Annotated in this window: 116 protein-coding genes, 1 pseudogene and 1 riboswitch (2 of these 118 cut by a window edge); of the genes and pseudogenes, 5 read left to right on the top strand and 112 right to left on the bottom strand. The window is 30.9% G+C overall.

Translation table 11 applies throughout. The features are described 5' to 3' along the window. Positions 1-201, bottom strand: the start of a protein-coding gene (selD, locus tag B2P65_RS11605; RefSeq protein ID WP_084178008.1) for a selenide, water dikinase SelD. It extends 828 nt beyond the left edge of the window; only the first 201 of its 1,029 coding nucleotides appear in the window; it begins with the start codon at positions 199-201; the stop codon falls past the left edge of the window. A 108-nt stretch (positions 202-309) separates the two neighbouring features. Continuing rightward, positions 310-1,008 (bottom strand): helix-hairpin-helix domain-containing protein, encoded by a 699-nt coding sequence (locus B2P65_RS11600; protein ID WP_346848401.1) that lies wholly within the window; start codon positions 1,006-1,008, stop codon positions 310-312. Between the two features lie 143 nt (positions 1,009-1,151). Between B2P65_RS11600 and B2P65_RS11595 the strand changes: the two genes are divergently transcribed. Further along, positions 1,152-2,447 carry a D-alanyl-D-alanine carboxypeptidase family protein gene (locus B2P65_RS11595; RefSeq protein ID WP_346880174.1) on the top strand — a complete coding sequence of 432 codons (1,296 nt, stop codon included), beginning with the start codon at positions 1,152-1,154 and terminating at the stop codon, positions 2,445-2,447. A gap of 135 nt (positions 2,448-2,582) precedes the next feature. Here the strand turns inward: B2P65_RS11595 and B2P65_RS11590 are convergent, their stop codons facing one another. From B2P65_RS11590 to B2P65_RS11270, 65 genes are all read right to left on the bottom strand, one after another. Next, a complete protein-coding gene (locus B2P65_RS11590) occupies positions 2,583-3,482 on the bottom strand; it encodes an RluA family pseudouridine synthase (RefSeq protein WP_346848399.1) in 900 nt (299 codons plus the stop codon). 66 nt (positions 3,483-3,548) lie between these two features. Continuing rightward, complete coding sequence (locus B2P65_RS11585; protein WP_035128819.1) at positions 3,549-3,929, bottom strand: RidA family protein; 381 nt, start codon at positions 3,927-3,929, stop codon at positions 3,549-3,551. 59 nt (positions 3,930-3,988) lie between these two features. Then, positions 3,989-4,561 carry a bis(5'-nucleosyl)-tetraphosphatase (symmetrical) YqeK gene (yqeK, locus tag B2P65_RS11580; RefSeq protein ID WP_346876486.1) on the bottom strand — a complete coding sequence of 191 codons (573 nt, stop codon included), beginning with the start codon at positions 4,559-4,561 and terminating at the stop codon, positions 3,989-3,991. A 3-nt stretch (positions 4,562-4,564) separates the two neighbouring features. Then, positions 4,565-5,173, bottom strand: a complete 609-nt coding sequence (gene nadD, locus B2P65_RS11575; protein ID WP_346848397.1) for a nicotinate-nucleotide adenylyltransferase — start codon at positions 5,171-5,173, stop codon at positions 4,565-4,567. A 116-nt stretch (positions 5,174-5,289) separates the two neighbouring features. Next, positions 5,290-5,583: a ribosome assembly RNA-binding protein YhbY gene (yhbY, locus tag B2P65_RS11570; protein ID WP_035128811.1), complete on the bottom strand. Its 294-nt coding sequence runs from the start codon at positions 5,581-5,583 to the stop codon at positions 5,290-5,292. Positions 5,584-5,604: 21 nt separating this feature from the next. After that, positions 5,605-6,882 (bottom strand): GTPase ObgE, encoded by a 1,278-nt coding sequence (gene obgE, locus B2P65_RS11565; RefSeq protein ID WP_346848396.1) that lies wholly within the window; start codon positions 6,880-6,882, stop codon positions 5,605-5,607. A gap of 218 nt (positions 6,883-7,100) precedes the next feature. Then, positions 7,101-7,403, bottom strand: a complete 303-nt coding sequence (rpmA, locus tag B2P65_RS11560; protein ID WP_346848395.1) for a 50S ribosomal protein L27 — start codon at positions 7,401-7,403, stop codon at positions 7,101-7,103. A 1-nt stretch (position 7,404) separates the two neighbouring features. Continuing rightward, positions 7,405-7,752, bottom strand: coding sequence for a ribosomal-processing cysteine protease Prp (locus tag B2P65_RS11555; RefSeq protein WP_150843809.1), 348 nt, complete (start codon positions 7,750-7,752; stop codon positions 7,405-7,407). 2 nt (positions 7,753-7,754) lie between these two features. Then, positions 7,755-8,066: a 50S ribosomal protein L21 gene (rplU, locus tag B2P65_RS11550; protein WP_035128800.1), complete on the bottom strand. Its 312-nt coding sequence runs from the start codon at positions 8,064-8,066 to the stop codon at positions 7,755-7,757. Positions 8,067-8,268: 202 nt separating this feature from the next. Continuing rightward, on the bottom strand, positions 8,269-9,726 hold the full coding sequence (locus B2P65_RS11545; RefSeq protein WP_346880173.1) for an Rne/Rng family ribonuclease: 1,458 nt from the start codon (positions 9,724-9,726) through the stop codon (positions 8,269-8,271). Between the two features lie 11 nt (positions 9,727-9,737). Next, complete coding sequence (locus B2P65_RS11540) at positions 9,738-10,439, bottom strand: TIGR03936 family radical SAM-associated protein (RefSeq protein WP_346880224.1); 702 nt, start codon at positions 10,437-10,439, stop codon at positions 9,738-9,740. Continuing rightward, a complete protein-coding gene (locus tag B2P65_RS11535; protein WP_346880172.1) occupies positions 10,414-12,273 on the bottom strand; it encodes a TIGR03960 family B12-binding radical SAM protein in 1,860 nt (619 codons plus the stop codon). Before B2P65_RS11535 ends, B2P65_RS11540 begins: the two co-directional genes overlap by 26 nt. A 104-nt stretch (positions 12,274-12,377) precedes the next feature. Further along, a complete protein-coding gene (locus B2P65_RS11530; RefSeq protein ID WP_346848391.1) occupies positions 12,378-13,226 on the bottom strand; it encodes a site-2 protease family protein in 849 nt (282 codons plus the stop codon). A gap of 22 nt (positions 13,227-13,248) precedes the next feature. Continuing rightward, entirely contained in the window at positions 13,249-14,064 is an 816-nt protein-coding gene (locus tag B2P65_RS11525; RefSeq protein WP_346848390.1) for a M23 family metallopeptidase, read from the bottom strand. A 238-nt stretch (positions 14,065-14,302) separates the two neighbouring features. Then, complete coding sequence (mgsA, locus tag B2P65_RS11520) at positions 14,303-14,671, bottom strand: methylglyoxal synthase (protein ID WP_035128787.1); 369 nt, start codon at positions 14,669-14,671, stop codon at positions 14,303-14,305. Between the two features lie 11 nt (positions 14,672-14,682). Next, positions 14,683-15,789, bottom strand: coding sequence for a rod shape-determining protein RodA (rodA, locus tag B2P65_RS11515; RefSeq protein ID WP_346848389.1), 1,107 nt, complete (start codon positions 15,787-15,789; stop codon positions 14,683-14,685). A 74-nt stretch (positions 15,790-15,863) separates the two neighbouring features. After that, a complete protein-coding gene (gene minE / locus B2P65_RS11510) occupies positions 15,864-16,133 on the bottom strand; it encodes a cell division topological specificity factor MinE (RefSeq protein WP_150843815.1) in 270 nt (89 codons plus the stop codon). A gap of 2 nt (positions 16,134-16,135) precedes the next feature. Further along, entirely contained in the window at positions 16,136-16,945 is an 810-nt protein-coding gene (minD, locus tag B2P65_RS11505; protein ID WP_346848388.1) for a septum site-determining protein MinD, read from the bottom strand. A 16-nt stretch (positions 16,946-16,961) separates the two neighbouring features. Continuing rightward, complete coding sequence (minC, locus tag B2P65_RS11500; RefSeq protein ID WP_346848387.1) at positions 16,962-17,594, bottom strand: septum site-determining protein MinC; 633 nt, start codon at positions 17,592-17,594, stop codon at positions 16,962-16,964. A 157-nt stretch (positions 17,595-17,751) separates the two neighbouring features. Continuing rightward, positions 17,752-20,586, bottom strand: coding sequence for a penicillin-binding transpeptidase domain-containing protein (locus tag B2P65_RS11495; RefSeq protein WP_346880171.1), 2,835 nt, complete (start codon positions 20,584-20,586; stop codon positions 17,752-17,754). Between the two features lie 7 nt (positions 20,587-20,593). Next, a complete protein-coding gene (gene mreD / locus B2P65_RS11490; protein WP_346848385.1) occupies positions 20,594-21,109 on the bottom strand; it encodes a rod shape-determining protein MreD in 516 nt (171 codons plus the stop codon). Continuing rightward, positions 21,096-21,941, bottom strand: a complete 846-nt coding sequence (gene mreC / locus B2P65_RS11485) for a rod shape-determining protein MreC (protein ID WP_346848384.1) — start codon at positions 21,939-21,941, stop codon at positions 21,096-21,098. Before mreC ends, mreD begins: the two co-directional genes overlap by 14 nt. 3 nt (positions 21,942-21,944) lie before the next feature. Beyond that, entirely contained in the window at positions 21,945-22,952 is a 1,008-nt protein-coding gene (locus B2P65_RS11480; RefSeq protein ID WP_346880170.1) for a rod shape-determining protein, read from the bottom strand. An 18-nt stretch (positions 22,953-22,970) separates the two neighbouring features. Beyond that, positions 22,971-23,657, bottom strand: a complete 687-nt coding sequence (radC, locus tag B2P65_RS11475; RefSeq protein WP_346880169.1) for a RadC family protein — start codon at positions 23,655-23,657, stop codon at positions 22,971-22,973. A gap of 12 nt (positions 23,658-23,669) precedes the next feature. Continuing rightward, positions 23,670-24,245: a Maf-like protein gene (locus B2P65_RS11470; RefSeq protein WP_346878631.1), complete on the bottom strand. Its 576-nt coding sequence runs from the start codon at positions 24,243-24,245 to the stop codon at positions 23,670-23,672. 9 nt (positions 24,246-24,254) lie between these two features. Next, positions 24,255-24,515, bottom strand: a complete 261-nt coding sequence (locus B2P65_RS11465) for a DUF4321 domain-containing protein (protein ID WP_035128757.1) — start codon at positions 24,513-24,515, stop codon at positions 24,255-24,257. 207 nt (positions 24,516-24,722) lie between these two features. Next, positions 24,723-25,487, bottom strand: a complete 765-nt coding sequence (locus tag B2P65_RS11460; protein ID WP_346848381.1) for an SPOR domain-containing protein — start codon at positions 25,485-25,487, stop codon at positions 24,723-24,725. 163 nt (positions 25,488-25,650) lie between these two features. Further along, entirely contained in the window at positions 25,651-26,139 is a 489-nt protein-coding gene (locus B2P65_RS11455; RefSeq protein WP_346848380.1) for a hypothetical protein, read from the bottom strand. A gap of 69 nt (positions 26,140-26,208) precedes the next feature. After that, entirely contained in the window at positions 26,209-27,183 is a 975-nt protein-coding gene (locus B2P65_RS11450) for a tyrosine-type recombinase/integrase (protein WP_346848379.1), read from the bottom strand. 68 nt (positions 27,184-27,251) lie between these two features. Next, positions 27,252-27,506, bottom strand: a complete 255-nt coding sequence (locus B2P65_RS11445; RefSeq protein WP_035128745.1) for an HPr family phosphocarrier protein — start codon at positions 27,504-27,506, stop codon at positions 27,252-27,254. Between the two features lie 23 nt (positions 27,507-27,529). Beyond that, on the bottom strand, positions 27,530-28,723 hold the full coding sequence (locus B2P65_RS11440; RefSeq protein WP_346848378.1) for a pyridoxal phosphate-dependent aminotransferase: 1,194 nt from the start codon (positions 28,721-28,723) through the stop codon (positions 27,530-27,532). 375 nt (positions 28,724-29,098) lie between these two features. Continuing rightward, entirely contained in the window at positions 29,099-29,368 is a 270-nt protein-coding gene (locus tag B2P65_RS11435; RefSeq protein ID WP_035128739.1) for a stage V sporulation protein S, read from the bottom strand. A gap of 198 nt (positions 29,369-29,566) precedes the next feature. Next, the gene (rny, locus tag B2P65_RS11430; protein ID WP_051823775.1) at positions 29,567-31,120 is read right to left on the bottom strand and encodes a ribonuclease Y; all 1,554 of its coding nucleotides are present in this window, start codon (positions 31,118-31,120) and stop codon (positions 29,567-29,569) included. A gap of 389 nt (positions 31,121-31,509) precedes the next feature. Continuing rightward, complete coding sequence (recA, locus tag B2P65_RS11425; protein ID WP_035128736.1) at positions 31,510-32,544, bottom strand: recombinase RecA; 1,035 nt, start codon at positions 32,542-32,544, stop codon at positions 31,510-31,512. A gap of 164 nt (positions 32,545-32,708) precedes the next feature. Then, positions 32,709-33,251 (bottom strand): CDP-diacylglycerol--glycerol-3-phosphate 3-phosphatidyltransferase, encoded by a 543-nt coding sequence (gene pgsA, locus B2P65_RS11420; RefSeq protein WP_346848509.1) that lies wholly within the window; start codon positions 33,249-33,251, stop codon positions 32,709-32,711. Between the two features lie 238 nt (positions 33,252-33,489). Further along, entirely contained in the window at positions 33,490-34,809 is a 1,320-nt protein-coding gene (gene rimO / locus B2P65_RS11415) for a 30S ribosomal protein S12 methylthiotransferase RimO (RefSeq protein ID WP_346848376.1), read from the bottom strand. A 75-nt stretch (positions 34,810-34,884) separates the two neighbouring features. After that, complete coding sequence (locus B2P65_RS11410; protein ID WP_346848375.1) at positions 34,885-37,194, bottom strand: FtsK/SpoIIIE family DNA translocase; 2,310 nt, start codon at positions 37,192-37,194, stop codon at positions 34,885-34,887. 171 nt (positions 37,195-37,365) lie between these two features. Next, positions 37,366-38,190, bottom strand: coding sequence for a ClpP family protease (locus B2P65_RS11405; RefSeq protein ID WP_346848374.1), 825 nt, complete (start codon positions 38,188-38,190; stop codon positions 37,366-37,368). A gap of 53 nt (positions 38,191-38,243) precedes the next feature. Then, entirely contained in the window at positions 38,244-39,431 is a 1,188-nt protein-coding gene (dapG, locus tag B2P65_RS11400) for an aspartate kinase (RefSeq protein ID WP_346848373.1), read from the bottom strand. 13 nt (positions 39,432-39,444) lie between these two features. Beyond that, on the bottom strand, positions 39,445-39,720 hold the full coding sequence (locus tag B2P65_RS11395; RefSeq protein WP_035132817.1) for a YlmC/YmxH family sporulation protein: 276 nt from the start codon (positions 39,718-39,720) through the stop codon (positions 39,445-39,447). A gap of 187 nt (positions 39,721-39,907) precedes the next feature. After that, complete coding sequence (locus tag B2P65_RS11390; RefSeq protein WP_346848372.1) at positions 39,908-42,016, bottom strand: polyribonucleotide nucleotidyltransferase; 2,109 nt, start codon at positions 42,014-42,016, stop codon at positions 39,908-39,910. A gap of 109 nt (positions 42,017-42,125) precedes the next feature. Beyond that, on the bottom strand, positions 42,126-42,389 hold the full coding sequence (rpsO, locus tag B2P65_RS11385; protein WP_035132815.1) for a 30S ribosomal protein S15: 264 nt from the start codon (positions 42,387-42,389) through the stop codon (positions 42,126-42,128). Positions 42,390-42,535: 146 nt separating this feature from the next. Further along, entirely contained in the window at positions 42,536-43,501 is a 966-nt protein-coding gene (locus tag B2P65_RS11380) for a bifunctional riboflavin kinase/FAD synthetase (protein ID WP_346848371.1), read from the bottom strand. 11 nt (positions 43,502-43,512) lie between these two features. Then, positions 43,513-44,400, bottom strand: a complete 888-nt coding sequence (truB, locus tag B2P65_RS11375; protein WP_035132813.1) for a tRNA pseudouridine(55) synthase TruB — start codon at positions 44,398-44,400, stop codon at positions 43,513-43,515. Continuing rightward, positions 44,387-45,361 (bottom strand): bifunctional oligoribonuclease/PAP phosphatase NrnA, encoded by a 975-nt coding sequence (locus B2P65_RS11370; RefSeq protein WP_346876470.1) that lies wholly within the window; start codon positions 45,359-45,361, stop codon positions 44,387-44,389. Before B2P65_RS11370 ends, truB begins: the two co-directional genes overlap by 14 nt. Then, positions 45,351-45,713: a 30S ribosome-binding factor RbfA gene (rbfA, locus tag B2P65_RS11365; RefSeq protein ID WP_035132809.1), complete on the bottom strand. Its 363-nt coding sequence runs from the start codon at positions 45,711-45,713 to the stop codon at positions 45,351-45,353. Before rbfA ends, B2P65_RS11370 begins: the two co-directional genes overlap by 11 nt. 18 nt (positions 45,714-45,731) lie before the next feature. Next, the gene (gene infB / locus B2P65_RS11360; protein WP_346848369.1) at positions 45,732-47,816 is read right to left on the bottom strand and encodes a translation initiation factor IF-2; all 2,085 of its coding nucleotides are present in this window, start codon (positions 47,814-47,816) and stop codon (positions 45,732-45,734) included. Positions 47,817-47,833: 17 nt separating this feature from the next. After that, positions 47,834-48,148 carry a ribosomal L7Ae/L30e/S12e/Gadd45 family protein gene (locus B2P65_RS11355; protein ID WP_346848368.1) on the bottom strand — a complete coding sequence of 105 codons (315 nt, stop codon included), beginning with the start codon at positions 48,146-48,148 and terminating at the stop codon, positions 47,834-47,836. Beyond that, a complete protein-coding gene (gene rnpM / locus B2P65_RS11350; RefSeq protein ID WP_035132803.1) occupies positions 48,138-48,407 on the bottom strand; it encodes an RNase P modulator RnpM in 270 nt (89 codons plus the stop codon). Before rnpM ends, B2P65_RS11355 begins: the two co-directional genes overlap by 11 nt. 16 nt (positions 48,408-48,423) lie before the next feature. Continuing rightward, positions 48,424-49,509, bottom strand: coding sequence for a transcription termination factor NusA (gene nusA, locus B2P65_RS11345; protein ID WP_035132801.1), 1,086 nt, complete (start codon positions 49,507-49,509; stop codon positions 48,424-48,426). Positions 49,510-49,525: 16 nt separating this feature from the next. Then, the gene (gene rimP, locus B2P65_RS11340) at positions 49,526-49,987 is read right to left on the bottom strand and encodes a ribosome maturation factor RimP (protein WP_150843841.1); all 462 of its coding nucleotides are present in this window, start codon (positions 49,985-49,987) and stop codon (positions 49,526-49,528) included. A gap of 524 nt (positions 49,988-50,511) precedes the next feature. Further along, on the bottom strand, positions 50,512-54,843 hold the full coding sequence (locus B2P65_RS11335; RefSeq protein ID WP_346848366.1) for a PolC-type DNA polymerase III: 4,332 nt from the start codon (positions 54,841-54,843) through the stop codon (positions 50,512-50,514). 15 nt (positions 54,844-54,858) lie between these two features. Beyond that, positions 54,859-55,908, bottom strand: coding sequence for a flavodoxin-dependent (E)-4-hydroxy-3-methylbut-2-enyl-diphosphate synthase (gene ispG, locus B2P65_RS11330; protein WP_346880168.1), 1,050 nt, complete (start codon positions 55,906-55,908; stop codon positions 54,859-54,861). 9 nt (positions 55,909-55,917) lie between these two features. Next, positions 55,918-56,919, bottom strand: a complete 1,002-nt coding sequence (gene rseP, locus B2P65_RS11325; protein ID WP_346848508.1) for an RIP metalloprotease RseP — start codon at positions 56,917-56,919, stop codon at positions 55,918-55,920. Positions 56,920-56,983: 64 nt separating this feature from the next. Next, positions 56,984-58,138, bottom strand: coding sequence for a 1-deoxy-D-xylulose-5-phosphate reductoisomerase (locus B2P65_RS11320; RefSeq protein ID WP_346848364.1), 1,155 nt, complete (start codon positions 58,136-58,138; stop codon positions 56,984-56,986). Between the two features lie 260 nt (positions 58,139-58,398). Continuing rightward, complete coding sequence (locus B2P65_RS11315; protein WP_346848363.1) at positions 58,399-59,193, bottom strand: phosphatidate cytidylyltransferase; 795 nt, start codon at positions 59,191-59,193, stop codon at positions 58,399-58,401. Positions 59,194-59,208: 15 nt separating this feature from the next. After that, on the bottom strand, positions 59,209-59,967 hold the full coding sequence (locus B2P65_RS11310; RefSeq protein WP_414632285.1) for an isoprenyl transferase: 759 nt from the start codon (positions 59,965-59,967) through the stop codon (positions 59,209-59,211). 90 nt (positions 59,968-60,057) lie between these two features. Further along, positions 60,058-60,615 (bottom strand): ribosome recycling factor, encoded by a 558-nt coding sequence (gene frr, locus B2P65_RS11305; RefSeq protein WP_035132788.1) that lies wholly within the window; start codon positions 60,613-60,615, stop codon positions 60,058-60,060. Positions 60,616-60,632: 17 nt separating this feature from the next. Continuing rightward, positions 60,633-61,355, bottom strand: a complete 723-nt coding sequence (gene pyrH / locus B2P65_RS11300; protein ID WP_035132786.1) for a UMP kinase — start codon at positions 61,353-61,355, stop codon at positions 60,633-60,635. A gap of 192 nt (positions 61,356-61,547) precedes the next feature. Beyond that, positions 61,548-62,468, bottom strand: a complete 921-nt coding sequence (tsf, locus tag B2P65_RS11295) for a translation elongation factor Ts (RefSeq protein ID WP_035132784.1) — start codon at positions 62,466-62,468, stop codon at positions 61,548-61,550. 128 nt (positions 62,469-62,596) lie between these two features. Continuing rightward, positions 62,597-63,298 carry a 30S ribosomal protein S2 gene (rpsB, locus tag B2P65_RS11290; RefSeq protein WP_035132782.1) on the bottom strand — a complete coding sequence of 234 codons (702 nt, stop codon included), beginning with the start codon at positions 63,296-63,298 and terminating at the stop codon, positions 62,597-62,599. Between the two features lie 433 nt (positions 63,299-63,731). Then, positions 63,732-64,508: a GTP-sensing pleiotropic transcriptional regulator CodY gene (gene codY, locus B2P65_RS11285; RefSeq protein WP_035132780.1), complete on the bottom strand. Its 777-nt coding sequence runs from the start codon at positions 64,506-64,508 to the stop codon at positions 63,732-63,734. Between the two features lie 232 nt (positions 64,509-64,740). Next, on the bottom strand, positions 64,741-66,825 hold the full coding sequence (topA, locus tag B2P65_RS11280; protein WP_346848361.1) for a type I DNA topoisomerase: 2,085 nt from the start codon (positions 66,823-66,825) through the stop codon (positions 64,741-64,743). A gap of 181 nt (positions 66,826-67,006) precedes the next feature. Then, complete coding sequence (gene dprA / locus B2P65_RS11275) at positions 67,007-68,086, bottom strand: DNA-processing protein DprA (RefSeq protein WP_346880167.1); 1,080 nt, start codon at positions 68,084-68,086, stop codon at positions 67,007-67,009. Between the two features lie 18 nt (positions 68,087-68,104). Then, positions 68,105-69,628, bottom strand: a complete 1,524-nt coding sequence (locus tag B2P65_RS11270) for a YifB family Mg chelatase-like AAA ATPase (protein ID WP_346848359.1) — start codon at positions 69,626-69,628, stop codon at positions 68,105-68,107. 164 nt (positions 69,629-69,792) lie between these two features. Between B2P65_RS11270 and B2P65_RS11265 the strand changes: the two genes are divergently transcribed. Then, positions 69,793-70,155: a YraN family protein gene (locus B2P65_RS11265; RefSeq protein ID WP_346848358.1), complete on the top strand. Its 363-nt coding sequence runs from the start codon at positions 69,793-69,795 to the stop codon at positions 70,153-70,155. Between the two features lie 67 nt (positions 70,156-70,222). Here the strand turns inward: B2P65_RS11265 and B2P65_RS11260 are convergent, their stop codons facing one another. The 19 genes from B2P65_RS11260 to pta all read right to left on the bottom strand — a co-directional run bounded on the left by B2P65_RS11260 (position 70,223) and on the right by pta (position 87,583). Beyond that, positions 70,223-70,969, bottom strand: coding sequence for a ribonuclease HII (locus B2P65_RS11260; protein WP_414632286.1), 747 nt, complete (start codon positions 70,967-70,969; stop codon positions 70,223-70,225). A gap of 67 nt (positions 70,970-71,036) precedes the next feature. Beyond that, positions 71,037-71,900, bottom strand: coding sequence for a ribosome biogenesis GTPase YlqF (gene ylqF / locus B2P65_RS11255; protein ID WP_035132769.1), 864 nt, complete (start codon positions 71,898-71,900; stop codon positions 71,037-71,039). Positions 71,901-72,022: 122 nt separating this feature from the next. After that, positions 72,023-72,367 (bottom strand): 50S ribosomal protein L19, encoded by a 345-nt coding sequence (gene rplS / locus B2P65_RS11250; protein WP_035132767.1) that lies wholly within the window; start codon positions 72,365-72,367, stop codon positions 72,023-72,025. A 112-nt stretch (positions 72,368-72,479) separates the two neighbouring features. Continuing rightward, positions 72,480-73,205: a tRNA (guanosine(37)-N1)-methyltransferase TrmD gene (gene trmD, locus B2P65_RS11245; RefSeq protein WP_035132765.1), complete on the bottom strand. Its 726-nt coding sequence runs from the start codon at positions 73,203-73,205 to the stop codon at positions 72,480-72,482. Then, the gene (rimM, locus tag B2P65_RS11240) at positions 73,205-73,702 is read right to left on the bottom strand and encodes a ribosome maturation factor RimM (protein ID WP_346848357.1); all 498 of its coding nucleotides are present in this window, start codon (positions 73,700-73,702) and stop codon (positions 73,205-73,207) included. The genes trmD and rimM overlap by 1 nt, the downstream gene beginning before the upstream one ends. Before the next feature lie 250 nt (positions 73,703-73,952). Next, positions 73,953-74,180 carry a KH domain-containing protein gene (locus B2P65_RS11235; protein WP_035132761.1) on the bottom strand — a complete coding sequence of 76 codons (228 nt, stop codon included), beginning with the start codon at positions 74,178-74,180 and terminating at the stop codon, positions 73,953-73,955. Between the two features lie 29 nt (positions 74,181-74,209). Beyond that, the gene (gene rpsP / locus B2P65_RS11230; RefSeq protein ID WP_035132758.1) at positions 74,210-74,452 is read right to left on the bottom strand and encodes a 30S ribosomal protein S16; all 243 of its coding nucleotides are present in this window, start codon (positions 74,450-74,452) and stop codon (positions 74,210-74,212) included. Between the two features lie 39 nt (positions 74,453-74,491). Beyond that, complete coding sequence (gene ffh, locus B2P65_RS11225) at positions 74,492-75,853, bottom strand: signal recognition particle protein (protein ID WP_346848356.1); 1,362 nt, start codon at positions 75,851-75,853, stop codon at positions 74,492-74,494. Between the two features lie 11 nt (positions 75,854-75,864). Continuing rightward, on the bottom strand, positions 75,865-76,212 hold the full coding sequence (locus B2P65_RS11220; RefSeq protein WP_346848355.1) for a putative DNA-binding protein: 348 nt from the start codon (positions 76,210-76,212) through the stop codon (positions 75,865-75,867). A gap of 70 nt (positions 76,213-76,282) precedes the next feature. Then, positions 76,283-77,194 (bottom strand): signal recognition particle-docking protein FtsY, encoded by a 912-nt coding sequence (ftsY, locus tag B2P65_RS11215; RefSeq protein WP_346848354.1) that lies wholly within the window; start codon positions 77,192-77,194, stop codon positions 76,283-76,285. A gap of 11 nt (positions 77,195-77,205) precedes the next feature. After that, positions 77,206-80,763, bottom strand: a complete 3,558-nt coding sequence (smc, locus tag B2P65_RS11210; RefSeq protein ID WP_346848353.1) for a chromosome segregation protein SMC — start codon at positions 80,761-80,763, stop codon at positions 77,206-77,208. Positions 80,764-80,980: 217 nt separating this feature from the next. Further along, positions 80,981-82,066: an elongator complex protein 3 gene (locus B2P65_RS11205; RefSeq protein ID WP_346848352.1), complete on the bottom strand. Its 1,086-nt coding sequence runs from the start codon at positions 82,064-82,066 to the stop codon at positions 80,981-80,983. Beyond that, positions 82,059-82,757 carry a ribonuclease III gene (rnc, locus tag B2P65_RS11200; protein WP_346848351.1) on the bottom strand — a complete coding sequence of 233 codons (699 nt, stop codon included), beginning with the start codon at positions 82,755-82,757 and terminating at the stop codon, positions 82,059-82,061. Before rnc ends, B2P65_RS11205 begins: the two co-directional genes overlap by 8 nt. Before the next feature lie 149 nt (positions 82,758-82,906). Then, positions 82,907-83,137 (bottom strand): acyl carrier protein, encoded by a 231-nt coding sequence (acpP, locus tag B2P65_RS11195; protein WP_035132743.1) that lies wholly within the window; start codon positions 83,135-83,137, stop codon positions 82,907-82,909. Positions 83,138-83,276: 139 nt separating this feature from the next. Continuing rightward, complete coding sequence (plsX, locus tag B2P65_RS11190; protein WP_346848506.1) at positions 83,277-84,269, bottom strand: phosphate acyltransferase PlsX; 993 nt, start codon at positions 84,267-84,269, stop codon at positions 83,277-83,279. 100 nt (positions 84,270-84,369) lie between these two features. Further along, positions 84,370-84,552, bottom strand: a complete 183-nt coding sequence (rpmF, locus tag B2P65_RS11185) for a 50S ribosomal protein L32 (RefSeq protein ID WP_035132741.1) — start codon at positions 84,550-84,552, stop codon at positions 84,370-84,372. A gap of 2 nt (positions 84,553-84,554) precedes the next feature. Next, entirely contained in the window at positions 84,555-85,055 is a 501-nt protein-coding gene (locus tag B2P65_RS11180) for a DUF177 domain-containing protein (protein WP_346848350.1), read from the bottom strand. Positions 85,056-85,298: 243 nt separating this feature from the next. After that, entirely contained in the window at positions 85,299-86,495 is a 1,197-nt protein-coding gene (locus B2P65_RS11175) for an acetate kinase (protein WP_346880166.1), read from the bottom strand. Positions 86,496-86,581: 86 nt separating this feature from the next. Continuing rightward, entirely contained in the window at positions 86,582-87,583 is a 1,002-nt protein-coding gene (pta, locus tag B2P65_RS11170; RefSeq protein ID WP_346848349.1) for a phosphate acetyltransferase, read from the bottom strand. 177 nt (positions 87,584-87,760) lie between these two features. On the opposite strand from pta, the gene B2P65_RS11165 reads away from it, so the two are divergent. Beyond that, positions 87,761-88,981, top strand: a complete 1,221-nt coding sequence (locus B2P65_RS11165) for a nucleotidyltransferase (RefSeq protein WP_346848348.1) — start codon at positions 87,761-87,763, stop codon at positions 88,979-88,981. Positions 88,982-89,148: 167 nt separating this feature from the next. Beyond that, positions 89,149-90,327: a sporulation integral membrane protein YlbJ gene (gene ylbJ, locus B2P65_RS11160; RefSeq protein WP_346880165.1), complete on the top strand. Its 1,179-nt coding sequence runs from the start codon at positions 89,149-89,151 to the stop codon at positions 90,325-90,327. Here ylbJ and B2P65_RS11155 read toward each other — a convergent pair. Genes B2P65_RS11155 through B2P65_RS11130 form a run of 6 tightly spaced genes read right to left on the bottom strand, consistent with a single transcriptional unit; the run spans position 90,324 to position 96,035 of the window. Beyond that, positions 90,324-90,875, bottom strand: coding sequence for an ATP synthase F0 subunit B (locus B2P65_RS11155; RefSeq protein WP_035132729.1), 552 nt, complete (start codon positions 90,873-90,875; stop codon positions 90,324-90,326). The two genes, ylbJ and B2P65_RS11155, sit on opposite strands and share 4 nt — an antisense overlap. After that, on the bottom strand, positions 90,875-91,369 hold the full coding sequence (gene coaD / locus B2P65_RS11150; RefSeq protein ID WP_035132727.1) for a pantetheine-phosphate adenylyltransferase: 495 nt from the start codon (positions 91,367-91,369) through the stop codon (positions 90,875-90,877). The genes B2P65_RS11155 and coaD overlap by 1 nt, the downstream gene beginning before the upstream one ends. A 3-nt stretch (positions 91,370-91,372) precedes the next feature. Beyond that, positions 91,373-91,927: a 16S rRNA (guanine(966)-N(2))-methyltransferase RsmD gene (gene rsmD / locus B2P65_RS11145; RefSeq protein WP_035132725.1), complete on the bottom strand. Its 555-nt coding sequence runs from the start codon at positions 91,925-91,927 to the stop codon at positions 91,373-91,375. A 17-nt stretch (positions 91,928-91,944) separates the two neighbouring features. Then, positions 91,945-93,978, bottom strand: a complete 2,034-nt coding sequence (gene recG, locus B2P65_RS11140; RefSeq protein WP_346880164.1) for an ATP-dependent DNA helicase RecG — start codon at positions 93,976-93,978, stop codon at positions 91,945-91,947. Positions 93,979-94,024: 46 nt separating this feature from the next. After that, positions 94,025-95,671, bottom strand: coding sequence for a DAK2 domain-containing protein (locus B2P65_RS11135; protein WP_346848345.1), 1,647 nt, complete (start codon positions 95,669-95,671; stop codon positions 94,025-94,027). Positions 95,672-95,684: 13 nt separating this feature from the next. Further along, entirely contained in the window at positions 95,685-96,035 is a 351-nt protein-coding gene (locus B2P65_RS11130; protein WP_147519512.1) for an Asp23/Gls24 family envelope stress response protein, read from the bottom strand. Between the two features lie 223 nt (positions 96,036-96,258). On the opposite strand from B2P65_RS11130, the gene rpmB reads away from it, so the two are divergent. Further along, positions 96,259-96,450: a 50S ribosomal protein L28 gene (rpmB, locus tag B2P65_RS11125; RefSeq protein WP_035132719.1), complete on the top strand. Its 192-nt coding sequence runs from the start codon at positions 96,259-96,261 to the stop codon at positions 96,448-96,450. Positions 96,451-96,606: 156 nt separating this feature from the next. On the opposite strand, the gene B2P65_RS11120 is transcribed toward rpmB, so the two are convergent. From B2P65_RS11120 to spoIVA, 20 genes and pseudogenes are all read right to left on the bottom strand, one after another. Beyond that, a complete protein-coding gene (locus B2P65_RS11120; protein WP_198028577.1) occupies positions 96,607-96,762 on the bottom strand; it encodes a hypothetical protein in 156 nt (51 codons plus the stop codon). Positions 96,763-96,881: 119 nt separating this feature from the next. Next, positions 96,882-97,517 carry a thiamine diphosphokinase gene (locus B2P65_RS11115; RefSeq protein ID WP_346848344.1) on the bottom strand — a complete coding sequence of 212 codons (636 nt, stop codon included), beginning with the start codon at positions 97,515-97,517 and terminating at the stop codon, positions 96,882-96,884. Position 97,518: 1 nt separating this feature from the next. Continuing rightward, entirely contained in the window at positions 97,519-98,169 is a 651-nt protein-coding gene (gene rpe, locus B2P65_RS11110; RefSeq protein ID WP_346848343.1) for a ribulose-phosphate 3-epimerase, read from the bottom strand. Further along, complete coding sequence (gene rsgA, locus B2P65_RS11105; protein ID WP_346848342.1) at positions 98,166-99,029, bottom strand: ribosome small subunit-dependent GTPase A; 864 nt, start codon at positions 99,027-99,029, stop codon at positions 98,166-98,168. The genes rpe and rsgA overlap by 4 nt, the downstream gene beginning before the upstream one ends. Before the next feature lie 70 nt (positions 99,030-99,099). Beyond that, positions 99,100-101,073, bottom strand: coding sequence for a Stk1 family PASTA domain-containing Ser/Thr kinase (gene pknB, locus B2P65_RS11100; protein WP_346848505.1), 1,974 nt, complete (start codon positions 101,071-101,073; stop codon positions 99,100-99,102). After that, on the bottom strand, positions 101,070-101,801 hold the full coding sequence (locus B2P65_RS11095) for a Stp1/IreP family PP2C-type Ser/Thr phosphatase (protein ID WP_207656761.1): 732 nt from the start codon (positions 101,799-101,801) through the stop codon (positions 101,070-101,072). Before B2P65_RS11095 ends, pknB begins: the two co-directional genes overlap by 4 nt. Before the next feature lie 6 nt (positions 101,802-101,807). Then, positions 101,808-102,842, bottom strand: coding sequence for a 23S rRNA (adenine(2503)-C(2))-methyltransferase RlmN (gene rlmN, locus B2P65_RS11090; protein ID WP_346848341.1), 1,035 nt, complete (start codon positions 102,840-102,842; stop codon positions 101,808-101,810). A gap of 8 nt (positions 102,843-102,850) precedes the next feature. Further along, positions 102,851-104,182 (bottom strand): 16S rRNA (cytosine(967)-C(5))-methyltransferase RsmB, encoded by a 1,332-nt coding sequence (gene rsmB / locus B2P65_RS11085; RefSeq protein WP_346848340.1) that lies wholly within the window; start codon positions 104,180-104,182, stop codon positions 102,851-102,853. Positions 104,183-104,227: 45 nt separating this feature from the next. After that, positions 104,228-104,923: a zinc metallopeptidase gene (locus tag B2P65_RS11080; RefSeq protein ID WP_346848339.1), complete on the bottom strand. Its 696-nt coding sequence runs from the start codon at positions 104,921-104,923 to the stop codon at positions 104,228-104,230. Between the two features lie 32 nt (positions 104,924-104,955). Further along, a complete protein-coding gene (gene fmt, locus B2P65_RS11075; RefSeq protein WP_346848338.1) occupies positions 104,956-105,900 on the bottom strand; it encodes a methionyl-tRNA formyltransferase in 945 nt (314 codons plus the stop codon). 11 nt (positions 105,901-105,911) lie between these two features. Next, entirely contained in the window at positions 105,912-106,352 is a 441-nt protein-coding gene (gene def / locus B2P65_RS11070) for a peptide deformylase (RefSeq protein ID WP_346848337.1), read from the bottom strand. A gap of 12 nt (positions 106,353-106,364) precedes the next feature. Next, positions 106,365-108,587, bottom strand: coding sequence for a primosomal protein N' (gene priA, locus B2P65_RS11065; protein WP_346848336.1), 2,223 nt, complete (start codon positions 108,585-108,587; stop codon positions 106,365-106,367). A gap of 91 nt (positions 108,588-108,678) precedes the next feature. Next, positions 108,679-109,866 (bottom strand): bifunctional phosphopantothenoylcysteine decarboxylase/phosphopantothenate--cysteine ligase CoaBC, encoded by a 1,188-nt coding sequence (gene coaBC / locus B2P65_RS11060; protein WP_346848335.1) that lies wholly within the window; start codon positions 109,864-109,866, stop codon positions 108,679-108,681. Between the two features lie 61 nt (positions 109,867-109,927). Continuing rightward, positions 109,928-110,149, bottom strand: a pseudogene (rpoZ, locus tag B2P65_RS11055) (DNA-directed RNA polymerase subunit omega); the annotation flags it as partial. 5 nt (positions 110,150-110,154) lie between these two features. Further along, positions 110,155-110,754, bottom strand: a complete 600-nt coding sequence (gmk, locus tag B2P65_RS11050) for a guanylate kinase (RefSeq protein ID WP_035132704.1) — start codon at positions 110,752-110,754, stop codon at positions 110,155-110,157. Position 110,755: 1 nt separating this feature from the next. Beyond that, positions 110,756-111,028: an extracellular matrix/biofilm regulator RemA gene (remA, locus tag B2P65_RS11045; protein WP_035132703.1), complete on the bottom strand. Its 273-nt coding sequence runs from the start codon at positions 111,026-111,028 to the stop codon at positions 110,756-110,758. A 16-nt stretch (positions 111,029-111,044) separates the two neighbouring features. After that, on the bottom strand, positions 111,045-111,923 hold the full coding sequence (locus B2P65_RS11040; RefSeq protein WP_346848333.1) for a YicC/YloC family endoribonuclease: 879 nt from the start codon (positions 111,921-111,923) through the stop codon (positions 111,045-111,047). A 250-nt stretch (positions 111,924-112,173) separates the two neighbouring features. Further along, positions 112,174-113,529 (bottom strand): NCS2 family permease, encoded by a 1,356-nt coding sequence (locus B2P65_RS11035; protein ID WP_346848332.1) that lies wholly within the window; start codon positions 113,527-113,529, stop codon positions 112,174-112,176. Positions 113,530-113,601: 72 nt separating this feature from the next. Further along, a riboswitch (purine riboswitch) is annotated at positions 113,602-113,701 on the bottom strand. Between the two features lie 86 nt (positions 113,702-113,787). Then, positions 113,788-114,771, bottom strand: coding sequence for an asparaginase (locus tag B2P65_RS11030; protein ID WP_035132697.1), 984 nt, complete (start codon positions 114,769-114,771; stop codon positions 113,788-113,790). Between the two features lie 266 nt (positions 114,772-115,037). Further along, positions 115,038-115,343, bottom strand: the 3' portion of a protein-coding gene (gene spoIVA / locus B2P65_RS11025) for a stage IV sporulation protein A (protein ID WP_346848331.1). 1,173 nt of this gene lie beyond the right edge of the window; only the last 306 of its 1,479 coding nucleotides appear in the window; the start codon falls outside the window, past its right edge; its stop codon occupies positions 115,038-115,040.

Raw genomic sequence — 115,343 nt, 5'->3', positions numbered from 1 at the left:
TGTAAAGAAATCTAAGGTTTGAATAGCTGCTATATCCTCTGTTAGCTTGTAAACTGCTGCATCATCAGAAGTTTCTATTCCTACTAATAGGTTTTCATTTGACATTTTAGGTAATTTGTCTAGTATTTTTGAAAGGGTCTCCGGCCCTATTTTCGCTGCTCATCCAGAGGTCTTTGAAAGTTCTGTTAATCTTTTTGACATGGTTTTACCTCCTTATTTTATAATAAAAACAAACACTATTTTTTATTAAATTTAACTTTATTTAGTATTAAAAATTATACTAATTCTTTAATAATTCTATACTAATACTCATTTTATGTCTACCTTATCTCTCAATTTCTCTAAGGTTTTTACTCCTATACCCGTTATATTTGTCAGTTCATCTACGGAGTTAAATTTTCCATTTTCATTTCTGTAATCTACTATACTTTGAGCTTTTACTTGACCAATACCTGGAATGGTCATTAGTTCATCCACCGTTGCTTTATTTATATTTATTTTTCCTTTTGAATCTACAGCTCCTGTATCCTTTTCCTGCTGTTCTTCAACTTCAATTTCTGAATCTAATACTTCTTCGCCTATTTTATATATTTTAATACATTGTTCATCTTCTAGTATTTTAGAAAAATATATCTTTTCCTCATCTGCTTCTGGTGTCAGTCCCCCTGCTATTTCAATTAAGTCTCTTACTCTAGAACCTGCTTTTAATTCATATTCTTTAGGAGCTTTCACTGCACCTTTTATATCTACAACTATTTTATTATCATTTATATTTTCTTGATTTTCACTATCTTTTTTATTACTATCTTTATTACTATCTTTATTCTCAGTATTTTCATTTTCTCCATTACCTTTTGAATTTTGGCTTTGAAAATACTGTTGTTCATCAAGGAATACCTCTTTATATTCTTCTTCTTTATTGTGATTAATTATGTATCCTGCTACCAAAAATATAATACTAAGTATTAATATGGATAATGCTCCAATTATTTTTTCTTTTAATTTCACTTTAATACACCTCTCAATTAACATCTTATCCATATTTTTTATAAATTATTATCGTACTTCCAACTTTTTTTTGATATAATTATGTATTATGTGTTAAAAAAGTTACTAGATAAAAATTAAATATGTATAGTAAGGAGATTTCTATGAAAAAACTATTATTTATCATATTATCATTTTTTGCTATAACCCTATTAAGTTATGGTAATGCATATGCATACTCAGACCCACCTTCAATAACTGGTAAAAGCGTGGTAGTTATGGATGCTAATACTGGGGCAGTGGTCTATGGTAAAGATGAAAATAAACCTTATCCACCAGCATCTACAACAAAACTAATGACAGTACTTCTAACTCTAGAAAATTGTGATCTAGATGAAGTTGTAACTGTAGGTGAATTTCCTCCTACCATTGAGGGTTCAAAAATCTATGTAGATGTGGGAGAAAAGATGACTGTAGAAGAAATGTTATATTCAGTAATAATGGTTTCTGCAAATGATTGTGCTGCTGCTCTAGCAGAGCATATCTCTGGCTCCATTGAAGAGTTTGCCGTATTAATGAATCAACGTGCAAAGGAACTCGGCTGTAAAAATACCAACTTTGTAAATCCTCATGGACTTTATGATGATAAACATAGAACTACAGCTTATGATTTAGCTCTTATGGAAAAAGAATTATTAAATCACGAAAAATATATTGAAATATCTAAAACTAAATCTACCTTCTTACAGCCTACAAATATTTTTAAAGAAAAAAGACCTCTTTGGAACGATAATAGACTACTTCACGATGCTTATGAATGCTATTATCCAGATGCCATTGCTGGTAAAACAGGCTATACTGATGAATCTCGTCATTCTTTTGTAGCTTCTGCTTGTAAAGGGGATAACAAGTTTATAATAGCAATATTATTTGATGAAAATAAAGCCTATTATGATGAAACTCCTAAACTTTTTGATTGGGCCTTTAAAAACTTTTCCACTGAAAAAGCTTTTTCAAAAGGTGAAGAAATAGGTACTTACGAAACTACTAATGGTTCGATTATTCCTTTATTGGCTGATAAAAACATACTATATACAAAGGATAATAGTTCTAAAGAAAAGCCATCAATAGTAATTAATAAGGATACTCTTAGTAATAAATTTTTTAATAAGGGTGAGCCTATTACTACTGTTGCAGTTAATTATAATGATCAAAGCTATAGCAGTGAGGTTTTAAGTGGTAGTGATTACGAAGAAGAAGTGCTTCCTGTAGTTGGAAATTTAGTTACTACAAAAGATAACACTATAAGCTATAAAAATCTATTTATGATTATAGGTGGAATAGTTTTAGGAATTATTCTTCTAATATTGGCTATTATATATATTATTAAGAAAAGAAGATTAGCCAAAAAACGAAAAAAACTTTTCTCTTCTTATAATTCATACAAAAATAAATATTAATTTACCAAAATATAAATGGTGCTGCATTATTAACTAATGAAGCACCATTTCTTTATTCCATGACTTCCAACTCTAATACTCCTATTTTTTTCAACGTGGGAGTAAAGAGCTGCTAGGTCTCCGGCTATGAATTTTCTATTTGAATTGAAGGTTATGTATAAGCTTTGTCATATCCTCTGGCAGAGTACTTTCAAAGTTTAAAATCTTACCACTTCGAGGATGTGGCAATGTTAGAGCATAAGCATGTAGAGCTTGACGACTTATTAATTCTTCATCATTAAAATCACTATAGAGTTGTTCTCCATATATAGGACATCCTACATAGCTTAAGTGTACCCTTATTTGATGGGTTCTTCCAGTCTCCAAGACCAATTCTACTAAAGTTCCCTCTTTATAGCTTTCTTTTATCTTGTAATGAGTAATACTTCTTTGACCATCTTCCAAAACTGCTCTTTTTATTGTTTCATCTGTATGTCTTCCTATAGGTAAGTCTATAGTCCCTTCTTGATTTTCAAGGTTTCCATGAATTATAGCTAAATAAGACTTTTTAATTAAATTCTTCTCCATGGATTTTGCTAAATTCATGTGAGAAAATTGATTTTTAGCTATCATAATAAGTCCAGAAGTATCTCTATCTAATCTACTAACTAATCTTACTATTGAATTATCATTATTACTTCTAAAATGATGAATAACTCCATTGGCTAAGGTTCCCATAGGATGACTTTTAGTTGGGTGAACTACCATAAAAGGAGGCTTATCAACTATTAATAGATCATCATCTTCATAAATAACCTTTATGTTTAAATCTTCACCTTCTATATTTTGGCTTTCCTCTGCATTAACAGTAACTTCAATAACATCATCTTCTTGAAGTTTATAGTTGAGCTTTACTTCCTTACCATTTACTCTTAATCTTCTATCCATAGCGGAACCACGAATGAATCTACCGGAAAGATTTAAATTCTCCTTCATGTAGTCTCTTATCTTCACATCCTGGCCTTCTTTTCCTACCTTATATGTAATAACACTCATCTTCTAGTCACCTCTATTTATAAATATTTAAGCCTCCTTGTGTAGGAGGCTTAATCATATACTTAATTATTCTACTATTGCTATTACTTCTATTTCTATTAAAGCATCTTTTGGTAATTTACCTGGTTGAACACAAGATCTTGCAGGTGGATTTGCATTGAAATACTTTCCATATACTTCATTCATGGCTGCAAAGTCATTCATATCCTTTATAAATACCATAGTTTTTACAACTTTATCTAAGGATGTACCAGCCTCTTCAAGAATAGCTTTAACATTTTCTAAGCACACAGCTGTAGCCTTTTGTATATCATCATTTACTAATTCTCCAGCTTGATTTATTGGTAATTGACCTGAAGTGTATAGTAAATTTCCTACCTTTACTGCCTGTGAGTATGGTCCTAAAGCTGCAGGTGCTTTTTCAGTGTTGATTATGATTTTATCCATTTTTTTGCCTCCCCAAATTAAATTATTATATATTATTAGATAATTTTTACCTAGTAATATCAGTTTCTTTTAGTAACTAACAAATAATTTCTAGCTTTAATGGTATCTATATGCATTATTGAGTTTCTAGATAAAATATACATTATAGTATCGTCAAAGGATTTTAAAAGAGCTTTATCTAAATCCTCATAGGCTAAAGTTCTTAATTCTTCCACACCTTTAAAATTTCTTGAAGGCTCTATACAATCAGCAATATAAACTATTTTTTCTAATGTTGACATATTTTCTCGTCCTGTAGTATGATATTTTATTGCATTTAAAATATCTTCATCTTCCACATGGAACATTTCCTTTGATATGTATGCTCCAATTAAACCATGTAAAAGCTGAGGAGATTTGTAATATATATCTGAAATAATTATTCCATTACTCCTTGCTTTATTAATTAAATCATTGGCAGAAAAATTTTTAGCACAATCATGACAAAGCCCAGCTATTCTACCTTTATTAGGATTTATACCATAATGTTTTGCAAGGTCTTCACTAGTTTTCATTACACCTAAACTATGGTTATATCTCTCCTTGGTAAGATGAATTTTTATATAATCTTTTATTCTATTTTCCTGCCACATACCTTACACCTTATTTCTATATAAATTATATTGATTAATTACCTCCTCTACCCCTTGGGGAAGAAGGTAATTAACCATTTTATCTTCTGAAATTTTCTTTTTAATTTCTGTAGATGATATATCTAAAAGAGACATTTCTAACAAGATTATCTCTTTGCCATACTCTTTCTCTAAATCCTTTTTCATTTTTAATACATCATCCATAGCATATCCAGTTCTAGAAAACACAACTAAAGTGCAGTTATCTAATATTATGTGAATATTTTTCCACTGCCTTAAAGTCATTAAACTATCTACTCCAACTAAGAAATACCATTGAGTATAAGGTTCTCTATGGTTAAACTGCATTAGAGTATTATAAGTATAACTTAAACTGTCACTTTTTATCTCAAAATCACTTATGGAGAACTTTTTCTCACCTTTTATGGCCTGATAAACCATTTTATACCTAATTTTCTCTTCTGTCACAGCCCTAGCCCTTTTATGTGGCGGTCGACCATTTGGCATAAATATGACTTCATCTAGGCTTAAATTATATAGTGCTTCATAAGCTATATGAATATGTCCTATATGTATAGGATCAAAAGTTCCTCCAAAAATCGCCTTTTTCATGCTATTACCTCTTTAAATTATAATACCATATATGAAGTATTTTACCAACTGCAATTGGAATACTTGTTTAAAAGTTACATATATTTAAAGGTTTCTAAAACTCTATTAAATGTATATTATTTAGGAAGTTCTATTTTAGGATTTTTCTTAGATTTGCGATAGATAACTAATTTACTTCCTATAGCTTGAATTCCTTCACAACCTAATTCTTCACATAAAATTTCTGAAGCTTCTCTTGCTGTAATCCCACTATTATTTAAAGTTTTTATCTTGATTAGCTCTCTTGATTCTAGAGCCCCATCTATCTGCTTAAGAAAGTTTTCTTCTATGCCACCTTTTCCTACTTGGAATATAGGTGCTAATTGACTTCCAAGAGATCTAAGATAGCTTCTTTGTTTTGTTGTTATCATGTTATTTATTTCCCCCTAATTTTATAATAAGAACTCAAATTCAAAATCATTTAATCTTACTAGGTCACCATCTTGTATTCCCATATCCTTTAACTCATCGATAATTCCTTTGTTTCTTAAAACTTTATGGAAGTATCTTAATGAATCTGGCTCATTTACATTTACACTAGTTAATAATCTATCTACAAAGGATCCTGTAATCTCAAATATACCTTCTTCGACTTCATTTATTTCATATGTAAATCTCTTTTCTTCAGGAATAAATTTATCCTCTTCTGAAATCTCTAATTCCTTAACAGGAATTGTGCTAAGCATTTCAGCTGCAGCCTTCATAAGATCATCTACACCTTCATTGGTAGCTGCAGATATCTTATATATCTTATCATAGCCCATAGCTTGTAATTCTTTTTTAAAGTTTTCATAAACTTCTTCATCATAGAGCATATCAGATTTATTTGCTGCAATTATCTGTGGTCTATCCCATAGCTTTATGCTATATTTTTTAAGTTCTTCATTAATTCTTTTAAAGTCTTCTATAGGATTTCTTCCTTCAACTCCAGAAATATCAACTACATGAATAAGCATTCTAGTTCTCTCTATATGTCTTAAGAACTCTAATCCTAATCCTACTCCCTCTGCTGCTCCTTCTATGATACCTGGTATATCAGCAATAACAAAAGGTTCTATACCCTTCACAGCTACTACTCCAAGGTTTGGTTTTATAGTAGTAAAGTGGTAGTTAGCTATCTTTGGTCTAGCCTTAGATACCATGGATAAAAGTGTTGATTTTCCTACATTAGGGAATCCTAGAAGTCCTACATCTGCTAAAAGTTTAAGTTCTAACTTAATCCATCTTTCTTCTCCTGGCATACCTGGCTCTGCAAAGTTTGGCGCCTGTCTTGTAGGAGTACAAAATTTTGCATTTCCTTTTCCGCCTTTTCCACCTTTACATACTACAAATTTATCGCCATCATGAGCTAAGTCACACATAACTTTATCTGTTTCAAAGTCTTTAACTATAGTTCCCATTGGAACTCTGATAATAATATCTTCTCCACCCCTTCCGTAGCATTTAGAGCCTTCACCCTTTCCTCCATTCGGAGCTACGAATTTACGGTGATAAGAAAAATCTAATAGGGTAGTCATATTACTATCTACTACTAATATGACACTTCCACCATCTCCACCATCTCCACCATCTGGTCCACCTAGTGGAGCAAATTTTTCTCTTCTAAAATGAATGGAACCATTACCACCATCTCCGGACTGTACAAAAATCTTGGCTGTATCTATAAACATTATTATTTCACCTTCCTAACAAAATATCCTTTGATATTTTTACGAATTAAGTATGAGTATATTATTATTATTTACAAAAATAATAATTTTACCTATGTTTTATTTTAAAACTAATTAACACCTAGGGATGTTTTTTTATAACATAGAATAAATAATTGCCCTATGAGTAAATAATTGTCCTATGTCATAAAAAAGCACCCTTACGGGTGCTTAATTAACTATTCAGCTATTGCAATTTCTACATCGATTGGATAAACACTAGCTTTTTTCTTGCTTTTACCCATTCTTTCAAATCTTACAACTCCATCAACCTTAGCGAAAAGAGTGTCATCTCCACCGATACCAACGTTTGTACCTGGGTGAATTTTTGTTCCTCTTTGTCTTACAAGGATGTTTCCTGCAAGTACAAATTGTCCGTCTGCACGTTTAACCCCTAATCTCTTAGATTCACTATCTCTACCGTTCTTAGAGCTACCTACTCCTTTTTTATGAGCACATAACTGAAGGTTTATTAGTAACATATCACTGCACCTCCTCTACTACAACTTTGATATATTTTCCATAACTAATTTCTAAATTTTTCAATCCCAATAACATCGTTTCTAGTAGGACTTGTGTACTTTCTATTTCCACATGAGATAACTTAGATACATCTAAAGCTATGTTTCCCTCTTCCGCGATATATGTAGGTTTTAACTTTAGCACCTCTAACACTCCTAAGATTGTTACCTGGGCTAAATTACTTACAGAACCACAAACAACATCATCATAAACAGTTGTATTTTGCTTAACATCAAAATACTCAGCATGCCCATATACATGAAATGATACTAACATGCTTTTTGTTCTTTTGAAAGTTACCTTAATCATAATTAAGCTTCAATCTTCTCAATTACAACTTTAGTAAATGGTTGTCTATGACCTTGTTTCTTTCTGTAGTCTTTCTTTGGCTTATATTTGAAAACTATAACTTTCTTAGCTTTTCCTTGTGCTACTACTTTAGCAACAACTTTAGCTCCTTCAACTACAGGCTTTCCAACTACTAAACCGTCTTCTTTTCCAACTGCTAAAACTTTATCGAATTCTACAGTTGAATCAACTTCAGCTTCAAGTTTTTCAACGAATAAAACGTCTCCCTCTTGAACTCTGTATTGCTTTCCTCCAGTAAGTAAAACTGCGTACATTAAATACACCTCCTCAATCCAGTCTCGCCATCTCAGGTATAACTTACAAATTCTTTACAAAATTTTATAAGTTAGTTTAAAAACCTTATGTGTGCGGTCTACAAATGACATTTTAACACATACGCTGATGATTGTAAAGCAACTTATGGTATTTTTTTATTGATGACTATCATCTCTAATACTACCATGTTTTTCAAAATTATTACTTACATCTAGTTTTTGCAAAAAATACTTTTAATTCTTGCATAGCTTCAATTTGGCTATGAAAAATTAAAGATTCAACTTTAAAATTATCTAGATTTTCCTGAAATCTAATAAAAATATCACAGTCTAGCCCATCTAATTTCTCCACAAAAGTTACAATATCATTGTTTATTTCATTCTCATAGTTTCTATCTAGTTCTATATAGATATTTTTAATTCCCTGCTCTGATTTTATTTTTTTCACTTTACCTTTTAAAATGCTTAATATATATTCTAAAGATACTTTTTCTCCTGTACCTTTACAATAAACACAGGAATTAAAAACATAATCACATATGGATTTGCCATATTTTTTTCTAGTTATCTGAACTAAATTTAATTCTGTGAAAGGATATATTTTAGTATTATGCTTATCATCCTTAAACTCTTCTTGTAAAACTTTTAAAACTTCAGCTTTATCTTCATGAGATTTCATATCTACAAAATCTACTACTATTATCCCACCTAGATTTCTCAGTCTTATCTGTTTTACTACTTCCTTAGCAGCCTCCATATTAGTTACTAAAATATTTTTTTCCTTTAAGGATGGCTTTATGTTTTTAGCCGTATTTACATCCACCACATTCATGGCTTCAGTACGTTCTAACACAATGTTACCACCACTGTATAAGTTAATTTTATTATGTCTTAACGCTAAAATTTCTTTTTCTATGCCATAATTATCAAATATGGATAAAGCTCCTTCATAAAAACTTAGATGAAGATTTTCTAAGCGCTTTTCTTTAATTAACTTTTCATAGTAAAGGTAATCTTCATAATTATCAACTACTATCTCAGCTCCACCTTCAGTATAATTTCTTAAGACCCTACTTAGGATCCCATTATCTTTATAAAGAGGTCCTACTTTAGATGAGTATGTAAACTTATTACATATTTCTTCATATCTATGTATTAACTCACTTATTTCTTCCTTTAAAATGTTTATATCAATATTTTCTGCTTTTGTTCTAATTATTATTCCAACATCCTCAGGTTTTGATATATCTTCTTCTATTAATTCTTTAAAATTTGGTGTTTTAATCTTTTTTGAAATTTCTATATGGCTATGTTCTTTAGTAAGTACTGCATAGGCTCCCGGTAAGGAAAGGTTTCTAGTTACCTTTGGACCTTTTTTATCTATCTCTTCCTTTACTACCTCTACCATAACTTCATCACCTTTTTTTAAGGTGTTTATATGCTGATTTTTTTCTAGGGAAAGATATCCATTTTTTTCATAACCTATATCTATGAAAGCACCATGAATAGAAGGTACTATATTTTTAATTACACCTCTATATATGTCTCCTACCTTAGGTCCTTCTGTATCTTCTTCTATAAAACACTCTTTAAGAATATCACCATATTTCACTGCAATCTTTAATAATGTATTTTGTCTTTCAATGAATATTTTTTTCATTAAATCAACTCCTAGTACTGTGCAAAATACTCTTGAAGTGTAAGTAGTTCTTTTCCTTTAAAAGCATACATTTCTACTCTTTTTATATCAACAAAGGCATCTTCCTTAATTCCCTTTACATGAGTTTTTATAAATTCACTAAGTAAACTTGCTGATAGGTTTTCTCTGCTTCCACAACTAAGAAGTCCTTCTATGATTAATATTTCATTATCTATGGAGTACTTTATTTCTTTAACTAAAGGCTTAATATCTGTTTCCTTTTCTCCTGATTTAGATTTCTTTAAAATTGTCCATTGACTTAAATCCAATAAAGAATCTATATCTAGTGCAGACTCATCCTGAAGTTTAAACTTTATTATATATTTAGCTGCATCTATGGTAGCCATTGCTTGTTGATTTTTCTGTCCTTCTTTTCTGGCTACCTTGGTAACGGATAAAAATTTAACTCCACCTACTGTATTTTCATTTAAAGTCTTTAGAATTTCATTTTCATCAAATGCTTCAATAAACACTGCATCTAAGTATTCTCCTGTAGAATATACCCCTACTGATAGGGGTTGTGCTATAGATATGCTCATATGAGGATTAAACCCCTTAGAATACTCTATTGGTAGTTTTGCTCTTCTTATAACTCTTTGTATAGTTCTCATTAAATCTAAATGAGATAAAAACTTTATTTCACTTTCTTTAGTGTATTTTATTAAATAACGCACCATGAAAGCACTCCCTTTCCTTAAAGCTAGTATTAATTCCACATCCTGTACATCTCTCTCTACAGTCTGGTGTTAAAACCATTTCTTTAGCTTTTTCATTTTCACTTATTAGATAGCTTTTACTTACTCCTATATCAATGAAGTCCCATGGTAAGATTTCATCATAACTTCTTTCTCTATAAGCATAGAAATCTCCATCTACCCCACATTCTTCAAAAGCTTCTTGCCACAATTCAAAGTTGAAATACTCGTTCCAGCCATCAAACCTAGCGCCCTTTTCAAAGGCCTTCACTAGAACATCACAAAGTTTTCTATCCCCTCTTGCAAATACTGCTTCTAGGTAGCTAAGTGCCGATTCATGCCAATTGTAGTTAATAGCCTTACTTTTTATAGCATCTCTAAGACTTGAAATTTTTTCTCTCACTTCAGCCACTTGATTCATTGGAGCCCATTGGAAAGGTGTAAATGGCTTTGGTACTAATATAGAAGTACTTACTGTAACTCTTAAGCCCCTCTTTCTTACATCCCTAGGTACATGGAAGTATTCCTCTACTACCTTTTCTGCTAAATGTGCAATTCCTTCTACGTCTTCTACGGTTTCGTAAGGAAGTCCTATAACAAAGTATAGCTTTATAGTTGACCAACCTGATTCAAAGGCATTTCTAGCAGATCTTAATAAGTCTTCTTCTGTTACCCCTTTGTTTATTACATCTCTCATCCTTTGAGTTCCAGCTTCTGGAGCAAAGGTTAATCCTGTCTTTCTTACCTTTTGTATCTCCTTTATTAAATCTACAGAGAAGGCATCTATTCTAATTGATGGTATAGATACTCCTATTTTTTCTTCTCCATACTTTTCAATTAAAGAAAATATTAAGTTTTGGATATTAGAGTAATCACAAATACTTAAGGAACTTAGAGAAATCTCCTGATAACCTGTGTTTTTTACTAGAACATCAATTTCTTCCATAAGCTTTTCTGTGGTTTTTTCTCTAACTGGTCTGTATATCATTCCTGCTTGGCAGAATCTACATCCCCTTGTACAGCCTCTAAAGGTCTCTATAACTATTCTATCATGGATAATTTCTGTATAAGGAACTATGAATTTTTCTGGAGAATTGTTAGCATTAAAATCTGAAACTATTCTCTTTTTAACAGTTTTAGGTACATCCTCATACTTTGGAGTCATGTCCTTAATAGTGCCATCTTCATTGTAATTTACGTCATAAATGGATGGTACATAAACTCCTTGAATCTTTGAAATAGCTCTTAGGTATTCGGCCTTTGATTTACCCTTCATTTCCTTATAAACATCTAAAACATCATTGGTAACTTCTTCTCCTTCACCTAATATGAAGACATCAGCTATATCATATAAAGGCTCAGGGTTATAAGCACAAGGACCTCCCATCATGATGATAGGATATTCTTCTCCCCTTTTTGAAGCTCTAACTGGTATATTACACATATCTAACATATTTAAAATATTAGTATAGCTCATTTCATATTGAAGAGTGAATCCTAAAATATCAAATTCACTAAGGGAATCCTTAGTTTCAAGAGTTCCTAGTGGAATGTTATTTTCTCTTAGTAGTTTTTCCATATCTGGCCAAGGTGCAAAGCATCTTTCACAGAAGGTATCCTCTCTCTCATTCATAAGATGATATAGAATTTTTGTTCCCAAGTGGGACATTGCCACTTCATAAACATCTGGGAAACAAAAAGCATATCTAATATCTACACTGTTTTTATCTTTATTATATGAGTTTAATTCTCCACCTATATATCTAGCTGGTTTCTCAACTCTGTACAAAATATCGTCGGAAATTTTATTCATTGAGTATCCTCCTTAAGTTAATTCAACTTAGCTTAAGAGGATTTTACATCCGCTAAAGCTAAGTTTCATTTTAGCACAACTATATAATATTTCAAGTAACTATACTATTTTTCATAGCTTTCTAGAAGTTCTTCAAGAGTTATATTTCCCAATTCCTTAATTCCATTTAATATGTCCTCTTCATATAAAACTCCTATCATGTTCATTTCATCATCAAGTACAGTAAATACATTATACTTGTTTTTATCTATTAATTCTATTAATTGTAATATATTTATTTTGTAATAAACAGAAATACTTTTATTTTCTAGGTATCCTCTACCTATTAGCTTTTCCTTTTTTTTGATGATATATCCCATTATTATATAAGCTATCCTCCCTTTTTCCTTATAGGAAATCATTAATATAAATATAGAAAAAAAGGCAAAATCTAAAACCAGTCGCTCCATGCATAATCCCATTAAAAAGATTGCTCCAAATATATATCCTATTACTATACTTATATTTAGCGCAATCTTATTAGCTTTTTTATATATGAGCTTAATATTAAGAATATCTCTTAATATACGACCTCCATCTAAAGGAAATGCTGGTATAAGATTAAATATGCCTATAACTAAATTATAATTGCAAAATTCAATAAAATTAGAATTAGAAAAATATCTGCCTAAAAAATAACTAGTTAAAGCAATTAAAAAATTCCCTATTGGACCACTTAAGGATATAATAATATCTTCCTTAGGAGTTGCCTCTTCTAGCTCCTTTAATTTTAGTGTAGTACCTATTGGTAATATATCTATAGAAAATCCTGAATAACCTAATATTCTTGCTGTTATTAAATGAATAATTTCATGGATGATTATGATTATAAAACCTATAATTAACTCACTTTTAAATCCTATAATCAATATTAAAATTATATAGGGTATTAAGTATTTGCTTATTCGTATCAATGATTTCCCCCTAATAATCTTGCTATATCATAGTTTCAAAATTAAAGCATTTCTCTGGGTTTAAAATATTTCCCATATAAAATACTTCTATACTTAATATATTGCCTTCATCTCCCTTAACTGTACCGATAACTTCTCCTGTATCAACAGCATCTCCAATTTTAACTTTGCTACCGCTTAGACCATAATATTTCATCTCAATACCATCACCATAGTCTAGGATTAAAGTAATTTCTTTTCCTTCAGTGACACTCTTTACCTTTCCTGGAAAGGATGCCTTTATATCACTTTCATTAGTTAGGCTTAAAGAAAGTCTATTATCTTTTATAGTGATTTGATTTTTATCCTTTATGGTTATGGGGTTTACATAGTTTTCTTTTATATAATTTTCTTTCTTTTCTTCAAAACTAACCATAGACTTTACTTCATTAAAAACTTCAGTTATTTTTTCTTCCTTAAATACATCCAATATATTTTTCTCTTTAAATGCTTGGACTATATTTTCCACAGTAATATTTTTTTCCTTCAATAAACCATTATTTATAATTGCTATACTCTTATCATATACCTTATTAACGTAACTGTTAGGATATGTTCTAGCGAGAAATAGTCCAGCTAGAAGAACTAGAACTATTACGCATTGAATAATCAATATATTAGCAAAGCCTTTCCCAAAAATGTTTAAATAAATGGGGAAGGTATTTCTTCTACTATTTAATTTATTGTTACTACCTTTAGTACTATTTCCACTATATTTTGTAGGTTTATACTCACTGGTTCCTGTTTGTTTTTTCATATTAGAATAATATTTTTGATAATATTCATTATAAATTCCCATAAAATATCCCCCCATAATTTATTATTACTAATTTATATATATTAAAAAAAAACTAACTTTATGATGGGTATGAAAATTTATTTTCATAAGAGCATAATAAAAAAAGGCTGTCTCAGTATATGCCAATCCTAAAATAATGTTAATCATGGACTTATATTAAAGTACAAATTCAACATTTTAAAAAGATTGACAAATTGTCTTGAGACAGCTTATTTTATTAATATTATTATTAATTTTATTATCTGTTTTTTAAAGCCTTCATGAATACTTCTGCTGTACCTATATTAGTTGCAAGAGGTATACAGTGAACATCTGAGAGTCTTATAAGGGCTGTTACATCAGGTTCATGGGGTTGAGCTGTAAGAGGATCTCTTAAAAAAATTATCATATCCATATTTCCTTCTGCAAGTCTTGCTCCTATTTGTTGGTCGCCGCCTAAGGGGCCTGATAAAAATCTATATATAGGAAGACCAACTATTTCATTTATAAGTTTCCCTGTAGTGCCTGTAGCATAAAGTTCATGATCCTTTAGCACATCCTTATATCTTTTAGCAAAATCAATGATGTCATCCTTCTTTTTATCGTGTGCAACCAATGCAACTCTCATTTAAATCACTCCTAAAAATTAATTTTATTCTTTCTCATACCTATATTTAAAGCTAATCCTAAAGATATAAAATAAGTTAACATAGAACTTCCACCATAACTAACAAAAGGTAATGTTATACCTGATATAGGAAGTAATCCAATGGTCATCCCGATATTTTGAATTATTGAAAATAGTATAGATGCTATTACACCTACCACTATAATACCTCCAGCTATATCTTTTGAGTTCTTTGCTATATTTATAAGTTTGCATAAAAGTATTCCATATAACATCATAAGTACTAGAGCGCCAACTAATCCCCATTCTTCACCTAATACAGCAAAGATAAAGTCTGTATGGTTTTCTGGTACAAACTTATATTGTTTTCCATTCATAAATCCCATACCAAATATTCCACCAGAACCTATGGCTATTTTAGATTGAATTAACTGCATCCCTTCTGTTTGTGCATAGTCTTCCGGGTTAATAACTGCTAAAAACCTTAATTTCCAATATGGTTTCATAAAAGGTGAATAAAAGAATCCTACAACAGCAGCTGTTAATGCAGTAAGTCCTCCAACTATGACCTTCCAATTTAAGTTTGCTACAATCACTATACCTAACATTATAAAAAATGAAACCATGGTAAGTCCCATATCTGGTTGTATTACAATTAGTATCACTGGAATTGCTGCATAAAATAAAACCTTAAAAAATGTTTTTAAATTATTTATATCCCCTTCAGCATCTTCTATAACCTTTGCAACCATAAGAATCATACCTATTTTGGCAAACTCTCCAGGTTGAATGGCTCTATTTCCTATTTGAATCCATGCATTAGCTCCATTTACCGCTTTACCGGTTATATCATTGAAAAGCAAAAGTATAACCGCTGCCCAATATATAACAGGGGCATAATTTAAAAGTTGAACATAGTCTAAAGTTAATATGAAGTATATAGTTATCATACCTACAATCATCCAAGCAAATTGAAGCATGGCATACTTAGCTCCAATGGCAGAGTAAATATTAACTATACCAAAGGCTACAATTAAAAATACTACAATTAAAATACTAAAATCTATATTTTTAATTAACTTATCATTAATTTTAAATTTTTCTAATAATTTATTCATTTGCATCTCCCTCCATACCTGTTCCTATTATATCATAACAAGGAAAAAAAGCTATGAAAACATAGCTTTTTTGATTACCTTCTCTTAACTTTTTTAATAGGTATACTAGCCACTAAAGCTGGGGAATTCCCATCATATTCATCACTAGTAGTTATTCTTATTTCAATTTCTTCTCCACTTTCAATTTCTGCATAATTAGATATAGTCTTAAGCAACTCCATTTTAATATTCTCTAAAAAATCTGGCGAAACGGTAGCTCTATCATGGACTAGAATAAGTTTTAATCTATCTGCAGCAATATCCTTTGAAGATACTTTGCTTGAAAAAATTTTAAACAAGTCCATATCTAATTTCTACCTCCTCCAAATAATTTTTTTATTGCACCCATAAATCCTTTTTGACCGTATAATTCATTAAAATCTAGGAATGGTACTTCTTCTCCTAAAATTCTACTTCCTATATTCTTAAAGGCTTGACCAGCATAAGCAGAACTGTCTAACACTATAGGCTCACCTTTATTAGTAGATATGGTTACTTTTCTATCATCTGGAACTACCCCTATAACTTTAATAGCTAAACACTCCTTTATATCTTCTATAGTCAACATTTCCCCATTCTTAGCCATATCAAAGTTCATTCTGTTAACTATAAGTTCCTGTCTTTCTATCCCTTTCGCATCTAATTTTCCAATAACCCTATCTGCATCTCTGACAGATGTGATTTCTGGATTTACAACAACAATAGCCCAGTCTGCCCCTACAATGGCATTCTCAAAACCTTGTTCAATACCCGCAGGACAGTCTAAAATTACATAATCAAACTCTTGTTTTAACTGGGTTACTACTCTTAACATTTCATTTATATCTACATCATTTTTATCTCTTGTTTGTGCTGTTGGAAGAAGAAATAAATTGTTAAACCTCTTATCTTTTATAAGTGCTTGTTTCAATCTACACTTTTCTTCAATAACATCAACTAATGTAAATACCACTCTATTTTCAAGTCCCATGAGAACATCTAAGTTTCTTAATCCTGTATCTCCATCGATAACAACTACTTTTTTATCCATTGATGCTAAAGCTGTACCTATGTTTGCTGTAGTAGTAGTTTTTCCTACTCCACCTTTCCCAGATGTTATAACTATAGCCTCTCCCATTTACTAATACCTCCGATTAAATATATTTATTTATTGAATATGGTTCTAAAACAATATTTCCATTTTTAATTCTTGCCAATTCTGGATACCTAGGTTTGTCCATATCTTCTGGAGATCTAGTGATAAGATCAGCAATTTGCATTATTTGTGGTGTTAATGCAAAGGCTGCTATTATAGCACCATTATTACCATTAATCCCAGCATACACACTACCTTTAACAGAGCCTAATACCACTATATTTCCTGCGGCATATACCTCTGCTCCAGAATTAACATCTCCTACAATAACTATGTTTCCTGAATATTCAAATCTTTGACCACTTCTTATAGTTTTTCTGACAAATTTAGTTTTTCCTTCATGTATACCATTAAAAACCTTTTTATTACTATCTTCTAAATTTATAAAGGAGCAATCCTTTATCATAAATTCCGTTGATAAAAAGTCTCTTATTGCTCTTAAATCTCTAGATTCCAACTGCCTCATATCTACAGTTATTTTAATGGAGGCACCCTTATAGAACCTTCTACCCTTTCGAAGCTTTACTCTCAATGCTTCAATTAAGCTTTCTATAGAGCTAAAGAGTTTAATATTTACAACTAAATTAAGTCCATCTTTTTCGCCTTTAAATTTTATACCATCATCTTGCATATGCAACCTCCACATATCGAGATATTCTTACTATTTCAACGTATAGAGCCTAAATTCCTTCTTTATATTGAGAAAAAATAATTTTTTTGTTGAAATACTTATTATATAACAATATTCCTTTAAAAAAATAACAAATGGATTACCATTTGTTATTTTTTTATTTATATTTAAATTCATAATTAGGATTAGTTTTTAATATCTGTTCCTTAAAATAAGCTTCAAACATTGCCTTGGCAATAGTTCCATCACCATGAGCAGCATCGAATACTATAGAACATACTACAATCTCTGGATTATCATAGGGTGCAAACCCTACATATACAGAGGCTGCATCCCTTCCAAGGGGCTTTTGCAGATCATAAGTTACAACGTTAGACGTACCGGTTTTACCTCCAGTAGGTATAGGAAACCCTTGGAATACAGCTGAAGTTGTACCATTTTCTCCTCGAGTAACCTTTCCCATTCCCTCTTTAATAATTTCAATATTTGCCTTATTGAAACTAGCTTTACTTATAACCTTTGGTTCTATATCTTCTATAACTTCTTTAGTCTTACTATCAATAATTTTATCAACTAGCTTTACTTCATATCTTTCTCCCCCATTTAAAAGGGTAGCAAGATAACTAGCTAATTGTAATGGCGTAAATTGATTCATACCTTGACCTATGGATGCATCATAGGCATTACCTGGCGACTTTATATATGAATGCGCATCATTTACACAATAGAACATTGCTAGAGCAATATTTTCTATATCTGCTTCAGAATATCCTAAGGCTTTTATAGTCTCATTAGTATTAATTATATCTTGAATTAAAGGTTTAAATCTTTCTAGGATATCATCAGAGGTAGACATCTCTTCTTTTTTTATTTCTTCTCTAATTGCATCCACTAAAACCTTTTTCTTAGAATTTGTAAGTTTTATTTGCTCTAATTCTTTACCTGTTCCAATCTCCTCTTTCTGTACAATGTCAAAAGGCTTATAATGAGATGCTGCATTCATAGAACTAATCCCTTTTTGTAAGTCTTCAGCCATTCGATTTATAAATGTATTGGCTTGAACATTTTTATTTGATTCATAATTGTATATTTGACCAAAATTTTCTTCAATTTCTATACCAGTAGAAGCTTTTAAATCGCTACCTTGTGGTAATCCTAGTCCTAGTTGCCAACCATATTTTGCTATTAAATCTAAAGCATTTTTAGGATTTTTCATTCCACCACCCTTTGTAAAAAGGCGATCTGCCACATCAAAGAAAAAATAGTTACAAGAAACTTCCAATGCTTCTTTAACATTAATTCGACCATGGGAACCATGTCGTTCATTCATATTCCATATCCAACAAGATCCTCCATATCCGTATTTCCCATATACACCATCATCTAAAATCTCAGTATCCCCAGTAATAATACCTTCCTCTAGCCCTGCAAGAGCGGTAACTGGCTTGAAGGTAGATCCTGGTGGAACTAATGATAAGGTTCCGTAATTATAAAAAGGTTTAGGGAAAATATCATATCTATCTTCTCTTCTTGTAGTATTTCCTGGTATACTTTTATCTATTGGGAACATTTTTTCTAGCAATAATTGTTCTCTTTCTGCTAAACTTAAAGTTAATTCTTTATCTGTTAAAATACCACCTTTACTTGCAAGCCCTCTTTTTTTAATATACTCTTTTCCCATAGCTTCTAAATCTGGGTTAAAGTATTGTTGTGACAATTCAGTAGTTAATTTCCCAGGGTCAGTAAATATATTAGGATCAAAACCAGGTCTACTAACAAGTGCTAAAACTTCCCCCTTAGTACTTATGGCTACTGCTGCTCCTCTAGTGGCATTAGTACTATCTCCATAATAATTTTTTCCACTCTTTTGAAGATTAGTCATCACTTCATCTAGTGCCTTTTCTGCAGCTCTTTGTACATCCATATCAATATTTAATTGCACAGTTTTTCCTTGATAAGCTTCTACCTGTCCCAGAGTTCTAACTCTACGCCCCTGCTTATTAATTTCTATACTCTCTTGTCCCTTAGTTCCCTTTAAATAGGATTCATAGGCTGATTCAATACCTGCTTTTCCTATGTCATCAGTACTTACATCATAACCCTTTTCTTCATATTTTTCTTGTTCCCAAGGGTTAATTTGAGACATATACCCTAGAAATGCGGAACCTAACTCTCCATTAGGATAAGCTCTCATAGGCTGAGTATCAACTATTATACCTGGCATATCTGGTTGTAGTTGCTCAAATACAAAGGCAGTTTCTTGATCTAATGTATTTGCAATTACTACTGGGCTATACCCTGAAAAACTTTGCATCTTCATAGCATCTTTTAATAGTAAAAATCTTCTTCTTTCATGAAGAGTTAACTCATAGTACCTATCTACACCATAATCTTTCTCTAAAGTCTTATAGGCTTCTTCTGCAGTTATCTGTAATAACAAAACATCCATATAATTTTTTTGTTCATCTGTAAGCTCTGAAACCTTCTTACCCTCACCATATTCTTTCTTTACTACCTTCTCTAAAAAACCTCTATCCTTTTTAAATCTAAGCTCTAGCCATTTCCTACTTGATTCATCGGTAGCTTTGAAGTTATATTCTAGTTTTCCTTCATTATTTATAATTATAGGAAATTCATCTACGACTGGTATTTGCTTTTTATCTAATATTTCAAAAACTCTAGACATAGTTTTAAAGAAATACTTTTTACTTTCTTCTGTCTCACTAAATTGTAATACATAATTTTGTATACTTTCGGCAAAAACTTTACCATTTCTATCTACTATATCTCCTCTAGCTGCTGCAACGGATACTGTTTTATATTTATTGCTATTTGCTCTTTCTCTATAATCCTCTACCATTACTATTTGTAAAAAAAGTAATCTTGAAGTAATTCCAATGAAGATAACTGCCATAGCTATATAAAATAAATTATATCTTGAAAAACTTTTTTTATTCTTTTTATTTCTAATTATTCTTTTATTTTTTTTCATACTTTTTTTAGAATCTCCATTCCTTTTTTATAGTTTTGGTTTCACTAAACTTAAGTATAATCCTATATATCAGTAAAGCTATTATCATCTCATAAATAGCTTTATATATGATTAAGTGTAAAAAATTATTACTAGCTCCTATTAATATAAATATAGCAAAAATAGCAATACTCTTTAGTAAACTTAGTAGAAATGTTGAAAAAATAGGTATTATAACCTTATCCTTGAAAATTCCTTTTCCAATTTTAGCTGCCATTAAACAAATTAACATGTTTATTAACATGTTAATTCCCATGACTCCCGGAAAATAAATATCTTGAAGAATCCCTGTTATAACACCAATAATTGTTGCTTCATCATATCCATTTATTATGGAATAACAAACTATAAATACAAAAAGAACGCTTGGATATATATTTTTAATAGCAAAAAAAGTTATAATGGTATTATCAAAAATAAAAAGAATGGTGATTATTAAAAATAAATATAATATTTTTTTAAATTTATTATTAGTTTTTAACATCTCTTTTTTCCTTTGGCACTATAATTACAAGTTGCTCTACCTTATTAAAATCTACTGCAGGCTTCACAATTGCACTCTTTACAACCTTTGCTCTATCCTCATAAATTTCTAGAACTTCTCCTATTTTAATTCCTTTTGGATATATGCCACCTAGTCCAGAGGTTAGTATAGTGTCCCCTTCTTTAATTTTTGAATCTAAGGAAAGTCCTGTAATTTCCGTAAGAAATTTATCTTCATTTCCCTTATAACCCTTTACAATACCATTACTTTCTTCAGTGCTCAATACATATCCTGCTACAGCCATATTCTCATTACAAATAGATTGAACTATACTCCAATTACTACCAACGCTAGTAACTTGACCAACTAGTCCTTCTCCTTCCAATGCAATCATACCTTTTTCTATTCCATCTTTTTCGCCTTTATTGATTACATATCCATCCAAAAAATTATTTCCAACTAAACCCAAAATATCTACACCTATATAATTATACTGACCATTTGCATCAGCAAAGTTTAACATGCCTCTAAGTCTGTCATTTTCTTTTCTTAAAATATCATTTTGAATAGCATTAAATTTCAACTTCTCATTTTGTTTTTTTAACTCATCATTTTCACTTTTTATATTTCCTATATTAAGTACTAAACTAAAAGAACTTTTTATTTTACTACCTATTTTATAAACAACACCTTGAACAGAGTTTATAGCACTTCCTACACCATTTTCCACCATGGACATCTTGTCTTTTTGAACTGAATAACCAATTAACCCCAAAAAGGACACTGACAGTAGTATAACTATTACTGCCAGCTTATTCTTGAATATCTTCATTTTTTATCTTCTACTCATAATATCTACATTATCTAATGCTTTTCCAGTTCCTACAGCTACACAATCTAATGGTATTTCTGCTATATTTACTGGCATATGGGTTTCATGGGCTATTAGTGCATCTAATCCTTTTAATAAGGCTCCTCCACCTGTAAGCATTATACCTTTATCCATAATATCTGCTGCAAGTTCTGGTGGTGTTTTTTCTAGTGTTGTTTTTATAGCCTCTATAATAGAGTATACAGGTTCTCTTAAAGCTTCTCTTACTTCATCTTCACCTATTTCTACTACTTTAGGAAGACCACTTATTAAATCTCTTCCTCTAATTTGCATATTCTCTGCCTTTTCTTCTACCTCATAAGCTGAACCTAATTGTATTTTTATATTTTCTGAAGTTCTCTCACCAATCATTAAGTTATATTGTTTTTTTATGTATGCTATAATCGCTTGATCTAATTCATCACCTGCAACTCTTAATGACATACTTGTAACAACTCCACCTAAAGATATTATTGCTACTTCTGTAGTACCTCCACCGATATCTACAACCATGCTTCCTGTAGGTTCTCCAACTGGAAGTCCAGCACCTATAGCTGCTGCCATTGGTTCTTCTAATAATCCAACTTCTCTAGCTCCAGCACTCTTAGTTGCTTCTTCAATCGCTCTCTTCTCTACTTCAGTTACCCCAGATGGGAAACAAACTACGATTCTTGGACTTTTAAAGGAATTTTTACCTCCAACTTTTTCAATAAAATGTCTAAGCATTTTTTCAGTTACATCAAAATCTGCTATAACTCCATCTTTCATTGGTCTTATAGCTACAATATTTCCTGGTGTTCTACCTATCATATTTTTAGCTTCATTACCTACAGCTAAAACTTTTCCTGTATTTTTATTTATTGCTACAACGGAAGGTTCTCTAAGTACGATACCTTTTCCTTTAATATATACTAATGTGTTTGCAGTTCCTAAATCTATTCCAATGTCTCTAGTACTTCCAAAAAAAACCATAAAAACTCTCCTCTCAATCTATATAATACCTTTTTCTTTTAAGCTTATATAAGCTTCGTTACCAATAATAATATGATCTAAAACTTCAATTCCTAGTAATGTTCCACACTCCTTTAGTCTTTTAGTTATTAGTATATCCTCTTTGCTAGGTGTTGGATCACCTGATGGATGATTGTGACACAATATCACTGATGCACTACTAAGCTTTATAGCTTCTATAAAGACTTCTCTCGGATGAACAATGGAACTATTTAAATTTCCTATAGAAATATCTTTAACTGATATAATTATGTTTTTAGTATTTAACATAATTAGCTTAAAATATTCTTTTTTTAAACCTTTCATTTGTCTCATCATATAATTAGACACATCTTTAGGACTACTTACAATATGCTCTTCACCGGATTTAAAAGAATTAAATCTGGTAGCTAGCTCTGCAAGGGCTAAAACTTGAGTAGCTTTAACCTCCCCTATTCCTTTTACCTGCTTTAAATCATTAATACTGGGGCTGAAAATTCCATTTATGCCTCCACAATGAGATAATAACCTATCACATAGATTTAAAACACTATCTTCCTTTGTTCCAGTCCTCAATATAAGGGCTAAAAGTTCAGAATTAGACAGGTATTCTGCCCCATACCTTAACATTTTTTCTCTAGGTCTTTCATTTTTAGGTAAATCTTTAATCTTTAATTTATAGTTCATAAACTAACTCCTTTATTGATTTACCCCCATCTCCCTTAGTGATAAATATAAAGTATTTAAAGGCAATCCTACTACATTGTAATAACAGCCATTAATATTCTCCACAAAAATAGCAGCATTATCTTGTATCCCATAGGCACCAGCTTTACCATTACATTGACCTGATTCAATATACCTAAGTATCATATCCTCAGATAGGTTCATAAATTTAACTTCAGTACAAACGCTTTTTCTTATTAATTCCTTGGTTTTACTGTTTATTAAAACTAGCCCGGAATAAACTTTATGTACATTTCCACTGAGTGACCTTAGCATTTCAAATGCATCTTTATCATTTATTGGTTTCCCAAGAATTTTCCCATTTAAATATACTACAGTATCACAGCCTATGACAATACTATCTTTCTGCACTTTATTCAAAATATTTCTAGCTTTTCCTTCAGCTAAATCACACACATGTTTATCTATATCACCTTGAAATTCAACAGAATACTCATCAAAGTTACTAATCTCTATTTTAAAATTATCTACTAACCTTTTTAATAATTCCTGTCTTCTTGGTGATGCAGAAGCTAATACTATATCCATAACTTCCTCCTAGAATCTCTTAAATAATACTATTGCTAAAACCATACCTACTATAGCCATTAAATTCAAACCAAATCCTAGTCCAAAAGTTAATTCTAAGACCTTTAAATCAATGACTAAAGGATTTTTTAATCCTATAAAGTAGTTTTTTCCTAAAAAATCTAAGGCTTTAAAAGTATTTCCTAAAAATTCTCCAATAAAGCTTCCAGAAATAGCCCCCAGAAGAGTTATAAATACATACTCTTTAGCGGTTTTATATGATTTTCCCATAAAAAACATCCCCCAGTATATTTAAAATGTGCAATATACTATTTGTATTAACCAATATAACATTTTATATCTAATATAGTGTAACATTTAATATTTTTTTACACAAGACTATAACAAATTTTTTAAACTTTTTTTATAAATTAAGGCTATCTGTGAACTTTTGTTCACAGATAGCCTTATATCAACTTATTAAAAATAATATATACCTTATTTTTTAAACTTTATTAGCTGGTCATAAACATATTTTAATACTTCTCCATCCTTATTTTTATCTACTTCATCTGGAAGAGCCTTTATATATTCCTTCAAAGAATTAACTTCATTGTATTGTTTCATGTTCTCATCTATTTTCTCCAATCCATCTATCCACTTTTTAAGTTCACTGGTATTAATAGATTTTACACCACTTTCTGAAGTCTTATTTACAACTTGCAACAAACTATCTACAATTTCACAAAATTGTTTTGTAGAATTATCTTCCATAGGTATATTTATAGTTACTTTAGTATTATCTATTCCCTTTTCTTTTAATATTGAAGCTCCATTTTCTATGTTTTTATCAGAATACATTCCAAAATACACCTTAGATAGCTCTCCCTCTTGCCCTATAAAAGGATTACCAAAGGCTGATAATTTATTTAATGTTTCATTAGCGTTACTTTTAACTTTAAATACACCACACTGTAGTATATAAAAATTATATTCTGACACAGCTTTTTCTTCCTTTATTCCAGTTGAATTTCCTTCTTCCTTTACTTCACTTTTACCAGGTACTTTACCACTATTTTGTTGTTGTTCAGAATTATTTATATCTATACCCTTAATAAAGCCTATTTTACCTGAGTCTTTAAGTACAAATTTAAATATAAAAGTTCCTAATAGTAATGCCAAAAGTAAGGTTATAGCTAAATAAAATAAAAAACTGTTACTACTCTTTGGTTTAGATTTAATATTGTATCTTGTGTACTTCATTTTATACCCCCATTTCTAATTAATAAACATTAATTTATAATTTAAAATTTAAACCTTAAAATAATGTGTCCTATTAATTTATATATATAATTAAAGGTAAATATTACTATATAATTTATTATAAAAATTAAAAAAATCGACATAGTCGATTTTTTTATTCATGTTATTCATTATAACGAATTGATAGCCTTACTACTCTTCTAATAAATTTTTTTGCCTTGTCATAAGGCATTCCATTAACTTCTAAAAATTTGAATACTCCTAGATTATTTCTTTCTATGGATTTAATAACTTTTTCTATCCTCATAAGTTCATCATTATTATCTTCTTTTGATGAAACCGGTGTAGAATTAAAGTCTTTTTCATCATCAAAGTCTTTCAATAATCTATTTCCATTCTCCTCTACATATCTCTCTACATCATCTTCAAAGTCTTCATCTAAATAAGTCTCCGCAGGAATATCTATGTCCTCATTAGTTTCTTTTAAATCTATAACTTGAGCCAGCTCTTTTTGCATTGGATGTATAAAATTATTTCTTGGCATTATTCCCATCATACCACATACAGATATGAAATCTTTCATTTCATCGGGCAAAGAATTATGTGTCATAGGCGCCAAGGGTACAAATTCATATTCATTATCAAAAGCCATGAACATACCTCCATTTTTTATATTACATTAAAAATGTATGCCTTTAGCCTCTAATAAATTCCTATAACTTTATATTATATCCATATTATCTCCTGGATTATCTTTAAGCTTGTCTATAGAGTGAACATATCTATTGGTAGTAGCAATACTACTATGAGCTGCAAATTCTCTAACTTTTTCTATGGTAGCTCCTTGAGTAATGGCCATAGTTATAGCTGTATGTCTAGTGGAGTGAACTTTTAATTTTTTATTTATATTGCACTTACTACATATATTTTTAAGCATATAGTTTAAAGTACTAGGATTTAACTTCTCTCCATTTCTATTATTAGAGGAGTGTCCTATAAATAAATAACTATTGTTATACTCTTCTTTATCTCTTCCTGTAACTAAAATGTATTTTTCAATTAAACTTTTCACCTTAGGTTGAAGCTTTACTAAATCTTTTTTATTTCCTTTTCTAGTGACTTCTATAACATCATACTCTCCATACTTTTTTATATGACATATTTTTATATTTATCATTTCTGATTTTCTTAGTGCAGTGGTGAGTGCTAATGCTAATATAGCTTTATTCCTAAGTCCTAGTACAGTTGTAGTATCAATACTTCCCAGTAAAATCTTACTTTCTTCCTCAGTCAAAAATTCTGTAACTTTATTAGTTACAATAGGTTTTTCTTCCTTCACATTAGCAAAAGGATTATACTTAATAATTCTTATATCACTGTAATTATCTTCATACTTCATAAGCCACTTATAAAGAGCAGAAAGCGATGATATCTTTCTATTAATAGTTGCAGAAGATAATCCTTGATTTTGCAAATCAAGGATAAATTTTTGAACATGAAATATATTTATTTCTCTTATATTTTCTATGGTTATTTCAGTTACATCAGACTTATTATAAAAATCCTTTATGTCTTTCTCATAGCTAATAGCTGTATATTTACTTCTTCCACCCTTAATATCTAGGAAGCATTGAATAAAATGTTTATTTTTTTCTAAATAAAGTTCCTTTTTACTATGTAATATTATTTCATTCATAAAATCCTCCTCCTTTACAAAGGCTACTATAGAACAAAAGAACTGCCTAAGCAGTTCTTTTATTTGAATTATAATCCTTCTACAGTAGAAATGATTTCTGTAAGTGCAAGTTCCTCATCAGTTCCGTTAGTTATAATTTTTACTGTATATCCCTTATTAACTCCTAAGGATAATACTCCAATGAGACTTTTTGCATTAGCTCCTTTACCATTACATTCTATAGTAACTTCACACTTAAAAGTAGTAGCCTTTTGAACTAATAAAGTTGCTGGTCTTGCATGCAATCCCTGTGGATTATTAATGATTATTTCCTTTGTTAGCATATTATCACCTCATTTACGAGAAATTATTTTATGCCATTAACAAAGTCTTCTATTCTATTCAATCCTTTTTCTATGTTTTCCATAGATGTAGCATAAGATAATCTTATAAAATCATCTACTCCAAAAGCAATACCAGGTATTACTGCAACCTTCTCCTTCTCAAGAAGTAAGTCACTGAATGTAAGAGAGTCTTTTATAATCTTTCCGTCCACTTCCTTATTTAACACCTTTGATATGTTTACCATAACGTAGAATGCACCTTCTGGTTTAACACAGGATAAGTTATTTATAGAATTAATTTTATCTACCATAAAATCTCTTCTCTTTTTAAATTCCTGTTTCATTTTTTCAACTTCGCTTTGATCTCCATTTAAAGCTTCTACAGATGCATATTGAGATATTGAACATGGATTTGAAGTAGTGTGACTTTGTATGTTTGACATTAATGAAGTTATCTTTTCACTAGCTGCTGCATAACCAATTCTCCATCCAGTCATAGCATAAGCTTTTGAAACCCCATTTATTACTATTGTTCTATTATAAGCATCTTCAGATAAACTTGCTATAGAAATATGACCACTTTCTCCATATAAAAGTTTTTCATATATTTCATCTGATATAATTATTATATCATGTTTTTGTGCAAAAGTTGCAATTTTCTCTAACTCTTCTTTCGTATAAGCTGTTCCTGTTGGATTATTAGGGCTATTTAGTATCATAGCTTTAGTCTTTTTAGTTACTGCTTTTTCTAAAGATTCAATTGTTAGTTTAAAAGAATTACTTTCTTCTGTGTCAACAAAAGTTGGAACTCCATCAGCCAATTGTACAAGTTCTGGATAACTAACCCAATATGGAGCACCTATTAAAACTTCATCTCCCGGATTTAATATAGCTTGAAAAATATTTGCTAAACATTGTTTAGCTCCTGTTGAAATAATAATTTGAGAAGTTTTATAAGTTAAGTTATTATCTTTTTTAAACTTATTTACAACTGCTTCCTTTAATTCAATTATACCTGAAGCCGCTGTATATCTTGTTTGACCTGCTTCAATTGCCTTTATAGCAGCTTGCTGTATATTTTTTGGAGTATTAAAATCTGGCTCTCCTGCACCGAAGCCTATAACGTCAATCCCCTCTGCTTTCATCTTTTTAGCCTTTGCTGTAATTGCTAATGTAAGTGATGGTGAAATTTCCATTGCTTTTTTTGATAGCATCATTATAACTACCCCCATTAATATTTATTCTTTACAATATAAAATAATTAAAACTATCCAAATAAAAGAAATATTATTTAAACCTTTTCATTCAATTATATTCTCAAAAATATAATAAACGAGTTGGATATTCTACATCTAATGAATTTTAAAATGCATTAGAACTTCATATGAAAGATATACTTCATATCTGTATAATAACACTTATTCTATATAGTGTAAAGATTATATGGTAATTTTAACTTACTATTATTATTCTCATTTTTTATATTTACATACTAATTTTTTATAACATTTATCCAAAGTTCTGAAGCTTATTTACCTACATATAAAGACTAAAGACATGAAATTAAATTTTTAATTTCATGTCTTTATAACCTAAAAATTATTTTTAGATTGTACTATCAATTTAATTGCAGTTCTTTCTTCACCATCAATTTCTACATCTGTAAATGCTGGTACACACACCAGGTCCATTCCACTGGGCGCTACAAATCCTCTAGCTATAGCTACAGCCTTTACTGCTTGATTGATTGCGCCTGCTCCTATAGCTTGAATTTCTGCCCCACTACTTTGTCTTAGTACTCCTGCCAGAGCTCCTGCTACTGAATTAGGATTAGATCTTGCTGAAACTTTTAATACTTCCATATTAAACCTCCTACTACTATTACTACTTATTAAACTAATATTATTAGAATCCTATATATTATTTCTACATTTAATTGAAAATTCCTTTTATTGAAAATACAATTTTAGATTATTGCAAATTATAGTTTCACTTAATATAATAGACAAAAATAAAAGCCTCCTATTAAATAGGAGACTCACCTTTTTCATTACCTAATTTTACTTTGCATATTCTACTGCTCTTGTTTCTCTGATAACATTAACCTTTATTTGGCCTGGATATTCTAGTTCTGATTCTATTTTCTTCACAATATCTCTAGCCACTTCAATAGCACCTGCATCATCAACATCATCTGGTTTAATCATAATTCTGATTTCTCTTCCGGCTTGAATTGCATATGACTTTTCTACACATTCATATGAGTTTGCGATTTCTTCTAATTTTTCTAATCTTTTTATATAGGCTTCTAGAGTTTCTCTTCTAGCACCTGGTCTAGCTGCTGATATAGCATCTGCTGCTTGAACTAGTACTGCTTCTAGAGATTGATACTCTACATCTCCATGATGAGCTGCAATAGCGTTTACAACTATTGGAGATTCATGACATTTTTTAGCTAACTCAGCACCTATTAGTGCATGTGGTCCTTCTACTTCATGATCTACAGCTTTTCCGATATCGTGTAATAATCCACACCTTTTTGCCATGGTAGGATCCATTCCAAGCTCTGACGCCATAAGACCTGCTAAGTATGAAACTTCTATAGAATGTTTTAATACATTTTGACCATAACTAGTTCTATATTTCAATCTTCCTAAAAGTCTGATTATTTCCACATGTAATCCATGGATACCAGTTTCGAAGGTGGCTTGCTCGCCCTCTTCTCTTATGTCATTCTCAACATCTTTTTTCGCTTTTTCAACCATTTCCTCAATTCTTGCTGGGTGTATTCTTCCATCAACTATTAGTTTTTCTAAGGCAATTTTAGCTACCTCTCTTCTAATAGGATCAAAAGCTGAAAGAATAACAGCTTCCGGAGTATCATCTATTATTAAATCAACTCCAGTTAAAGTTTCAAGGGCTCTTATATTTCTACCTTCACGCCCAATAATCCTTCCCTTCATTTCATCGTTAGGAAGTGATACAACATGTACTGTAGATTCAGCTACATGGTCTGCTGCACATCTCTGTATAGCATATGTTATAACTTCTCTTGCCTTTTTATCGGCTTCTTCTTTAGCTTTAGCTTCAATTTCTTTAATCATTATTGCTGTTTCATGTTTAATTTCTTTTTTTACTTCGTCTAATAGTATTTGCTTTGCTTCTTCTGAGGTTAATCCTGCTACTCTTTGTAATTCTTCTCTTACACTATTATATAATTCTTGTATTCCTGATTCTAATGTCTCAACCTCTTGTTGTTTTTTAGATAATACTTCTTCTTTTCTTTCTATTGATAGGGTTTTCTTATCTAAAGTTTCCTCTTTTTGAAGAACCCTTCTTTCTAATCGCTGAATTTCATTTCTTCTTTCTCTGGACTCTTTATCAAAATCAGCTCTTAATCTATGAACTTCTTCTTTAGCTTCAAGGATTGCTTCTTTCTTTTTAGATTCTGCTTCTTTTTGTGCCTCACCTAAAATCTTTTTAGCATCTTCCTCTGATTTAGATACATTAGCTAAAGATATATTCTTTCTTGTATAAATAAAAACAAAAATAGCGACTAAACAAACAACTAGCGCAATAGCTATTATTAAAATAATTTGACTTGGTTCAGTCAATTTCCAACACCTCCTTTGCTTTTTTTATGACATATATTAGCAGTAAAATGAAAGCTCGAAAAGGTGCATATTCTATTCAATTCCTCTTATATTAAACCAGTATTTGTATTCATTTTATATTACTTTAACATCATTGTCAAGGTTATTACTAAATACTACAAATTCTCTCAACTTAGCTCTTAGGCTCGACTTGAACCTTTAAAAAAAATTTTTTAATTAGAATATCACCTTTAATTTTTACATTAAAATATCACATACTTTAATTATACATTTATTTGTATATTTCATACACAATATTTAAAATTTTAATTAAAAAAGATATGTAAAGCTTAAGTTATATATTTTTACTTAAAGCTTCACATATCTTTTATCTGATTTAATAAAGTAATTTACTTTTCTTCTACTTTATTCTCAACTTTTACTGGATTGTTATTTAATGGCAAAGAGTATTTTTCCCTTATTTTATTTTCTATTTCATTGGCAATTTCTGGGTTTTCCTTAAAAAAGTTTTTAGCATTTTCTCTTCCTTGGCCTAGTCTTACGTCTCCGTAGGCAAACCAAGCGCCACTTTTTTGGACAATTTCTTCTTTAACACCAATGTCTAATATATCTCCAACCCTAGATATTCCTTCACCATACATAATATCAAATTCTGATTGTTTAAATGGTGGTGCAACTTTATTCTTAGTTATCTTAGCTCTAGTTCTATTTCCTAAGAAGGTTTCTCCTTGTTTAATAGTATCTATCTTTCTTACATCAATTCTTACAGAGGCATAGAATTTAAGAGCTCTTCCTCCTGGAGTTGTTTCTGGATTTCCAAACATAACTCCAACTTTTTCTCTCAATTGGTTTATAAATATAGTAGAGCATTTTGATTTGTTTATAGAACCTGTAAGTTTTCTTAAAGCTTGAGACATAAGTCTAGCTTGAAGACCTACATGGGCATCTCCCATTTCACCTTCAATTTCAGCCTTTGGAACTAAGGCAGCAACAGAGTCTATAACTACTATATCTATTGCACCAGATCTAACTAAGGCTTCTGTAATTTCAAGAGCCTGCTCACCTGTATCTGGTTGAGATACTATTAAGTTATCTATGTCTACGCCTAATGCCTTTGCATAAACCGGATCAAGGGCATGTTCTGCATCTATATATGCTGCACAACCACCGTTCTTTTGAGCTTCTGCAACTACATGTAAAGCTACAGTAGTTTTACCAGAGGATTCTGGCCCAAAAATCTCAATTATTCTTCCTCTTGGAACTCCGCCAATTCCCAGTGCAATATCTAGCCCTAAACATCCTGTAGATATGCAGTCTATATTTAAAGTGCTCTCTTCCCCTAATTTCATTATTGAGCCTTTACCAAATTGCTTTTCTATCTGTCCCATAGCTGCTTCTAATGCTTTTAATTTATCGTTATTCATAAATTCCCCTTTAGGGTTCACATCCTTCCATCACGAACAATAGTTCTTATATGTTTATTATATAGTATTTAATTTATCAGGTCAAGTGTTATAGTAAAGAGTTCCTTTAAATTTCTTTCAAGGAACTCTTTACCATTTTTGACATAGTTATAGAATTATAAACATTATTCATTAATATTTATAATATCTTTTCCTTTAATAAAATAATCCACTCCAGATCCAATAGTTATAACAGCTGCTAGGTATATGGTAACCTGGGTTGTAATATTAAGCCACCCTGGATTATATACTAGAGATAATAGTCCCATTATGATAGCTATCATCTGAATTACAGTCTTCAGCTTTCCCCAATTACTTGCAGCTATTACCACGCCTTGTGAAGCAGCTAATGTCCTTAATCCTGATACTATAAATTCCCTAGCAATTATTACAACTACTACCCAGGCAGCAACAATTCCTTTTTCAACTAAAAGTATTAGAGCACAGGTAACTAAAAGCTTGTCTGCTAGAGGATCCATGAATTTTCCAAAGTTAGTTATCTGATTTCTGCTTCTAGCTATATAGCCATCTAATTTATCTGTTGCTGAAGCTATAATAAATATTGATAAAGCAATAATATTAGTTGCGGTGGTATCAATCATTGCACATATTAAGAATATCGGAACTAACATTATTCTTAGCACTGTAAGCTTATTTGCAAGATTCATCATTAACATCTCCTACTCCTGAAATTTAACAATCTTATAATCTGTTTACCTAATTAAAATTTACTTCTTATTGTAAATAGCAAAAACAAATTTTCTATAATAGTAATTATTTTATCTTATACAAACATTATACAATAAAATCTAAAAATTATTTAGTTTATTAATACTAATTTTACTTTATATCCTTATCTATATTATTAATTAATATTTTTTTATTATAAATATATAAATCTAAAAATTATTTAAGGATTTCTCCTATTAAATCATACTCTAGTGCATCTTTTATTCTTACCTTAACAAAATCACCTATACTTAATTTATTAGATTTTACATAAACCTCTCCGTCAATTTCTGGAGCCATTTCATAACTTCTTCCACAATATGTTCCTTTTTCTTTACTTTCAATCAATACATCATAGGTTCTACCTATTTTATTTTCATTTATTTCTGTTGATATAGTTTGTTGAGCCATCATTATAGAGTGAAGTCTTTCTTCTTTAATATTTTCTTCTATTTGACCTTCCATTTCTGCAGCCACAGTACCTTCCTCTTGAGAGTAAGTAAATACTCCTAGCTTATCAAATTTAGTTTCTTTGACAAAATTTAACAATTCTAAGAAATTCTCTTCTGTTTCTCCTGGAAATCCTACTATAAGAGTAGTTCTTATAGTTATATTAGGAACTGCATCTCTAAGCTTTTTAATATTTTCAGTGATTATTTTCTTTCTTCCTTTTCTTCTCATAGCCTTTAAAACATCATCGCTGATATGTTGTATAGGAATATCTATATACTTACACACCTTATCATTGATAGCTATTTCATTTATAACTTCATCAGTTAGCTCTTCTGCATAACAATAAAGAAGTCTTATCCATTTTATACTTTTAATTTTATCTAGCTCTTTTAAAAGAATATGTAAAGTTTTTTTTCCATATATATCTACCCCATAATTAGTAGTATCTTGCGCTACTATAATTAACTCCTTATATCCATTTAAAGCTAACTCTTTAGCTTCTTTAAGGATATCTTCCATATCCCTACTTCTGTATCTTCCTCTTATTTTAGGAATTGCACAGTAGGCACAAATATTGTTACACCCTTCAGATATTCTTATATAAGCAGTACTTCCTCCTGTTGTAACCTGTCTATTACCAATGTTTATATTGGTATCACTATAAGTTGTAATACAGCTCTTTTCTCCGGTTTTCATAGATTTTTCAATACATTCATGCAATTTATCATAATCATTTACACCTAAAATTATATCTAGTTCCGGCATAAGTTCTAAAAGCTCACTACCATATCTCTGAGTTAAGCACCCAGTAGCTATGAGCACCTTGCATTTATCTTTCTTATATTTTGCCATTTCTAATATGGTATCAATAGATTCTTGCTTTGAAGTTTCTATAAATCCACAGGTGTTAACTAGCAATATGTCTGCCTGCCTTTCATCTGTCACCGCTTCATATCTACTCTTCAAACTACTTATTATAATTTCTGCATCTATTCTATTCTTGTCACAACCTAAATTTATTACTCCAAATTTTAATTTTTCCACCTTTATCCTCCTAAGTGATCTATATATTATTTAAAACCTCTTCTTTTGTGTTGTAATGAAAGTTTCATTAAGAAGTTATTGTCTCATGGTATCATCTCTTCCAAAAACCTGTCTTGGCTTGCTTCCATTACGACCAGAGATAATCCCTTCAGCTTCCATTTCATCTATAATTCTAGCCGCTCTATTATACCCTATTTTTAGCCTTCTCTGCAACAAGGATGTTGAAGCTTGCCCTTCTTCTAATACAATTTTAATAGCTTCATCTATTAACTCATCACAATCTTCTCCACCTTTAGATTTAGAAACACTATTTTCTATTTCATCCATGATTTCTTTTTTATACTCTAATTCCTTTAATCCATTACGAATAAATTCTACTACAGTCTCTACTTCTTCCTCAGACACAAAGGCTCCTTGAATTCTAAGTGGCTTCGATTCACCTACAGGATAATATAGCATATCCCCTTTACCTAAAAGTTTCTCTGCTCCTGAAGAGTCTAGTATAGTTCTTGAGTCTATTTGACTTGAAACAGCAAAGGATATCCTAGATGGTATATTAGCTTTAATTACCCCTGTAATTACATCTACAGATGGTCTTTGTGTTGCTATTACTAAATGCATTCCTGCAGCCCTAGCCATTTGAGCAAGTCTACCTATATATTCCTCAACATCATTTGGACATACCATCATTAAGTCTGCTAACTCATCGATTATGATTACAATCCATGGAAGCTTTTCTTCTATTATCCCCTTTTCTACAAAGTCGTTATATCCTTCAATATTTCTTACGTTATTATCTGCAAAGAGTTTATATCTTCTAGTCATTTCATTAACTGCCCAATTTAATGCTCCTGCAGCTTTTTTAGGTTCTGTAACTACTGGAATTAATAGGTGTGGTATTCCATTGTATATATTAAGTTCTACCACTTTAGGGTCTATTAACAGCAATTTAACCTCTTGAGGTGTATATTTATATAATAAACTTATTAAAAGAGTATTAATACATACACTTTTTCCTGACCCTGTAGCTCCTGCAATCAAAAGGTGAGGCATCTTAGATAAATCTCCCACTACACAATTACCTGCAATATCCTTTCCAAGGGCAAAGGCTAAATTTTTCTTAGCAAGTGTAAATTCTTCACTTTCTATTACCTCTCTTAAAAATACTGCTGATAAATCTTTATTAGGTACTTCTATACCTACTGCTGCCTTTCCTGGGATTGGAGCCTCTATCCTAACTCCTGAGGCTGCTAAGTTTAGAGCTATATCATCTGCTAGATTAACTATCTTGCTAACCTTAACTCCTACATGGGGTTGTAATTCAAATCTGGTTACAGATGGACCTTTTGTAACCTGTATCACCTTAGCTTCAACTCCAAAACTTTCTAAAGTTTCTTGAAGTTTATTAGCACTATTAAGGAGGTCTTTTTTATCGCTATTTTTACCTATACTACTTAAATTTTTATGAAGGAGTTCTGGTGCAGGATGTTCATAAGCATATATTTTGTTTCCATCACCAAAGGAAATGTCAATATCTATATCCTCTATATTATTTCTATTTTCCTTTGACTTATTAGGTTGTTCTATACTTGTTTCTGTTTTTCCTTCAAATCTATTCTCTTCTTCATCCATCTTCATAAAATCTATAATTTTAATCTTCGACTCTTCGCTGCTTCCATTGTCTCTAGTATTCCCATCTGCTGATACATATTCCATAGCCTCATCAATTGCAATATTTGTTTGCTTCAAATCCCTTGACTTTTTTTTACTTTCTACTTTTTCAAAGGTAAATAACTCTTTTATAGTAATATTATTAATTAACACTAAAGATATTATATATAAAGCAAATAAAACTATATAGCTACCTACCTTTCCTAAAAGTGAACTTATAGGAACAGTAATTACTAAAGATATAATACCTCCATGAAGTACAGACTTAGATTTAAATTGATTTATAATAGCACTTGCCATATTTCCTTTTACGTAGTAAGAAGGTAATACTATAAGCTCAACAAAAATCATGGTAATAACTATAAACATTAAAATTCCAAGGGATTTTTTTGTTACCTTTAAATATTTATCTATTTTTATGTAACTTACTCCCATGTATATAAGCACAAAGGGTAAAGCATAGGCACCAATTCCAAGAAGTCCTATAAAAATTCTATTAATAAATACTCCCATAGAACCTGCCAAAGATGTTGGGTCTGAAAACATAACTGATAGTAAAGCTAAAAATATTAAAACTCCTATGGTTATCAGTATAATTCCATTAAAATCAAAAAGTTTATCCTTTTTTTCTCTCTTAGCTTTTGAACTATTATTTTTAACAGTGCTCTTCTTACTACTGTTTTTCTTTTTTAAAGGCTCTTTTCCTTTAGTCATAGTATCTCCTCCAAAACTCTTCCTAAGATTCATGAAAATAATTTCCATTTATCCATCTCAATATATTGTACATTGAAATCCACCTATATTTCAAATTTTTTTACAAATAAAAAGTTGCCAACATGATTTTGCTGACAACTCAATGGTGAATTGTTAAATTTTATCTATTTCTTAACTAATATTTTCTTCTGAACTTACTTCAAGTTGATTTTTTTCACCTTCACTTATTAACTCTTCTAATTTATCTAAGGCTTCTCTAATTCCACCTACTTCATCAATAAGACCACATTCTACGGCTTGATCCCCTATCAATATAGTTCCTATATCATTTAGTAATTCATCTGTTTGACTCATAAGCCTTCTAAAATCGTCTGAATCAATTTTTGAAGTTCTAACTACAAACTCAACTATTCGCTCCTGCATCTTTCTAAAATATTCAAAGGTTTGAGGTACACCTATAACAAATCCATTCATTCTTACAGGGTGCACTATCATTGTAGCTGAAGGAGTTATAAAGGAATAATCTGATGCTGTAGCTAATGGAACTCCTATAGAATGTCCTCCACCTATGACTATGGATACTGTAGGCTTACTAAGACTAGTTATCATTTCTGCAATGGCTAAGCCTGCTTCTACATCCCCTCCTGCAGTATTCAATACTATGAGTATACCTTTTACATTGCTATCTCTCTCAATAGCTATTAACTGTGGAATAATTAACTCATATTTAGTAGACTTAGTTTGATTACCAGAAATATTATGACCTTCAACTTGACCTATTATAGGTATAACTTGAATCCTGTCATCAGCCTTTGCTACAGACATGACCCCTACTTCTTTTAAGTTTGCAACTTCCTTACTTACCCCTTTAGAGTTATCATCTTCATTTTGTTCATCATCATTTTCTTCATTTATTATAACTTTACTTTTATTATTTTTTTTGTGTTTAGTATCTTTATCTTCCTTATGTTTTTTATTTTCCGCTTCATTAATCATGGAAAAACACCTCCTAATGTTTCTTATTCTGTGCATTAAGAGGTGTTTATATACTATCCTAATTTAAATTCATTATGAAGTAAATTTATAGCATCTTTGACTTTATTACTTTCTACAAGACACCAAATAGTTGTATGTGAATCAGCAGTTTGAAGAATATCTATATTGCCTTCTTCTAAAGCCTTTAGAATTCTAGACATAACTCCAGGTATTCCTCTCATCTTTGAACCTATTATAGATATTTTGCTACAACTTTCTGTATACTGATAATCAATTTCATAATTAGCTGCTATATTTTTAAACTTATCTAAATCTACTTCACTTATAGTAAATATTTTATCATTTATAAATACACTTATCAAATCAATACTTATTTCATTTTCAGCTAAAATATGAAATATATTATTGCAGTGCTCCTTTGAGCCTCCATTAATTCTTATTTGAACTCTATTACTCATATGAGTAATTCCAGTGATAATTCTTTCATTGTCCTCACCATAAGAAGAAATAATAGTCCCTTCACAATCACTAAGAGTATTTTTAATTACTAATGGAATATTATATTTTCTAGATATTTCAACAGCTCTAGGATGTATTACTTTAGCTCCTTGATCAGCAAATTGGAATACTTCATCATAGCTTATACTCTCAATTAATGAAGCCTTAGAAACTATTCTTGGATCTGCTGTCATTATACCATCAACATCTGTATATATTTGAACTTCCTTTGCCTTTAGTGCTGCTCCTAAAATTGCCCCTGTAACGTCACTTCCACCTCTTCCTATGGTAGTGATGCTCCCCTCTTCACTTATACCTTGAAAACCTGCTACTATAGGTACTTTTCCCTGCTCTAATACCTTTAGTACATTTTTCGGATTAACATCTAAAATAGATGCATTATTAAAATTATTATCAGTCCTTATACCAGCTTCTCCACCCATAAGTGGAACTGCCTCTACACCTTCTCTTAATAAATCATTACACATTACCACTGTACTTAAAGTTTCACCACAGGACAAAAGTAAGTCTAAGGCCCTTGGATTATTTATCTTAAATTCTTCACTAACTAAAGATAATAATGTATCTGTTGCATAAGGAGATCCTTTTCTCCCCATAGCTGATACTACTACTACAGGTTTATATCCATCCTTTATAGCTTTTTTTATCTTTTTTGTAACTAATATTCTATTATTTTCACTAGATACTGATGTACCACCAAATTTCTGAACAACTATATCCATACTTACCTCCATATTATATATGGGATTTTCTTAGTGTTTCCCCATCAACATCGATGATTATAGTTTTAGAGCCTATCTTCTTTACATAATCCCATGAAACTTCCAGCATCTCATTATTTCTAAAAAACATCTTACTAGACTTTCCATCTCCAAGTAATAGTAGCTTTAGCTCACCATTTTCATTTATAACTATATCATTATTGCCCAGGACACTATACTTATCTCCATCATTAATGTTTATTATTTCATATCGTTCCATTTCACTTAAATATCTATATTTTTCTTCCATCACATATCACCTCATACATAATTATATAAATTACTATGATTAATATGTTTTCTATTATATATTTATGAGTAAATTAACGAAACTTAATACAATTATAATATAATTTATGAAATTATACACTAGTATGTTCTTATGTTTTATAATAAAAAAATAAAAAGGTATTTTACCTTTTTATTTTAACTTCTATTTACTCTTCTGTTTTAGACTCTTCACTATCTTTTAATGCATCTTTTCTTGAAAGATTTACTCTTCCTTGAGAATCGATTTCTATTACTTTTACAAGTATTTCATCACCTATAGCTACTACATCTTCCACTTTATTTACTCTTTCGTTAGCTAATTTAGATATGTGTACTAAACCTTCTTTACCTGGAAGTACCTCTACAAAAGCACCAAAAGCCATAATCTTAGTAACTTTACCTAAGTATATTTCTCCAACTTCTACTTCTTTAGTGATTTCCTTTATAATTCTTAATGCTTCATTAGCACTTTCACTATCAGTAGACATTATAACTATCTTACCATCATCATTAGTATCAATTTTAACACCTGTATCTGCTATTATTTTCTTAATAGTTTTTCCACCAGGTCCTATTATATCTCTAATTTTGTCTGGTTTTATATTTATAGTGTACATTCTTGGAGCATATTGAGATAGCTCTGCTCTTGGCTCAGCTATACATTCATTTATCTTATCTAAGATATATAATCTAGCTGTTCTAGCATCTTCTATAGCTGTTCTTATACAATACTTAGATAATCCTTTTATTTTTGTATCAACTTGAATTGAAGTTATTCCTTTTTCTGTACCAGCAACTTTAAAGTCCATGTCTCCAAAGAAGTCTTCGATTCCTTGAATATCTGTAATTACAGCCTCTTCACTTAAATCTTCACTAGTTATAAGTCCCATGGCAATTCCTGCTGCTGGCCTCTTTATTGGAACTCCAGCATCAAGTAATGCTAATGTACTTCCACATACACTGGCTTGAGATGTAGATCCGTTAGAGCTTAAAACTTCTGAAACAAGTCTTATAGCATATGGGAATTCCTCTATAGAAGGAATTAGTGGTTCTAAGGCTCTTTCAGCTAAAGCACCGTGTCCTATTTCTCTTCTTCCTGGTCCTCTAAGTGGTCTTACTTCTCCAACACTGTATGCTGGGAAATTGTAGTGATGCATATATCTCTTGAAGTCTTCTTCTCCAATACCATCTATGATTTGAACATCACCTAAAGCTCCCAATGTGGCTACAGTCATTACTTGAGTTAATCCTCTTGTAAATAATCCTGTTCCATGAGTTCTTGGAAGGAGTCCAGTTTCACAAGATATAGATCTAATTTGATTAAATTCTCTTCCATCTGGTCTTCTCTTATCTCTAAGTAACATGTTTCTTACAATTTCCTTTTGAATATTGTAAACAACTTCTCCTATGTCACTTCCGCCCTCTGGATACTTCTCAGAAAACTCTTCATTTATTTTAGCTTTAATTTCACTTACTTTAAGATTTCTTTCATCTTTATCAGTGATATACATAGCTTCTTTTAACATATCAAAAGCAAAGTTTCTTACTTCACTTTGGATTTCTTCATTCACTTTGTATAGTACTGGCTCAGGTTTAACCTTTCCAAATTTAGCTCTAGCCTCTTCCTGGAACGCTATAATAGATTGACACTGATTAAATCCAAAGTCTATAGCTTCAATCATAGTTTCTTCTGGAATTTCATCTCCACCAGCTTCTATCATCATAACTCTGTCTTTAGTAGCACATACAGTTAATTGCATTGAGCTTAATTCTCTTTCTTTAGATGTAGGGTTAACTACAAACTTTCCATCGATTAATCCAATTGATACTGTAGCTACTGCATCAGTAAATGGTATACTTGATAAAAGTAATGCTATTGAAGCTGCATTCATAGCTAATATTTCTGGAGAATTATCTTGGTCTACAGATAATACCGTACAAACCACTTGAACATCATTTCTATATCCTTTTGGGAATAGAGGTCTTATAGGTCTATCTATAGCTCTACAATTTAGTATAGCTTTTTCTGATGGTCTTCCCTCTCTCTTTAAAAATCCCCCTGGAATTTTACCTACTGCATATAGTCTTTCTTCATATTCTACACTTAGTGGGAAAAAATCTATTCCTTGTCTTGGTTCTTCAGACGCATTTACATTTACAAGGATTACAGTCTCTCCATAACTAATAAACATAGCACAATCAGATAACTTTCCAATTTTACCAATTTCTATCTTCATTTCTCTTCCTGCTACAGAAGTACTTAACGTATTTGTCATTTAATCTCCTCCTTTCGGTTATTAAAAAAATATATATATAGATATATACTTATTATTATCTTTTTTTTGCTATTTAATTAAAATAATAGAGCGGCTTTGCCGCTCTTAATTATTTTCTAATTCCTAATTTAGCAATTATAGCACGGTATCTTTCGATATCTTGCTTCTTTAAGTAGCTTAAAAGTCCTTTTCTTTGTCCAACCATCATTAAAAGACCTCTTCTTGAGTGGTGGTCTTTTTTGTGAACTTTTAAATGCTCAGTTAATTCTTTAATTCTTTCTGTTAATAATGCTATTTGTACTTCTGGAGAACCTGTATCTCCTTCTGTTCTTGCAAATTGTTGCATTATTTCTTGTTTTCTTGCCTTTTCCATATTGTATGCACCTCCAATAGTTAAATCGCCATATGCCATGTACCCCGTTGGCATTCAGAATACATAGCATAAGGTTCATATGAAATTATATCAAACTAAATTTATTTTGTAAATAGAAAAACTAATTAAAAATTTGTAAAAATTAGTTATTTAGGAATTTTATCTATATATATAGAATAATCCTTGCCATTTACATAATTTTTATCCTTTGATAGTTGATTCTTCAGTTCATCAATGGATCCGAATCTTTTTTCTTCTCTTATTTTCTCTATAAAATATAGTTTAATTTCTTCTCCATATATATTTTTATCAAAATTTAAAATATTAGTTTCAATACTTAATTTACTACCTTCTAGGGTAGGATTGTATCCAATATTAGTTATGGCTTTATAAAAGCAATTTTTATACTCTACAATAGTTCCATAAACTCCACCCTTAGGTACTACGAATTTTTTATCATAATTTAAGTTTACAGTAGGGAATCCCATGGTTCTACCTATCTGCTTACCCTTAATTATATTTCCACTTAACATAAATGGTCTACCAAGAAACTTATTGGCTCTTTCTATATTTCCTTCTTGAAGATTATGTCTAATGGCAGAGCTACTTACCACTTCTCCATCTGAAGTTATGGGCTCTACTACAAAAAGTTCATAGTCTAATATTTCACTATATTTTTTAAGAATCCCTACATCACCTAAATTTTTATATCCAAAACGATAATTAAAGCCAACTACTATACCTTTAGCATTATAATGCTTCTTTAAACTATTAATAAATTGTTCTGGTGAAATTGACATGAATTCCTTATTAAATTCCATAAAATTTAATATATTCACTTGAAGTTTTTCAAATAAAATAGCTTTCTCTTCATTGCTCATTATTAGTTTTGGACAAATCTCTTTATTAACAACAGACAAAGGATGATTTTTAAAGGTACATACCATGACCTCTACATCTTCTATATTTTTAGTTAATTTAATCTTCTCTGCTAATTCCTTAGCACTATTAATTAATTCTCTATGACCACTATGTATACCATCAAAACTTCCCAGAACAATTATACTAGGAGTTTCAATGACTTCATTAAAATTATCTTGTATAATTTTCATAAATATATCCCCTAAAGAAAAAGTTTTATTAATTTAAATCCTGAATCGCTTTCTGCTCCAATTCCTATAAGCTTATTTGAATTGTTGTATACTGCATATTTGCAAAACTTTTCAATTCTATTTAAAAGAGTTCTATCATTTATGGTTACACCATTTAATATTAACCTTTCAAACTTTTCATTAACTACAAGTTTAGGAAACTTACTAAATACTTCATCTAAGGAAATAATATAATTATTTATATTATCCTCTGTTAAATCTTTTAGTTCCACACTCCTATCTATAGTAAAAGGACCAGTAGCTGTTCTCTCTAGCTCCCACATCATAGCTCCACAACCAAGTTCTTCTCCTATATCATAGCATAAACTTCTTATGTAAGTTCCTTTAGAACATCTAACTTTTATGTGGATTATAGGGCTATCTATGGATAATATATCAATACTATGGATAGTAACTGTCCTTGGCTCTCTATAGACTTCTTTTCCTTCTCTAGCTAACTCATAAAGTTTTTTCCCATTTTGTTTAAGAGCAGAATACATAGGTGGAACTTGAGCAATAGTTCCTACAAATTTATTTATAACCTTAGTAATTTCTTCTTCTGTAGAATCTACCTTACTCTCACGAAGTACTTTTCCTTCTCTATCGTAAGTATCTGTTACAACTCCTAACTTAACCTTTGCTATATATTCTTTCTCGCCTTCCATGATAAAGTCTATGGCCTTTGTTGCTCTTCCTATACATACTGGAAGCACACCACAAGCTTCGGGATCTAAGGTACCCCCATGTCCGACCTTTTTCTCTTTAGCTAGCTTTTTTATTTTTCTCACTACGTCAAAGGAACTAATGCCAAGAGGTTTATTTATATTTAAAACTCCAAAGGGTTTATTATTTTCTATCATAATATATCAACTCTTCTTCTAATATTTTGTATATTTTATCCTTTACTTCAATGATGGAACCCTCACAAAAAAGACCAGAAGCTCTTTTATGGCCTCCACCATTAAAATTTTCTGCTATTTTACTAACGTCAACTATTTCTTTAGACCTTAAGCTTACTTTTATTCCACCCTTACTTTCTTTAAATAAAGCTACTACTTCTACTCCACTTATCATAGTTCCAAAGTGAATAACCTCGGAAGAATCCATGGATTCTAAGCCTACTTCATTAAGCATAGCATCATTAATCTCCATAAATACAACTTTATTATTAAGGTGTAATGTCAAAGTATCGATGACTTTCCCAAAGAACTTAACTTTATTAAATTCTTTATTTTCAAAGACTTGTCTTTGAATTTTATTAAAGTTAACTCCAGTTTTAATAATTTCCCCAGCTATCTCATGAGTTCTGCTTGTAGTATTAGAATGCTTAAAGGAACTTGTATCTGTTAAAATAGAAGTATAAATTGATTTACCTATATTCTTTGTAATATCTACTTTTAACTGATTTAATAGGTCATAAATTATTTCTCCAACTGCTGAAGAATTTATATCCACATAATTAAAATCACCATACTTTTCATTACTTAGATGGTGATCTATATTTACAAGCTTATATTGCCTATTCTCTGCATCTAAATTAGCATTTATTCTCTTGAAATCTCCACAATCTAATACAATTATTAAATCTGTACCATCCTTTACCTGTTGAAGTAATCCTGTGATTTCCTCACTACAAGGCAAATACTCAAAAGTATCTGGAATTTTCTCCTTTGAAAGTATATATGCTTCTTTATTAAGTGCCCTTAGCCCTTGAAGTAGGGCTGTGGCACTTCCTAGAGAATCACCATCTGGTGATTGATGAAAAGTAATTCCTATGGAATTACTTTTCTCTATGATATCTACTATATTGCTAGTTATCATTAGAATCATTCTCCTTTATCTTTCTAAATAAAGACTCTAAATGATTAGCTTTATCTAAAGTTGTATCTAACTCTATGATAACTTCTGGAACATGTCTTAACTTAACATTTTTTCCTATCTCTTTTCTTATAAAACCTGTTGAGCTTTTAAGAATTTTAAGAGCATCTGTCTTTTGATCCTCTGTACCAAATATACTAACAAATACTTTAGCATAGCTTAAGTCTCTTGTTACTTCTACATCTGTTACACTTACCATTGCTGTAAGTCTAGGATCCTTTATTTTGTTTTGAATAGTGTTGCTAACATCTTTTTTTATCTCTTCATTGATTCTGCCGCCTCTATAGTTAGCCATGGAGATCACTCCTTCCTATTACAATTGTTTTGGTTTAATTTCTTCCATGATATAGCCTTCTATAATGTCTCCTTCTTTTATATCATTGAATTTCTCAATGCTAAGTCCACATTCGTATCCAGCTGCTGCCTCTTTAACGTCATCTTTAAATCTCTTTAAAGATGCAAGAGTAGATTCTGTAATTACTATACCATCTCTTAGTACTCTGACTTTACAGTTTCTTGTTATCTTTCCATTAAGAACATAACATCCTGCTATAGTCCCAACGTTAGAAATTTTATATACCTGTCTTGCTTCACAACGTCCAGTAATAACTTCTTTGTATTCAGGTTCAAGCATACCAATCATTGCTGATTTAATATCATCCAAAGCATCATAGATAATTCTATAAGTTTTAATTTCTACATTATCTCTTTCTGCAACTGTAATAGCATTATTGTCTGGTCTTACGTTGAAACCAATAATAATAGCATTAGAAGCATAAGCTAGAGATACGTCTGTTTCAGTTATAGCTCCAACTGCTCCGTGGATAACTCTAACTTTTACGTTATCTGTAGAAAGCTTTTCTATGGATTGTTTAACCGCTTCTGCTGAACCTTGAACATCAGCCTTAACTATTACGCTTAATTCTTTAACCTTACCTTCTTGGATTTGGTTATATAGATTTTCCATAGACACTCTATTAGAGGTTTGGAAATGATCTTGTCTAATCTTTTCTTTTCTTGACTCTGCCATTATTCTAGCTGTCTTTTCATCTCTAACAACAGTAAATCTATCTCCTGCTGCTGGAACTTCTGAAAGTCCTAATATTTCTACTGGCATAGAAGGGCCAGCTGCTTTTGTAGTTTTACCTTTATCATCAATCATTGCTCTGATTCTACCATAAGTAGTTCCAACTATTATAGAATCTCCTGATTTTAAAGTTCCATTTTGAACTAGTATACTAGCTACAGGTCCTCTACCTTTATCTAATTTAGCTTCTATAACTGTTCCTTTAGCTCTTCTGTTAGCATCAGCTTTTAATTCTAACATTTCAGCATTTATTGTAATCATTTCAAGAAGATTATCTAAGCCTTCCTTAGTGTGAGCAGATACTGGTACACATATAGTATCTCCACCCCAATCTTCAGATACTAATCCATATTCTGTTAACTCTTGCTTAACCCTATCTGGATTTGCACTTTCTTTATCCATTTTATTTATAGCTATAATCATAGGTACTTCTGCAGCTTTACAGTGATTTATAGCTTCAACAGTTTGTGGCATAATTCCATCATCTGCTGCTACTACTAATATAACTATATCTGTAACTTGTGCTCCTCTAGCTCTCATAGAAGTGAAAGCTTCGTGACCTGGAGTATCAAGGAAGGTAATTCTCTCACCATTTACATCTACAGTATAAGCACCTATGTGTTGAGTAATTCCACCAGCTTCTGTTGCTGTAACTTTAGATTTCTTTATTGCATCTAGTAATGATGTCTTACCGTGGTCAACGTGACCCATTACTGTAACTATTGGTGGTCTTTTAGTTTCTTTTGCTTCTGATGATTCGTCTTCTATCTCATCAATCTCATCCTCTTGTTCTTTAGCAATGTCACCAACATTTTGCTCTTTTAATACTGCAATAGATCCAAAGCTATCTACAAGCTTTTCAGCTGTGTTAAAGTCAATCTCTTGGTTTACACTTGCCATAACTCCTTGGAATATTAAAGCTCTTATAACTTCTACCACTGGTTTTTTTAGCTTATCAGCTAAGTCTTTTACAACGATAGTTTCTTCCATTTCGATTACTTCATCTGGAGTTTCATCAACCTTTTCTTCGTTTCTCTTATTTCCGCCTTTTCTCATTTTGCTATTTTTTCTTTGCTGCTTACTTATATCTTCATTGATTTTTGATTCATATTCCTCAATGATTTCTTTCTTTTCAGCTGCTTCTTTTTTTTGTTCTTCATATAGCTCTTTTATAAGATCAGCATCCTCTTCATCGATGACACTCATGTGATTCTTAGCTTCCACACCGAACTCTTCCATTAATACACTTATAAGTTCCTTGTTTGTAACTTCTAATTCTTTAGCTAACTCATATATTCTTATTTTCGACAAAACTTTCACCCCCGAATTTACATTCCGTAATTCTCTTTCCATAACTTTATTAAATTTTCACAAATTTTTTTATCTCTTACTGCTAATACATTGATTTCTTCTCTACCTATGGCCATACCCAATTCATTTTTAGGTATATTTCCTATTACAGGCACTCTTCTGTCATCACAGTATTTTTCAAATTTTTTCTTAGTGTTTTCTGAACACTCTAAGGATAAAATACATAGATGGATTTTATTTCTTTTTATCTCTTCTTCACATCCATTATATCCTTCTACTAAGTTTCTAGATTTTTTTGCAATCCCTAGAAAACTTAAAAATTTATTCTGCATTAACTATCTCTTCCTTTAGTTTATCATATATTTCATCATTTATCTTAGTTTCTAGATTTCTTTCTAGTCTTTTAGTCTTTACGGCTTTTTCTAAACATTGAATATTTCTGCAGATATAGGCTCCACGACCAGGTTTTTTACCATGTAAATCTATAGATATCTCATTTTCCTTATTTTTAACAACTCTTATAAGTTCCTTCTTAGGTTTCATTTCCATGCATCCTGTGCACATTCTTTGAGGTATCTTTTTTACCTTCATAAAATATCACCTACCTTTAAAGGTTACTTTCTTCGTTTTGTAAGCTTTCAGCTTGACTCTTACTCTTAATATCTATTTTCCATCCAGTAAGTCTTGCTGCTAATCTAACATTTTGACCTTCCTTACCTATGGCTAATGATAATTGATTATCATCTACTACAACCTTAGCACTCTTTCCATCCTCATCTACATCAACTGATAGAACTTTAGCTGGACTTAGCGCATGAGCAATATACTCTTCTGGTAACTTACTCCACTTTATTATATCAATCTTTTCATTTCTAAGTTCATTTACTATGTTTTGAACTCTAATTCCTTTAGGTCCAACACAAGCTCCCATAGGATCTACCTCTTCATCATTAGACCATACAGCTATTTTAGTTCTTGAGCCTGCTTCTCTCGCTATACTTTTTATTTCTACAATTCCACTGTATATTTCCGGAACTTCTAACTCAAATAATCTTTTTACAAGGCCTGGGTGTGTTCTTGAAACTACAATTTGTGGTCCCTTAGAACTTTTCTTTACTTCTACTATATATAGCTTTAATTTCTCATTAAATATATAAGATTCTCCTGGCATTTGCTCATTTGGGCCTAATACAGCTTCTAGTTTACCTAGATCTATAAATACATTTCCTCTATCTTTTCTTAGAACTATACCTGTTATTATGTCAAATTCCTTAGTTATAAATTCATTATATATAAGAGTTCTTTCAGCTTCCTTAATTCTTTGAATAACAACTTGCTTCGCAGCTTGAGCCGCAACTCTTCCAAAATCTCTTGGAGTAACCTCAATTTCCGCAATATCTTCTAAGTTATATTTGGCACTGATTTCTCTAGCATCCTCTAAGGATATTTCTATTACATCATCATATACTTCTTCTACAACTTCTTTTAATGAGTATACATGAGTTTCTCCTGTATCTCTATTAACCCATACTCTTACATTTTGCTCCTTGGCATGAGACTTTGCAAAATTTTTCTTATATGCTGCTACTAAAGCATCCTCTATAGTAGTAAAAAGCATTTCCTCACTAATTCCTTTTTCAACAACTAGTTGTTTTACAGCATCTATAAATTCTTCCTTAAATCCGGTGCTCATTATATTTATATCCTCCTTATAAAGTTGGGTTTAACGTAACTAAAGAAACCTTTGACATTGGTATTGCAACTTCATTGTCATTGATTTCTAACATTAAATTTTCGCTATCAAACCCCTTCAATATCCCTTCATATTTTTTCTTTCCTTCAAATAATGCTGAAAGTTTTACAGCTACATCATGATTTATATACTTATTAAAATGTTCTTTTGTATATAAGGTTCTAAATATACCTGGAGATGATACTTCTAAATTATATTCTTCTGTTATAGGATCTTCTTTATCTAGCATTTCTCCAACAGCCTTACTTACTTCTACACAGTTATCCAAAGCAACGCCTTTTTCATTATCTATAAAAACTCTTAAAATATTTTGTCCGCCTTCACGTACATATTCTAAGTGATAAAGTTCAAATCCGAGTTTTTCTACTATATTAGTAATTTTACTATGGAGTTTTTCCACAACACCGCTACTGTTCATAATACATTTCCTCCTTTTTATTATATTTACTTTAAATCTTTAGTAATAAACTTAATATTTTTTATTGCTACACAACTTCCATCTTTTTATGAAGTTGAAAGTATTTGGTCAAATAGTCATGGGATAATATTTACATTACCACAGTACCCTTTAAGGTATGAGTTCAACTAGCTTTAGTGAGATGTAAAACCTTAGTTCAAACTAAGGTTCACTTTATAATTAAAACGCAACTTGGGGTTGCGTTTTAATAAATAGAGAGTAGGCATAAATCCTACTCTCCCTCAAAGATTATCATAATAACTAGCTCATTAAGTACAATTATATCATAGCTATTTTCAATATGCAATGATTTTAGCTCCTTTGAGGTATTTATGCCGATGACTACCATCTCTAATACTCCCATTTTATTTGAAATTGGAGTAAAGAGCTGCTACGTCCCTGGATAACGCTTTCTAAGCTTCAAAGAAGCTAAGAACTCTGTTAATGAAATGGCACCTAACTTAAATTATTTAAATAAACAGTTGTTAAAAAAGACTTAATTGATTTGTTTCTGGTAAATCCCCTATGGCTCCGTGATTTGCCAAAGCTTCTACTACAGTCTTTGTAGCTTTACTTCTTATACGAAGATCTTCCTTAGATATAAATTCTCCATGATTTCTAGCTTCTGCTATAGCCTTTGCTGCATTTTCCCCTACTCCAGTAAGTCCACTTAAAGGAATTCTTATATTATCTCCTTCTATTGTAAATTTTACTGCCTCTGATTTATATACATCTACGGGTAGAAATTTTATACCTCTTTTGTACATTTCATAACAAAGTTCTAAGGTGGTAAGAAGACCTTTTTCTTTCGTACCTATATTGTTCCCCAAAGCATTTAATTCATCCATAGTATCTTTCATTGCTTCTTCACCCTTTATAACTAAATCACCATCAAAATCGTCTGCTCTAACAGTAAAATAAGTTGCATAATAAGCCTTTGGGTGATGAACCTTAAAATAAGCTATTCTCATAGCCATCATTACATAGGCAACAGCATGACCTTTAGGAAACATGTATTTAATTTTTTTACAGGACTCTATATACCAATCTGGAACATTATGTTCTCTCATTATGGCTTCAAACTCTTCTGATACACCCTTTCCTTTCCTAACCTTCTCCATGATGGTAAACGCAGTCTTGGGCGGAAGTCCTTTATATATAAGATAAACCATAATATCATCTCTGGTAGATATACAATCTTTAAGGGTAGTATATCCTTCTTTTATATAATATTGAGCATTATTAAGCCATACGTCAGTACCATGAGAAAGACCAGAAATTCTAACTAGGTCAGAAAATGTTTGTGGTTTTGTATCTAATAGCATCTGTCTAACAAATTTAGTTCCAAACTCTGGAACACCATAACATCCAACTTCACAACCCAGTTCTTCGGGAGTTATGCCAAGAGCTTCTGTCCCTGTGAAAAGACTCAAAACCTTTGGGTCTGATAAAGGTACACTTTGAGGACTTATTCCAGTTAAATCTTGAAGCATCCTAAGCATAGTAGGATCGTCATGGCCTAGTATATCAAGTTTTAAAAGCCTACCACTAATAGAGTGATAATCAAAGTGAGTTGTTATTATATCTGATTTTGGATCATCTGCAGGATGTTGTATTGGACAAAAATTAAATATTTCATTGTCACTAGGTACAACCATAATTCCTCCTGGGTGTTGCCCTGAAGTTCTCTTTACCCCAGTACATCCAATAGTTAATCTTTCTATTTCTGCATTAGTAGTATTTATATCTCTTTCATCTAAATACTTTCTAACATATCCATAGGCAGTCTTATCTGCAATAGTTCCTATGGTTCCTGCTTTAAAGGTATGACCTTTTCCAAAAAGAACTTCTGTATATCTATGAATATCACCTTGGTTATCCCCTGAGAAATTTAAGTCTATATCTGGTTCCTTATCTCCCTCAAAACCTAAGAAAGTTTCAAAAGGAATATCGTGACCATCTTTTATATAAGGAGTTCCACATTTTTCGCAGTTTTTATCTGGTAAGTCAACTCCCGAACCTATGGATCCATCTAAAATGAATTCACTATTTTTACAATTAGGACATACATAATGAGGTGGAAGCCCATTAACTTCTGTTATATCTGACATGGTAGCTACAAATGAAGATCCAACAGATCCCCTAGATCCAACTAGATATCCATCACTGATAGACTTTGCCACTAATTTTTGTGCTATAAGATAAAGCACCGCATATCCGTTATTTATAATAGAGTTTAATTCCTTATCAAGTCTTTTCTGAATAACTTCTGGAAGATTATCTCCATATATGGATTTTACTTTATTTAAAGTCATGTTTCTAATGTCATCCTCTGCACCCTCTATTTTAGGAGCATAGGTTTCATCTGGAATTGGTTTAACCTCTCCAACTAAGCTTTGTATATACTCAGGGTTTTCCACCACAATTTCCATGGCCTTTTCTTCACCTAAATATGAAAACTCTCTTAACATTTCTGTAGTGGTTTTGAAATATAGTGGAGGTTGATTATCAGCATCATCAAACCCTTTTCCGGCCATTAAAATTCTTCTAAAGACTTCATCTCGTGGTTCTAAAAAGTGTACATCCCCTGTGGCAACTACTTTTTTATTATAGAAATCTCCAAGTTCACATACCCTTCTATTGAGATCCCTAAGTCCTTCTTCATCCTTAACCATGTTCTTCTTTATTAAAAATTCATTATTTCCAATGGGTTGTACTTCTAAATAATCATAAAACTCCACTATATGTTCCATGTCCTCTAGGGACCTTCCTGCTAGAACTCCCTTAAATATCTCTCCAGCCTCACATGCAGAACCAATAATAAGTCCCTCTCTATATTCTTCTATTAGACTCTTAGGAAGCCTTGGTCGTCTTTGATAATAGTCTAAGTTAGAAAAGGATATTAGCTTATATAGATTTTTTAATCCACTCTGGTTTTTGGCTAAAATTATTACATGGTATGTAGGAGCTTTTTTTACATCAAATGATTTTAAATATTCCTTATTAACTCCATCTAAATTATTAAAACCCTTCTCTCTTAACATATCAAAGGATTTTAAAAGAATATCTCCAGTAGCCTTAGCATCATCCACAGCTCTATGATGGTTTTCTAAGGATATCTTTAAGTGTTCACATATTACATTAAGCTTATGCTTTTTAAGTTGTGGAAATAAAAACCTAGCTAAAGGTAATGTATCTATAATTCCATTTTTAAATTGCAACCCAAGATTTCTGCACTTAGACTTAATAAATCCCGTATCAAACTCCGCATTGTGAGCTACTACTACAGAACTCCCTACAAAGTCTAAAAACCTAGGAAGAACATCTTCTATGGTTTTGCAACCCTTCACCATATCATTACTTATACCTGTAAGCTCTGTTATTTTATATGGAATGCTCATCTCTGGATTTATAAGTTCATTAAAGCTATCAATAACATGTCCATTCTCTATTTTAACAGCTCCTATTTCTATAATGCGATCTTGGTGACTTGAAAATCCTGTAGTTTCAATATCAAATACTACAAAGGAACTATTAAAATCTATTCCTCTACATCCGGTAGCTATACCTACTCCATCATTAACTAAATATCCCTCTATTCCATATATAATTTTTATATTATGTTTCTTCCCTGCATCCATGGCCTCTGGAAAGGCTTGAGCTACTCCATGATCTGTTATGGCAATTGCCTTATGTCCCCATTTAGCAGCTTTAGCAATAAGACTTGAAGGTGTAACCACTGCATCCATGGAGCTCATGGTAGTATGAGCATGAAGCTCTATCCTCTTAACTTCACAACCATCCATTCTTTCACTAGGTTTCAACTTTACAATAGACTTTGCATTAATCACTAAATCTTTAGAAAATCTATCAATTTCTACTTCCCCATAAACCTTGCAACATACCCCTGGTTTTAACTCTTCCAGCAGCTTTTCTACTTCTTCATTACTTCTTGGATATATTTTTATAGTTATAGAGCTAGTGTAGTCAGTAATATATAAAGAAGGATATATTTTTCCACTTTTAGCTTCAAATATATTTACCTTAAATACATCTCCAGCCACAGCTACTCTCCCGGAGCCCATATTTAATTCACACATTTCTGTGGTTTCTTCATTTATATTTCTATTACCATATACCACATTGTCATCTAAAGGCTCTTTGCTCTTTCTATAATTCTCCTTCCAAGGACTAGCTTTTTTATCTCCCTTAGTTTCTTTAGGCTTTTCTTTAGCTTTATCACTAGATCTACTAGAAATCTTAGGACTATTTGCTATAATATCACTTACTATTCTCTTTTCTTCAATTTGCTTTTCTAGAATATAATCTTCTTCAATAGCCGATTCATCATAGTATATTTTTACTTCTACTTTAATGTTGAACATATTATAAATTTCGCTTTGTATTAATCTATCTATATTCTTATGACAGAGCATCTTAGATATAAATTCATTGGATATACCTATATTAATTCTGTCATTTTCTAGCTTTTTAACTGCTTTTAGTAAACTAGTCTTAGCAGAAGGAAAAGATGAGGCAAGAGAGTTAATGACATCTATCCAATACTCCCCCACCACATCTTCTAAAGCAACATGTTCTACATCTCTATACCACAAGATATCTATAGTCCCTAAATCACAAAGTTTATCCTTAATAAGATTACATATATTCTCCTTCATAGGATCATCTAAGGGACTCTTATGTTTTAATACTACCTTAACCATCTCGCTTTGTTTTAGATATTGAACTTTATTTATGATGATATCTTCATAAATAGGCAATCTACTATCATATCCTAGTAGTTCTGACAATGTCATTTAGATTCCTCCTATCTATAAACTTTCAATCTCCTTAATCAATTCATCCAGTAAATCTTCTTCTTTTACTTTTCTTACAATCTCACCTTTTCTAAAGATAAGACCTTCTCCATTACCACCAGCTATTCCTACATCTGCTTCTCTAGCTTCTCCTGGCCCATTAACTACGCATCCCATAATAGCTACTTTTATATTTTTATTTATGTGACTTAATCTTTTTTCGGCTTCTTCTGCTATACTAATAAGATCTATTTGAGTTCTTCCACAGGTTGGGCAAGATACAAATTTTATTCCATCCTCTAACATGCCAAGGGATTTTAATATTTCTCTTCCCACCTTAACTTCTTCAACCACATCTCCTGTAAGGGAAATTCTTAATGTATCTCCTATGCCCTGTGCTAAAAGTGCTCCTACACCTACGCTAGATTTAACAGTACCTCTCCATGTGGTACCTGCCTCTGTAACTCCAATATGCAACGGATAATTAACCTTACTAGAAACTATATTATAGGCCTCTATCATTTGAACTACGTCAGAAGATTTTATAGATATGATTATATCTTCAAAATTTACTGCTTCTAGAATTTTCACATGATTAAGAGCACTTTCTGCTAAAGCCTCACTACACACTCTACCGTATTTATTTAAAACTTCTTTTTCTAGAGATCCAGAGTTAACCCCAATCCTTATTGGTATATTTCTTTCTTTTGCAGCTTTCGCCACCATCTCAACTCTACTTATGTCACCAATATTTCCTGGATTAATTCTAAGTTTAGAAACTCCATTTTCTATAGACTTTAATGCTAATCTATAATCAAAGTGTATATCTGCAACTAAAGGAATGTGAATTTGTTTTGCGATTTCCTTTATAGCTTCTGCAGCCTCCATATCGGGAACTGCACATCTTACTATATCACAACCACTTTCTTCAAGTCTTAAAATTTGCTCTACTGTGGAGGATACATCTCTTGTATCTGTATTAGTCATGGATTGTACTGTAATTCTAGAATGTCCTCCAATGTATATATCTCCAACTTTAACTTTTCTTGTTTCTTTTCTCTTCATAATTTCCTCCTAAAACTGAATAGGATTTATAATATCTTTTAGCAATACCAAAACCATAAGAGACATCAATGCTAAAAATCCATAGTAATTAATTGTTGCAACCTTTTCTTTATTTACTTCCTTACCAGTTATGATCTGGAATAGTAATAGAAATATCCATCCACCGTCTAAGGCAGGGAAGGGAATTACATTAAATATTGCTAGTTGAACACTGAATAAAGCCATAATATTTAATAAGGTAAGAATTCCTTGCTGAGCAGCTCTTCCTGAAATTTTCATAATGCTTATAGGACCTCCTACATCATCAGCAGAAACATTTCCTTTAAACAGTTGACCAAAAAAACCAAAGGTCTGTCTTATGGTGCTTCCCGTTTGATTAAGTCCATATTTTATAGATTCAATAAAGTTAGGCTTTACAACCTTAGAATATATCCCAACTTGAAATCTTTCTTCTCCTTCATTATAGGATGGTACTAAATCAAATTTTATTTTTTGTCCCTCTCTCTCTATTTCCATATTAACGGGCTTTCCTTCTCCTGTAAAAATCTCAGTAAGAAATTCTTCCCAGGTAGTAACCATCTTACCATTGACTTCTGTAATCTTATCTCCAGCTTTTATTCCCACTTCCATGGCTGGTGAATTTTCTATTACTTTATCTACAACGTTAGTAGAATGTCCTTGAATACCTCCTACTAAACTAAAGAATAGTATAGCTATTATAAAATTCATTATAGGACCTGCTGCTACAATAGTTAACTTCTGAAAGGAAGTCTTATTAGAAAAAGCCCTGTCATCCACTACAGTTACATCATCTTCTTCTCCATACATTTTTACATAACCACCAATTGGAAGTGCTTTAATAAGATACTCTGTCTCCTTCCCCTTAATAGAAAATAACTTTGGTCCCATACCTAAGGAAAATTCGAGGACCTTTACACCATTAACTCTAGCCATTATAAAATGTCCAAACTCATGACCTATAATTAATACACTAAATGCAAGTAAAGCCATTAAAAAATACGGTATATTACCTATAATACTTTGCAATATTTTTCTCCCCTTCCACTCTATTCACTTATACATATCTCTTTAAAACATATTCCCTAACCTGCTTATCTATGTCTAAAACTTGCTGTAAATCTGGATTTTTCACATGCGGAAACTTATTCATGGCAGCTTCTATTATTTCTTCAATCTGTAGATACTTAATCCTTGCATCCAGGAATAATTCTACTGCAATTTCATTAGCTCCATTATAAATTGCTGGCATATTACCACCAAGTTTTCCTGCTTTAAATGCTAATTCTAAGCATCTAAAAGTGTTTATATCGGGCTGTTCAAAGGTTAAGCTTGAAACGGTTTTAAAATCTAACTTATCTGCTATAGCTGTCCTTCTATCAGGATAGCTTAAGGCATATTGGATAGGTAACCTCATATCTGTGCTTCCTAATTGAGCAATAATTGAACCATCTTTATACTCTACCATGGAATGTACAATACTTTGTGGATGAACTATAACTTCAATGTCATCATATCCAACTCCAAATAAAAAGTGTGCTTCTATAACTTCTAATCCCTTGTTTACCAAGGTTGATGAATCTATAGAAATCTTTCTTCCCATGTTCCATTTAGGATGTTTTAAAGCCTCTTTAGGGGTAATTTCCTTCAAATCATCTCTAGTTTTACCTCTAAATGGCCCACCTGAAGCAGTAAGTATTATCTTATTTATATCTTTTTTTTCATTACCCTGAATACATTGAAATATAGCTCCATGCTCTGAATCCACTGGAAGAATTTTAACACCATTTTCCTTTGCCTTTGCCATAACTATATCTCCAGCAACTACTAAGGTTTCTTTATTAGCTAATGCTATATTTTTCTTAGCTTCAATAGCCTTAATAGTTGGTTTCAATCCTGCAATTCCTACTACAGAAGTCAAAACCGTATCTATTTCTTTTAAAGTAGCAACTTTTTCTAGCGCTTCTTCTCCACCAAATAGGTTTACTTGTTTATTTTCTCTTTCACAATACTCCTTTATAGCTTCATAACATTTCTCATCTGTTATACCTATATATTTTGGACTAAACTCTTCTATAATATCCACTAATCCTTTAAAGTTTCTATGAGCTGTAACCCCTATTAGGTTTACTTTATTTTCTTTATTTCTTATTATATCTAACGCCTGTGTTCCAATGGAACCAGTAACTCCAAGTATGCTTATGTTTTTCACTGTTAACGCTCCTTTAATTTTATCTAAAAACATTATACCCTATAATATGTAATAATACAAAATACTAATAATTAAATTAATTTTAATACCAATAGCTAAATTAATTTTAAAGAAGCAAAAATTAAAAAGGGATTTCCCAAAACAAACTAATCTTAAGCAAATGTCGAGGATCACTTATCCTTTTCCTGCTCAGTACTTAAAGACTTGTAAATTTTTTGAGAAATCCCTTAAATTAATAATACCTTAATAATTTCTTATAATTACGCTACAAAAATATTAATATAATAATATACCACCACAGATACTAGCAATATACTATCGAACCTATCTAATATACCACCATGTCCAGGAATCAAATTTGAGTAATCCTTAACACCCGCATGTCTTTTTATTGAAGATGCCACCAAGTCTCCACACTGTCCAAAAATTCCACCTAATAGACCAATTATCATATAGTTATATAGTGGGACTACTACTCCAAATTTAGTTATAATATATCCATAAATTGTACATCCTAAAATACTTCCTATAAGTCCGCCTATGGCTCCCTCTATGGTTTTTTTAGGGCTAACCCTTGGATTTAATTTGTGTTTTCCTAGATATCTACCAAAATAATAAGCTAAAGTATCACATCCCCATGAGGATATAAATATAAGCCATATGAAGAAGTTTCCATTTTCCATATTATTAAGTAATAATATAAAACTAAAAAATATGCCTACATAAAAACAAGGTAATATGGTCAATGCTACATCAATGAAGTTTCTATCAGTATCAAATACCGGAACTATCATTAAAAGGAATACTACAAGGATAAATACACCCACAGCAACGTTTAAATTAAATCCATGTCCTAAATAGATATAATAAAGTAAACATAATAAATATCCTACTATAGATATAGGTTTATATCCATCCACTTTGCTTACCTTATAAAATTCATACATTCCACCAAGGGATAATAAAACTACAGAAATCTTTAAAAAATACCCCCCTAAAAATATAAATAGTAATAGAGGAGCTAATATCATTGCCCCTATATATCTTTTATTCATTTGCCTCACCTCTTACTATACTCCACCAAATCTTCTATCTCTCTTTTGAAAATCACTAATTGCTCTTCTCAAATCTTCTTTTGTAAAGTCAGGCCAATTTATATTGGAAAACCAAAATTCAGAATAAGCACTTTGCCATAATAAATAATTACTAAGTCTTAATTCTCCACTGGGCCTTATAATAATATCAGGATCTGGCATACCACTAGTATACAAATGGTCTGATATGATTTTATCATCTATGTTATCTATTTGTAACTTTCCTTCTAATACTTCCTTAGCTATTTCTTTAACCCCTTTTACAATCTCATCTCTTCCTCCATAATTTAAGGCTATGTTAAGAGTTAAACCTGTATTATTTCTAGTTTTATACATTGCATCCTCTACGGCAGCCTTTGATTTCTCAGGAAGTTTACTTATATCTCCTATAGAATTAAGTTTCACATTATTTCTATGTAGCTCCTCAAATTCCTTATTTATAAACTCTACTACTAAGTCCATCAAAGCTCCCACTTCTTCTTTTGTTCTCTTCCAATTTTCTGTTGAAAAAGCATATAAGGTTAAATAGTTAACTCCCAGATTACTAGACTCCTCCACCATCATTTTAATATTTTTCATACCAGCTCTATGCCCCATAGTTCTTGGAAGTTTTCTTTGTTTAGCCCAACGACCATTCCCATCCATAATTATAGCTATATGGGCAGGGATTCGCTCCATATCTAATTGTATTTTTTCTTTAATTGCGTCTTTTTTAAACTTAAATATATCCAAAATATATCTCTCCATTTCAAGTAATCATGATGCTATTATATCACAAATACATAATAATAAAACCTGCAATATTTGCAGGTTTTATCTTACATATTATACTGACATTATTGACTTTTCTTTTTCTTCTATAGCCTTATCAATTAATTTGATAAACTTATCAGTTTCTTTTTGAATCTGATCTTCAGCTTTTTTAGATTCATCTTCACTGATTTCACTATTTTTCTTTAAGTTTTTAATCTTATCATTTGCATCACGTCTTATGGATCTGATAGCAACCTTAGCATCTTCACCACATTTTTTAACTGATTTAACTAAATTTTTTCTAGTCTCTTCAGTTAATTCTGGAACAATTAGTCTAATAACCTGACCATCATTACTAGGATTAATACCTAGATCTGATTTTAAAATTGCTTTTTCTATATCTTTCATGCAACTTTTGTCCCATGGTTGAATAAGAAGAACTCTTGGCTCTGGAGCAGATATGTTCCCTACTTGGTTAAGAGGTACCATTGTTCCATAACTTTCTACTAATATTCTATCAAGCATTGTAGGGTTTGCTCTTCCAGCTTTTAATGTTCCAAGCTCATTTTGTAAGCTTAAAATAGTTTTGTTCATTTTCTCATCAGCATTTTTAATGATATCTTTTACCATAAAATTACCTCCATCAATTATTTACATATATTAGATGATACTAAAGTACCAATATTTTCACCTTTTACCGCTCTTATAATATTATGAGGCTCATCTAAACCAAATACTAGAATAGGTATTTGATTATCCATACATAGGGATGTAGCAGTAGAATCCATAACCTGCAATCCTTTTTCTAATACCTCAATATAAGATAAATTATTAAACTTAACTGCACCCTCATGTTTATGAGGATCTTTATCATATACCCCATCAACTTTTTTAGCAAGCAAAATAACTTCAGCTTCTATTTCTGCTGCTCTTAAAGCTGCTGTAGTGTCTGTGGAGAAATATGGATTTCCTGTTCCTGCTGCAAATATTACAACTCTTCCCTTTTCAAGATGTCTCATTGCTCTTCTTCTAATGTAAGGCTCTGCTATTTCTCTCATTTCAATAGCTGTTTGAACCCTTGTATTAACACCTATAGCTTCCAAGGAGTCTTGTAATGCTAAAGCATTTATACATGTAGCAAGCATACCCATATAGTCCGCGGTAGTTCTATCCATGCCTTCACCACTTCTACCTCTCCATATGTTGCCGCCACCAACAACTGCACCTACTTCAACACCCATTTCAACTAACTTCTTAATTTGTAAAGCAATAGTGTTCGCTGTATCAAAATCAATGCCATACCCCTTCTCTGACGCTAATGCCTCTCCTGAAAGTTTAAGCATGACTCTTTTATATTTCGCAGTTTCCATATATATATTATACCTCCAACTCAATATATTTACACCATATTTTTGTATTTTACCAACCAATAACCAAAATTAACCATAGAAATTACATTAGATACTTCAATATAAATATGACTTTCTCTAGTTATATAGTTATTATAATACATGTAGATTTTAAAAAAAGAGAACCTAGGTTCTCTTTAATATTATCTTGTATTATTTTCCTTGCATTTGTCTTTGAACTTCTTCAGCAAAGTTTTCTTCTTTCTTTTCGATTCCTTCGCCTCTTTCAAATCTTGCAAATTTAACAACTTCCATAGTTGCTCCAAGTTTCTTTCCTTCTTCTTGAAGATACTTGCTTATAGTGTAATCTCCATTTTTAACCCATACTTGATCTACTAAGCAAACTTCTTTGTAGTATTTGCTTATTCTTCCCATAACCATTTTTTCAACTATGTTTTCTGGTTTTCCTTCGTTAAGAGCTTGAACTCTGTAAATTTCTTTTTCTTTTTCTAAAGATTCATTATCTACTTGATCTTTGTTTAAGAATAATGGGTTAGCTGCTGCTACTTGCATTGCTACATCTTTAGCAACTGTTTTTAATACTTCATCTTGTTTTTCACAAGCTAATTGAACTAAAACACCTATTTTCCCATTTCCATGGATATAGCTTTGAATTATTCCATTGTCAACTACAAACTTTTCAAATCTTCTAACAGACATGTTTTCACCTAATTTTGCAATTAGAGCTGTAACAGCGTCTTGAAGAGTTATGCTTTCATCTCCAACATATTTTTCTGCTAATAATCCTTCTACAGTAGTTACATTAGTAGTTGCTGCCATTTTAGCTACATTTGCTGCTAATGCTTTAAAGTCATCGTTTGCTGCAACGAAGTCAGTTTCACAGTTAACTTCTACTACAGAACCTATTTTCATATCTTCTGATATATAAGTAGTAACTATACCTTCAGCTGCTATTCTTCCAGCTTTTTTAGTTGCTGCTGCTAATCCTTTTTCTCTTAAAACTTCTACTGCTTTTTCCATATCTCCATTTGTTTCGCTAAGAGCTTTTTTACAATCCATCATTCCTGATCCAGTTCTTTCTCTTAACTCTTTTACCATTGCTGCTGTTATCATCTTTATTCCTCCTTTAATTTCCTAACAAAAAGGTAAATGAAAGATTTCTCTCTCATCTACCTTTAAAATTTCATATGTTTTACAACCATAGATGAGGCTGTTTGAAATTTACTTAGAAAGTTGCTATATTATTCAGCTACTTCTTCACCTTGTCTTGCTTCAATTATAGCATCAGCTAATCTTTCAGTTATTAATTTAACTGCTCTTATAGCATCATCATTTCCTGGGATTACATAGTCAACATCATCTGGATCACAGTTTGTATCAACTATTGCTATTACAGGAATTCCTAATGTCTTAGCTTCAAGTATAGCATTTTTTTCTTTTCTTGGATCAACTATAAATAAAGCTCCAATATTCTTAGCATCCATGTTTCTAATTCCGCCAAGGTTCTTTTCTAATTTTTCTCTTTCATTTTTAAGTTGAATAACTTCTTTTTTAGGAAGAACATCAAATGTTCCATCTTCTTCCATTTTATCTAAAGCTTCAAGTCTACCTATTCTTGTTTTAATAGTTCTGAAGTTAGTTAACATTCCGCCTAACCATCTGTTGTTTACAAAATGCATGCTTGATCTGATAGCTTCTTCTTGGATAGCTTCTTGAGCTTGCTTTTTAGTTCCAACAAATAATATATCTTTTCCTTCTTCTGATACTGATTTTATGAAATCATATGCTTCATCAATTTTCTTAACTGTTTTTTGTAAGTCAATGATATAGATACCATTTCTCTCAGTGAAGATGTATGGAGCCATTTTAGGGTTCCATCTTCTTGTTTGATGTCCAAAATGAACACCTGCTTCTAATAATTGTTTCATTGAAATAACTGCCATTTTAATATACCTCCTGGTTTTTTCCTCCACTACCATCATTTTTATTAAATACTCCTTAAAGCACCTTTTAATAAATTCAGTAGTGTGTGTATTTTCTTACCTTGTGTATTATATCACATAGAAAATCAATGTTCAACAAATTTTTTTCTAAATAACAAGGTTAATTTTAAATTTTTATTATTTAAAATTCTGTTAATACAATAATTATAATTTTTCATAATTAATATATATTAATTCTAGAATTTTAAAAGATAAATCCCTGAAATCCGCATGGATAGAACAAATAGTTAACTATTTAACTAGACAACTATTCATATAGTATCCTAGAAAACTTTTAAAATACATGTGAGTATTGAAAGAATCATCTTTATTAAAAATAAAAATCCTTTATCAGGATTTTTATTTTTAATATTTTTCTACATATTGTATTAAATTATTTAAGCTTATTTAATTCATCTATTAATTTCTCATTTAGAATCTTTATGTGAGTACCCTTCATTCCTAAAGACCTAGATTCTATAACTCCAGCACTTTCAAACTTTCTAAGAGCATTTACTATAACAGATCTAGTTATTCCAACCTTATCTGCTATTTTAGATGCAACTAAAAGTCCCTCACTACCATCAAGTTCGTTAAATATATGTTCTACAGCTTCTAACTCTGAATAAGATAATGTTCCTATTGCTAATTGAACTATAGCTTTTTTTCTTGCTTCTTCTTCTATTTCATCAGTCTTAGCTCTTAACATTTCCATTCCCACAATAGTACCACTATATTCTGCAATAACTAAATCATCTTCAGTAAACTGGTTAGAAAATCTTGATAACAATAAAGTTCCCAATCTTTCTCTATTCCCATTAATAGGAACTATAGTTGATAGCATATCTTTAAAGTCACATTGAACTTCTCCATTAAATACACAAATACCACTGCTTGGCATATTTGCCTTTGTCTCATCTATATTTAGCAGTTTAGCATTATATTGCTCTGGAAATCTTTTATTTTCAACTACTTGTTCTTTAACTTTATCGCATTCAAATCCATAGGAAAGATTATATCCTAAAACTTTCCCCTTTCTACTAATAACATATACATTACAATCTAACACTTCACTTAGAAGTTCACATATATCATCAAAAACTACTGGTTCTGAACCTGACTTTTGTAAAATCTTGTTTAATTTTCTTGTTTTTTCTAATAATGACATCACTATTCCTCCTTCTTCTTTTTTCATTTTTCATAATGCTATTTATCACTGCAACCTTTTAAATAATTCAAAATATTCTTTTCTTTCACAAATTTTAGAATTGTTTCGTTGCCATATACCATCATAACATATAGAATTTATTCTATCAACATGTTTTTTATTAATTTTCGACATATTTAACCTATTTTTAAATTAAATTTTACTTCAAGGTAATTTTTAACTAATATAACCCATTTTATTTATTATCTGTTAACTCCTTATGTTTACATTCTGAGTTAATACATTCTAAATAATCACCTTTTGCTTTGCTATACCTTTTAGCCATTACACTTCCACACTGAGGGCACTTCTTTTCTGTAGGTTCATGCCAACTTACAAAATCGCATTGTGGATAATTTCCACATCCATAAAATATCTTACCTTTTTTGCTTCTCTTTTCTAAAACATTTCCTCCACACTTAGGACACTTTACGTCTAATTCTCTAGCCATGGTCTTTGTATTTTTACACTCTGGATATCCTGGACATGCAAGAAACTCACCAAATCTTCCTTGTTTTATCACCATAAGTCTTCCACATTTATCACATGGTATGTCAGATACCTTATCTTCTATAGTTATCTTAGCTATTTCTTTTTCGGCTATTTCTATAGCTTCCTTTAGTGGTACGAAGAATTCTTCTACTACAGATTTCCAATTAGCATTTCCTTCTTCTATGCTGTCTAGTTTACTTTCCATTTCAGCAGTAAATTCTACATCAACTATTTGTTTAAAATATTCACTAACTATATTATTAACTATGAATCCTAATTCCGTAGGAAATAATACCTTCTTTTCTCTATCTACATATTTCCTGCTTAATAAGGTGGTAATTGTAGGTGCATAAGTACTCGGTCTACCTATTCCATTTTCCTCTAAAGTTTTAACTAAGGATGCCTCTGAAAATCTTGCTGGAGGTTGAGTAAAATGTTGTTTTCCATCTACAGATTTTTCTATTAACTTTTCATCTGTATTTAAAGTTGGTAATTTTGCATTTCCATCCTCATCTTCATTATCAGTGGCATAGATTTTAGTAAACCCATCAAATCTCACCTTAAATCCTGAAGCTTTAAATAAATAATCCCCATTGCTTATTGAAATTGATGTAGTATCAATTATTGCAGACTCCATTTGGCTAGCTACGAATCTATTCCAAATTAAAGTGTAGAGCTTTAATTGATCATTGCTTAAGGTTTCCTTAGCAATTTCTGGAGTAATCTCTACATTAGTGGGTCTTATAGCTTCGTGAGCATCTTGTGCTCCCTTCTTACCTTTGTAAGCTCTTTTAACCTTTGGTGCATATTTATCTCCATAGATATTTTTTATAAATTCAAGAGTAGCTCCCTGAGCCTCCTCTGATACTCTTACTGAGTCTGTTCTCATATAAGTAATAAGACCGATAGTTCCATGTCCTTTAATTTCTATACCCTCATACAACTGTTGTGCTGTTGCCATGGTTTTTTTAGTTGAAAAGTTTATTTTTCTATAGGCATCTTGTTGAAGAGTACTAGTAGTAAATGGTGGTAGTGGATTTTTAGATTTAGCTGTATCTTTTATATCTTTAACCACAAATTCACCTTGCTGTACAACTTTTATAATATTATTAGCTTCTTCTTCTTTATTTATAATAATTTTTTTCCCTTTTTTACTATGCAATTTCACTGTAAAGGTTTTTGTTTCTGCTAATTTAGATACTTTTGCTTCCACAGTCCAATATTCTTCTGGTACAAAAGCTTGAATTTCCTTTTCTCTATCGCATATTATTCTAAGAGCTACAGATTGTACTCTTCCAGCACTTAATCCCCACTTTATTTTTCTCCAAAGTATAGGACTTATCTCATATCCTACTAATCTATCTAATACTCTTCTAGCCTGTTGAGCATCAAATACATTTTCATTTATCTTTCTTGGAGATTTTATGGCATTTTTTACAGCACTTTTTGTGACCTCATTGAACTCTATTCTACATGACTCTTCAGTGTCTATTTTTAATATGTTAGCTAAATGCCAAGATATAGCTTCCCCTTCTCTATCAGGGTCAGTAGCAAGATATATTTTTTCACTTTTTTTAGCTTGCTTCTTAATCTTATCTAAAAGTTCCCCTTTACCTCTAATAGTTATGTATTTGGGTTCATAATTTTTTTCTATATCTACCCCTAACTGACTTTTAGGTAAATCTCTTACATGACCCATAGATGCTTCTACTACATAATTTTTTCCTAAATACTTCTTTATGGTTTTCGCTTTTGCTGGCGACTCAACTATGACTAATTTTTGCCCCATTCTAACCCCTCCATTATAGCTTATAATTTTTTATTTTATTACATATTTATAAGCACCATGCAGATTTCTCATAATCTTTTTATTATATATAAAATTCTACATCCTACTATATTTTAAAATATTATTATCTCATTGCAAGTCATAATATACAAACCTTATTAAATATTTCATAAATTTTTAACTATTTATTAATTCTAACATAAAAGTTTCCACTTAAACATAAAATCTCCTCTTTTACTTGCAACTCAAATAATAACTTATATAATCGATTAATGTCAACATCAACTAATTTAATTATTTTATCAATGTGTATAGGATTATCATCTATAACTTGATATATTCTTTCCTCTAATTTGCTTTTTACAGTAGTTATATTTTTATTATCTATGGAAACTCTAGAAATATTCAATAAATTCAACACATCTTCTATGTCTGTATAAACATAGGCACCATCTTTTATTAATTTATTAGTCCCTTTACTTTCACTGGAGAATATACTCCCTGGCACAACAATTATATTTTTCCCTTGCTCTAAAGCTGCTCCTACAGTAATTAGCGTCCCACTTTTTTCTCCGCCTTCAGTGACAACTAACAATTCACACATACCACTAATAATTCTATTTCTCATTGGAAAATTTCTACTTAAAGGTGGTGTTCCCAATGGGAACTCACTAATTATACAACCACTGTTTTCTAAAACTTCATGGTAAAGTCTATAGTTTTCTTTAGGATATATAACATCAATGCCACTACCTAAAACTGCAATTGTATTAATGTTGTTCTTTATTGCGGCCCTATGAGCTACAGAATCAATACCTTTGGCCATACCACTTACAATATTTATTTCATAAGGACCTAACTGTTCCACCATACTATTAGTTACGTCTATCCCATATCTAGTACACTTTCTAGAACCCACAATAGAAATATTCTTTTTTTCATTAACCATCGAAATATTACCCTTGTAAAATATACCAAAAGGTGCATCCTCATACTGCAGTAAACTTATAGGATAATCTATATCATAAATAGTACAAACATGTATATCCTTAATGGATTTACATTCTTCAACAGCCAACTCTTCAATTTTTATATATGACTTTTGAAACTTTTCTACAATTTTTTTAGGCAATAGTGTCATATTATCATTAATCACCATTTTTCTCAAGGTATCAAAATCATGATATTCATCATAAATGTATTTTTTCATATTATTAGATACTTCCGTAGTAATAATCCATAATTTAAATAAATCGACCATCTATACTCTCCTAATTCCTTATATTATATCTTCCCTTATGTACTTCCTATATTGAAGTGCTTCAATAATATGATTTTCTTCTATGGATTTATTACCATCTAAATCCGCAATAGTTCTAGCTACTTTTAAAATCCTATTATAAACTCTAGTACTAAGTCCGTATTTTTTGTAGGTATATTCAAGAATCCTATTAGAATCCCCATTAAGCTTACAGTACTTTTTTATATGACTAGAAGACATATCGTTATTACATTTTATATGTTCATTCCTAAATCTTTCACTTTGTATCTCCCTTGCTCTTTCTATCCTAAGGGCCATAACCTCTGATTTTTCTTCTTTTTTATCACTATTTATAGTCTCATAGGATATGGAGTTTACTGGAGTGAAAATATCTATTCTCTCTAATAAAGGTCCAGATAATCTAGATAAATATCTTTTCACTTCGCTATCACTACATTTACATAACCTTGTTTCACTTCCATACATCCCACAGTTGCACGGATTCATAGCTGCCACAAGCATAAAATCCGCTGGATAAGTTATTGTTCCATTTACTCTTGAAATTCTTACCCTCTTATTCTCTAAAGGCTGTCTTAGAACTTGAAGAGCCCTTTTATCAAATTCTAATATTTCATCTAGGAATAACACTCCATTGTGAGCTAAAGATACTTCTCCTGCTGAGGGGTTTCTGCCACCACCAATTAAAGCAGTACTAGTAATTGTATGATGAGGATTCCTAAAGGGTCTATTTCCCATTAATCCCTCATCCTTAAGCTCTCCACTAATACTATATATCTTCGTAACCTCTAGAGCTTCGTCATCGGTAAGAGGCGGCATAATAGAAATAACCCTCTCTGCCAGCATAGTTTTTCCCGATCCTGGAGTTCCATACATAAGTACATTATGATTTCCTGCTACAGCAACCTCCAATGCTCTTTTAGCTGCTTGCTGTCCTATGACATCTTCAAAATCTAATGGACAATTATTATTTTTATACTTTTCTCTACTGGTAAATGTATAGGGTTTTACATCCTTATAAGTAAAAAGATGAATTACCTCACTCAAATTCCTAATAGGATATATATTGGCTTCTTCAATACAAGCACATTCATCTTTATTTTCAATAGGTACTATATAGTTCTTTACTCCATGTTTTATACCTTCAATTACAATGGGAAGAGCCCCTTTAATTTTATTTACATTTCCATTTAAGGACAACTCACCCATAAATATAAAATTATCTGGCTCTTCTAAGAAAAGTTGATTAGTTGCTAAAAGAATTCCTACAGCTATAGGTAAATCATAGTGTGAGCCTTCCTTTCGTATATGAGCTGGAGCTAAATTTATAGTTATTCTACTAATTGGAAAATCTAAAGAAGAATTGGTTATAGCTGATCTAACTCTATCCTTAGATTCTTTTACAGCAGTATCCCCTAAACCTACAATATTAAAATTAGGTAACCCATAGGTGATATCTACCTCTACATTAATTAATATACCTTCCACTCCAGAAAAAGCTGCAGTCTTTATTTGAATTGACATAATTTCACCCTCTAAATATAAATTTCCAACTTTAATAGTGTAAGTATTGACCATTGAATTTAGAATAAATCAACTTTGTAAAAATTTTAATTAAATCAAAGTTTAGCTTTGGATTATATTGTCTAAGATGTAGACAGAGTTCTTTGCATTAAAGGGAGTTTTAAATGAAGATTTTAAATAAAACTATAGGTAATTATGGAGAAAATCTAGCTAGAGAATATATTGAAAAAAAGGGATATATAATATTAGAAGAAAACTTTTTATGTAAGTTAGGGGAAATTGATATTATAGCTAAGGATAATAATTATATTTGCTTTATAGAGGTAAAAACTCGATATAGCAAAAGATACGGTACCCCATTAGAAAGTATCACTAATGCTAAAAAAAGAAAATTGTATAAAACTGCACAATATTATATTTGTTTAAAAAATATACATAAATCTTATTTTAGATTTGATGCCATAGAGGTAACACTGATTTCTTCTGGTGAATCCCCTAATATTACACTGATTAAAAATGCTTTCTAAAAAGTAAATACCTGAATAAAAAAGTAATTAGATAACTTTTTTATTCAGGTATTTTTTATTTTATTAATTATTTGTTAAGTATATTTTTCAGAAAACTTTCTCTATGAATTGGACAGCTACCATGACAAATTATTACATCTATATGTTCTTTAGTACCATATCCTACATTTTTATCAAAGTGATATTGTGTATACTTCTTACTATACTCTTCCATTAAATTATCTCTATATACTTTAGCTATTATAGAGGCACACGCAATGGCAGCACTTTTAGTGTCTCCTTTAATTACAGCTTCATTTCTAATGTTAAATTCTCTTATAGTATATCCATCTGATAATACTATATCAGGAGTAACTTTTAGTTCTCTCACAGCCATCTTGAAAATTTCATTGTTACAAAATCCTATGCCTTCTTTATCTATTTCTCTGTTGGTTTTTAGGGCTATAGAATAACTTATTGCTTCTTTTTTTATTATATCACTTAACTCTTCTCTTACTTCTTTAGTTAACTTCTTGGAATCATTTATTCGTAATATTAAATTTCTTGAATTATTGTTAAGAACTACTGCAGCAGCAACTATAGGCCCTGCTAATGGACCTCTTCCAACCTCATCTACACCAGCTACAATATCATATCCATAGCTTTTATCAAAATCATATAATTTTTCTACTCTAGCATATTCATTTTTATAATGCTCCACATATTTTCTTAGGGTTTCTCCTAAAGCTCTTACATTTTTCCTATGATCATTGTTTAATACTTGATATATAGCTTCATAATCTGCCTCATGGCTACTTACATCTTTTAATGACATAAACCCACGAACAGAAGATTTTATATCGTTAAATCTCATAGTTTTAATTTCTTTTAAAAAATTTATACTACTCATATTTATTTTCTGTATCAGGTACCTCTAGTGAAATAGGACCTAACTTCCCCCCCCTAAATTCATCTAATAGCATTACAGCTACTCTATTATAATCTATGTTGCCCCCTGAAATTATAGCACCTCTTTTTTTACCTATGTTATCCATATTAGTAAGAGGATTTTCGTCTAATTCTTTAAGCTTATATCTCTCCACTAGCCTTGATCCATGTGTACTTTGAAGTCTTTCTATAAGCTTTAATGCCAATTCCTCAACATCCATTATTTCATCCTTTATAGCTCCAGTAAAGGCTAAATTAAGCCCTACTGTATCGTCTTCAAATTTAGGCCATAAAACCCCTGGAGTATCCATAAGTTCTATACCCATCTTTGTTTTTATCCATTGTTTACTCTTTGTAACACCAGGTCTATCTCCCGTTTTAGCAGCACTGTTTTTTGCCATCCTATTTATAAATGTAGATTTTCCTACATTAGGGATTCCAACAACCATTACTCTGGTAATAATATTTACTACGCCTTTACTTTTAAGTCTATCATGCTTCTCTTTCAAAAGCTCTTCTAGAGTGGGTTTAATTTTGTTAAGCCCTGATCCTGTAAGGCAATTAACAGACAATACTCTAGTTTTATCATCTGATAATTTATTTACCCACTTCTTTGTTACATATTCTTCACTAAGATCGCTTTTATTAAATAATATTATTCTAGGTTTCTCGCTACAGATATCTTCAATGTCTGGATTAGAACTTGAATAAGCTATTCTTGCATCACGAATTTCTATTATTGCATCTACTAACTTTAAATTTTCTTTTATTTCTCTTCTGGTCTTTGCCATATGTCCAGGAAACCAGTTTATACTCATTTATCTCACTCCTAAGAATTTTATAATTAGATATATTAAATTAACTATTTTAGTATTCACCACATTTATAATAAATACTTCTATATATGTAATAAAAAAAGGGACTATCTAGCCCCATTTTCTTACATTCTCTCTTTTACTTTAGCAGCCTTACCTACTCTATCTCTTAAGTAGAATAATTTAGCTCTTCTTACTTTTCCTCTTCTAACTACGTCGATTTTTTCTATAACAGGCGTATTTATTGGGAAAGTTTTTTCAACTCCAACTCCTGATGCAAATCTTCTTACTGTAAAAGTTTCTCTAGCTCCACCATTTTGTCTTTTAAGAACGGTACCTTCAAATATTTGAACTCTTTCTTTGTTACCTTCTTTAATTCTGATGTGAACTTTAACTGTATCTCCTACATTGAACTCAGGTAAGTCAGTTCTTAATTGTTCTGCTTCTATAGCTTTTATTATATCTAACATTGTGCATTCCCTCCTAAAATTTATTATGACGTTCTTACTCACATTGGGTGACAGAGGACCGCCCGTACTAGCACAATCCTCATTTTATCACATAATATTTCAATGTGCAATATTATTTATCCTTTTTATGATGATTCTCCAGCAGCTTTTTATCTTCTTTAGTCAGTTCTACATTTTTATATAAGTCCCTTCTTCTCTCCTTTGTAATCAGTAATGATTTAAGTCTTCGCCACTTTCTTACATTTTCGTGATGCCCAGATATTAATACCTCTGGAACTTCATCTCCTTCAAAGGAAAAAGGTCTTGTATATTGAGGATATTCTAATAATCCTTCATAAAAGGATTCTTCTTCATAACTCTCATTACAGGATAGAACTCCTGGGATCATTCTAGCAATACTATCAACTACAGGTATGCAAGCCATTTCTCCCCCTGTTAAAACAAAATCCCCTAGAGAAATTTCCATATCTATATATTTATATACTCGCTCATCTATACCTTCGTAATGACCACATAAAAATATTAATTCCTCCTCTTTGGCAAGTTCTTTACATAACTCTTGATTTAAAGTCTTACCTCTAGGACCTAAAAATATAACTTTTCCTTTATTATTTTCTCTTAGATGTTTTATGGAGTTCACAATGGGTTCTGGGGTCATCACCATGCCTGCTCCACCCCCATAAGGGTAATCATCAACCTTTTTATGTTTATTAGTAGAGAAGTCTCTTATATTAGTAGTATTTATAGATAATATTCCTTTTTCCATAGCATTTCCTATGATACTATGATTAAATACCTGAAACATCTCTGGAAATAAAGTTAATATATCTATCTTCATTATTCAGACCATACCTTCACTGGTTTTATTACAATTTTATTATTTTCTATATCTACTTCTTCTACAATTGTCTTTAAAGCAGGAACTAGCACGTCTTCTTTTCCTTCTGATTTAATCCAATATACATCATTACTTCCCGTTGCAATAACATCATATATTTTCCCTAATTCTTCTCCATCTGTATCATAAACATAACAATCCATTAAATCTGCAACATAGTAGCTACCCTCTGGTAATTTTATAGCATCTTCTCTTTTTACTTGAAGATATTTATTTCTATAAATTTCGGCTTCTTCAATAGAATCAATTCCTTCTATTTTTAATATAGCTCTATCCTTTTGAAGCTTAACTGATGTAATTTTTATTTCTTTATCATCTATGTATACCTTATCTAAGTCTCTAAATCTTTCTAAGCTATCTGTTAGAGAAAGTACCTTAACTTCTCCTCTTACTCCATGGGGCTTAGTTATCTGCCCAACGCTCATCAATTCCCTCATCATATATCTCCTCACTATTTAATTACTTAATATTATTAACACAAAATTTTTTCATAAACTCAGTTTACCCGATGACTATTAGCTCTAATACTCCCTCCTTATTCTTAAGTCGGCAGTTAAGAGCTACTACGTCCCTGGATAACGATTTCTAACCTTCAAAGAAGCTAAGAACTCTGTTTATTATAATAATTCTTTGTAATTCTTGTCAACTACAATATATAAAAAAATAAGAGCTAGGTATTCCTAACTCTTATATTATTTCTACAACAACTCTTTTATTTTCTTTAATCGCTGCTGCTTTAACAACAGTTCTAATAGACTTAGCTATTCTTCCCTGTTTTCCAATTACTTTCCCCATATCTTCTTCAGCAACCTTTAATTCTAAAATTATAGAATGCTCTCCAGCAATTTCATTTACTTGCACTGAATCAGGGTTATCAACTAATGACCTTGCAATAATTGTAAGTAATTCTTTCATGGATTGCGCCTCCAATCAATTAAACTTTCCTATTTTATTCCCGCATTGTTGAAAAGTCTTTTAACTGTGTCTGTTGGTTGAGCTCCATTTTTTACCCATTTAACTGCTTTCTCTTCATCGATTTTAACAGTTACTGGCTCTGTAGTTGGATTGTAGTATCCAATCTCTTCAACAAATCTTCCATCTCTTGGAGATCTTGAATCAGCAACAACTATTCTGTAGAAAGGAGCTTTTTTAGCACCCATTCTTCTTAATCTTATTTTTACTGCCATTATATTTTCACCTCCTTCAAAGGTTATGTGTATTTGAACTTAGAAAGGTAATTTTCCAAACAAGCCTTTTTTACCAAATTTACCAGCCTTGCCTCCCATGCCCTTCATCTGTTTCATCATTTTTTTCATCATCTCGAAGTCTTTTAAAAGTTTATTTACTGCTTGAATAGTTGAACCTGAACCATCTGCAATTCTCTTCTTTCTAGATGGAGAAGAAGACACTATGCTTGGATTTTTTCTTTCCTTTGTAGTCATGGAATGTATTATTGCTTCCATGCTGCCCATATTTTTCTCACTTTGTGAAAAATCTACACCCTTTAATTCCTTTGCATTAAAGCCTGGAATCATTTCAACCAACTTGCCCATAGGTCCTAAATTTTTCATTTGATTCATAGTCTCTAAAAAGTCCTCAAGATTGAATTCTTGATTCATCATTCTGTTACCGAGTTCTGTAGCTTTCTTCTCATCGATAGCTGATTGAGCTTTCTCAATTAAAGAAAGTACATCTCCCATACCAAGTATTCTTGATGCCATTCTCTCTGGGTGGAAGATTTCCAAATCTGTCATCTTCTCTCCCATACCTACATATTTTATAGGTTTTTCAGTGATTGCCTTAATTGATAGTGCAGCACCACCTCTGGTATCACCATCCAACTTGGTAACGATAACTCCTGTAATATCTAGTGTATTATTAAAGGTTTCAGCTACATTTACTGCATCTTGACCTGTCATAGCATCTACAACTAATAAAATTTCTGATGGATTTATTGAAGCTTTTATATCTTCAAGTTCTCCCATTAGCGCTTCATCTATGTGAAGTCTTCCTGCCGTATCCACGATAACTACATTAGCTCCAATGCTCTTAGCATGTTCAATGGAAGCTTTTGAAATATCTACTGGGCTTTTTTTATCTCCCATAGTGAATACAGGTACATCTATTGACTTTCCTACAACTTGTAGTTGTTTTATAGCTGCTGGTCTATAAACGTCACAGGCTACTAGTAATGGCTTTTTATTGCTTTTTCTAAGATTTAGAGCCAGCTTTCCTGCCATGGTTGTTTTACCTGCACCTTGGAGACCAACTAACATTATCATTGTTATTCCATTGTTGACAAATTCTATTTTCTTTTCAGTGGTTCCCATTAACTCAGTTAATTCTTCATTAACTATTTTAACTACTTGCTGACCTGGTGTTAAACTTTCCATAACTTGATCACCAAGACATTTTTCACTGACAGACTTTACAAAGTTTTTAACAACTTTATAATTTACATCCGCTTCTAAAAGAGCAAGTTTTACTTCTCTCATAGCTTCTTTAATATCTTTCTCTGAAAGCTTACCTTTACCCTTTAGCTTTTTTATGGTCTCTTGTAATTTGGAAGATAGTCCTTCAAAAGCCATATGAAAACCTCCTATACATTCTCTTCTATATCTTTAATTATATGGTCTATTTCTTTTTTTATATTTTCTTCAGAAGTAGTACCTTTTAACCCTTTTAATTTGTTAATAATTTCAGTCTTAGAGTTTTCTATAGCTAAGGTTTTTTTCATTAAGTGAAGTTTACTTTCATACTCTTCTAAAAGATTACCACATCTTTTAATTAAGTCATGAATTGCTTGCCTACTAGTATTATTAACTTCTGCTATTTCTGATAGAGATAAGTCATTATTATAATATAAATCCATAATATCTCTTTGTTTATCAGTAAGTAATGAGTTATAAAAATCTAGTAAAATTGATATTTCAACTCTTTTTTCCATATAATCACCCAACTCACAAAACTTATATTAACAAATTAATTTTAAGCTGTCAAGTATTTTTACTTAACAGTTAAAATAAAGCTTCTACAAAATCTCTAGAATTAAATTCTTGAAGATCATCTATACCTTCCCCTACTCCTATATATCTAACTGGAATATTTAAAGTATGTTTTATAGAGATAACTATACCACCCTTAGCTGTACCATCTAGCTTTGTTAGAATTATACCATCTATAGGACATACCTCCATAAATTGTTTTGCTTGAATAACTGCATTTTGTCCAGTAGTAGCATCTAAAACTAGTAAAGTTTCCTTTTTAGCTTCTCCATACTCTCTATCGATAACTCTATTAATCTTTCCAAGTTCATCCATAAGATTTTTCTTATTATGAAGTCTACCTGCAGTATCACAAATTAACACATCAACTTTTCTAGCCTTTGCAGCCTGTACTGCATCGTATATAACAGCTGCTGGATCTGAACCCTCTTGATGTTTTATCAGATCCACATTAGCTCTATTACTCCAAACTTCTAATTGATCTATAGCTGCCGCTCTAAAAGTATCTGCTGCTGCTAATAAAACCTTATAATTATTATTTTTTATTCTAGCAGCCATTTTTCCAATTGATGTAGTTTTTCCTACTCCATTAACACCAATGACTAATCTTACTTCTGGTGTTGATTCAGGTATTATTGAGGTTTCATAGTCTCCTAGCATATCCATAATTATAGATTTCATAGCTGGAAGTATTTCTTCAGTATCATTGATTCTTTCAGAAACAACCTTTTTTCTAAGCCTTTCAATAATTTCTACTGAGGTTTCTACCCCTATATCGCTAGTTATTAATACTTCTTCTAGTTCTTCATATAAATCATCATCTATTGTAACTGCAAGTTTTAATACTTGAGTCACTGCATCATTTATAGTATTTCTAGTTTTGCTAAGCCCCTGTTTTAACTTATCAAAAAATCCTCCAAACATATTAATCCTCCTTATTCCTTATTAAATTCCATGGATACTACCTTAGATACGCCCTTTTCTTCCATAGTAACTCCATAAATCATATCACTGGTTTCCATGGTTCCTTTTCTGTGAGTTATTACTATGAATTGTATGTTTTCAGAGAATTTTTTTAAAAATTCTCCATATCTAAGTACATTAGCATCATCTAACGCAGCCTCAATCTCATCTAGTATACAGAATGGAGTTGGCTTCATCTTTAGTATTGCAAATAGTAGTGCAATGGCTGATAAAACCTTCTCTCCTCCTGAAAGTAGATTTATATTTTGAAGTTTTTTTCCTGGTGGCTCTACATCTATTTCAATCTTACAGGTTAGCTCATCATCACCTTGAAGACTTAAATCAGCACTTCCACCCTTAAATAACTCCTTAAAAGTATCATTGAAGTAAATCCTGAGCTGCTTAAAATTCTCCATAAACACATCTCTCATCTTTTCAGTTATCTCGCCTATGAATTCAATTATTTCTTCCTTAGACTTAACTAAATCTTCCCTCTGTGTGCTCATAAAAGTATACTTTTCATTTACTTCTTTAAATTCTTCTATGGCTCCTAGGTTAACTACTCCAAGAGCAGTTATTCTCTTTTTCAATTCTGCAACTTCATTCTTTAATATAGCTATATCATAACCCTCTAGTTTAAAACTTAATCCTTCTGCAAAGGTAAGATTATACTCTTCATTAAGCTTTTTCAATAGAACTTCTTCTTCTGATTCAATTTTAGCCAAAGAAATCTGATTTTTATGAATTTCTTTTTCTAGTTTATCTAATTGTAAATCAATATCTTCAATTTTTGAAGTTATAACTGGAATTTTATCTTTTATCTTTAACTTTTCTACTTGGGTTTCTTCAAAAAACTGCTCTAACTCTTTAAGTAACTTAATAATTTCCTTAGTATTTTCAGTACTTTTAGATATGTTTATTCTATATTCTTCCTTAGCTAAAGTGGATGTTTCTATATTTTTTAAATTGCTTTCAATTAGCCTTTTCTCAATATCTACTGCCTGGGTCATCCTATCTAATTCTTGAATATTATTACTTATAACTTCTAAAAGCTTTGCTTTATTTATTTTTATAGAGGTTAATTCATCTTTAATGGCATCTATATATAAATTTTTGCCTTTAGTTTTATTGTTATGCTCATCATATTGACCTTCTAATTCAATTACCTTATCTTTAAGCTCAGTTAATTCCTGCTGTGAAAAAGTTAATTTAGCTTTTAAGGCTTTAATTTTCTCCTCTTCCTTACCCAGATTTTCGCTAGCTTTTTGAAGTTCTCTTTTGTTTCTTAGTTCCTCTTCTGTAACCCTTGATATTTCACCCTTAATCTTTGTTATATTAATACTCTCGTAATGTATTTCATCTCTTAAGTTAAGACCTCTATCATCTAGTTCTTTAATCTTAACATTAACTGATGTTATTTCTTCATTTTTAAGAGCAACTACTCCGTGACTTTCTTCTACTTCCTCAGTTAATTTTTCAATTTCTCTCTTTCTACCAATTACGTTAGCATTTTTAGAATAACTTCCTCCCGTTAGTGATCCCCCCGGATTAAAGACTTCTCCATCTAAAGTAACAATTCTATATTTATAGCCACAAACTTTAGATATATGCAGTCCATTATCCATAGTATCACATACAAGAGTTTTGCCCAAAACTTGATCGATTACACCCTTAAATTTATCTTCAAATTCTATAAGTTCACTAGCTATGCCTATATATCCCTTAGTATCCCTTACAGTTTTATCTACCAATAGGTTCTTACCCTTTACTATATTTATAGGCATAAAGGTTGCTCTTCCTATTTTACTACTTTTCAAGTAATTAATAAGATTTTTTGCTATGTGTTCATCCTTGGTGACAATATTAGATATGCTAGCTCCCATAGCAATCTCTATAGCTCTTTCAAATCTCTCTGGAACCTTTATTATATCTCCAAGTACATAGCAATCCTCATTTGCTCTATAATCTTTACTATTCTCTATGTGTTGCATTAGAAGTTTTACAGATCTATTGTATCCTTCATAGGAATTCTCTAAAGTTACCAAAGCATTTAGCCTAGCTTCTTTATTTCCTTGCTCTCTCAATATTTCTTTTAATTTTTTTTCTAAGATCTCTAAGTCATGCTTACACTTAGATAGTTTTTTTCTATTTTCCTTAACTTCCTCTTCATATTTCTCAATACTAATACTAGCCTTATTCTCTTCTTCTATTAAATGATTCTTAGTCTTGTTATTTATTAATATAGAATTTTTAAAAGTTTGAACATCTAATATTAAATTTTCTACATTTCCACTACTAATTTCGATATTATTTTTTAAAATATCTATTTCGCTAGTTTTAGAATTAATATTATTATAATACTTGAATTTTATCTCTTCTAATTCCTTCAATTTATTATTATCACTAGTCACACTATTTAATACATTTGTTAATTCTAATTGTTTTTTTTCTATTTTATTATTTATGTCTAATTCTTCTTCTTTTAAGGCAGCAATACTCTTTCTTTGGTTTTCTATTTTCAAATACGACTCTTCAAGATATTGATTTTTTTGCAGTATTTCACTGTTTAATCTATTTATACTGTCTTCTAAATGTAATATTTTTTCTTCAAAGAGTTTAACTTCTCCAATTACTCCTTGATGTTTATTTTGACTTTCATAATAAATCTTTTTCTTTTCTTCTAAAATATTATTTAAAGCTTCTAGCTCTTCATTATTATTTTCATAAGCTAGTTTTAATTCATATTTTTCTTTCTTCAAGGTTTCTATATCTGTAGTTACAGCATTTATTGTGTTGTTGTATCTATCTATGTTAATTTTAGTTTTTTCCAAAAAATCTATGATTATATTAACTTCCTTTACTTTTATCTCTTTAGAAGCTTCTAAAAATATTTTGGCTTTTTCACAATCTTCTTCTAAGGATGGAAGCCTTTCTTCATAGGTAGAAATAATATCATTTATTCTAATAAGATTTTGCTCCGTGTTATCTAGTTTCTTCTCAGCCTCTTCTTTTCTTGTTTTATATTTTACTATACCTGCGGCCTCTTCTAATAACTTTCTTCTATCCTCTGACTTAGCACTTAAGATTGCATCAATTTTACCTTGTCCTATTAATGAATATCCTTCCTTACCTATACCTGTATCCATAAATAAAGCTTGTACATCTTTTAATCTACACACAGTATTATTTATTAAATACTCACTTTCACCTGATCTATATAATCTTCTTGCAACGGTTACCTGAGAATAGGCTATATCTAAGTCAGAATCGCTATTATCTAAAGTAAGAGAAACTTGAGCAAGCCCTACAGGTTTTCTATATTGAGTACCTGCAAAGATTACATCTTCCATTTTATCTCCTCTAAGATTCCTAATACTTTGTTCACCCAGCACCCACCTTACAGCATCTGAGATATTACTTTTTCCACTTCCATTGGGACCTACAACTACAGTTACACCTTTTTTAAATGTAAGCTCTGTCTTATCTGCAAAGGATTTGAATCCTCTTATTTCGATAGATTTTAAGAACATCTATTCACACTCCTAAGCTCCTAAGATTATAGGTAAAATAAGTACTGCAGCCATAGCAATGCATATACAAGTAGTTATTATTTTTATATACTTTTCTCTTTTCTTCTTAGTCATCCTCATAAAATCCACTCCTAACTTTAATTTAAAGAAGATATCCTATAATCTTACTAGGATACTTTAAAATATATATTTACTTTAGCCTATATAATCAAAAGTTTTATTGATATTTAAGTTTTAAATAATCCTTCTGATTAATTATATCTAACTTTGTACCATTATAAAACCCTATGGAAGACTTTCCTATATTTCTTTCTTGAGTTACAAAAATTTCTTTACTCTTTAATTTTTTTAGAAGCAGATTAAAATATTGCTTTTTATTAGAATAAAGCTTAGATATATCTTTAGGGTTTATATATATTTTGAACTTATCCATTTCTTTATCTTTATAGTAATCATAAATCATATCACAGTAGACACTACTCTCCACCAGCTCTCTAAAAGCAGGATGAAAAGGTCCATCTACCACATCTCCATCAGCACTAATCTCCTCTGTAGGTTGAAGTCCAATTCGGATAACCTTTATATCATTACCCTCCATCATTCCATAGACTATCTTACTTATATCTACAGCTTCCTCTAAAGTATATGGTTTATATAAGCCTTCCCTTAAGAGCTTTTCCATAGGAGTTTCCTTAATAACTAGGGATGGGTATATCCTACAGATATCTGGATTCATAGAAATACTTTTTCTTGTAGTTTCAATATCCTTCTCTCTTGTATCTCCTGGGAGTCCTAGCATAATTTGATGCCCTAAGGTAAATCCATATTCTTTTATTAATTTCGACGCCTTCTCCACATCTTCTGAACTATGCCCTCTTCCTGATTTATGTAAAACTTCTTCATCTAAGGATTGAACTCCTAATTCTATAATATCTACATCAAAACTTTTTAGGTGGTCTAAAATCTCTTGGTCTATATAATCTGGTCTTGTGGACAATCTTATAAATTTAATCTTTCCTATTTTTTTATAGTTTTGAGCTACTGATAATAGGTCTCTTTGGATGCACATATTAATTCCTGTAAAAGTACCACCGAAAAATGATACCTCAATTATAGCATCACTACTATCTATAGTTTCTAAATAGTCCTCTATGGTTTTTTTTACATAAGCACCATCTACATTTCCTGCGCTACCTGCTGACCCTGCATCTCCTGTAATACTATCCTGATTACAAAACACACAAGTATGAGGACATCCTATATGAGGCACAAATATAGGTATAATATAATGATTTTTACTCACTAATATCACCCCTCTTAATTAAAACTTCCCTAGCGGCCATTTGTTCAGCTTCTTTCTTACTATACCCTGAGCCACTTCCTTTAGCTTCTCCATTAATCAAAACCTTCACAAAAAATTCTCTTCTATGAGGTGGTCCTTCAAAATTAATAAGAGAATAAGAAATATCTACATCTCCATTCTTTTGTAATATTTCTTGAAGCTTTGTCTTATAGTCTAAAATTATCTCATTTTTAACTGCTTTAATAATAATTGAGTTAAAGTTTTTAAGGACAAATTCCTTAGTTACTAAAAGTCCTTCATCTAAGTATACTGCAGCAATAATAGCTTCTACAGCATCAGCTAAAATTGATACTCTAGTTCTACCACCGGTTAATTCTTCACCTTTACTCATATAAATGTATTTTCCTAGTTCCCACTTCTTAGCTATTTCAAATAAAGAATTTTCACATACAATTAAAGCTCTTACCTTAGTAAGGTATCCTTCTGTTTCATTTATGTGATTAGTAAATAAATATTCAGATATAATTAATTCTAAAACTGTATCTCCTAAAAACTCTAATCGTTCATTGAAGGCAGCGTTTCTTTCATTAGCGTAAGAACTATGAGTTATTGCTGTTTGTAATAAAGTTAAATCTTTAAAGTCAATACCTAATTTATTTTTTAATTCTAATGTACTTTTTAATATTTTCATCTTTTTACCTCTTTCGCCAAGGTTTATTCTTCAATTTATCTAAATAACCTACTAACTTAATATTATTATTCAAGTAAATAAACTCAAGTGGATAAATTCAAGAATAAATCTAAAAATAAGGTTCCGCATTTCTACGGAACCTGCTGATATTATTCTTCTACTCGTGCTTTTATGTAGTCAACTACATCTCCAACACTAGTTATTTTTTCTGCATCTTCATCAGGGATTTCCATGTCAAATTCCTCTTCAAGGGCCATAATTAACTCAACTAAGTCCAATGAGTCTGCTCCTAAATCATCAACAAATCCAGAGTCCATAGTTATATCATTTTCATCTATGCTTAGTTGCTCCGCGATTTTTGCTCTTATCTTTTCAAACATTTTATATACCTCCTAAAAATTCAATATAATATCACTATTTAATATAATAGCATATTGGATAATAATCAACTGTTTATTTTCAAATACTATATTATAATATACTAAACCTACAAAATTTTATTCACTTATTTTAATTTTTTTATTTTTCTTCTTTAAAAGCATCTTTAACTTTATCTAATACTTTTGTATCATAATAGGTTTTAGAAAGTTTAATTGCATTTTTTAAAGCCTTGGCATCGGAGCTTCCATGAGCTTTTATGCAAATACCATCAACCCCTAAAAATGCAGCTCCACCGTATTCTTTATAGTCATAGTGCTTTTTAAATCTCTTAAATACAGGCTTTAATAATAGTCCACCTATTTTTGTTGTTGCGGAACTCATTATTTCATTTTTAAGCTCACTTAGAATGGTTTCTGCAACGCCTTCATACATCTTTAATACGGTATTCCCTACAAAACCATCACATACAAGGACATTTACCTCTCCTTTAGGAATTTCTCTCGGCTCTACATTTCCTATAAAATTTAAATTCTCTTGTTTTAAAAGTTGATAAGCTTCCTTGGTTAATTCATTTCCCTTTTCTTCCTCTGATCCTATATTTATAAGACCTACAGTAGGATTTTCAACAGATAATACACTTTCAAAGTATACCTTACCCATTTGAGCAAACTGAGTTAAATAATGGGGTTTACAATCTGCATTAGCTCCTACATCTATTATCATAAATGGACCATTTTTACCTGGCATAACTGGTGCTAGTGCTGGTCTGCTTATCCCTTTAATCCTCTTTACAATAAGAGTACAGCCCGCTAAGAAGGCTCCTGTACTTCCAGCAGATACAATGGCATCTGCTTCCTTATTCTTAACTAATTCTAAAGCTTTAACAAGAGATGAATCCTTCTTAGTCTTTAGAGCTTTTACTGGTGCTTCATTAGTTGAAATAATTTCAGTAGTATTTAAAATAGTTATTCTTCCTTTGGTATATTCATATTTTTCTAATTCTTTTTTTATAAGATCTTCTTGACCTGTAATTATTATATCTATATCATATTCTTTTTGTGCAAGAACACAACCTTCTACTATAGCTTCAGGTGAATTATCTCCACCCATTCCATCAACTACAACCTTCATAGTAACTCCTTTCATAATTTTAAAATATTTAAATACATTATATATTTTTTTCATTTAAATTTCCACATAAAAATAAAAAGAAAGTCTATCGACTTTCTTCTTATTCCTCAGTTGAAACAACTTCTCTATTCTTGTAGTAACCACAGTTCTTACAAACTCTGTGAGCAAGCTTCATTTCGTGGCATTGAGGACACTCTACTATTCCTGGTAAACCAAGTTTAAAAGTTTGAGCTCTTCTTGAATCTCTTCTTGCTTTTGAAAATTTTCTAGCTGGATTTCCCATTATTACACCTCCTTATGGTTAGAAAACATTTGTGATAGCTTTTCAAGTCTAGGGTCTACATAAAAATCAGTACAAGAACATTGTCCTAAATTTAAATCTTTCCCACAAGTCTGGCATAAGCCTTTGCAATCCTCTTTACATAACCTTTTAACAGGTAATTCAAGGAGAATACTGTTTTCAATAATTTCATAAATATCTATATTCTCAGTATTGGTTGAGATAATCTCACAATCATCAGTGTTTGATATTTCTTCTTCTATGTGCACCTTAACTTCATAAGAAAAAGCTTTTGCACATCTAGAACAATTTAATAATACTTCAGTATCTACGTCACCAATAAGTTCTATAACTTCCTTTTTGCGACGCAAAAACCCATTAAACTTAATAGGCTTGGAGTATTTTACCATTTCACTACCATCGTAAAACTTATCTTTCTCAATTTCGATATCTATATTCTTTCTCTCATAGTTCTTATCATTTAAATCTTTAAAGTTTATAATCATAACAACACTCTGAAAAAACATAATATACCTGTTTTTCCTCATATAACTAAGACTAGTTATATATAATGCAAAATGCATAGCTTGAGTAAAGCTCCAACTTCCCTCCTTAAGTTAATTAAATATATCATTCAAACACAAGTTATTATATAAATTATACCGATAAAAGTCAAGGTAATTTACACATGTATATTTTTTCCTTAAGATAAAAAGCTAATTTTTTACTCAAGCACATAAATATTTTTACTATTTTGAAGTAAGTTCTTTAGTATCTCTTGCTATTACTAACTCTTCATTTGTAGGAATAACAAATACTTTTACTTTAGCTCCATCTTTGCTTACTTCTGTAGATTTTCCTCTAACATTATTCTTAGCATCATCTATTTCAACACCTAAGAATTCTAATCCTTTGCAAATTTCTGCTCTAGTTTCTATAGCATTTTCTCCAAGTCCTGCTGTAAATACAACTGCATCTACTCCGCCCATTGCTGCAGCATAAGCACCAATCATTTCTCTTACTCTGTAGTTATATACATTTAAAGCAAGAATAGCTCTTTCATTTCCTTCTTTAGCAGCATCTTCTATGTCTCTAAAGTCACTACTTACTCCTGATAATCCAAGAACTCCTGATTGTTTGTTCATTAAATTATCAACTTCTTTAGCTGTCATTTTTCCTTCATTCATTAAGAATGTAACTATAGCAGGGTCAATGTTTCCACATCTAGTTCCCATTGCTATTCCTTCAAGTGGAGTGAATCCCATACTTGTATCTACACAATGGCCATCTTTTATAGCAGCTAAGCTAGCTCCGTTTCCAAGATGACAAGTGATGATTTTAACATCTTTTATGTCTTTGCCCATTAATTTAGCACATTCTGCTGATACATATTTATGTGATGTTCCGTGGAAACCATATTTTCTTATTCCATACTTAGTGTATAGCTCATATGGTAGTGGGTACATATAAGCAGTTTTTGGCATTGTTTGATGGAATGCTGTATCGAATACTGCAACCATTGGAGTGTTTGGCATTAAGCTCTTGCAAGCATTAATTCCAATTATGTTTGCTGGATTATGAAGTGGTGCAAGTTTTACACACTCTTCTAAACTTTCCATAACTGCATCATCAATTACTACAGATTCTGAATATTTTTCTCCACCATGAACAACTCTGTGTCCTACTGCTGATATTTCATCCATTGAAGAAATAACTCCATGGTTACCATCTACTAATGCATCTAAAACTAATTTTATTGCATCTTTATGGTCAGCCATTGGTTGCTCTATTATATATTTATCTCTTCCTGGAACCTTTTGAGTTAAAATTGAACCTTCAATTCCTATTCTTTCAACTAATCCTTGTGCTAAGCTCTCTTCTGTTTCCATGTTTATTAATTGGTACTTTAATGAAGAACTTCCACAGTTTATTACTAATACTTTCATTCTCATTTCCTCCTGACGCATTTGTAATATATTAATATATCATTATATTAGATTACAATATATTTTTAATTAAATCAATATAATATTTATTTGCTATTTTGCGCTTGCACTGCTGTAATTGCTACAACATTTACTATATCATCTACACTACATCCTCTTGAAAGGTCGTTTATTGGTTTTGCAAACCCTTGACATACTGGACCTATAGCTTCAGCTCCTGCAAATCTTTGAACTAATTTATATCCAATATTTCCTGCTTGTAAATCTGGGAATATTAAAACATTAGAATTTCCTGCTACTGTACTATTTGGTGCTTTAAGACTTGCTACTTTATCAACTATAGCTGCATCTAATTGTAATTCTCCATCTATTGCAAGATCTGGTCTAGCTTCTTTTGCCATTCTTGTAGCTTCAACAACCTTATTTACATTTTCATGTTTAGCACTTCCCATAGTTGAGAAAGATAACATTGCAACCTTTGGATCTATTCCACATAGAGTCTTTGCATTTTCTGCTGTACTTATAGCTATTGATGCAAGCTCTTCTGATGTTGGATTAGGATTAACTGCACAATCTCCAAATAATAGAGTACCATTATCTCCATATGAAGAATTTTCAAGTTCCATAACGAAGAAACTTGAAACAACTTTTATTCCTGGAGCTGTTTTTATAATTTGAAGTCCTGGACGTAATAAATCTCCTGTGCTATGTACTGCTCCTGAAACTAATCCATGGGCATCTTCTAGTTTAACCATCATTGTTCCATAATAAACTGGGTCTTTAACTGTTTGTAATGCTTTTTCCTCTGTAACACCCTTATTTTTTCTAAGTTCATAAAATGCTTTTGCATACTCTGCAGTCTTAGGTGATACTTCAGGATCTACAATTTCAATTCCCTCAATATTTACCCCGAAATTCTTAGCATTTTCCTTAATCTTATCCTGGCTACCTACTAATATAACTTTAGCTATTTTATTTTTATGGATAATTTCTGAAGCCTTTAAATTTCTTTCTTCTTCACCTTCTGGAAGTACTATTGTCTTCATCTCTTGTTGTGCTAATTTCCATACCTTTTGTGTAAAACTCATTTTTTCTTACCCCTTTCAGTAAAAATATTCTAAATATCCCTTATTACTATACCCCTTTTCATATATATTTTTCAACCTCTATATTGAATTTTTTTGACTTAATTTAATAATTAGGCTATGATAATTAACATTTTTTTGATATAATCTATGGTTATATGAGTACAGGAGGTAATTTTAATGAAAATATCAGGAATTATTGTGGAATATAATCCTCTTCACAATGGACACCTTTTTCATATAAATAAAACTAAAGAATTGACTAATAGTGATTTAATTATTGCAGTAATGAGTGGAAACTTTAATCAAAGAGGTATTCCTTCTATAGTAGATAAATGGAAAAAAACATCAATGGCTTTAAATAATGGGGTAGATATTGTTTTAGAACTCCCTGCAATATACAGCCTATCTTCTGCGGAATTCTTTTCTTATGGTTCCGTAAGTCTTCTTAATAGTCTAGGGATAGTAGATTCAATTTGCTTTGGAAGTGAAGCAGGTGATATAGACTTTCTTAAAGAAGTATCTGATCTACTAGTAGAAGAACCTCCTTTATTCAAGTCCTTATTGAAAGAAGATTTAGATAGAGGATTACCTTTTCCAAAGGCTCGTTCTTCAGCTTTAATTCATTATTTAAATAAGAAAAATTACTATAATGAAAAAGACTTAGCTGATTATCTAAATTCTTCTAATAATATTTTAGGTGTTGAATACCTTAAGAGCATAAAAAAACTTCATAGTAATATTGTACCCTATACCATAAAAAGGGAAGGTGGAAATTACAATAGTACCAATTTAAATAATATCTTCTCAAGTGCTACTGCTATTAGAAAATCCTTGAAATCAAATACTTCAATGGAAGAATTAATATCTCATGTTCCTCCTAGTGTTTACGAGGATATGATAGAACTTAAAAATAAAAATTATAATTTTCCCTTTGATTACATGATGTATCCATATATAAAGTATAAGGCTATAACTAGCAAAAATAACTTTTTCGAATCAATTCCGGATGCTTCTGAAGGTCTCCATAATAAGATATTAGCTACCATAAAAGACGCTAAAGATTATGAACATTGTATTGAAATGATAAAAAGTAAACGATATACCTATACTAGAATCAGTAGAATACTATGTCAGTATTTTCTAGGCTTTTATGAATACAATACCTTAGAAATGCGTAAAGAGCCTTGTCCATATGCTCGTATTTTGGGCTTCACTAAACATGGAGCTATGGCATTAAAATCAATGAAGAACAATTCTTCTATACCAATATATTCAAAACTACCAAAGTATATAAACCCTACCTTAAAATTAGATTTACAATGCACTAGTGGCTATAGCATTCTAAATCCTTCCATAAGTGCTATGGAAGATTATCTACAAAGCCCGATTATATTATAAACATAATTCTTCAAGGAACCATACCAAAATAACCTAAATCATTAGATTAATTTTTAGTGAATTGTTTTGGAAGTACCTTGAAGATTTTATTTTACCTATATTTTGTTATCATATATTCCCAAGATAAAAAATATATTTAAGTATATCAATTTAAAAGGATTATTTAAATGAAGGCATTATTTTTTATTGTAATTGCGCTTATTATATTTTTAATATATTTATTATTTAGAAATTCATCAAAAAACCTTCTGCTTACAACAATATTTTCCCTCTTAATTATTTACATCATACTAAATCCTAAAGATTGCATAGCCTTTACTATAAATGGAGCTAAACTGTTTTTTTACTCAGTATTTCCATCACTATTCCCCTTCTTGGTCATAGTTAACTTAATTTTTTCTTTTGGGGGTATAGAAATTTATTCAAAATTTTTAGGTAAGATACTATGTACCCCTTTAAGACTACCAAAGGAGTGTAGTGTAGTTATTTTAGCTAGTTTGTTTTGTGGATATCCTCTTGGGTCCAGATATGCTTGTGAACTCTATGAAAGGAAGGTTATTGATAAACCAACTTTTGAAAGACTTTTAAATATAGCCACCAATGGAAGCCCTCTGTTTATTATAGGTACTGTTGGTACTGCAATGCTCCATAGTGCATTTTTGGGTTATATCCTTCTTATTTCTAATGCTTTATCTTGTATTGTTATGGGGTTAATATTACCTACTAAAAAGACTAATAAATATACTATATATAGTAATTCTTCTGTTGCTGCCACACAGATAAAAGAAAGCCCTAACTTCGGGGTAGCTATGAAAAATTCCCTTGAAGATGCTACCAAAACCTGCTTATCAATAGGTAGTTTTGTAGTTATTTTTTCTGTAATTATAAACATAATAAAAAGCAGTGGAATATATCACACTGCCCTTATTTCTTTATGTAGTTCTGGTATTATTAATTACAATCTACTTGATGGAGTCTTCCTTGGATTTATAGAAATTACAAATGGATGTAACATTGTAGCTATAAGCTCCTTAACTCTAAATATTAAAATTCTTATATGCAGCTTTTTAATAGGTTTTAGTGGGTTATCTATAACTTTCCAAGTATACTCCTTTGTTTACAAATATAAGGTATCAATGAAAAAATATATATTTCTAAAAGTTGTTCAGGGAATAATATGCACCTTGATAACATTGTTATTTTTAAAGCTACCATTTTCTCTAGTTAATCAGGAAACTTTTTTCATAAACAATACTATGCTATCATCTAAACCAGGGTTTTTGGTACTACTAATATTTATATTTTCTATCCCTGTAATATTTAAAAAGTTACGAGATTGTTTTTAGTCATTTCCTAATTCTTTAATATTTTCTCTTACCTTAGATGTAGTGGAAGAAATTTCTTTATATAATTTAACAAGCATTTCTTCCATTTCATTTTGTATAACTTTTAAAGACTCTTCTCCTATAATGTCTATATCCTTTTGTAAATTGCTTAAAGTGCTGTCTGCATAATTCATAACTCCAAATTTTAAATCCTTAGCTTGCTTATTAGCTTCACCTTTAATTTTTTTAGCTTCCTCATTAGCACTTTCTAATATTTCTTCTGCTTCTTTTTTAGCAGCTACTAACACATCACAGTTTTCATATTCTTGTTGTGCTCTTTTTCTACTATCCTGAATAATACGTTCTGCTTCACTTCTTGCTTCGTCTAAAATTATTTCTTTACGATTCATTAAATTTTTAGCTTCTTCAAATTCATCTGGTAGCAATTTTCTCATTTCATTAAGAGTTCTTAAGACTTCTTTTTTATTAATAGATACTTTACCTACTAAATTCTTTGGTGACATGTCAATAGTTTGTTGTAGATAATCTAATAGTTCTAATACCTTCACTATAATTCCCCCTCAAAACTTTTAGCTCTCTCTCTAATTTCATTTTCTAACTCTTTTGGAATTAATCCATCCAAGTGTCCCTTAAATAAAGCCACTTGCTTTATAGCTGATGAGCTAAGATAAGAGTACTTAGAGTTGGTCATCATAAACATAGTTTCTTTTGTTTTATCAAGCTTTTTATTCATTAGTGCCATTTGAAACTCATAATCAAAGTCTGACATAGATCTAAGTCCCTTAACCATTACATCACTGTCTTCTGCTTCCATAAAATCCACTAAAAGACCTGTAAAACTTTTTACTTTTACATTTGGTAAGGCTTTAACCACTCTCTCAATTTGATCAATTCTTTCTTCAATGCTAAACCATCCACTTTTGTTAGGATTTAGTAATACAGCTACTGTAACCTGATCAAATACGTATGAACATCTTTTTATAATATCTAAGTGACCATTTGTTATTGGGTCAAAACTGCCTGGATAAACTGCTTTAATCATTTTTTACTCCTTAAATTCATAGAAACATACAGTGGTGTTTCCGTATTTTCTTTGGTCTATTAAAACAATGTCTTCATAACCTTCACAAATTTCTTCACCTGAATCTATTTTCGTTACAATCAAGCCATCTCTTTGTAGTAAATTATGTTTTTTAATAAGTTCTAGAGCTGGTGGAATCATATCTTTTGCATAAGGTGGGTCTATAAATATTAAATCAAATACCTTTCCTATTCTCCCAAACTCCTCTAAGTATTTGTATGAATCACCTTTATAAGATGTACAGAAATCTTCAAATTTTAAATTTTTAATATTTTCTTTTAAATATTTATAAGTTACGTCTCCCATGTCTATTAAATGACACTCTTTAGCTCCTCTACTTGCAGCCTCTAGACCTAGGCTTCCTGTACCAGAAAATTGATCTAAAACTATACTGCCTCTTACTTTATTTTGTATTATGCTGAAAATTGATTCTTTAACTCTATCTAGAGTAGGTCTAGTGCCCATCCCCTCTGGTGATAGTAACTTTCTTCCTTTAGCTTTTCCTGCAATTACTCTCATTTTTATCTCCTTTGACCTTAGTTAAAGCAAATATAACTAGTGCTTTTCTCTAAGTTAATCATTATTTCTTTAAGTATTCTTTTGTTTTCTTCATCCTTGTTATTAATAAATTTCTTAGCTTCCTGATTTGCTATTTTAAATAGTTGAAAATCCTCTGATAAATCACTAAGAATTAATCCATTTTCACCAGATTGTCTAAGTCCAAACATTTCTCCACTTCCTCTTAATTTTAAATCTTGTTCCGCTATATAAAAACCATCATTACTATTTTTCATTATGTCCATTCTCTTTTTAGTTGTTTCACTTTTTATATTAGCTACAAGAACACAATAAGATTTATGAGATCCTCTTCCAACTCTTCCCCTTAACTGATGCAATTGAGATAATCCAAACCTCTCTGCATTTTCTATAATCATAACCGTTGCATTAGGTACATTTACACCTACTTCAATAACTGTAGTGGATATTAACACCTTAATGTTTCCTTCTTTAAATTCACTCATAATTAAATTTTTGTCTTTATTACTCATTTTACCATGGAGAATGGCGATTTCCATACTTTTAAAGTAAGTTTTTTTTAGTTCTTCATATAATGCTGTTACAGAACTTAATTTCATATCTTCATTTTCTTCAACCAATGGACAAACTACATAAATCTGTCTTCCTTTTTTTATCTCCTCTAAAGCAAAGTTATATATTCTCCCCTTTTCCTGAGTAGATAAATAATAGGTATCAATGGGTTTTCGCCCTGGTGGTAAAGTATCTATTATCGATACTTCTAAATCTCCATAAAGATATAAACATAAAGTCCTTGGAATAGGTGTAGCACTCATTACAAGTACATCAATATCTTCACGCTTATTTCCAAATCTAGTTCTTTGACCAACACCAAATCTATGCTGTTCATCAGTTATTATAAGTCCTAAGTTTTTAAACTGGACATTATCTTCTATCAAAGCATGAGTACCTATTATTAAGTCTATCTCACCCTTTAATAACTTTTCTTTTATAAGGTTTTTATTTTTTTCTGTGGTACTACCTGTTAGTAACTCTATGGTAATATTAAAATCCTTAAAGACTTTTTCTGCCTCGTAGTAATGCTGTTTTGCCAATATTTCTGTAGGCGCCATCATGGCACCTTGATATCCATTCATAATAACATTAAAAAGGGCAATAAAAGCAACTATAGTCTTACCACTACCTACATCTCCTTGAACTAATCTATTCATAGGACTAGGTTTCTTTTGATCTCTTAATATTTCTCTAACAGTTCTAGTTTGTGCATCTGTTAACTGAAAAGGCAACTTATCCTTTAAAGCTTTCAGATCCTTCGATATGGAAAAGGAGATTCCCTTAGAATTAATACTTCTATTTTTTAAGGCCATAAGCTTTAAAGAGTATGTAAATAACTCTTGAAACTTTAATCTTTTTCTTGCCTCTTCTAATAACTTTAAACTTTTAGGATTATGTATATTTCTTATAGAACTATCCAAAGACATAAAATCATGTTCATCCAAAATTGACTTTGGTAAATTTTCTTTTATTTTTACTGTGTTTAAAGTTTCTGTAACAATTTTATTTAAAAAAGTATTAGAAATATCGTCCCTTAAGGGATATCTTGCCATAATATCTGTACTCTCTGTAGTAGTATTCCTCATTATGGTTCCATTCTTAATTATAAAATCTCTACCTTGTTTCTCTATAATGCCACTTATAACATATCTACTGCCAATTCTAAAACTACTTTTCACATAGGGCTGATTAAACCATATTCCCTTAACTAATCTTCCCTTATGAATAAATCTAATGGTTGTAAGTATTTTGCCTGTTTTTGTCCTTATGTCAGGTAAAATTCTCTCCACTCCAACCTCTAAAATTATCTTCCCCTTAGAATCCACTTCATCTAAATCTTCAACAATAAAGATACTCTCATAATCCCTTGGAAAGTATAACAATAAATCTAAAATACTATATATTCCACATTTACTCAATTTCTCAGCCATTTTAGGCCCTACACCTTTAATTGCTGTAACACTACTATAAATATTCACCTTATCAACTCCATATGGCTAACATAGAAAAAAAGCCCTAAGGCTTTTATTCTACTGATGTAATAAAATAGTATAATGGTTGCTCACCATTAAAACATTGAACATCCATGTCTGGATATGCTTCTTCTAATTCTGATACCAACTGGTTAACCTTATCCTCTTCACAGTCTTCACCATAGAATATAGTAATAAGCTCGCTATCTTCATTTACCATGTTTTCTATAAGCTTTTTACATACAGCATATACATCCTGACCTATTTCATTTATTTTTCCTTCTAATAATCCTAGAATATCTCCCTCTTTAATATGTCTACCATTGTCTTCAGTATCCTTAACCGCATAGGTTACAGAACCAGAAGTAACTGTTTCTATAGTTTCATTCATAGCTGCTTCATTTTCTTCTGAAGAGCCATCTGGATTAAACATAGTTATAGCTGTAATTCCTTGAGGGATAGTTTTTGTAGGAATTACTATAACCTTTTTGTCTTCTATTAAATCTACAGCTTGTGTAGCTGCCATTATTATATTTTTATTATTTGGAAGAACAAATACTACCTCAGCATTAATTTTATTGATGCTATTAACTATATCCTCTGTGCTAGGATTCATAGTCTGACCACCTTCAATAACCTGATCTACGCCAAGATCTTTAAATATTGAAGAAATTCCATTACCTCTAGCTACAGTTACGAAACCATAAGCTTTAGGATCCTCTTTTACTTCTTCCACTACTGCATCATTGCTACTTTCATCTATTCCTAATAAAGATCTGTGTTGTTCTCTCATATTTTCAATTTTAATTTTTGAAAGATCTCCAAAGGTTACTGCTTTAGATAAAACTGCTCCTGGATCATTAGTATGAACATGAACCTTAGTTATATCCTCTAATCCTACAAGAACTAATGAATCACCTTGAGATTCAAGGAAATCTTTAAATTTGGGTATATCTTTTACTTCATTAAGTATGATAAACTCTGTGCAGTATCCAAATTTAATATCTTCAGGAGCCATGTTTAGCTCTGGAATATCATAATTATTTTCTGATTCACCTTCTAAATCATTAATTAAAGAAACTTCACTTTTATTTTTTAGAACTTCTAACATACCTCTTAATATTATTAATAATCCCATTCCACCAGCATCTACTACCTTAGCTTGTTTTAACTGTGGTAACATTTCTGGAGTCTTATCAAGCATCTTTTTACTTTCTTCACATACTTCTTCAAATAATTCAACTATGTTTTCAGCTTCACTGCAGATAGCAGCTTCTCCTGCCGCTCTAATTATAGTTAAAATCGTTCCTTCTGTTGGTCTCATAACTGCTTTATAAGCAAAATTTGAGCCTTCTACAAAAGAATTCTTAACTTCCTCTATAGTTGCCTCCTCTGCATTTTCAAGACCCTTTGCCATACCTCTTAGAATCTGAGAAAGAATAACTCCAGAATTTCCTCTAGCTCCCATTAAAGCACCCTTAGCTAACCTCTTAGATACTTCTCCTATACCCTTATTCTCTAAACCTTCTATTTCTCTAGCTGCAGCCTTAAAGGTTAAAGACATATTTGTTCCTGTATCTCCATCAGGTACTGGGAATACATTCAAGGAGTTTACATATTCTTTCTGCTTCTCTAATGCATTTGAAGCACTTTTTATCATATTTGAAAAATCACGTCCATTAATCTGTGTATATGCCACTTTATGTTCCCCCTTAAACTCTAATGCCTTGAATATTAACAGTAACTTGAGAAACCTTAACACCTGTAAGATTTTCTAAATTGTATCTAACTGTTTGTATTATATTATTAGCGATTACTGCAATTTTAGTTCCATATTCAACAATTATATATAGTTCTATAGCTATAGCATTCTCTTTTTGAGTTATTTTAACTCCTTTTGCTAGGTTTTCAGCTTTTAATAATTCCCATAAACCATCCTTAGCATTCTTTAAAGCCATGCCAACAACTCCATAGCATTCCATGGTTGATACACCTGCTATATTAGCTATTACATCTTCAGAATAGTATATATTTCCTATTTCAGTTGTTATATTAGCTTTCATAATCAATTCCTCCTTAATTATACCTTATAAACATTTTATATTAACTTAAGATTTAATTCAACTAATATAATTATATATATCATTGAATTTTATTATAACAATATGTATAATAAAATGGTATGTGTTTATTTTTCTTAATACTTGCAACAATCATAGTAATTATGTTAAAATAACTTGTGTTTGATTTATAGCAGTATGTTGAAATTTTGAGGAGGTGTAATATATGTCAAGAAGATGTGAAATATGCGATAAAGGTGTAGTTTCAGGAGTACAATTCTCTCACTCTCACCGTCAATCAAAAAGAAAATGGGCTCCAAACTTAAAAAAAGTTAAAGCTATAGTTAACGGTTCACCTAAGACAGTACACGTTTGTACTAGATGCTTACGTTCTGGTAAGGTTCAACGTGCCGTTTAATTGGTAAAAAAAATGCAACTACCTTTATAGTTGCATTTTTTTATGTGCAAAATTAATAACTATGTTTTTTTCTTACAAAAATTTTAACTATTTTAGATAAAAACTTAGGTAGTTTAATTACTCTTATAGTCACCCTTTAACCTCCTTAACCAATTGTTAGCAAAACTTATTCATTATAAACCATCCAGCACATATAATGGCACAACCTATGGCTACCATCCACCCCCAAAATGGAATTAGCATAGCTAATACTATCCCTGCTCCTACAGAACTAACAATAAGTCCCAACCTTTTAGTTGTCCTACTCCTCATACTTACTTCCCCCATAAGCCTTTTTAGTATCATTATATGTATTGACGTAAAAAGTGGTACATAAATAAAAAAATTACAATCATCAATTGTAATAATGACTGTAATCCTATATTTTAAATTTATATTTTATGAATTCTCACTACTATAAGACATCCTTTAGAAAAAGTTATGCTAACTTTTTCCTCCTCAAACTCATTAGATACAGTGAGATTGTTTCCTTGTGCTAGTTCAAAATTCTTTAATTTATATTTGACTCCCTCTATAGTTAAATCATGGGTATCTTCTAAATAACTAAATAGAGAAAATATATCCCCTTTTTTCCCAAAGATATTTGTAGGTTTATCTATAAGATAGATTTCATTATACTCATCTATTATACGACAATCTATTGATTTTTTTAAACCTTCATTGAGAATACATAAATTTGCATAGAAATGATCAATTCTCTTCCCCGTACATCCTAAAAAAATTATTTCTGTAGCTCCTAACTCCACTGCCTTATTAAAAGCTATATGACTATCTGTATAATCCTTCTCCTTTGGAAATCTAATGGTTTTAGAGCTATTACTTATTTCTATATACGTTTTTTCATCAATAGAGTCAAAATCCCCTAACAAATAATTTGGATGTATTTCATGATTTAAAAGAACGTTAGCGCCTCCATCAGCTGCTATAATTATAGACTTTTCATTTATATATTTATCTAAAATCTTTTTACTTGGAGGATCTCCTCCTCCAACTATAACTGCTTGCATACTAAAACCCACTTTTTATATTACTTATATTTTTTTCTATTTCATTATTTTTGAATACTGCTGAACCCGCTACTATAGAATTAGCTCCACATTTTATAACTTTACTAACATTGGTTGCATCTATGCCACCATCTACTTGTATATATAATTCTTTATTATATTTATCCTTTAACTCTTTAACCTGTGATATTTTATCTACTGAATACTCTATATATTTTTGACCTCCAAATCCCGGATTAACTGACATGATAAGTACCATATCTAAATCTGGAATTAAGTTTTCTATCATAGAAACAGGAGTACCAGGATTTAATGCTACTCCAGCTTTAACTCCTAAGCTTTTAATATATTTTATAGTTCTGTCTATATGTCTATCAGCTTCATAATGAACTGTTATCATATCAGCTCCTGCATCTACAAAATCCTTTACGTATCTAGCTGGATCTTCAATCATTAAATGTACATCGAAAACTAAGGTTGTAAGATTTCTTATGGGTTTTATAACAGGCACTCCAAAGGATATGTTAGGTACAAACATACCGTCCATAACATCTATATGGACCCAATCCGCTCCATATTTTTCTATTTCTTTAACCTGTTCTCCTAACCTTGAAAAGTCTGCTGACAATATAGATGGTGATAATTTTATCATTTTCTATTCCCCCTACTAATAATTTCTTCTAATGTTTTTATGTAGAATTCATATCTACTTTTATTTATTTGTCCAGATTCTACCTTTTGTTTTACTATACAACCTGGTTCTTTATAATGAACACAGTTATTAAACTTACATCCATCTTTAAACTCTTCAAATTCTGGAAATAGATGTTGTAGTTCTTCTTTATCTATGAAATCTAATTCCAAGGAAGAAAATCCTGGTGTGTCAACTAAAAATCCATCTTCTATCCTTATAAGTTCACTATGCCTAGTTGTATGTTTTCCTCTTTTTAGTTTATCACTAATATCACCAATTTTCATAGCATCTCTACCTAAAACTTTATTCAGTATAGTAGATTTACCAACTCCAGAAGGCCCACAAAATACAGTAATATTCCCCTTTATCTTTCCCTTTAACTGTTCTATGCCAACACCATGTTTTCCTTGTACATACATTATTTCATATCCAGCTTCATTTAACATATTACCTATTTCCTTGCTATAATCACTTTCAATGTCCATTTTATTAAAGCAAATAATAGGTACTACATGATTATACTCACATAAAACTAGAAATTTATATAATAAGCTTAAATTCAAATCTGGATTCTTACTAGTAACTACTACAAAGGCTTGAGTTACATTAGCAACGGCAGGTCTTATAAGTTGGTTTTTTCTCTTTAATATTTCCGTTATAACACCCTTCCCATTTTCTTCTTCTATGATTACCTCATCACCAATCATAGGAGTTTCACCCTTATGCCTAAATTTTCCTCTAGCCTTACACTCTATAACTTTTTCTTCAACATCTACATAGTATAATCCACCAATTCCTTTAACTATTAAACCTTGCATATATTCCTCCTAAATTTTAACTAATCCTTAGGCAAGTTTAAAACTTACCTAAGGATTATTAACTCATTGGTTAAGGTTCTTTATCTTCGTCATCATCGCCGCCTATATTAGGGGCTTTTATTTGAGCTATAAGATTTATAGTACTTCCTTTATCTAACTTATTACCTTCAGGTACATCTTGACTTATTATAAGACCTTTTCTATCTCCAGTAACAGTTATTCTAACTCCAAGTGAGTTAGCTGTTGCTTGTGCATCTTCAATGGTTCTTCCAATAAAATTAGGTACTTGAACCTTGCCTTCATTTGGATCCTTATATTGATAATAATTAACACTTATTTTTTCATTTTCTTGTACTGAAGTGAGAGCAGGTTCACTTTGGTTGAATATCTTTCCATCTCTACTTTTATCATCAGTTATTACTGCAGTAGTAGGTCCAAGTTTTAGATTTACTACGGCTAATACTTGCTCTGCTTCTTTTAGTGTTAATCCAATGAGATCTGGTACTTGTGTCTTCTTAATCTTAGAACCTTTACTTATAACTATATCTACTGTATCACCTTTTTTAACCTTAGTCTTTGCTACTGGATTGGTACTTATTACTGCACCTGCTTCTATTTCTTCAGAATAGTCTTCTGTTATCTTTCCCACCTTAAGTCCTTGAGTAACTATATGGTCTTGGGCAACACTTTTACCCAGTTTCACAACATCTGGTACCTCAATCTCTCCTGGTCCTGTACTAATCCTTACTCTAACTTCACTTTCTTTTTTTACTGCAGTACCTTCTGATGGAAATACTGCAATTATAGTTCCAGCTGGCTTATCACTAGCTTCCTCTCCTAAGACTACATAAGTTAATCCTAACTTTTCTACAGCATCTTTAGCTTCATCTGCTGTAAGTCCAATTATCTTTGGAACCTTTAATTCGTCTTTTTTAACATTGGTGTTACCTTTATTATATATACTAGTACCTACAAATACACCTAAGAGAATAGTTAATAAAAGAGCCCCTCCAACTATTAATACCTTTTTCCAAGTGCTAGTTTTTCTTTTTTCGCCATCATACTCTTCATAATCCTCGTCTTCTTCCTCTTCTTCCTCATCATCCATATCCTTATTGGTTAATTTCTTTCCAAGGTTGCTGGCATACATAGTATTTTGAATTTGAGTTGCATCCATTACTGTAGTATAATCATTATCCATATTTGATGGTGTTACTATATACTTATTATTATTCTCTATTCTCATTAAATCTATTAACATATCTGTTACATTATTATATCTTTTTATAACTTCCTTCTGGGTAGCCTTAATTACCAAATTATTTAGACTATCTGGTACTTCAGGAACTAAAACCTTAGGAGGCACAATAGTATCTTGTATATGTTTAAGTGCAACCGCTACAGCACTTTCTCCATCAAATGGAACTCTTCCTGTTAGCATTTCATATATCACAATTCCAAAAGAATAGATATCTGTTCTATTATCAACTATCTTTCCTTTGGCTTGCTCAGGAGAGAAGTAATGTGCAGAACCAATAACTTTATTAGTATGAGTTATTGTATCAGATGAAGTAGCTTTCGCTATTCCAAAATCTGTAACCTTAATTACACCTTCTTCATTTATTAATATATTGTGAGGTTTTATATCTCTATGGATAATTTTATTTTTATGAGCGCATTCTAAAGCTTTCGCAATTTGTATTGAAATCTTTAAAGTTGAGTCCATAGAAAGAGGTGCATTTTCTCTTATGTATTCTTTTAAAGTTTTTCCATTCACTAATTCCATTACAATATAATTAATATTTTCTTCTGAACCCACATCATAAATATTAACTATATTACTATGGGAAAAGGTTGCTGTAGCTAAAGCTTCTCTTCTAAATTTCTCCATAAATTCACTATTATTAGAGTACTCTGGCTTTAGTATTTTTATTGCTACAAATCTATTTAAAATTCTACATTTAGCCTTATATACTACTGCCATACCCCCTTCGCCAATCTTTTCTATGAGTTCATATCTATTTCCTAACATAGTTCCTATCATCTGCACTCCCACTCTCCTTTAAAAATGATGATAGAAATATTATCTCTTCCACCATTTTTCTTACTCATGTTTATTAGTTCCATACATTGATTGCCATTATAACCTTGTAAAACTCTAAAAATATCCTCCTCACTTACTTCATTAGTAAGTCCATCACTACAAAGAAGAATTTTAGAAACCCCTCTTATATCTAAACTGTAGTAATCTGCCGTCACTACTGGATTAGTTCCTAAAGCTCTTGTTATAACATTTTTATTAGGATGATTCTTAGCTTCCTCATTAGTTATTGTTCCATTATCTAATAGTTCTTGTACCAATGAATGATCTTTTGTAACCTTAACAAGCTGTCCATCCTTTAAAATATATCCTCTACTATCTCCTATGTTTACCATAGTTAAGTTATTTCCTCTCACAAAAGCTCCCACAAGAGTAGTTCCCATTCCATTACAACTTTCGTTTAACAAGCTTTCTCTATATATTTTTCTATTAGCACTTAGGATTGCCTCATTTAAAATTTCCTCTTCTGACCTATCCTTTTTATGATTAATTACATATTCAATAATGGTATCTATAGCAATCTTACTAGCAACTTCACCAGCATTATGCCCTCCCATACCATCGGCTATTACAAAAATACCGAAATCTTCTTCTTCATAGTAACCAACGGAATCTTCATTAAAAGTTCTTTTATTTCCAACATCCGTTTCTATTCCTAACAATCTCCCCATTAAAAACTACAACTCCCTTTTTTCTATATAACTTTTTCTCAGCTGACCACAAGCAGCATTTATGTCTAAACCCATTTCTTTTCTAACAGTAGTTTCAATCCCATGTTTCATTAAAATATCTCTAAAGCACTTAACTTGCTCCTCATTTGATTTTTTTAAATCATTTTCATCTATTTCATTTATTGGAATTAAATTTACATGACATAACATACCTCTTATTAATTTTACTAATTGCTCAGCTTGCTCTTTAGAGTCGTTTACCCCCTTTACTAATGCATATTCAAAGGTAATTCTTCGACCTGTTTTATCAATATAATATTTACAGCTATCAATAAGCTCAGCTATAGAATACACCTTAGCAATAGGCATAGTTTTCACACGCAACTCATCATTAGGAGCATGTAATGAAATTGCTAGTGTTATCTGTAAATCTAAATTTGCTAAGATCTTTATCTTAGGCACAATTCCACATGTAGAAAGAGTTATATGACGTTGTCCTATATTAAGTCCATACTGAGAATTTACATCCCTAATAAATTTTACAACATTATCATAGTTATCTAACGGTTCTCCACTTCCCATAAGTACAATATTTGAGATTCTCTCCCCAAGTTGTTTTTGTGAAACCATAATCTGACCTAACATTTCTCCACTACTTAAACTTCTAACAGCTCCTCCAATGGTTGAAGCACAAAACTTACAACCCATATTACATCCTACCTGAGTTGATATGCATATAGAATTTCCATGATTATACTGCATAACCACTCCTTCAACTATATTACCATCATGTAAAAGAAATAAATGCTTGCGAGTATCACTATTTTTAGAACTATATGTTTCTACTATTCTAGGTATTCCTATAAAAAAATTTTTTTCTAATTTTTTCAAAGTATCTTTAGATATGTTAGTCATATCTTTGAAGTCCCAAACTTCATTATAAATCCAAGAGAATACTTGTTTAGCTCTAAATTCTTTTTCACCATTTTCTTTCATCCATGATTTAAGTTCTTCTATATCTAAATCTAATATATTTTTCATTTCTACTCCTATTTATTTCTACGAATTTTTGCTATAAAAAATCCATCCATATATTCATTAGGCAACACTGTTACAGAACCCTTTTCGTCATAGACCAGATTTTCCACCTGTCCAAAGTTTAAAGGTTCTACACTAAAATCTTTAAAATTACTTAAAAACCAATTTATATTTCCTTGATTTTCTACTTTATTTATAGTACAAGTTGAATATAAAATTATTCCATCTGGTTTTACATATTTAGCTGCATTCTTCATTATTTCACGTTGAACTGTTATTAAAGATTTTAATTCTTTCTCTTTTTTTGTATATTTAATTTCTGGTTTTTTTCTTATTATTCCTAGGCCAGAGCAAGGTACATCTATAAGCACTCTATCTCCCACCGCAATTAATTCTTTGCATTCTTTAGTAGCATCTAATATATCTAATTCAATGTTTGTTAGTCCTAATCTTTCACTATTACTTCTTATAAGTTCTAGCTTATGATCATAAATATCAAAAGCCTTAACTATACCTGTATTATCCATTATTTCAGCTATATGAGTAGTTTTTCCTCCTGGAGCACTACATAAATCTAATATAGTCATATGCTCTTTTAAATCCATACTAGGTGCTACTAGCATAGCACTTTCATCTTGAACTGTGATAGCACCTTTCTTAAACAGTGGATTTTCCTCTACACTCTTCCCTCTTACGATTCTTATGGCTTCAGGACATATAGATCCCTCTTCTACGTTGTAAGCATTTTTTTCCAACTCATGAAAAACCTGTTCAAAATCTCCCTTTGTGGAGTTTACTCTAACTGTAACAGCAGGTCTTTTATTAAGCCCATCTAGTATCTTTTCTCCAACTACCTCTCCATATTGCTCAATAAATAATTTTACCATCCATTGAGGAAAAGAATATGAAAATGCTAATCTTTCATTAATATTTTCTTTATTATAATAATCTTTATTCTTATTTCTTAAATAACTTCTTAATACACCATTTACTAATTTGGAAGCTCCCACAGACACATTAGCTTTAGCTAAATTAACGCCCTCATTTACTGCTGCAAACTCAGGTATTTTATCTAAATATCTAAGCTGATATATACAAACCCTTAATAAATTTAAAATATATTTATCTGTTTTGTCAAATTTTTTTTCTAAAAAAGTCTTAAGTATTTTATCAATTGCATACCTATATTTTATAGTACCATAAACAAGTTCTGTAGCTAATGCTTTATCTTTATCTCCAAGATTACATTGACTAAGGTTGTTGTTTAAAACAATATTGGAATAAGCCTTATTTTCAAAGACTTGCATTACTGTATTTATTGCTACTTCTCTAGCACCTATCATTCATATCATCCTATCTACGATTTCTAGTGTTTATCCATTTTCCTACTAATCATTTCTATTTCTTATAGCAATGAGTCTTAAAAGCTGTGCAATAGCTGTAACTGCTGCTGCTACATAGGTTAATGCTGCTGCAGTCAAAACATTTTTAGCTCCCTTTACTTCATCTTCATAAAGTATATTCCTTGCACTTAATATGGCTACAGCTCTACTGGATGCATTAAACTCTACAGGCAGTGTAACTATCTGAAAAAGAACTGCTGCTGAGAATAATATAATACCAAAGTTAACTAATGGAGTAAAAGACATTACAATTCCAATAAAGAATAATATCCATGAAGCTTGGGAGCCTATATTAGCAATTGGTACTAAAGCTGTTCTTATTTTAATTGGTGCATATCCTTCTTTATGTTGAATAGCATGACCTATCTCATGGGCAGCTACACCTATAGCTGCCAGTGATGTACCGTTGTATACATCTGTTGATAATTTTACCACCTTTTTACTAGGGTCATAGTGATCTGTAAGGTGACCCCCTGTAACTAATACTGGAATATCAAAAAGTCCGTAGGCATCTAATATCATTCTAGCTACTTGACTTCCAGTATATCCATTTCTACTATATACTTGTGAATACTTTGTATAACTACTTTTTATTTTCATCTGCGCCCATATTGAAATGATAAGAGCTGGTATAAGAATAATCATCGTTCTGTCAAAAAAACTTCCATAATAATATCCCATATATATTTCTCCTTATTTTATTTAATTAATTTTTACTCTTCTTTTGAACTTTTTAATAATATATTATCTTCAATAGAATTTCCTTTTATATATTCTTCTACTCTTAAAGGCTTTTTATTAGGAAATTGAACCTTAGTTATTAATATATTATTATCTTCAGTTGAAACCAACATTCCTTCTTTATCAACTTTTAAAATAGTCCCTGGAGTTTTAGAAGACTTCTCGTTAGTAAGTCTAGTTTCAATTACCTTCATAGGCTCATCTTTATAATAAGTATAAGCTATTGGAAAAGAGTAAAGTCCTCTTACAAAATTATGTATGTCTTTAGAACTTTGATTCCAATTAATCTTTGCCATCTCTTTATTCAGCATACTGGCATAACAACTTTCACTTTCTCCTTGCTTTATTGGAGTTATCCTGTTATTATAAAGGCCTTCTATAGTTTCAATTAAAAGCTCAGCCCCACTGTTCATAAGTTTATCATGGAGCTCTGCAGTAGTCATATTTTCTGTAATCTCTACTTTGTTCTTTAACAACATATCTCCTGTATCTAAACCAATATCCATTAGCATGGTGGTATTTCCGCTTTCCTTTTCTCCCTTCATAATAGCATAATGAATTGGTGCTGCACCTCTATATTTAGGAAGTAATGAACCATGAAGGTTTATACATCCATATTTAGGTATATCTAAGACTTCCTTAGATAGAATTTGACCAAAGGCTACAACTATTATGAAATCTAAATTCATATTTTTTAATTCTTCTATTAAACTTTTTTCATTTTTTAATTTTTCTGGTTGATATACTTTTATATCATGGTTAAGTGCTACCTGTTTTACTGGTGACATTGCCACAGATTTTCCTCTTCCTTTAGGTCTATCTGGCTGAGTAAGTACTGCCTTAACTCCATATTTTTCAATAATTGCTTCTAAGGATGGCACTGCAAAATCTGGTGTACCCATAAATACTATATTCATCTTCATACCTCCTATTTCACTGTCTTATCAGTATATAATATTCCATTTAAATGATCTATTTCATGACAAAGAGCCCTTGCTAGAAGATCCTCCCCCTGAATTTCAATAGAATTTCCATCTCTGTCTTCAGCTTTAACTTTTACATATTTGGGTCTTATAACATTTCCTTGTTTACCTGGTACACTTAGACATCCTTCTACATCTTTAACTTCACCATTAGCCTCAACAATCTCTGGATTAATAAGTATTATTGGTCCATCACCAATATCTATAACCACCACTCGCTTTAAAATACCTACTTGTGGTGCTGCAAGACCTACTCCATTAGCTTCATACATAGTATCTAGCATATCATCAATTAATATTTGTGTTCTTTCATCAATATTTTTAACTACCTTACTAATCTTCCTTAAAATTGGGTCTTCATTAATTCTTATATTTCTTAATGCCATAATCATTCTCCCTTACAGTAAATTATTTGGATTTATATCAATACCAATTCTTATATTTTTATAATTAATCTGTTCATAGACTAAATTTTTTATATCCATAGCATAATTATCATCAAAATCACCTTTAATTATAATTTGCCATCTATACAAACTTTTTATTTTAGAAACCCCACAAGGACATGGTCCTAATAACTCAATTTTATCACTTCCATAGTTTTTTATCCTTACTTTATCTGCTAAACTTTGTATACTTTTTATTAAATGTTCCTCATTTTCACTACTTAAATTTATACACAGAATCTTAGAAAAAGGTGGATACTCCCTTAGCTTTCTAATAATTATTTCTTCTTCATAAAAACTTTTATAATCATTTGCAGCAGCATAAACTATACTATAATTATCTGGATTATAAGTCTGAAGTATTACCTTTCCAGCCTTATTCCCTCTACCTGCTCTCCCAGCTACTTGAGTTACTAATTGAAAAGTCTTTTCTGCAGCTCTATAGTCCGGTAGATTTAAAGACAAATCTGCAGCAATTATTCCTACTAGAGTTACTTCTTTAAAATCCAAGCCCTTAGCAATCATTTGAGTACCTATTAACACATTATGCCTTTTTGCAGAAAAGTCTTTATATATTTTTTCATAAGAATCTTTTCCCCTTGTAGTATCAAAATCCATTCTAAGAGGCTTACTATCTAAAAAGGTCTTTCTAACACTATGTTCTAATTGCTCTGTGCCTACTCCAAAATATTTCACATATTTACTTTTACATTTTGGACAAGTTTTTAATGCTCTTTGCTTTGCTCCACAATAGTGACAAGTTAAATTGTTATCATTATGATAGGTAAGAGAAATATCACAATTATCACACTTAAATACGTAACCACACTCTCTGCAAGATACAAAAGTAGAATATCCTCTTCTATTTAAAAACATTATGGCTTGCTCTTTTTTTTCTAAGCATGCTGTCATTTCTTCATAAAGTCTTCTACTAAACATAGACTTATTTCCTTCTTTTAGCTCTTCTCTCATATCCACTATCTCTATAGTTGGAAGATTAGCTCCATCGGCTCTGTGATTTAAAGTAATTATATCATATTCACCTTCTGTAGCCTTATAATAAGTCTCAATGGAGGGTGTAGCAGATCCTAACACCACTTTACATCCTTCAATTTCAGCTTTTAAACTAGCTATATCTCTTGCATGATATTTGGGGTCACTATCTGATTTATAGCTAGTTTCATGTTCCTCATCTATAACAATAAGACCTAAATTAGAAAAAGGAAGAAAAATTGCAGATCTAGCACCTATGGCTACTTTAACATTTCCTGTTTTTACTCTCATCCATTCATCAAATCTCTCACCTATAGATAACCTACTATGAAATATAGCAATATCTCTTCCAAACCGTCCTTTAAACCTTTCAACCATTTGAGGAGTTAAGGCAATTTCCGGAATTAATATTATAGAATCTTTATTTTTTTTAATCATCTCTTTTACTAGGTTCATATATATCTCAGTTTTTCCACTACCAGTTATACCATGAATAAGAAATTTATTACTACTACTTTGGGATAATATAGTATCAACACATCTTTGTTGAATTGAATTTAATATTTTTTCCTCATATTTTTTATATACATTTTCATTATACCTATTAACTATAGTTTTTTTAACATCTAAGAATCCATTCTTAATTAATGTATTAATCCTAGACAAAGAAAATTTAAACTCACCAGTAAGTTCTGTCTTATTATAAATTCCATTATGTTCTCCTATAAAACTCACAATATTTATATATTCTTCTTTACTATATTTTTCTGTTAATGGTCTACCAATAATTACACTATTTTTAGTTTTAAAGGTTGTTCCTTTAGTTATTCCACTGGGAATCATAACTTTTATACATTCTAAATAAGTACATAAATACTTCCTTCTCATTATTTCTATAAGACGTATATTATCCTCCGTAAGAAATTCCATACTGTCATCTATATCAACAATTTCTTTCAATTTAGTATTATCATCTATATCATAAAATATATCAACTATAAATCCATATATTTTCTTATTTCCATTTCCAAAGGGAACTGTAACCATTCTGCCTTTTTTTACTTTACCATATAAGCTTTCAGGCACCTTATATGTAAATATTTTATCTACTTTTACAGCTTCATTATTTACGATAATTCCTAAATACACTTTTAGCCCCCTTCTAGAGGTGTCTACCTCCATTCTAAATTAGCTATTAACCATATCTTCTTTTTTAAACCCATTAGATATATTATATAAATAAATAATAAAAAAAGCGACTTAGTCGCTCTTTTTATTTATTGTTTAAAATCATATTAAAAAGCTCATGTCCAACTAATCTTTTACTCATATTATCAAGAGATATTTCTTTCCCATCTCTATTTATAACAGTAACCCTATTAGTATCACTTCCAAAGCCTGCATTACTTTCAGTTATATTATTAGCTACAATATAATCAAGATTTTTCTTTTTTAGCTTTATGTGAGCATTTTCTATTACATCGTTACTCTCAGCTGCAAATCCAACTAAGATTTGGTGTTTTTTCAGGGTTCCTAGTTCCTTTAGAATATCGTTATCTCTTTCTAGTTCTATATTTAAATTACCTGGTCCCTTTTTTATCTTCTTATCTGAATAAGTCTTAGGTTTATAATCGCTTACTGCTGCAGATTTAACCACAATATCACTAGTATCAAATTCTGCTTTAACTGCCTTTAACATTTCTTCATTGGTTTCTACTTTTATGATTTTAACTCCTAATGGTGCTTTTATACTGGTAGGACCACTGACAAGAACCACTTCTGCTCCCCTGTCTCTAGCCTCTTCAGCAATTGCATATCCCATCTTACCAGTAGATCTGTTAGTTAAAAACCTTACTGGATCTATATTAGCTCTAGTAGGTCCTGCTGTTACTAGCACTTTTTTACCTACTAGGTCCTTTGGTTCATGAAGATGTGATAAAACCACTTCTGCAATTTCTTCTGTGTCAGCAAGTTTTCCATTTCCTACATCTCCGCAAGCTAATCGCCCACTACTAGGATTTATAAACTCATACCCATAACTTTTCAATTTTTTAATATTTTCTTTAACTATGGGATTGTTATACATATTAGTATTCATAGCTGGTGCAAAGATTACCTTTGCATTAGTAGCCATAATAGTAGTTGATAACATATCATCAGCAATGCCATTTGCTACTTTACCTATAATATTTGCTGTAGCTGGAACTACTACTAGTATATCCGCTTTTTTAGCTAAAGATATATGCTGAATTTCAAAAACCTTAGGTTCATCAAACATATTCTTTATTACTGCATTTTGACTTAATGATTGAAAACTTAATGGAGTAACAAACTCACAAGCTGACTTTGTCATAATAACGTCCACATTTATATCTTTCTTTTTCAATCTGCTTATAACATCTAGAGCCTTATAGACTGCAACTCCACCTGTTACTCCAATAACTACATTTTTCTTACTCATCTAAATTTGAGCCTTCTTCCGCTTCTTCATTTACTAGTTCAACTTCTTGAACCTTAGTAAACTTATCATCTGCCTCTCTAATTTCTATAATCCCTTGTTTAACTTCATTAATAGCAATAGTTAATGGCTTTGCACCTACGCCTTGTACTTTTGGCTCTTCACCGTCAATTATTTTTCTTGCTCTTCTTGAAGTAGATACTACTAATGAATATCTGTTATCCACTTTTTCTAATAATTCCACAATAGATGGATTAATCATTGAATTGCTCTTTGAATTACTCATATCTTTTAGAACCTCCCTAATAGCTCATCTTTAATTTTAAATACTCTACATTTTTCAGCGACTATTATACTTTCAATTTTTTTAACTGCATCTTCAACCTTATCATTTACAACGGCATAGTCATATTTAGATGCAAAGCTTATTTCATCATAAGCACATTCCATTCTAGTCTTTAATGACTCTGGAGTTTCGCTTCCTCTATTTGTTATTCTATTCCTAAGTTCTTCCATAGACGGAGGCATAATAAATATAAATATTCCTTTAGGATATGAAGATTTAATTTTTAATGCACCTTGTATATCTATTTCTAATATTACATCCTTACCTTCTTCTAACATCTTTAAAACCTCAGATTTAGGTGTCCCATAAAAGTTACCATAAACCTCTGCATATTCCAGAAAATCTTCTTTATCAATCCTATTTAAAAACTCATCTCTCTCTATAAAGAAATAATTTACTCCTTCTACTTCACCTTCCCTTGGCTTACGCGTAGTGCAAGATGTAGAAATCCATATTGGACTTTTTTCAATTAGCGCCTTACATACAGTCCCTTTGCCTGCTCCTGATGGTCCAGATATAACTAATAATTGTCCTTTACTTCCCATATTAATCCTCTACCTCATCTATAGCATCATCACCTTTAGATGACAATCTATGTGCTACTGTTTCAGGCTGAACAGCAGATAGTATTACATGGTCACTATCAGTTATTATAACTGCTCTAGTTCTTCTACCATAGGTAGCATCTATTAGCATACCCCTATCTCTAGCTTCTTGAATTATTCTTTTTATAGGCGCTGATTCTGGACTAACAATAGCTACTAATCTATTTGCTGAAACAATATTTCCAAATCCAATATTTATAAGTTTTATACCCATGCCCTACCTCCTAAATTTATTCTATGTTTTGAACCTGTTCTCTAATCTTTTCTATATCACTTTTTATATCAAGTGCTATATTAGTTAATTCCAAATCGTTAACTTTAGATGCAATTGTATTTGCTTCTCTGTTCATTTCTTGAACAATGAAGTCTAGCTTTCTACCTATTGGCTCTCCTAGTTTAAAAGTTTTGATGACTTGCGCAACATGGCTTTTAAGTCTAACAATTTCTTCATCAACACAGGATTTATCAGCTTGAAGAACTACTTCCATAGCAATGCGATTTTCATCAATACTTTTTTCTGCTAAAATTTCTTCTACTTTCTTTAGAAGTCTTGCTCTATACTCTTCTGTAACTTCTGGCACCCTTCTATTAATTATATCAACATTACTTGAAATACATTCACATCTCTTTGTAATATCTATCAAAAGTTTTTCACCTTCTTGTTGCCTCATGGACACAAGATTGTGTACTGCCTCTTCTACTGCTGGTAATAATATCTTCCATGTTTTTTCTAAATCTTCTTCCTTTTGTTCTAATTTTAAAACTTCTGGAAAACGTGCTAAGGTTGTAGCAGAAATATCATCCCTTAAATCATACTTATCCCTTAAATTATGTAATGCCTCCACATAATTTTCAGCTAAACTCTCATTTACCACTACAGACATATCCTCGTTAGCTCCTTGATTTTGAGTAATAAATATATCTACCTTTCCCCTTTTAATCTTGTCATTTACATATTTTCTTATACCATCTTCTAAAGATATTAAAGTTCTTGGCATTCTAGCATTAAGCTCAAAGTATCTGTGATTTACTGTCTTTATTTCCACAATAAAACTAGATGCTTCGCTCTCTGATGTACCTCTTCCAAATCCAGTCATGCTTTTTATCATATACAACGCACCCTTCTAGACCTTCTTAAATTCTTTATTTATTATACATAATGTATGTGGCTTATTTCAACCCATAAACAAAAGAATTTTAAAGAAAAATGAAATATTCTTTAGAAAACCTTAGAAAAACCATTATAATTTAAAATATTCACTCTATAAATAAGGGACATAAGCTNNAGCTTATGTCCCTTATTTATAAATTAGTTCAATAACATCACTGATATTAATAAATATACATTTAAAACTTTATTTAACCAAAGATTATTTTTAATAAGAATATTATTGCTAGAATATATACAACGAAAGATACTTGTTTTCTATCCTTAGCTTCCCTAGTTGTAATATTAGCTATTAGGTTTAATATAGCATAAGATAACATTCCTATCATTAATCCATCTCCAATACTATATGTCATAGGCATTAATGCTATAGTAAGGAACGCTGGTACACCTTCAGTGAAATCAGAAAAATCTATATTTTTAACTGATTCTATCATGAAGAACCCTACAATAATTAAAGCTGGTGCTGTTGCACAACCTGGTATAGCAACAAATAATGGTGATAAGAACATAGCAAGTAAGAATAATATTCCTGTAACTACTGCTGAAAGACCTGTTCTAGCTCCTGATGCAACTCCAGCAGAACTCTCTACATAAGTTGTAACTGTAGATGTTCCTACAAGAGCTCCAAAAGTTGTTCCAATTGCATCTACTAGTAATGCCTTCCCTGCATTTTTAACTTTACCATCTTTATCTATCATTCCAATCTTTGATGCTACTCCAACTAAAGTTCCAGCTGTATCAAAGAAGTCTATAAATAAGAATACAAACACAACTGAAATAAATTCTGATATAGTTCCCGCATTAGTGAATACTGAGAAATCTAATTTACCTGCAATAGGTGCTATAGATTCAAACTTTAAAATACCTTTTGGTAAATATATTCCTGCAGCTGTAGCAGCTTCTGGTGATAAAGCAGCATATATCCATGCAGCTATAGCACTAGCAGCCATTCCCCAAAGTATTGCACCTTTTACATTTTTTTTAGATAAAATTACTATAACCATTACACCTAATATTGTAATTAACGCTGTTGGACTTACTAAGCTACCCATGGTTACCTTTGTAGCTTCACTTCCAACTACTATTCCAGCATTACCAAAACCTATAAATGCTATAAATAGTCCAATACCTGCAGTAACTGCATATTTTAAGTTAGTTGGTATACAATTTACAATAGCTTCCCTAACCTTTGTTAATGATAATAAAATAAATATAATTCCTTCTACAAATACTGCTGTTAACGCTATTTGCCAAGATATCCCCATTTCCATTACTACTGTATATGCAAAGAATGCATTAAGTCCCATGCCTGAAGCTAATCCTAATGGTAGATTAGCATAGATTCCCATTAAAATAGTAGTAACACCAGCTGCTAGGCAAGTTGCTGTAACAACTGCTCCTGGATTCATTCCAACACCAGGATCTCCTAATATGTTAGCATTAACGGCTATTATATACGCCATAGTTAAGAAAGTTATTAATCCACCAACAACTTCCCTCTTTACATCGGTACCATTTTCTTTTAACTTAAAAAATTTTTCCATAATACTTGTCCTCCTATTAATATGTATTATTGCAAAAAAATAGTCACTGGATAAGAATCCCAGTGACAGTTTTTTTAACATAGGAATTCTCATAGTCGGATTTTATCGGTATCCGGTAGAAACATCTAATCCATCGCATTAGACCTATATGAAAATTAGTGATTATTTCTTTTTACAAGATTATAATATCAACTTTATATACCTATGTCAATGATTTTTACGTATATTAATTTTATTTTTATTTATAATGTTCGTATATTAATAATGTCCTTTTTCAAACACTTCTCTTATTTCGTCTAAATTCCTTGTTTTTCCCAAGGCTAAAATCATCTTTATTCTAGCCTTTTGCCCTGGCATGCTATCCCCAAATATAACACCCATATTTCTTAATTGTTTTCCTCCGCCTTCATAACCATAACTATCTAGAACTCTCCCCTTATAACACCTGGAAACTATAACTACTGCCACACCTTTATTTATAGCCTTTTCTACAGAATTAGCCATTAACGGTGGAATATTGCCTCTCCCCATAGCTTCAATTACTAATCCCTTAGCACCTTGACTAACACAATAATCTATAAGTGTTCCATCCATTCCTGCACAGGATTTAATAAGCTGAACATTATTTTCTATTACATCAGTATTTATATATTCCTTTGTAGTGCTTCCTCTATAAAACCTTACTTCATTACTGTCAACAATACCTATTGGCCCAAATTCTGGACTTTGAAACGTATTAAGGTGCATAGAGTGAGACTTTGTAACCTCACTAGCACAATTTAGTTCATTATTTAAACATACAATTACTCCACGATTTCTTGACTCTTTAGATGTAGCAGTACAAATTGATGCTGCTAAGTTAGCAGGTCCATCGTATCCTAGCTCAGAACTATTTCTCATGGAACCCGTAACTACTACTGGCTTTTCACTATTTATAGTTAGCTGTAAAAAATAAGCTGTTTCCTCAAGAGTATCTGTTCCATGGGTAACTACTACTCCATCTACATCTTCTCTTTCTAAAAACTTCTTAACATAATTTGATAATTCCATCATTATATCTGGGGTCATATGAGGGCTTGGAAGGCTAGAAAATGTATATGATTCTACTTCTGCATAGGATTCAATACCTGTTACCATAGACATTATTTCTTCACCTGTTAAATTAGGCACCGCTGCTTTTATTTTTTCATCTACCTTCATAGATATAGTTCCACCATTAAATATTACTACAACTTTACTCATACTTTATGTACCTCCAAAATCTTTATTATTTACAATCCAAAATAAAAGTTCAATTACACTTAACTTGTTTATAATCAATTTTAATTATATCTCTTTATCAAGGGCATTGTAAATGTACCTTATCCATTATAATCATTCCAATGAAATCTTTTACATAATTAAATATATTACAATGTTTAGAATTATACAATAAAAAATATAGTTTTGAAATTAATATTAATTTCAAAACTATATTTTTGAATTTAAAGAAAATGTCTTAACATTCATTAGATAATTATGCAGATAAGTCCACCATTTCCCTCATTAATAATTTTCTGAAGGGTTTTTTGAAGTTTAATTTGCACATCTTCAGGCATTTTGTAAAGTTTATTTTGAAGTCCTTCTTTAACTAATTCTTCTAAAGACTTTCCAAACATGTTACTTTGCCAAATTTGTGAAGGATCATTTTCAAATTGCTCTAAAATTGATTTGTAGAACTCTTCACTTTGTTTTTCACTACCCATTATTGGTTGAATTTCAGTTTCAATATCAGCTTTAATTAAATGTAATGATGGAGCTGAGGCTTTTAGTTT

The organism is Clostridium sp. UBA3061, from assembly GCF_002367465.1.
In the GTDB taxonomy this organism is placed as follows: domain Bacteria; phylum Bacillota; class Clostridia; order Clostridiales; family Clostridiaceae; genus Clostridium_J; species Clostridium_J sulfidigenes.
Note: the sequence above shows the minus strand (reverse complement) of the source record. Positions and strands in the feature narration are given on the sequence as shown.

Excerpts from the sequence above, each read along its gene's own strand:
- B2P65_RS11355 (WP_346848368.1), bottom strand. The coding sequence starts at position 48,148 with ATGCAGAATAAATTTTTAAGTTTTCTAGGGATTGCAAAAAAATCTAGA.
- truB (WP_035132813.1), bottom strand. The coding sequence starts at position 44,400 with ATGATAGAAAATAATAAACCCTTTGGAGTTTTAAATATAAATAAACCT.
- rpsB (WP_035132782.1), bottom strand. The coding sequence starts at position 63,298 with ATGGCAGTTATTTCAATGAAACAATTATTAGAAGCAGGTGTTCATTTT.
- minD (WP_346848388.1), bottom strand. The coding sequence starts at position 16,945 with ATGGGAGAGGCTATAGTTATAACATCTGGGAAAGGTGGAGTAGGAAAA.
- B2P65_RS11040 (WP_346848333.1), bottom strand. The coding sequence starts at position 111,923 with ATGATAAAAAGCATGACTGGATTTGGAAGAGGTACATCAGAGAGCGAA.
- priA (WP_346848336.1), bottom strand. The coding sequence starts at position 108,587 with ATGGAGGTAGACACCTCTAGAAGGGGGCTAAAAGTGTATTTAGGAATT.
- minE (WP_150843815.1), bottom strand. The coding sequence starts at position 16,133 with ATGGACTTGTTTAAAATTTTTTCAAGCAAAGTATCTTCAAAGGATATT.
- dapG (WP_346848373.1), bottom strand. The coding sequence starts at position 39,431 with ATGGATATAGTTGTTCAGAAATTTGGTGGTACATCAGTATCTAGTGAA.
- B2P65_RS11130 (WP_147519512.1), bottom strand. The coding sequence starts at position 96,035 with ATGAAAGCTAATATAACAACTGAAATAGGAAATATATACTATTCTGAA.
- topA (WP_346848361.1), bottom strand. The coding sequence starts at position 66,825 with ATGGGGCAAAAATTAGTCATAGTTGAGTCGCCAGCAAAAGCGAAAACC.
- mreD (WP_346848385.1), bottom strand. The coding sequence starts at position 21,109 with ATGTTAAAAACTAATAATAAATTTAAAAAAATATTATATTTATTTTTA.
- B2P65_RS11440 (WP_346848378.1), bottom strand. The coding sequence starts at position 28,723 with ATGATGCTATCAAAAAAAGCAATGGAAATTTCACCATCACTTACATTA.
- B2P65_RS11585 (WP_035128819.1), bottom strand. The coding sequence starts at position 3,929 with ATGGATAAAATCATAATCAACACTGAAAAAGCACCTGCAGCTTTAGGA.
- B2P65_RS11165 (WP_346848348.1), top strand. The coding sequence starts at position 87,761 with ATGAAAATATCAGGAATTATTGTGGAATATAATCCTCTTCACAATGGA.
- B2P65_RS11535 (WP_346880172.1), bottom strand. The coding sequence starts at position 12,273 with ATGAATAAAATTTCCGACGATATTTTGTACAGAGTTGAGAAACCAGCT.
- B2P65_RS11080 (WP_346848339.1), bottom strand. The coding sequence starts at position 104,923 with ATGGGATATTATTATGGAAGTTTTTTTGACAGAACGATGATTATTCTT.
- B2P65_RS11450 (WP_346848379.1), bottom strand. The coding sequence starts at position 27,183 with ATGAATGAAATAATATTACATAGTAAAAAGGAACTTTATTTAGAAAAA.
- B2P65_RS11220 (WP_346848355.1), bottom strand. The coding sequence starts at position 76,212 with ATGGAAAAAAGAGTTGAAATATCAATTTTACTAGATTTTTATAACTCA.
- ylqF (WP_035132769.1), bottom strand. The coding sequence starts at position 71,900 with ATGAGTATAAACTGGTTTCCTGGACATATGGCAAAGACCAGAAGAGAA.
- rimP (WP_150843841.1), bottom strand. The coding sequence starts at position 49,987 with ATGAACAGTAGCGGTGTTGTGGAAAAACTCCATAGTAAAATTACTAAT.
- radC (WP_346880169.1), bottom strand. The coding sequence starts at position 23,657 with ATGAACTATAAATTAAAGATTAAAGATTTACCTAAAAATGAAAGACCT.
- pta (WP_346848349.1), bottom strand. The coding sequence starts at position 87,583 with ATGAGTTTTACACAAAAGGTATGGAAATTAGCACAACAAGAGATGAAG.
- B2P65_RS11180 (WP_346848350.1), bottom strand. The coding sequence starts at position 85,055 with ATGATTATAAACTTTAAAGATTTAAATGATAAGAACTATGAGAGAAAG.
- ispG (WP_346880168.1), bottom strand. The coding sequence starts at position 55,908 with ATGAAGAGAAAAGAAACAAGAAAAGTTAAAGTTGGAGATATATACATT.
- plsX (WP_346848506.1), bottom strand. The coding sequence starts at position 84,269 with ATGAAGGTTGTAGTTGATGGAATGGGTGGAGATAATTCACCTGAAGCT.
- rpsO (WP_035132815.1), bottom strand. The coding sequence starts at position 42,389 with ATGGAAAAGGCAAGAAAACAAGAAATAATGCAACAATTTGCAAGAACA.
- smc (WP_346848353.1), bottom strand. The coding sequence starts at position 80,763 with ATGTTCTTAAAATCTATCGAAATAAGAGGATTCAAATCCTTTGCAGAT.
- B2P65_RS11370 (WP_346876470.1), bottom strand. The coding sequence starts at position 45,361 with ATGATAACTAGCAATATAGTAGATATCATAGAGAAAAGTAATTCCATA.
- B2P65_RS11595 (WP_346880174.1), top strand. The coding sequence starts at position 1,152 with ATGAAAAAACTATTATTTATCATATTATCATTTTTTGCTATAACCCTA.
- def (WP_346848337.1), bottom strand. The coding sequence starts at position 106,352 with ATGGCATTAAGAAATATAAGAATTAATGAAGACCCAATTTTAAGGAAG.
- rseP (WP_346848508.1), bottom strand. The coding sequence starts at position 56,919 with ATGGCTTTACTTGCATTTAGTGTATTAATTATAGGTCATGAGTTTGGA.
- nusA (WP_035132801.1), bottom strand. The coding sequence starts at position 49,509 with ATGAGCACCGGATTTAAGGAAGAATTTATAGATGCTGTAAAACAACTA.
- B2P65_RS11480 (WP_346880170.1), bottom strand. The coding sequence starts at position 22,952 with ATGGTTTTTTTTGGAAGTACTAGAGACATTGGAATAGATTTAGGAACT.
- B2P65_RS11175 (WP_346880166.1), bottom strand. The coding sequence starts at position 86,495 with ATGAAAGTATTAGTAATAAACTGTGGAAGTTCTTCATTAAAGTACCAA.
- B2P65_RS11410 (WP_346848375.1), bottom strand. The coding sequence starts at position 37,194 with ATGACTAAAGGAAAAGAGCCTTTAAAAAAGAAAAACAGTAGTAAGAAG.
- B2P65_RS11445 (WP_035128745.1), bottom strand. The coding sequence starts at position 27,506 with ATGCTAACAAAGGAAATAATCATTAATAATCCACAGGGATTGCATGCA.
- ylbJ (WP_346880165.1), top strand. The coding sequence starts at position 89,149 with ATGAAGGCATTATTTTTTATTGTAATTGCGCTTATTATATTTTTAATA.
- rplU (WP_035128800.1), bottom strand. The coding sequence starts at position 8,066 with ATGTACGCAGTTTTACTTACTGGAGGAAAGCAATACAGAGTTCAAGAG.
- ffh (WP_346848356.1), bottom strand. The coding sequence starts at position 75,853 with ATGGCTTTTGAAGGACTATCTTCCAAATTACAAGAGACCATAAAAAAG.
- B2P65_RS11235 (WP_035132761.1), bottom strand. The coding sequence starts at position 74,180 with ATGAAAGAATTACTTACAATTATTGCAAGGTCATTAGTTGATAACCCT.
- coaBC (WP_346848335.1), bottom strand. The coding sequence starts at position 109,866 with ATGAGTAAGAAAAATGTAGTTATTGGAGTAACAGGTGGAGTTGCAGTC.
- pyrH (WP_035132786.1), bottom strand. The coding sequence starts at position 61,355 with ATGGAAACTGCGAAATATAAAAGAGTCATGCTTAAACTTTCAGGAGAG.
- rsgA (WP_346848342.1), bottom strand. The coding sequence starts at position 99,029 with ATGCAAGGTTTAATAGTTAAAGGAATTGGTGGATTATACTATGTAGAT.
- acpP (WP_035132743.1), bottom strand. The coding sequence starts at position 83,137 with ATGTTTGAAAAGATAAGAGCAAAAATCGCGGAGCAACTAAGCATAGAT.
- B2P65_RS11590 (WP_346848399.1), bottom strand. The coding sequence starts at position 3,482 with ATGAGTGTTATTACATATAAGGTAGGAAAAGAAGGCCAGGATGTGAAG.
- rnpM (WP_035132803.1), bottom strand. The coding sequence starts at position 48,407 with ATGAAGGTAAAAAAGATACCTCAAAGAATGTGCACAGGATGCATGGAA.
- yqeK (WP_346876486.1), bottom strand. The coding sequence starts at position 4,561 with ATGTGGCAGGAAAATAGAATAAAAGATTATATAAAAATTCATCTTACC.
- B2P65_RS11260 (WP_414632286.1), bottom strand. The coding sequence starts at position 70,969 with ATGTCATTAAAAGATGTAAGTAGCCATGAGGCAGATTATGAAGCTATA.
- B2P65_RS11095 (WP_207656761.1), bottom strand. The coding sequence starts at position 101,801 with ATGGGGAGATTGTTAGGAATAGAAACGGATGTTGGAAATAAAAGAACT.
- B2P65_RS11495 (WP_346880171.1), bottom strand. The coding sequence starts at position 20,586 with ATGAAAAAAAATAAAAGAATAATTAGAAATAAAAAGAATAAAAAAAGT.
- mgsA (WP_035128787.1), bottom strand. The coding sequence starts at position 14,671 with ATGAGAGTTGCATTGGTTGCACACGATAAAAAGAAGGATGACATCATT.
- B2P65_RS11435 (WP_035128739.1), bottom strand. The coding sequence starts at position 29,368 with ATGGAAGTATTAAAAGTTTCAGCAAGATCTAATCCTAATTCAGTAGCA.
- rpmB (WP_035132719.1), top strand. The coding sequence starts at position 96,259 with ATGTCAAGAAGATGTGAAATATGCGATAAAGGTGTAGTTTCAGGAGTA.
- B2P65_RS11405 (WP_346848374.1), bottom strand. The coding sequence starts at position 38,190 with ATGATTAATGAAGCGGAAAATAAAAAACATAAGGAAGATAAAGATACT.
- B2P65_RS11115 (WP_346848344.1), bottom strand. The coding sequence starts at position 97,517 with ATGCAAGCAGTTATAGTTGGAGGAGGAGATCCTCCAAGTAAAAAGATT.
- mreC (WP_346848384.1), bottom strand. The coding sequence starts at position 21,941 with ATGAAGATATTCAAGAATAAGCTGGCAGTAATAGTTATACTACTGTCA.
- fmt (WP_346848338.1), bottom strand. The coding sequence starts at position 105,900 with ATGAATATAGTATTTATGGGTACACCAGATTTTGCAGTGCCATCCTTA.
- coaD (WP_035132727.1), bottom strand. The coding sequence starts at position 91,369 with ATGATTAAAGCAGTTTATCCAGGCAGTTTTGACCCAATAACAAATGGT.
- B2P65_RS11470 (WP_346878631.1), bottom strand. The coding sequence starts at position 24,245 with ATGGATATAGTATTAGCTTCTGCATCACCAAGAAGACAGGAATTATTA.
- B2P65_RS11265 (WP_346848358.1), top strand. The coding sequence starts at position 69,793 with ATGAAGATTTTAAATAAAACTATAGGTAATTATGGAGAAAATCTAGCT.
- rpmF (WP_035132741.1), bottom strand. The coding sequence starts at position 84,552 with ATGGGAAATCCAGCTAGAAAATTTTCAAAAGCAAGAAGAGATTCAAGA.
- B2P65_RS11270 (WP_346848359.1), bottom strand. The coding sequence starts at position 69,628 with ATGTCAATTCAAATAAAGACTGCAGCTTTTTCTGGAGTGGAAGGTATA.
- rlmN (WP_346848341.1), bottom strand. The coding sequence starts at position 102,842 with ATGAAAAATATATTAGATTTAGATATAGAAGAACTTAAATCATGGATG.
- rimM (WP_346848357.1), bottom strand. The coding sequence starts at position 73,702 with ATGAGGGAATTGATGAGCGTTGGGCAGATAACTAAGCCCCATGGAGTA.
- rpe (WP_346848343.1), bottom strand. The coding sequence starts at position 98,169 with ATGATAAAATTATCACCATCTATATTGTCAGCAGACTTTTCAAGGTTA.
- rplS (WP_035132767.1), bottom strand. The coding sequence starts at position 72,367 with ATGTTAGATATAATAAAAGCTATAGAAGCAGAACAATTAAGAACTGAC.
- rnc (WP_346848351.1), bottom strand. The coding sequence starts at position 82,757 with ATGAAAATATTAAAAAGTACATTAGAATTAAAAAATAAATTAGGTATT.
- B2P65_RS11460 (WP_346848381.1), bottom strand. The coding sequence starts at position 25,487 with ATGAAGTACACAAGATACAATATTAAATCTAAACCAAAGAGTAGTAAC.
- rodA (WP_346848389.1), bottom strand. The coding sequence starts at position 15,789 with ATGAATAAATTATTAGAAAAATTTAAAATTAATGATAAGTTAATTAAA.
- B2P65_RS11545 (WP_346880173.1), bottom strand. The coding sequence starts at position 9,726 with ATGAAAAAAATATTCATTGAAAGACAAAATACATTATTAAAGATTGCA.
- rsmB (WP_346848340.1), bottom strand. The coding sequence starts at position 104,182 with ATGATAGGTGCTAGAGAAGTAGCAATAAATACAGTAATGCAAGTCTTT.
- dprA (WP_346880167.1), bottom strand. The coding sequence starts at position 68,086 with ATGGTCGATTTATTTAAATTATGGATTATTACTACGGAAGTATCTAAT.
- B2P65_RS11395 (WP_035132817.1), bottom strand. The coding sequence starts at position 39,720 with ATGGAAGAAAAATATAGATATTTAAGTGAAATGGAACGATATGAAATA.
- pgsA (WP_346848509.1), bottom strand. The coding sequence starts at position 33,251 with ATGAATCTTGCAAATAAGCTTACAGTGCTAAGAATAATGTTAGTTCCG.
- rpsP (WP_035132758.1), bottom strand. The coding sequence starts at position 74,452 with ATGGCAGTAAAAATAAGATTAAGAAGAATGGGTGCTAAAAAAGCTCCT.
- pknB (WP_346848505.1), bottom strand. The coding sequence starts at position 101,073 with ATGATAGGAACTATGTTAGGAAATAGATATGAACTCATAGAAAAGATT.
- rsmD (WP_035132725.1), bottom strand. The coding sequence starts at position 91,927 with ATGAGAGTAATTGCAGGAAAAGCTAAAGGAAGAAAGTTACTATCACCA.
- trmD (WP_035132765.1), bottom strand. The coding sequence starts at position 73,205 with ATGAAGATAGATATATTAACTTTATTTCCAGAGATGTTTCAGGTATTT.
- rpmA (WP_346848395.1), bottom strand. The coding sequence starts at position 7,403 with ATGTTACTAATAAACCTTCAGTTATGTGCTCATAAAAAAGGAGTAGGT.
- tsf (WP_035132784.1), bottom strand. The coding sequence starts at position 62,468 with ATGATAACAGCAGCAATGGTAAAAGAGTTAAGAGAAAGAACTGGATCA.
- B2P65_RS11525 (WP_346848390.1), bottom strand. The coding sequence starts at position 14,064 with ATGGGAATTTATAATGAATATTATCAAAAATATTATTCTAATATGAAA.
- B2P65_RS11120 (WP_198028577.1), bottom strand. The coding sequence starts at position 96,762 with ATGAGGAGTAGGACAACTAAAAGGTTGGGACTTATTGTTAGTTCTGTA.
- rbfA (WP_035132809.1), bottom strand. The coding sequence starts at position 45,713 with ATGGCTAACTATAGAGGCGGCAGAATCAATGAAGAGATAAAAAAAGAT.
- recA (WP_035128736.1), bottom strand. The coding sequence starts at position 32,544 with ATGAATAACGATAAATTAAAAGCATTAGAAGCAGCTATGGGACAGATA.
- B2P65_RS11035 (WP_346848332.1), bottom strand. The coding sequence starts at position 113,529 with ATGGAAAAATTTTTTAAGTTAAAAGAAAATGGTACCGATGTAAAGAGG.
- remA (WP_035132703.1), bottom strand. The coding sequence starts at position 111,028 with ATGGGTATAAAACTTATAAATATTGGATTTGGAAATATTGTTTCAGCA.
- B2P65_RS11465 (WP_035128757.1), bottom strand. The coding sequence starts at position 24,515 with ATGGGAAAATCATATAAAACCGCTAAAGAGTATGTATTTATAACTCTT.
- ftsY (WP_346848354.1), bottom strand. The coding sequence starts at position 77,194 with ATGTTTGGAGGATTTTTTGATAAGTTAAAACAGGGGCTTAGCAAAACT.
- B2P65_RS11380 (WP_346848371.1), bottom strand. The coding sequence starts at position 43,501 with ATGAAAATTATACAAGATAATTTTAATGAAGTCATTGAAACTCCTAGT.
- B2P65_RS11390 (WP_346848372.1), bottom strand. The coding sequence starts at position 42,016 with ATGACAAATACGTTAAGTACTTCTGTAGCAGGAAGAGAAATGAAGATA.
- B2P65_RS11455 (WP_346848380.1), bottom strand. The coding sequence starts at position 26,139 with ATGGCTTTTGATAATGAATATGAATTTGTACCCTTGGCGCCTATGACA.
- B2P65_RS11030 (WP_035132697.1), bottom strand. The coding sequence starts at position 114,771 with ATGAGTAAAGTTGTAGTAATATTTAATGGTGGAACTATATCTATGAAG.
- obgE (WP_346848396.1), bottom strand. The coding sequence starts at position 6,882 with ATGTTTATAGATACAGCCAAGATTTTTGTACAGTCCGGAGATGGTGGT.
- gmk (WP_035132704.1), bottom strand. The coding sequence starts at position 110,754 with ATGGGAAGTAAAGGACAATTATTAGTTATATCTGGACCATCAGGAGCA.
- B2P65_RS11315 (WP_346848363.1), bottom strand. The coding sequence starts at position 59,193 with ATGAATAAAAGATATATAGGGGCAATGATATTAGCTCCTCTATTACTA.
- frr (WP_035132788.1), bottom strand. The coding sequence starts at position 60,615 with ATGGTAAAAGATATCATTAAAAATGCTGATGAGAAAATGAACAAAACT.
- minC (WP_346848387.1), bottom strand. The coding sequence starts at position 17,594 with ATGCAAGATGATGGTATAAAATTTAAAGGCGAAAAAGATGGACTTAAT.
- yhbY (WP_035128811.1), bottom strand. The coding sequence starts at position 5,583 with ATGATAACAACAAAACAAAGAAGCTATCTTAGATCTCTTGGAAGTCAA.
- B2P65_RS11335 (WP_346848366.1), bottom strand. The coding sequence starts at position 54,843 with ATGACATTGTCAGAACTACTAGGATATGATAGTAGATTGCCTATTTAT.
- B2P65_RS11555 (WP_150843809.1), bottom strand. The coding sequence starts at position 7,752 with ATGATTAAGGTAACTTTCAAAAGAACAAAAAGCATGTTAGTATCATTT.
- nadD (WP_346848397.1), bottom strand. The coding sequence starts at position 5,173 with ATGAAAAAGGCGATTTTTGGAGGAACTTTTGATCCTATACATATAGGA.